Source organism: Paenibacillus antibioticophila, from assembly GCF_000455265.1.
Classification (GTDB): domain Bacteria; phylum Bacillota; class Bacilli; order Paenibacillales; family Paenibacillaceae; genus Fontibacillus; species Fontibacillus antibioticophila.
The window spans coordinates 455,877-571,219 of record NZ_HG005140.1 but is presented as its reverse complement, the minus strand read 5'-3'; the positions used below and the strand labels follow the sequence as shown (position 1 = coordinate 571,219).

The following is a 115,343-nucleotide window of genomic DNA, read 5'->3' as shown; positions in this document are numbered from 1 at the left end:
TTATAGTTTGGTTGTAATAAAGATAGCGCTGTCAAAACATTATAAATAAAAGTAGGGAGGATTACTACCATGGGAAGCTCAAACGAAGTGTTAGACGTATTGCTAGTCTGTGGCTCGGGAGCAAGCTCCGGCTTTATGGCTGCTAATATTCGCAAGGCGGCTAAAATGAGAAACCTCAACATGGATATTAAAGCCAGAGGAGAAGCGGAGATTGAAAATTATATCCATGATATCGATGCTTTGTTAGTCGGTCCTCACTTGGCTTATATCGTTGATGATATCGAAGAGTTAACAAGAGGCACAGACGTCAAGGTGCTCTTAATGAAGCCTTCTTATTATTCCACGTTAGACGGGGAAGCCGCTTTAAATGATTTACTGAGTGAATTGAAAATTTAAAGGGGATAGAAGAGATGAACAAATTACTGGAATGGTTGAAAAACGACTTTTCTCCCAAAATGAACAAAGTTAACAATAATGTATGGGTGGTCACACTTAAGGATTCTGTCATGCAATTATTGCCGTTTATTTTGTTAGGATCTGTATTTTGTCTCCTGACTATACCTGGAGATGTGTATCAGATCCCAAACTATCCTAACTTCTGGGTACCGTTTGGATGGACGATGGGGATGCTCTCCTTGCTGGTAGCTTTCCTGATTCCGTTCAATTTAATGGAAAAGAAAAAGCTGAGAAAACAGCGGTTTATTGCCGGATGCACCGGTTTGATTACCTTCTTGATTATCGTTACTCCTCAAGTCGTAAAGGACGGTACGATTGGTTTTTCTCATAGTTCTTTAGGTACCGGCGGTATGTTCGTTGCTATCATCGCTGCGGTCTTTACCGGCTATATCATGAGCCTGTTCGGAAAGTTCTCCTTTTTCAAAGAGGATTCCGTCATCCCGGATTTTGTCAGATCATGGTTCGATTCCATGCTTCCTATTGGTATAACCATCGTTGTGGCCTGGGTGCTGGTCGATCTCGTTCATATTGATATTTACAATATTATTCTAAGCATATTCATGCCGTTGGCCAGTGTCATGGAGACGCCTTGGGGCTTTATGTTGATTATGTTCGTTTATTGCTTCCTGTATTCTATGGGGATTTCAAGCTGGGTGCTGACCCCTGTCACCAAGCCGATCCTTCTGGCGGCCATTACCGCAAACGCTACCATGGGAGCGCATAATCTGGTCACCTCCGAGACGATCTATTCGGCATACCTGTGGGTCGGCGGTATAGGCTGTACGCTGCCGCTGGTGATTATGCATATGTTCTCCAAAAGCGCCAAGCTCAAAGCGCTGGGACGTGCCTGCTTTGTACCTTCTATTTTTAATATCAACGAGCCCTTGGTATTCGGTTCTATTGCATGGAACCCCATTATGATGCTGCCGATGTGGCTTATCGGTTTAGTCTTACCCTTGATCGTTTGGATCGGAGCCAAAGTCATTCACTTTGCCCCCATCCCGAAGGTTGTGTTCGATATGTGGTATGCTCCGTTTCCGATTTCCACATGGATTACAACGGGAACCGTTACAGGCATCATTTTGATGTTGATCTGTGTCGCGGTAGCCACGCTGATTTGGTATCCATTTTTCAAAACCTATGAAAAGCAGGAGCTTGAAAAAGAAGTACCGCAAACCAATTAAACTATTCATTCGAGTTCAAAAAGTCAGGTTTTCAGCACCGAGAAGGTTGGGTGAAGCCAGGGTCTGAGTAGCGGAGCGTAGGCAAACCTTCGTGAGCAACGGAAGGCCCGGCTGAATTCAAGATTCGACGTCGAGTCTACTTCCTGATCTACTTCGTGATCAAAAGATGACTTTTTGAACAACCTCTATAAAGGAGATTTATATTATGACTTCAGAACTAGTAGCTCAAAATGCGATGCAAATTATTTTACATGCAGGGGAAGCAAGAAAGCATTGTACGGATGCCTTAAAGGATATTGAAAAAAGCGATTTTGACAGTGCTAAGGAGAAGATGAAGTTAGCCAACGCGGAAATTGTCACCGCTCACCGCGTGCAGACGAATTGCATTCAGAAAGAGACGGAGGGGGAACAAGGAGAGTACTCGGTTTTGTTTGCCCATGCTCAAGACACGCTCATGACGGTTTATAGCGAAATCAATATTGCCAAGCGGTTAATTGATATTTTCGAGAGCTTTAATCACCGTTTGGCCCAACTGGAAATGATCAAAAAATAAGCGATTGATAAAGAAAGGAAGTATTCAAAATGAAAAACATCCCAGCAGGTTTTCCGGCCGACTTTTTATGGGGAGGAGCTATCGCCGCCAATCAGGCTGAAGGCGCTTATGATGTTGACGGAAAAGGTTTAAGCGTAGCGGATATTAATGAATTTACGGATAAAGTTGCTTTAGATAAAAAGTACAATTTGGAACTGACCACGGACTATGTGAAGGAAGCGATGCAAAGCGAGGATCGCGTTTTTCCGAAACGCTGGGGCATTGATTTCTATCACACTTATAGAGAAGACTTAAAGCTGCTCAGCGAGCTTGGACTCAAAACGTTCCGCACCTCGATCAACTGGACCCGCATTTTTCCGAATGGCGACGAAGCGGAGCCCAATGAAGAAGGGTTGAAATTTTACGATAATCTGATCGACGAGATTATTGCGAACGGCATGGAGCCGATGATCACCTTGTCCCATTACGAAATGCCGCTGCATTTGACCCTGGCCTACAAAGGGTGGTACTCCAGGGAAATGATCGATTTTTTCGTCCGCTTTAGTCAGGTCATACTGGATCGCTATCATCATAAAGTAAAATACTGGATTATCGTTAATCAAATCAATTTAATTGTTCACGAATCCTTCAACCATCTGGGCATTGCGGAAGATGTAGTGGATGATTTAACCTCCGCCAAATATCAAGGTGTGCATCATGAATTTGTGGCTTGCGGACTGGTCACGAAGTATGCCAAGAGCCTGGATTCGGATCTGCAAATCGGGATGATGCTCTGCGGGGGACCGGCTTATCCGGCGACCTGCAAACCGGAAGACGTATTCGCCACCGTTCGCAATAATCAAATGGAGTACTTCTTCTCCGACGTGTTGCTGCGCGGATATTATCCCGGTTATGCGTTCCGCTATTTTCACGACAACGGGATTACCGTTGAATTTGCGGAGGGTGACGAGGAAGCATTGAAGCATACGGCTGACTTTATGTCATTCTCCTATTACTACACTCGGATTGTCGATGAAGAGAGCATGAAGAACAAGACAGGTCCTTACCGCAATACCGAGCTTCCGGCCAATCCTTGGGGATGGACGATTGATCCGATCGGTCTGCGTACTTTCCTCAACCTGTTCTATGACCGGTACCAGTGTCCGATTTATATCACGGAGAACGGGATCGGCTACCATGACCAGTTGGAAGACGACGATACCATCCATGATCCTTATCGGGTGGACTATTACCGGGCTCATATCGAGCAAATGAAAGAAGCCATCAAGGATGGAGTCGATCTCAGAGGCTACTATGCATGGGGGCCGATTGATATCGTGAGCTGCTCCTCTTCGGAAATGAGTAAACGCTACGGATTTATTTATGTGGATCAGGATGATTACGGCAAGGGCAGCCAAAAACGCCTCCGGAAGGACAGCTTTTACTGGATGCAAAAAGTAATCGCTACTAATGGAGAAGACTTGGATTGAGGCTGCGCAATCTCCCGGCCCTTGTAAAATTTGGCGGGCGTTTGATGATTGTGGTCGTTGCCACGTTGTTAAGCGCCCTAGCCGTCAATTTATTTATCGCGTGCAATATCGGGTCCGATACACTGACGGTTTTGTTGGATGGGCTGCATAAAAGCCTCGGAGTCAGCGTCGGTTTTGCAAGCTCCAGCTTAAGTATTATCTTTCTTGCCGCGGGTCTGTTGCTAAATCGTAAAGCAATCGGGTTTTCTTCCGTCATGTATACCTTTTTGATAGGGCCGCTGATTAATTGGGTTCATCCGTTTATTGCCAGTATGGAGCTGGCGGAGCTGATGTTCTTCAATAAAGTTATTATCGTTATCCTGGCTAACATCTGTTTCTCCATGACCTATGTGTTGCTGATGAATTTTGGCAATGGCATGTATGCCTTAGATGCAATTTTACGATATACGGAGTCAAAGTTCAGAATCAGGTATGACCTTGGCAGAATGGGTGTGGACGCGATCTTTTTAACTGCGGGATTCTTATTAGGCGGGGTCGTGGGCGTGGGAACAGTGATCGCCCTTGCAATCACCGGACCGGGAACTATGCTGCTCGAAAAGTTATTGCTCAAGTTTAAAGCAATTTATAAGTTGAACTTTAAAAAGATAAATAATCTCTAGAAATAAATAGGAGAGGAGATAAAGAGACTATGGTAAATAAAACATTTACAGTCATTGAGGAGGTAGGCATTCACACTCGCCCGGCTTCCATTCTGGTTCAAGCAGCAAGCCAATACAAGGCGGAGGTAAACATCGAATATAACGGCCGAAGCGTGAACCTGAAATCGATTGTGGGCGTGATGTCGTTGGGTGTTCCTTATGGGGCGCAGATTCATATTGCCGCGGCGGGTGCTGATGAAGATATGGCGATCCAAGGGATTGAAGAAGCATTGAAAAGTGAAGGGCTTGGCGAACCATGCGAAGTCATTTAAAGGGAATCGGCGCCTCAGCCGGTATCGCAATAGCTAAAGCTTTTCGCCTGGTTGAACCCGAGTTGCAAGTAACTAAACAGAGAATCGGGAATAAGGATGCCGAAGAACAGCGATTAAGGCAGGCCATCAGCCGTGCAAAAGAGGAAATAGAAGAAATTACAGATTACGTAAACCGGGAGCTTGGCGCCGATAAAGCAGAAATTCTCGCTGCCCAGACCTTGGTGTTAAACGACCCGGAACTATTAAATCCAGTCTTCGAGCGTATCAGAACGGAAGGGATAAACGCAGAATTTGCCTTAAAGGAATCAGCCGACCACTTTATCTCCATGCTGGAAGCCTTAGAAAGTGAGTATATGCGGGAGCGCGCCAAAGATATCCGGGATGTAACGAAACGGGTAATTGCGCATTTATTGGGCCTATCCATTACGGATCCCGGCTTGATTTCTGAAGAAGTCGTCATTATTGCTGAAGACCTGGCACCCTCAGATACCGCAAGGCTAAACCGCCGATATGTAAAAGGGTTTACGACAGATATTGGCGGACGTACCTCCCATTCGGCGATCATGGCCCGCACGCTGGAGATCCCGGCCGTTGTCGGCACCAAACAAGCCACGTCGACGATTGAACACGGCACCGTGGTGATTGTCGACGGGTTGGAGGGCGAAGTCATTATCGACCCGTCACCGGAAACGGTTGCCCAATATGAAGCGAAAAAGGCGCAATACGAAACGCAAAAAGCGGAGTGGGCGAAGCTGGTTCATGAGCCTACGGTAACGAAAGACGGTCTTCATGTCGAACTGGCCGCGAACATAGGCGCGCCTGTTGATGTGAACAGTGTGTTAGAGAATGGAGGGGAAGCGATCGGGCTTTACCGGACAGAATTTCTGTATATGGGCAAAGACCGACTGCCGACAGAGGAAGAGCAGTTTGTAGCTTATAAAGCTGTTCTGGAGAAGATGCAGGGGAAGCCGGTGGTTATTCGTACCTTGGACATCGGAGGCGACAAAGAGCTGCCGTATCTTGAACTGCCGAAGGAAATGAATCCTTTCCTTGGATTCCGTGCCATTCGTCTGTGCCTGGACCGACAGGATATCTTTCGTGTACAACTCAGAGCGCTGCTTCGGGGAAGCATCTATGGAAGCTTACGGATTATGTTTCCAATGATTGCTACGCTTGATGAATTTCGAGTTGCACGTGATTTGTTATTAGAGGAAAAGGAAAAGCTGCAAAAAGAAGGGTATGAAGTATCCGATAAGATTCAGCTTGGCATTATGGTGGAGATCCCATCGACAGCCTTGATGGCCGATCAATTCGCTAAGGAAATCGATTTTTTTAGTATTGGAACCAACGATCTGATTCAATATACAATGGCTGCTGACCGGATGAACGAGCAGGTCTCCTATTTATATCAACCGTATCATCCGGCGATTCTGCGCTTGGTTAAGAATGTCATTGATGCAGCTCACGCTAATGGGAAATGGGTTGGAATGTGTGGTGAAATGGCTGGGGACCCTACGGCGATTCCTCTGCTTTTGGGTCTAGGCCTGGATGAATTCAGTATGAGTGCGACTTCTATTCTCCCGGCAAGAAGCCAAATTTCAATGCTGTCTGCTTCAGAAATGAAGGAACTGGCAAATCAGGCGCTTCAGCTCGGTACTACAGAGGAAGTCATCGAATTGGTAAAGTCCGGATCGTGAGGATCCAGATTTGACCCTAGCCTAAAGTCTAGGTACAGACACCCCTTAAGACGGTTATGTCACGCAAATAAGGCAGATATAATGAGTTTATAAGCTTAGTGCGTGATTTATCAAGACTAAAGGAGTGTTTGAAATTGAAGGCAGCAGATACGAATACAATGGCACGGGCGGGAAAGGTGAGCTGGGCGCTGTTTAATCCTAAAACCTATGCGACGATCCTCTACTTATTGCTATCTCTCCCGTTAGGGATCATCTATTTGATAGTAGCGGTCACGGGGCTTGCCCTATCGATCTGCTTGACTCCGGTATTTATCGGGATACCGCTGTTTTTTGGAGTGGCTAAGATGCTGGATGGGATGGTGAAGTTTGAGCAAAGCCTGATTCGTCATATATTGGGCTTGCCGACTCCTCCTGCTTCGGCGGCTCCAAGCCAGCCGCAGACAGCGGTCGGGCAGAATTGGCTGCAGCGGATGGTGAAGGGATTCGATGGTGAGCTATTCTTTAGAAATCTTATGCTTGTCTTTCTCCGGTTTGTAACAGGGATTGTCTTCTTTGCTGTGATGGTCACGGCCATTTCACTAGGACTCGGATTTATTGCTCTGCCTGTTGTGCATATCATTCTGATGAATGAAATGCAGCTGGATATTTTAGAAAACAATCTGTTTCAATATTTCCACATCGATTGGACCTATAATCAGCAATATCTGCTATACGTAGGCTTTGGACTTGTGCTCTTCTTGATCGCACTTCGCGTGGTAAATGGGCTCATGCAGGTTCAGCGTAGAATTATGTATGTGGACGAGTCCTATCTGCAGCCGTCGACAGAGCCGGTTGAGACCCAGTTCCATGCGCCTGCTGAGCCGCATTACGGAGAGTTCCGCCAAGAGGATCAGCTCGCACAAGAGAAGGTATGGCTTGCTTAAGGAGAGCTGAATCACTTCCATTGGAGGAACTATTCGCAAAGTCAAAAAAGGGGCTGTCCCGAAAGGCCGTCAAATCAAATGCCCGGCGTTGCCGGAGTTTTGTACGAAAATTCGCACAATATCACTCCCGCATCGCCTGAATCCAGGATTTTGAACGAAATATCGTATAAAAGCACCCGTGAAGCGAGGAGACGAGGGCAATTTGTAGGAAATATCGTTCAAACTCTTCTATTCCATGACATCAAGGAGCAGTTATATACGAAAATTCGTACAAAAAGCATTCGCGCTGCGCCGCGGCCAATACAAATACAAAAAAGCCGGATAGGAAATATCACCTTTTCCTTCTGGCTTTTTTGTTTTCAGGAACTTTTTGGGCCAGCCCCTTTTGCATAATTATTTCACTTCTAGAATGTTGAATATCCTCTAACCGTTACTTCTGTTCCCTCAACAAATCCCTAATCTCTGCCAGCAGCACTTCCTCATTGGAAGGGGCAGGCGGCGCGGCCGGCTTATTTTCTTCCTTCTTCTTGAATTTAGAGATTAATTTAATGAATAGGAAAATGGAAGCCGCAACGATTAAGAAGTCTATGACCGTCTGAAGAAAGGTTCCATAATTTAAGACCGCTTCACCGTATTTGAAGTGAAGTCCATTGAGGTCGACGCCTCCAATAATCAACCCGATAATCGGCATGATTAAATCCTCGACCAGGGAGGTTACTATTTTTCCGAATGCAGCACCGATAATAACCCCGACGGCAAGGTCAAGTACATTCCCTTTCAGTGCAAAAGCCTTAAATTCTTTCCACATGGATAGATCTCCTTCGTATAAGATAAGGTAAGCCTTATTTAGTTCACTCGGAATTATATAGAATTAATATAAAAATTTCAATAATCAACTCCTGTTATACTGGCGGCATTGAATGGCTTTGACAGGAGATTTATCCTATGGGACTATTGGAATAATAGTGAACAGAAGGAGAATGATGAAGTGCATTCTAAGACGTATTTGGAGAAAGTAATCTACGAGATTCATCAGGCCAGCTCTTTTTTCCTGACCTCCAGGGCCTGGTCGTCTCCAACGCATGGCTTCTCCTATGATCAATCCAGGAGCATTAAATATATGGACGCATTGATGAAGTCAGGCTTGATCAAGGAAGCTCGTTCTGATGTCATCTGCATCCTGGGCGATTGGGAGAATGTTGCGGAGGGAATCATTTTTACAGACAAGGCGCTATATGTTAAATCTCCCAAGAACAGAAGCAAGCATTTCAGGGTTTGTTATCACGACATTACCGCATTAAATTATGATTCTGCCGCCGTTGAGCTGGAGATTACCACCCGGAACAACAGTGAATTTTATATCGATACTCCGATGTGGAGTAAACGGAACATTAAGATATTCCTGGAGATTGCGTCGGGAATTATGGAGTTTGATCATGAAGACCGGAAGCGTCTGGAGCAGATCGAATTGCCGGGCCAGGCTCATGAGCCTCTCGGAGAGCTTGCCGCTGGAACGGTCTACGGAAATATCAGCAATGCGGGTACGCTTTACGGACAAGATAAGTTTGGAACGCCTAGGGGCCACGGTTTTGCGGCAGAACGGGCAAATCATCTTTTCGATAAGCTGACAGGCAAGGATGCCAAAATCATCGGAGACGACAATGCCAAATATGGAGCAGACCGTATCGTCAAAGATATCAATATCCAATCGAAGTATTGCAACAGCGGCTCGAAGTGTATCCAGGAGTGTTTTGAGAACGGCAGACTGAAGTATATCAATGCAGACGGATCCCCGATGCAAATTGAGGTGCCTTCAGATAAATACGAGGCTGCTATATCCGCTATGGAGAACCGGATTAAGAGAGGGGAAGTGCCTGGTGTAACCGATCCCGCTGAAGCCGGAAACATTGTGCGGAAGGGCCACTTTACATACGAACAAGCAAGAAATATTGCGAGGTTCGGCACCGTTGAGTCGATAACGTATGATGCTGTGAACGGGGCGATTATATCTACATATGCACTTGGGATCAGCACGGTCCTCTCCTTTGCCGTCTCCGTATTGAATGGGGATGACTTAACCGAGTCGCTGAAGAAGGCTTCGTATTCCGGCCTTAAGGTAGGCGGCACGACCTTCGTCACCGCGGTGCTCTCCAGCCAATTATCCAAAGCAGGTTTGAATAGTCTGCTCGTTGGCAGCTCTGAAGCCTTGATTAATGTGATGGGGCCGAAAGCTTCAGCTATACTAGCTAACGCTCTGCGGAGCGGGACGAATATATACGGAGCCGCTGCGATGAAAAGCGCTGCCAAGCTGTTACGGTCGAATGCAATTACTGCGGGTGTGTCTATCGTTGTGTTGTCGTCTGTTGATGTCGTGAATATTTTTAGAGGGCGAATCTCGGGGGCTCAGTTATTTAAAAATATTACGAATACAGCAGCATCTGTAGGAGGCGGAACGGCCGGATGGGTGGGCGGCGCGGCTGCCGGGGCTGCGATCGGTTCAGCGGTGCCGATTATCGGTACGGCCATTGGCGGCTTCGTCGGCGGGTTGGCCGGAGCCTTCGCAGGAGGAAGTCTTGCCGGGAAGGCCTCGGATTCACTGCTCGGTATATTTATTGAAGACGATGCCAATCAGATGATTGCGATGATCGAGAAGTCGTATTTGCAGCTTGCGGAGGATTATTTGCTGAATAAGCCTGAGGCTGAACGTATTATTGATGCCCTCAAAGAAGATCTGACCGGGGCTGTGCTGAAAGATATGTTTGCCAGCAGCGACAGGCAAGAATTTGCTGATCACTTACTGGTGCCCTATATCGAGAATGAGGTGCGAACCCGCAAACGGATTGCTCCTCCAAGCACCGATCAAATGATACTGGGTCTGCGGGAAGTATTGGAAGAAATCGCTGACCGGGAGCAGTCCTTGGAGCCTGGCAAATTGCAATTGGAGAAGTAAAGATATCCTAATCGCAAGCAGCTCCAGAAAAAACAAAAAATGAATACTGGTAATTCAGTGTCGGTTGTGTTACAATCAGATTGTTGGAATTTCGATCTGAACTCACATATTGTAGAGGGTTATGATTTTGATTTTTAACCTTGTACAATATGTGATTTTTTTTGAAATTTTGAACATCATATAAATATGAAAATATGGAGGTAATGATCATGCAAAAAGGTACAGTAAAATGGTTTAACGCAGACAAAGGCTTTGGTTTTATCGAGGTTGAGGGTGGAGACGACGTATTCGTGCACTTCAGCGCGATTACTGGCGAAGGCTTCAAATCGTTGGACGAAGGTCAACGCGTTGAATTTAACGTTGTACAAGGCAACCGCGGCCCACAAGCCGAGAATGTTGTTAAGCTGTAAGATTGCCGTTAAAAAGGCCCCGAACATCGTGTTTGGGGTCTTTTTTTTAAGCTTCATTACTCCATATAGGAAAGAGGGACGCTGCTTGTACTATTCACGAAAAAGACCGATGATGGATCTTCCGGAGGAAATGACAACGATATGGTCATGCTCCAATGAGAAGTGCAATGGGTGGGTGAGAGACAATTTCGTTTTTTTGATTCAGCCGATATGCAGCCAGTGTAATTCCCTTATGGAAAAAGGCGAGAAAATGCTGCCTATTTTAGCCAATACTTGCCCTGATCAGAAGAAGCTCTAAATAAAGCACAGCAAAGGGAACCGTTACATTATAAGAGTCGTGTAAATCCATAACCGCATGAGGTTGTGGATTTTTTGCTATTTGGGGTATTACTTGTTAACGAAGCGTGTTCAGGTGCCCTTGATCAGGAACAAGCGGGGCTTGCACTTATGCTATAATTAGTAATAGCGCATTATTGTTATCAGAAAATTCACACTTGCTTATAAATCAATTATATAAGTTGAACTATAAAAGTTACGTAGAAAGGGCATAAGTGTGAAGTGTGCTGAAGAAGCGTAAGCGTTCGCCTTTGTGAGTGGATTTCTACCGTATAATATCTTCGTTCAATTAGAGAAATCCGCGAACAACAGCGATCGTAAGAACACTTCACATGTTGCCCTCAGAACGTAAAATTCAGTAGTTCAACTTATATAGACAAAGGATGCATCGAATAACTATGTACGATTATCAGGACTCCGTGCATCACACGCTGATTATTATCGGTGCAGGAGCATCAGGACTCATGGCCGCCGTTACTGCGCGGGACCTGGGTATCGATACCGCCATATTGGAGGGTAACGACAGGATAGGCAAGAAGATTTCCATGACAGGCGACGGCCGCTGCAATATTACAAACGATTCCACTACGACGGGGACGGACGACGCAGGGGTTGCTTTGGCACGCAAATATTACGGCAGTCAGCCGGAATTTCCGCGGCCCGTGCTGCAGCAATTCGGCATCCGTCAGACGATTGATTTCTTTCATGTGCTCGGGCTGCCGCTTACAAGCTTGAAAGAGGGCTTTATGTACCCGATGTCAATGCAGGCTGCATCGGTAGTTGATATTTTCGAGCTGGCTCTAGAGGAGCGGAGTATTCCGGTATACCTGAACAGGAAGGTGCTGGACGTCACCGTATCAGCGGATCATCCGCGCTTCAAGATGACATGCCGAACCGAGACAGAGAAACAGGTTGTCTATACCAGTGATTATCTGTTTCTGTGTACGGGCGGCCTTACCGGCCAGAATGCGGGAACGGATGGGTCAGGGTATACGCTTGCTCAAAAAATGGGACACTCCCTGGTCAAGCCTGTGCCGGCCATCGTGCAGTTGAAGGTGAAATACCCCTACCAGAAGTCGCTATCTGGCATCAAGCTCCAAGGACGAGCTCACATTCTCGTGAACGGCAAAATTGTCCGCAGCGAGACCGGCGAAATCCATTTTACGGATTACGGCTTCTCCGGACCTCCGGTTCTACAGCTCGGCCGGAAGGCAGCCGTTCATCTGGCGAAGGGGGACTCCGTGACCGTACAGATTGATCTGATGCCGAACCGCACGGAGGAAGAGGTCATCGAATTTTTGGACACGAACTGGACAACCTTTGCACACCGGACGGTCGCGGAATCCTTCACCGGCTTTTTACACAAGAAGCTGACCTCCGTCCTGCTGAAGGAAGCGAAGATCGATCAAGAGCCGGACCTGCTTTGCCAGGAGCTCTCATGGAAGACCAAGAAGATTTTTTATAAGCTATTGAAATGCTGGGAGTTTAAAGTAACCGAAACTCAAAGCTTCGAGCTTGCGCAAGCGACAGCCGGCGGCATTGCTACGAAGGAGCTCGACGCGAATACGCTGGAATCCAAGCTCGTGCCGGGGCTCTATTTGGCCGGCGAGGTGATGGATGTCGACGGCGACTTCGGCGGCTACAATCTGCAATGGGCCTGGAGCTCCGGCTATTCGGCCGCGATGGCGCTGGGGAAACGCATTTTCAGATAAAAATATAGAACAAAGGAATGTATTCACCACCTATGAATAAATCTCAATCTTCCAAGCACCATACGCTGCTTATTATCGGTGCAGGCGCTTCAGGTCTTATGGCCGCCGTTACCGCGCGAGATCTGGGGATCGATACGGCAATCATTGAAGGCAACGACCGACTCGGAAAAAAGGTGCTGACCACCGGGAACGGGCGCTGCAACATTACGAACAAATCTACGGCGACGGGCACCGACGAAGCGCTTAATTTGTCGAGCAAATATCATAGCAATCAAGCCGAATTTCCGCTGCCAGTGCTGCGGCAATTCGGTGTCCGCCAAACCGTTGATTTCTTCAACACACTCGGCCTTCCGCTGACCGCCATTGAGAACGGCCGAATGTATCCCATGTCGCTGCAGGCTGCGTCGGTACTGAATATTTTTCAGATTGCGCTGGAGGATCGGAATGTTCCCATATACTTCAAGACTAAGGTACTGGACGTGATCGTATCGGAGGGACATCCGCGATTCACGATCCAATGCCAGACAGAGAACGAGGGAGAGGTCACCTATACGAGCGACTATTTATTCCTTTGCACAGGCGGCCTTACCGCTCCGAAGACAGGAACGGATGGCTCCGGTTATACACTGGCGCAGCGTCTCGGACATACCTTGATCGATCCTGTCCCTGGAATTGTTCAATTGAAGCTGGACAGCCCGTATCTGGCGGAGCTATCCGGTGTGAAATTCGAGGGCTGGGGACATATCCTTGTAAATGGTGAAGTCATTCGCAGTGAATATGGAGAGGTATTGTTTACGAACTATGGTGCCTCTGGCCCGCCGATTCTCCAGTTAAGCCGGAAGGCGGCGTATCAACTGGGACAAGGGGAAAGGGTGATCTTATCGCTTGATATGATGCCGGACCGCACAGAGGAAGAGGTCGTTGATTTTCTGGATACGCATTGGGGAATGTTCGGACACCGGACGGTAGCGAATTCTCTAATCGGCATCGTGAACAAGAAGCTGATCCCCGTTCTTTTGAAAGAGGCGGGAATGGATGAGGATCAGAACCTGTTGTGTCAGGATATGTCGTGGAAAACCAGGAAGGCCTTGTGCGGCCTCATGAAGCGCTGGAATTTTATCGTGACCGATACCAACGGCTTCCCCAACGCTCAGACGACAGCCGGCGGGATCGATACGAGAGACCTCCAGGAAGGAACGCTGGAATCCAAGCTTGTGCCCGGGCTTTATTTTGCCGGCGAGGTCATGGATGTGGATGGAGACTGCGGAGGCTATAATTTGCAATGGGCCTGGAGCTCCGGCTACACCGCCGCAACGGCGCTTGCTGATCGGATTGCTGGCAAGAGGTAGATCATTATATTACAACTTGAGCTATAGCAATATTAATAAAAGACATATTCAACTATAGCTTCAGGTTATAGCTGGATATGTCTTTTGGGTATTATGCGGTGCCTTCACTTCAGTGCTACAATCAGACTATTATTTTACACAACATATAATATTGATCGGGGAGGCTATCCAGATGAGTAAAAAATTCCAGACCGTCGGCAGCTTGCTGCGGCCAGCTGAGCTATTGAAATATAAGACGCAAATCGAGCATCGTGATGATATCAGCTATCCTTTCTACAAGGAATTTGAAGGCTATCAAGAGTGTGAGACCAAGACGATTGAGAACGTGGTCCAACAGCAAATTGAGCATGATTTGCCTGTCATTACGGACGGGGAATATTCCAAATCCATGTGGCATCTTGATTTTGTTTGGGGATTTCAAGGGGTTAGCCGTTACATTGCTGATCATGGGTACTTTTTCCGTGATGTGGACGGCAGCTCGAAATATGAGACCCGGAAGGATATCGGTCTGCGGATTACCGGTGAATTGAGCGGGAAGAACCATCATTTCATTGAGATATTCAAGAAGCTTACAACGCTTGCCGGTGATCGTGAAACCAAGCTGTGTGTACCTTCTCCATCGCATATTTTCGGCGAACTGTCCTGGTCGGACAATATCGGCGGCAAGGATGCCGTGTACAAGGACAGACAGGAGCTTAAAGCGGGTCTTGTCAAGGCTTACAAGGAGTTTGTGGAGGAATTTGCCGCCGCCGGGGGTCAAATCCTGCAATTCGACGACTGTCTGTGGGAGCTATTTGCCGACGACAACCCGAACTCTCCGTATACAGGGGAGAATATCAATCAAGAGGAAGTACAGGCCTTGGCTTCTGAGTTTATAGATATTAACAATGCCGTCATCGATTTTGGACATAGCCTGGGCTTGAAAATGTGGACGCACAACTGCCGCGGCAACTATGATTCCCGCAATATGGGCGGCGGCTCCTATGTGAAAATTGCGAATTTATTCCTGAAGCAGCTTAAATATGACCGATTCTTCCTGGAATGGGACGACGAGCGCGCTGGATCGCTAGAAGCGCTGGCGGTGTTCAAGGACAAGCCGGAAACGGAAATTGTATTGGGTCTGCTGTCCTCCAAAACGAATACGCTGGATGATGAAGAGCGTGTTCTCCGTTTGCTGGATGATGCCTCGAGTATTATCGACAAGGATCGTCTGCTGCTGTCTCATCAATGCGGCTTTGCCTCCTGTGATGGCGGCAATGAACTGACAGAGGCTGAGCAATGGGCAAAAATCAACCAAGGGCAACGAATTGCCAAGCAGTATTGGGGCAAGTAATATTTGGATTAAGCGAGGCCACCTTATAGGGTGGTCTTTCTTTGTTTTATTGGTTGTCGCAGAGGGGCAGCTAGGTTATGACTGGAGACGCCCGTCATAAAATGAAACCGTTTTAACAAAGGCAAAGCAAAAAAAAAATAAAAAAAATGTCGGCCGATGATCTTTGAAGTAGATTTCCAGAAAAAAAGAGGATAAAAGAGGATTAGCAAGCATATGAGAGTACAATTTATACAGTATTTTCTGTACGTACGCTATGAACGCTGTTTTTGATTTGTGATCAATTTGATTGTTTGCTATCATAGCGTTGTTGTATCGGCAAGCGACTGTCGCGTCTCGTCAAATGTTGTTTTACAATTCTGCAGAATGTAATACTGGCATCTGAACAACCGTACAAAAGGGGAGAACACAGCATGAAGAAAACGAGAAAGTGGTTGATCTTTACTAGTCTGGTTGCATTGTTCCTGTTAGGAGCCTGTTCAGCGAATAATGCAAATACTGCAAATAATGCTAAGAGTGAAGGGAATAAGCCTGTCGGAGAGCAGGTTGATTATAAGATTACGGGAACGGATGCAGGCTCGGGACTCATGAGACTGACGGCACAGGCCATGCAGGATTACGAGCTGTCGGATTGGACGCTGCTGGAGAGCTCGGCAGCCGGGATGACTGCAGAACTGGATAGAGCGTATAAGAACGAAGAGCCTATTGTCATTGTGGCTTGGTCCCCGCACTGGATGTTTAATACCTATGACCTTAAATATCTAGAAGACCCCAAACTGACCTATGGCGAGCCGGAGGAGATTCGTACGATTGCAAGACTTGGATTACAGGAGGATCACCCTGTGGCCTATGAGTTTTTGGATCGGTTCCACTGGACAGCTGAGGACATGGGGGAAGTGATGATCAATATTCAGGGGGGCATGGACCCGGGAGCAGCAGCCAAGAAATGGGTGGATGAGCATGAAGCCGAGGTTCAGGAATGGACGGATGGCTTGGTACCCGTAGATGGAGATCCTATTACCCTAAGCTATGTTGCGTGGGATTCCGAAATTGCGAGCACCAACGTGGTTCGATACGTGCTTGATGAGAAGCTTGGATATGAGGCACAAGCCCTGCAGGTGGAGATTGGACCGATGTGGATCGGCGTCTCCAACGGGGATGTGGATGCCATAGTAGCGGCCTGGCTCCCGGTAACCCATGCAGATTATTGGGACAAGTATGGCGACAGCCTGGATGACCTCGGGGCGAACATGATTAATGTGAAATCCGGGCTAGCCGTACCAACGTACATGAAGGATGTAAATTCGATTGAGGATTTGCAGTCCTAATCACGGATACAGCTTTATTAGCAAGACGGGAAGCAACCTTTGTCCATTGTAGATGGATAGGGGTTGCTTTTTTTGCATATAGACCCTGGATATTGACAAGTAAAAAGCATATTTGCACTTACTTGTAGATGACTACGGGGCAGGAGAAGCGAGGAACCCATATGAGCTCTTTAAGGAGAGTTTGTCGTGATTCCCGGTCCTTCGGGGTCGAGCAAGAGCACCTTGCTCAATTTGCTAGGCGGCATGGATCAGGCGTTATGATTATCCCCGATATCAAGCTCACGAGCTATCTCATTGCGGTCAGTTTGACACTATTGTGCTTGTTGACCGTAAATATAATGATGAGCGGCAAGCTAAGGAAGATCGACATGGTGTCTTCTTTGAAATCCGTGGATTGAAGGGTGGCTTTACGGGCTGCATATTGAACTCGGCGACTATGCCATTGACAAGAGGGGGAGTAGTAAAAATTGCTCATAGTTATTGTGGTTGCTGCATTTATGATCATTGCTCTATTGGCTGTTGTTATGTTGGTTATAGCAAAACGTCAGAATCAGATGAAGACAGAATATGATGTTCTGAGTTATCTCAAGAACAATCCGGATAAAGCCTCGTTGTATATGCTCAAAAATGGAGTCGAGATGATTAGCTATCATGCAGAGGTACAAAGACCTCTGGCGAGTACGGCAAAATTAATCGTAGCTGTTGAATTTGCGCGCCAGCTTGTGAATAAGTCTCTGGATCAGGATGAAGAGATACCCTTGGAGGAACTTCAGCGCTTTTATATTCCGGGATCCGATGGCGGCGCCCATGAAAAATGGATGGAGTCTGTCAAAGCTCAAAATAAAATCATCGAGAACAGGGTCACCCTGTTTGAAATTGCACGAGGGATGCTAATCCAAAGTTCAAATGCCAATATGGAATTTTTAATGCAGAGACTGGGGCTGGATGCTATCAATGCCAACCTGCAGCATCTGTCAATGACCTCTCATGACAGGTTGTTTCCTTTTTCGTCTGCCGGACTTATTTGTTCTTTTGTTCAGGAGCAGGAGAAGATTAGCTTCGAAGAAGCACTGCTAAGCATAGAAGGTATGAGCCGCGAAGAATACATGGCCCATGCTATGAACATTCATGACATATTAGGCAACGGAAAGGATTCCTCTGCAATCAAGCGATGGAACACACGCAAGAGCTATGCCAGGGAGCTGCAGCTCATGGAGTCCCGCAAACAACCTCGGGGCACGGCAAGAGATTACGCCAATTTGATGAGGGCCATTCAAAATGAAACCCTGCTCCCCCATGCGATCAATGGAGTGCTCAAAAGCCTGCTAGAGCAGCCTGTGGATGCTACTAAAATGAAAGAATTCGGGAATAAAGGCGGGTCATCCATTTCTATTCTGACAGAGGCTTTTTATTGTACAGATATAAAGGAAAACCAAATTCAACTAGCCCTGTTTATTCATGAAGAATCCGAGCTGGAACAAATCTGGTTGAGGAAGAAAACACATTTGTTTCTTGCGAAGCTATTAACGGACAGCCTGTTTGAAGAGGAGGTACAAAAACAGTTGTCTGTGCAAGTAGATGACTCGATCAGTCCGAACGGATCATAGCTGCCTACCAGTCGAATGGCAGAGGAGCTTTTAAATAAGGCAATAAGGCAGACAGGAGATGTGAGCATGGAAGAAGTCATTATTTCAGAATACACTTCGGATTGGATTAATGAATTTGAAGAAGAAAAAAATAAAATAAGAATTGCTCTAGGAGATCTTCAGGTCGTCATTGAGCATATCGGCAGCACATCTGTTGCGGGCTTGGGATCAAAACCGACGATTGATATTATGGCGGGCATACCCAGCCTGAATTCAATGAATGAATCCTATATTAAAAGCCTGGACGACATCGGCTATGAATATGTTTATAAGCCGGAATTTCCGGAGAGATTATTTTTCAGAAGAGGTCTGTGGCGAGCAGGAACGCATCACTTACACATCTATAAATATCACGGTCGTAATTGGAACGAGAATGTGTTGTTCAGGGAGTACTTGAAGAGAAATCCTGAAGCAATGAATGAGTATTATCATTTAAAGAAGAAGCTGGAACAGGAATTCAAGCATGACAGAGTAGCTTATACGCAGGGTAAAGCAGATTTTATTACGGATATTATTAATAGAGCAAGCAACGATAGTGAGTTAATCCGATTTCTCAGAGAAAGCAACCTTATCGGGGATTAGCAGTGATGCTTCATTATGAAAAGCTCGCACGAGCAGGGCATTGTGACTTCCCTGCTCAATGCGAGCAATGATGTCTAATCGGGAAGATATCCTATTAGCCCATATAGACGATAACATCATTCGTTTCTTCCATCAGGCTAATTGGAATCAGATTACCCTGAATTTCTTTACCGTTAATGATGAAGCGGGAGACGCCCTTCTCAACGCCGTTCTTGTTCTCTACCTGAATGTTCAGCTTCTTGCCGCGGAATTCCCGTACCATGGAGAACGTCTTCCAGTCCGAAGGAACGCACGGGTTGATGCGCAAGCCGTCAAATTGCGGCTGAATCCCCATAATACCTTCGACCAAGGAGACCATCACCGTTGAAGCGGTGCCGGTGAGCCAGTGGACATGGGCCCGGCCTTGATAAGGGCTGTCCTTGGACTCGACGAACTGTCCGTGCACATAAGGCTCCAGCTTGCGGATTTCCGCTTTATCATTCATGCTGGCCGGACTGCAGTCCAGGAAGTATTCAAATGCACGATCTCCGTTGCCGATCATGGTCTCCGCTAGAATGAGCCACCCTTGCGGCTGGCTGAAAATGCCGGCATTTTCCTTGGTGGAGGCATTGAACAGGGCCATCAGCGCTACAGGCAAGCCGTATTTCCGGAACGGCGGGTAGAATAGCATGGTTCCGTAATCCGTGCGCAGATTCTCATACACTTTGTCCATGGCGAGCTTCGCTTGGTCCGGACGGGCAGCGCCGCTTAGTACGGCCCAGCTTTGCGGATTCAGCCAGATTTTTGCCTCATCGTTCTCCCAGGAGCCGATCGTGTAGTTATCCTCTGTAAAGCCGCGGACAAATTGATCCTTCTCCCAAGCATGCTTCTGAATGTTCCCATCCAGCTCCTCGAGCAGAGTCTGGGCCCACGCAGCATCCTCAGGCTTGTTCTTGTTCTGCGCGATATCGATGAACACTTTAAAGGCCATGTACAGCTGGAAGGCAACGAACAGCGATTCTCCCTTAGCTCCAAGCCGCAGGCAATCGTTCCAATCCGCATGAAGTCCGACCGGCATGCCGTGTGCGCCCATTCGATCGAGGCTGAATTGAAGCGCCTGGCGCAAATGCTCATACACCGTAGCTTCGCCTCGATCCGAATAAGGAATCACCTCGTCCGTGAAATCCCAATTTCCGCTTTCATTTAAATACTTGATGACGGTTGGGAACAACCACAGAGCATCATCGGCCCGATAGTGAGGATGTCCCGTCTCACGCACATATTCCGGATCGTCCGGTGTGCCCTCATGTCCCGGATTATGGTCGAATTTCACGAGCGGCAGACCGCCGCCGTTGGAGACCTGAGCCGAGATCATCAGGCGCAGCCGTTCGAGAGCCATCTCATGATCCAGATGAATGATGCCTTGAATATCCTGCACGGTATCCCGATAGCCAAGTCCGTTACGCAGGCCGCAGTATTGGAAGGAAGCCGCACGGGACCAGATGAAGGTAATGAAGCACTGGTAAGCATTCCAGGTGTTGATCATGTTATTCAAATTATCGCTTGGCGTCTGAACCTGGAAGCGGTTAAGCTTGCTGTGCCAGAAGGTCTTCAGCTCTTCAAGCTCCTTATCCACAACGGACAAATCCTTGTAATGGCTAAGAATTTCAGATGCCCCCTGCTCTTCGTACTGACCGAGGAGGAAGGCAACCTCCTTCTCTTCTCCCGGCTGCAAATCTACATTAATCTGCAGCACCCCGCAGGAGTTGGTGTTATAGTTCAGCGAATTGGCGCATTGGCCGTTCTCCACGGAGGCCGGGTTGCCATAGCCGCGGTAATCGCCGAGGAAGGTATCCCGATCGCCATCGTAGCCCGTTACCTCTGCACCGGCGGCACCGAAGAATCTCCAGCTTTGCTCCTCAGGCGTATTTTCATTGATGACTTGCAGAATCTTATTGTTCTTGTAATAGGTGCGCGAAGTGAACAATGTGTATTGAAGATTTACAGTGTCCTGTTCGTAGTTGTTGCTGTTGGTGAATTCGACGAATCCAAAGAGCGCCAGCTTCCGGGGCTTGGAGCCGTCATTGCGCACCTTCATGCGCCATACCTCATAGGTTTTGTTCATGGGCACATAATACAAGGTCTCCGTCCGGATGCTGTCATATTCCGCAACGATGTTCGTGTATCCGGTTCCATGATGGCATACCGATTTGTACTGCTCCAGGTCCTTGCCTACCGGCTGCCAGGAGCCTGACCAATAATCGCCGTTCTCCAAATCCCGCACATAAATATAGCGTCCAGGCTCATCCTTGGAATTGAAATGATAGCGGATATGCCGTCCGTTCGCGCCGGACTTTACAAAGCTATATCCTCCGGCATTGCCTGAAATAATCGCGCCGTATTCCGGCGAGCCGAGATAGTTCGCCCAAGGGGCAGGCGTATTCGGTTTTGTAATGAGATATTCCTTGTTTTTCTCGTCAAAGTAACCGTATTGCATGACCATTCCTCCTATAAAGTGGATGATAGGCAGGCAATAAACGCGCGTTCACAAAAAGGTGAAGGTTGCCAACCCAATCTAATCATAAGATAGTTTTCAAAACTGTAAAACCTTTATTTGTGAAAAATAACCAAAGGTTAATGAACGAGGGCTTTGAATCCGTAGGGGGTTTTGATAAAATGTATGTATGTTATAAGGTTATTACATTTATAAGTTATAACTTTTGGTATGTAGATCATACTATAGGAGGAACAAATAAAATGAATGGTGTGGTCAAGGTGACGAATGATCAATCAAAGGAGACTCGTTATTCCCGTAAGGTTGGACGGATGGGCAATAGCTTGGGTGTTAGTCTCCCTAAAGCTTTAGCTGAGAAGCTGAATGTTGCGCAGGGTGATGAGATCGAGCTTATTGAAAATGGTCATGGTGAAGTGGTGTTAAAAAAAGCCAGGCAGGGCCGGCTTCCCGATCATGTGAGACCAGAGGTGCTTGAAGCATTCTTTGATGTATTTGAGGAAGATACAGGAATTTTAGAAGACCTGAGGGATCGATAAAATGATTCTTTTTATTACGAAGGAAGAAGTGATATCTGCACACTACTTCATGATGAATCGAATGAATGATGCAGATCAAGCAGGGGTTAGGGATCGTGGACTGTTAGAATCTGCGGTACATCGGCCACAGCAGAGTATTTTCGGGAAGGATGCTTATCCGACCTTATTTGATAAGGGTGCGGCGTTGCTGGAATCATTGGTGAAAAATCATTGCTTCCACAATGGCAACAAACGCACAGCCTATCTGGTTACAAAATCGTTCTTCATGCTGAACGGATACCATCTGCGTATGGAACGGCAATTTGCAGTGGAGTTTATCGTAGATATTGCCACAGGAGTGCATTCCTTTGAAGTGATCTCTGAATTGTTGGCGAAGCACTCTTTAAAAAGATGAGCATCTAAGATAAAGTGAGACTCTCTCACACTATCCGGACGGGCGCTTTACTGCGTCCGTCTTTGCATGTGCTCAATCAACATGTTGCCAGTTAATACATATTGATAGTGAATAATTATTTATTGAAAAACGATAACTAATAAGTATAATCTATATAAGTTCAACTTAAGTAGCTACGCAGAAAAGGTAAAAGTGTGAAGTGTGCTTAAAGAAGCGATAGCGTTCGCCTTTGTGAGTGGAATTCTGCCCATAATTTGATTTAATCAGAGGATTCTGCGAACAACAGCGATCGTAAGAACACTTCACACGTTGCCCCTAGTGTACAATCTTTAGTTGAACTTATATAGATAACGATAACCAAGCGAGGTGCTTTTTGTGAAACGCGAAACGCTATTTTTGAAGGCTGTTATTGTTTTGATTGCGCTCCCGGTGCTTGCCTTGTGTGCATGGGGGCTGCCTTCGATCATCAAGGAAGCAACAGATACTTATCCTGCCGCGTGGGTATTTCCCCTTTTAGTCATCATTTACCTCTCGGCCATTCCATATTTCTGGGCGCTGGTTCAAGCCTATAGACTATTAAGCTATATTGACAAGAACGAGGCTTTCTCGGAATTGTCGGTACGGGCTTTAAGATGGATCAAGTATTGCGGCGCTGCCATCAGTATCTTGTATGCGGCAAGCGAACCCTTCCTCTATTTGATTGCCGAGCGTGACGATGCTCCGGGACTTATTCTCATGGGGATGATCGTCATTTTTGCCTCATTTGTAATTGCGGTCTTTGCGGCGGTGCTTGAGAAGCTCCTGAAAAACGCCATCGATATCAAATCCGAAAATGATTTAACGGTCTGAGGTGAAGACAATGGCGATCATAATTAATCTTGATGTCATGTTGGCAAAGCGGAAGATGAGCGTGACAGAGCTGTCGGAGCGGGTTGGAATCACCATGGCGAACCTTTCTATTCTGAAGAACGGCAAGGCGAAGGCGATCCGTTTCTCTACGCTGGAGGCGATTTGTCAGGCGCTGGAATGCCAGCCCGGAGATATTTTGGAATATCAGGATGAGGAGTAGCGGGTATGATGACTAAGGAACGAACCATATATCTTCTTCTCTCGGATACGGGGACGGTATTGAACAGACTGATTAAGTGCTACACGGGACAGCCTTATAATCATGCTTCCATCGCTTTTGACGTCGAAATGACCGAGGTATACAGTTTTGGACGGAAAGTCGCATACAATCCTTTTATAGGAGGCTTCGTCCGGGAAGATCTTCATTCGGAGCTATTTAAGGAGGCGGCATGTGCCGTCTACGCGCTCTCTGTTACCCCTGATCAGTATCAGAGGATGTATCGGTATGTCCAGCGCATTGCCGCTCAACAAGAGCGGTACCGCTACAATTTTATAGGCTTATTTGGCGTCATGCTTAATACACCGACCAAGAGAGAGCATGCTTTCTTCTGTTCGCAGTTTGTAGCCTCTGTCTTCATCGAAGGCAAGGTAATGGACCATGTCAAGGATCCTTCTCTGATCGAACCGGGCGAGCTGCCGTATTTCGCCGACTGCCGATTGCTCTTTGAAGGCAAGATAGAGGAGTATCAAACAAAAATAATCCACCTTTCTAACTTTAATACTCTGTTGAATTCCGGATGCAGCATTATATAATGATCCTATACGCCCCACTTATGTGATGGCGTTTTTTTTATATAAGCTAAACTAAGGGACTCGCACGTTGCCTCTAGCGTACAGTCAATAGTTTAACTTATATCATAACGACGTACAGATAATTCAGACTGGGGGTTATGCGGTTGAAAATACTGATCGTAGATGATGAGCCAAGGCATCTGAGAGGAATGATGAATCTGATTCAACAATTGCGGCCGGATGCTGAAGTCACGGCTGCGAAGGACGGCACCGCTGCGCTGGAGCAGGCCCGAGAGGACTGCCCCCAGGTCATCCTGACCGATATCCGGATGCCCCGCATGGATGGATTGGCCTTTCTGGAGAAGCTTAAAGAAGAAAGGATCTTTACTAAAGTTGTTATGGTATCCGCTTACAATCTATTTGAATATGCGCAGAAGGCGATCCGCCATGGCGCTTATGATTATTTATTGAAGCCGGTGGAGGTCGAGAACGTGGAACGATTACTCGACCGGATCGAGCTTCAACTCAGTATCGAGTCGCTCCAGCGCAGGGAGGCGGAGGAATTGAAGCAACGGCTGACCCTTGCTTCCTCGGCTTACCGCAGCAGGCTCTATCTGTCCTGGCTGAGCGGGAGCTTGACGCCATCCGAGCAAGAGGAGATAGACGAGATGGACTGGCTGCAGGGCGGGGGACTGATGATCTATTCCGAGCTAAAGACCGCCGGGGCCGATGAACAGCATATCGGCGAGCTTGCCTATTTGCAATGTCTGGAGCAAGGCTGGTCGAAGCTGGGAAAGGCGTTGACGATTCCCCGGAGCGGCTTTCAGGATCAGACACTCCGCGCGGTCACGATTGTGCGAACGCTTCCGCTTGCTGCTCCGTCTCTGGAGTCGTTGATCCGTTCAATCGCCCTATCCCTCTCCGCGGAGCTGTCAAGAAACGGCCGGCTAACGCATGGAGTCAGCTCGTATTGCGAGTCAATCGTGAGCGAAGGACCTCAAGCGTACCGGGCGGCCCGGGAAGCCAATGAGCATAACTTCTTTGCCTGCTGGGAGGGACTGTTTCTGTATGATCAGCCTCGCAGCTCGCATCAACCGATCCCGGTGGATTCGGAGAGGCTATTCGAAGCGCTGCTGGACAATGAGCCCGAGATTGCGATCAATCGCTGCAGGACAGCCTTCGCGCGGTTATCGGAGGCCGGTCATGCACATCCTGCGCTGATCAAGGAACAGGCTTCTCTGCTGCTCGTTAAGCTCAAGAGTAGAATACACGAGCTTGTGGACCGGAAGGTAAGCAGGCAGCTTACGCAGACGGCTTCGGCGCTTGTTCAGGCCTGCGGATCGTATGAGGAGCTCATGGACCGGCTGGAGCTCAGCTTGCGGGAGGTTCATCATGCGCTAAGGCAGTCTCAACAGGACAAGAACGAGATCATCATCGCCAATTGCTTGAGATGGATTCGGGAGCATATAAAAGAGGATTTAACGCTCGAGCGGGCTGCGGCGCACTTTTTCTTTAACCCGTCCTATTTCAGCACATTCATCAAGAGCAAGACGGGAAGAACCTTCTCCGAGCATGTCACGGCGATCCGAATGGGCCGGGCCAAGGAATTGCTCGCGGAGAATAAGCTCCGAATTTACGAAATCTCCGCAGAATGCGGATATCAGGATACAAAGTATTTCTGCCGCGTGTTCAAGAAGCATCACGGCATATCGCCAGAGGCTTACAAGCATACTTCACTTCCGGAAAGGAAGCGTAAGGAATGAAGACAACCTTCCGTTCGCGAATTTTGGCAAGCTATATTTTTCTGATCGCGGTTCCGCTCATCCTGCTCGGAGTTGTGTATTATCGGACGAGTCTGCAGGTGGTGACAGAGCAGGCGCAGCGAAACGTGTATGAGATCGTCAAGAAGAATAATGCGCTCATGGATACGAAGCTGGGAATCATAGAGCAGAATAGCTTGGCCCTCTTCGTAGATAAGGACTTGTTCCGTGTATTCAGCAAGCTGGATCCCTCCAATGCAGCGGATATTTTCGACGCGGACCGCCAGGTCTCTTCAGTACTGAGCAAATATTTCACGTTGAACGAGGATGTCTATGCTTATCAGTTATGGACATCCTATTTCACCTTTGGGCAGATGCTGCCGCAGGGGGACCCTACCCGATCCGATGTCTATCGCAAGGCACAGGAGGCCGGAGGCAAAATTGTCTGGTATCCCACCTATGATTTCGTAGACATGTTTGATCAGCCCTATTTGCAGGAGGGTAAGCTGGATTTCCGCCATTTATTCTCTGCGACGCGGTATCTGGACTTCTCTCATCTGGATAATACGACACTCGAAAAGATGCCCCCCGGGGTAGAGCGTCCTGTCCTCACGATCAGCTTCAAATTGGAAGCCTTAAGGTCTCTCTATGAGGAGAGCTTTCCTGAAAATTCCCGCTATTTGGTGATGAATGCGGATTATCAAGTCGTTGCGAGCAGTGATCCCGAGAAGGTTGCGAAGCAATATAAAGAACCCTGGCTGGAGCAGGTGCAGCTGGAAAATAGCGGAACGCTGAGAATGACGCTCGACGGAGAGGCGGTCATTGTCTGCTTCGATCGCTCGTCGGTTACCGGCTGGATCTCGGTAGTGTGGACACCGGAATCGACGCTGGTGAGCAGCCTGGTGCCGGTCATCCGGACGTCGAGCCTGCTGATGGTGGTTGTTATGGGCATCTTGGCCATGGTGTTTGCTTATTTTATGGCGGACCGGATTACCAATCCGATCAAGAAGCTGCTAGGCGCTATGCGCTCTGTAGGGGGAGGCGACTTTCAGACCCAGGTCGCGTATCACAGTAATGACGAATTCGGCATTTTGCTGCACCGCTTCAACCGCATGAACGAACAGATCCGGCTCCTGGTGACGGAAAATTACGAGATTAAGCTGAGGGAGCAGGAGGCGGAGATTCAGGCGCTCAGCATGCAGATGAACCCGCATTTCCTGTACAACACGCTGAACGTCATGAACTGGACAGCCATCGAGAACGGGCAGAAAGAGCTCAGCAAAATGCTCGTCTGCTTATCCAATATGCTGCATTATACCTCGCGCAAGGACTGGGGAGCCGTTCATTTGTCGGAGGAGACGGAGTGGATGAGCAATTATTTTTACATTATGGGGGCCCGGTTTGAGGATAAGTTTACGGTGAGCTATGAGATTGATCCGCGGCTGTATGAATATAAGGTTCCGCGCCTGCTGTTTCAGCCATTTGTTGAAAATGCGCTCCTGCACGGCTTCGATCAGATGGAGACAGGGGGCGTTATTCACATCCGCGGCTGGATCGAAGGCGACACCAGACATTACGAAATTGCCGACAATGGGCGGGGAATGAGCGATGATACGGTGTATGCCATTCTGTATCAGGAATCCTCCTCGATCGGTATCAAGAACATGATTGCCCGAATCCAATTGATGTATGGCGGGGAGTACGGCATCTCGATCAGCTCTGCGCCGGGGTCGGGGACAAGCGTCTTGATTCGGCTTCCGTTGCATCCCCAAAATTAGTCCACCATTCCAAAGACCTTCGGGTTATGTAAGCGCTGCCTTAGAATCTATAATCAAGTCATCATAGACTGCAGCTATGAATTCAAGGATGTAATCGAGAGGGGTTCAGAAAATGAAGCGACAAAAGAAGTCGGTCTTGGTCCTCGCCGCTTTGATACTTATGTTCGTTACCGTCATGACCGCTTGCGGCAAGCCCGGCGCGGACGGCGGCTCATCCTCGCCTTCGGGATCATCCGGCGAAGCCGGTTCGAAGGAGAGCATCACACTGCGCATGACCGTATGGGGCTCGCCGGAAGAAGTTGCGGCCTACAAATTCGGCATCAAGCGTTTTGAAGAAAAATTTCCGAATATCAAGGTTGATCTGCAGCATATCGCGGCTGATTACGATACGAAATTGACGACGATGGTAGCGGGTAACGACGTGCCGGATATCGCGATGATGGAATCGGCCAGTATTGCTTTTCCACTCGCAGAGCAAGGGAAGTTTTACAATCTCCAAGAGTTCCTCGATAAAGATGAATTTATCAACGTGGACAGTCTCGTCCCGAACATTATTTATTCGCTGGAGCCAGGCAATGTGATCGGCATCGGGCCCGGACCGGAATCCTTCGGCCTGTTCTATAATGAAGACATTTTCAAGGACGCCGGAATCGACCCCCCGCCTAGCAAGCTGTCTGAAGCCTGGACCTGGGATGAGTTCATCGAGGTGGCCAAGAAGCTGACTGTCGATTCGAAGGGCAGAACAGCTGATGACCCCGACTTTGACCCTAAGAATATTAAGCAATACGGGGTCAGTGTCTCGACCTGGTGGGGCGTGTACAGCAATTTCATTTACTCGAACGGCGGAGATTTCGTCTCCGAGGACGGCAAGAGCTTTGCTCTAAATCAGCCGGCTGCGGTAGAAGCGCTGCAGAAAATATCGGACATGATGAACGTGCATCATGTGTCGCCTTCCCCTGTGCAGGCAAAGAATATTCCGGCAACCAACGTCGCGCTCCAGACGAAGAAGGTCGCTATGGCGATTGACGGGCAATGGGCAACCGCTGGCCTGGCGCAGTCGAATTTCAACTTTAACGTAGGGGTTATGCCTGTCCTGAAAGAGCCGGTAACGACCGTCGTCTGCGGTATGTTCTCGATGTTCAAGTCCACGAAGCACCCGGAAGAAGCCTGGGAGCTGATGAAGGCCTTGATTGATCCGGAGGCCTCGATCGAGATGATTACGAGCGGCACCTGGATGCCGTCATACAAGAATTGGTACACCGAGCCGGATTTGCTTGCTAAATGGACCGAGAATCTGGATGCACGGCCTTCGGGCTATAATGACGCCATCGTTGAAGTCATCCTGACAAAGGGTCATCAGACGCCTACCGGCTATGTGAAGAACTTCAACAAGATCATGGATATCGTCAATCCTGCCTTGGATAAAGTATGGCTTGGCCAGCAGACGGCGCAGGAAGCGATGGATTCAATCGCCGCCAAGGCACAAGAGCAGGTCCAAGGGCGTCGGGACATCAAGTAGTCAATTCGATGTGGATGCAACGAATGCTGTGACGGGAAGGCGACGTTCTGCTTGCGGACCGTCGTCTTCTTAGTCAGCAGCTTCGGGATGGGAGGCAGAGATGCGAAAGGGACTATGGTACGGACTGTTATTCACGGCGCCGGCTATACTCGGGTTTGTCATTTTCACCTTGGGACCGATGATTGCAAGCTTGGTCCTGAGCTTAACGGATTTCAACGTATTCAAAGATCAAACGTCCTTTGTCGGGTTCAGCAACTATGCGAGGCTGTTCTCCGGGGAGGATGAGCTGTTCTATCAATCCTTAGGGGTTACCTTCTATTTTGTAGTTCTTCGAGTGCCTGCGGTTATCATTATATCTTTTGCCATAGCCTTATTGCTTAATATGAACGTTAAGGGAAGAGCGATGTTTCGGACGATTATCTACCTGCCGAGCATCGTGCCGGCCATCGCATCGGCGATGATCTGGATGTGGCTGATGAATCCGGATCTCGGATTATTGAATTCCATGCTGAGCTGGCTGCATCTGCCGACAAGTAACTGGCTATATGCGGAGGGCAGCGTCATTCCTTCCGTGGTGCTGACTACGCTGTGGGGGATCGGGAGCACGGTCATTATTTTTCTGGCGGGTCTGTCAGGCATTCCCCAGTCCTATTATGAAGCGATTGAAGTGGATGGAGGAGGCTGGTACAGCAAGCTGCGCCAAATCACGATCCCCATGGTGACGCCTACGCTTTTCTTCAATACGATCATGACGATCATCGGCTCCTTCCAGGTCTTTAATGAAGCCTATATTCTGACCCAGGGCGGACCGAACAACCGAAGCCTGTTCTATGTGTTCTACCTTTGGAGAACCGGCTTCAGGGATACCGAGATGGGTTACGCCTCGGCATTGGCATGGATTTTATTCGTCATTATTATGGTATTTACTTATATCATCTTTAAAACCTCCAAGTCCTGGGTGTACTATGAAGGAGGGGAGCGCCCATGAGAACCTCTAAGCTTGCGATGGCCGCAGGTTATACTGCGCTTGTACTGATTTCGATCCTGTTTGTTGTTCCGTTTATCTGGCTTATCCGCAGCTCGCTGATGGACCTGTCGCAAATCTTCACGATGCCGCCCGAATGGATTCCGAAGCCGTTTCATTGGGACAATTTCCATAAGGCGCTCACTGTCCTGCCGTTTGACGTGTTCTTTAAGAATACGATCATTATCGTCTTCGGCGTGCTGATCGGGACGGTCGCGACAAGCAGCATTGCCGCCTTTGGCTTCTCGCGGATCCGGTGGAAGGGCCGGGATACCGTCTTTGCGATTCTGATGACCAGCATGATGCTGCCGTTCGCGGTAACGATGATCCCGAGCTTTCTTGGCTGGAAGGAGCTTGGCTTCTATGACACCCTCTATCCGCTGATCGTGCCGGCATACTTCGGCGGGGGGATCTTTAATATCTTCCTGCTCAGACAGTTCTATTTAACGATTCCGCGCGATTTCGACGAGGCGGCCTTCGTGGACGGGGCCTCCTATTTTAAGATTTATTTGAAAATTATTTTTCCGCTCAGCCGTTCGGCGCTTATTGTGGTTGCCTTGTTCAGCTTTTTGGGCTCCTGGAATGACTTTATGGGGCCTTTGATTTACTTAAAGAGCGATCGGTTGTTTACGCTGGCTTTAGGTCTGCAAATGTTTCAGGGCACCTATAATGCGCAATGGGATTTGCTTATGGCAGCCTCGGCGGTGGTCGTATTGCCATGTGTAGTTGTATTTTTGATCGGGCAACGCTACTTCCTGGAGGGCATTACGCTGACGGGACTGAAGGGATAAGGAAAGCGAGGGGAACGCACAATGACGACGGCACAGCAATCGGAGCTGCGCAACTGGCAGGAAGTGCCTTTTACGAAGGTGAAAATGACGGATATGTTCTGGCGGCCGCGGCTGGAGGTCTTGAAGAAGGTGACGCTGCCAGCCTGCTTGGCGAAATGTGAGGAGACGGGCCGGATCGATAATTTTGCTAAGGCTGGCGGCTTGCTCGAGGGTGAGTTCGAGGGCATCTATTTCAACGATTCCGATGTGTATAAGGTGCTGGAAGGGGTAGCCTATTCACTGATGCTGGAGAGGGATGCAGCGCTGGAAGGGGAAGCCGACCGGATCATCGAGCTGATCGCGGCGGCGCAGGAGCCGGATGGTTACCTCACCACGTACTATACGCTGGTGGCTCCGGAGAGCAAGTGGAGTGATATGGAGAAACACGAAATGTACAACGGCGGGCATCTGATCGAAGCCGCGGTGGCTTACTACGAAGCGACCGGCAAACGTCAGCTGCTGGACGTTGCATGCCGGCTGGCTGATCATTACGACCGTACCTTCGGCCCGGGCAAGCGGCATTGGGTAGAAGGACACGAGGAAATCGAGCTTGCGCTGATCAAGCTCTACCGGGCGACGGGGGAGGAGCGCTATTGGAAGCTGGCTTACTGGCTGATGGAAGAACGGGGTCATGGGCATGGTGTCGGCGCCATCTGGGATAAGCCGGAGTGGGGGCCTGCCTACTGCCAGGACGATGTTCCGGTTCGGGAGATCGAGAAAGTGACAGGGCATGCCGTTCGCGCCATGTATCTGTATTCCGGCATGGCCGACGCCGTGCATGTCTCGGGGGATACCGCCTATCTAGACGCCTTGCAGCGCGTCTGGTCCCATACGGTGGAGCGCAATATGTATGTGACTGGAGGAATCGGACCGTCCCATCACAATGAAGGGTTCACGGAAGATTTTGATCTGCCGAATGAGTCGGCTTATTGCGAGACCTGTGCGGCCATCGCCATGGTATTCTGGAATCATCGTATGAACCTGCTGTTCGGGGACGGCAAATACGCGGATGTGGTCGAGCGCGAAATGTATAACGGCGCACTAGCTGGTATTTCCCTGAAGGGGGACCGGTTCTTCTACGTGAATCCGCTCGCCTCGAAGGGGGATCATCATCGCGTGCCTTGGTTCGATACCTCCTGCTGCCCGACGAATCTGGCCCGCTTTCTCCCTTCAATCGGACAATATGTGTATGCCCGTACAGCTAAAGGGATCGCGGTCAATCAGTATATTCAAGGCGAGGCGGAGCTTACGCTGGAGAACGGAACCGCCGTCCAATTAAAGCAGCGTACATCCTTTCCGTGGAGCGGGACGGTCGAGCTGGAGGTATCTCCGGAGACGAGCGGTGTGTTTACCGTTCAAATGCGCGTGCCCGGCTGGTGCAGGGGCTATCGCATTCAGGCGGGAGGAGAATGGCTATCCGGCGTAGAAGCATTAGAGGAACGCGGATATCTCTCGATTGAGCGGCACTGGTCCAAGGGCGACACGATTCTTCTTGAGCTTGATATGCCTGTCGAGCTGATTCGCGCACGGGAGGAAGTACAAGCGAACGTTGGCCGGATCGCCTTGCAGCGCGGGCCGGTTGTGTACTGTATCGAGCAGGTGGATCATCCCGGACTGAGCTACGATGAAATGACGTTTTCAGCCTATGGGAAGCTTCGTGTCGAGCATCGGGAGGATCTGCTGGGCGGCGTGACTGCGCTGCAAGGCACGGATGGAGACGGCAAGCCGTGCCGGTTCGTTCCTTATTATGCCTGGGACAACCGGGAGCCGGGCTTTATGCAGGTCTGGATCCGGGAGAAGGAAGAGGAGCAGCTGTATAAGTATTAGCTTCGCTAAGCCGGACGGATTTATTCGCTAAGCTGGACGGTGTTTAATTGTAGTAACTGCAATTAAAGCCAGATAAAAGGAACGAATTTATAATTATAGTTGCACAAAAGGCATTTATTCCTTCTTGCGGATAGTCGTTTTCCAGGAATAGGAGGAGAATAATTGCAGGAAATGCAGTTATTTAATCATGTATCTCCCGTTTTTTCCGCAATAAATGGATAAAGTGCAATTATAATACCTATTGATTAGCTATACAGCACAGCAGCACAACAGCACAGGAAGGAGCAACTGTCATGCCATTGAACATTAAGAATCCGATCATCCCCGGCTGGTATGCGGATCCCGAAGCCAGAACATACGAAGGAAAGCACTGGATTTACGCGACCCGTTCCTTCACGGAATATACGATGCAGATGAATCTGGATGCCTTCAGTTCCGATAACCTGACTGATTGGGAGAAGCATGAAGGCATTATCGAAATGGCGGACTTCCCTTGGATTTGGAGAGCCGTCTGGGCGCCGACCCATATCGAGCACGGGGGAAAATACTATCTCGTATTTGCCTCGAACGATATTCAATCGGACGAGGAGATCGGCGGTCTGGAGATCGCGGTTGCGGACCGCCCGGAAGGGCCGTACCGAGGCTACCTGGGCAAGCCGCTTGTAGATAAGTTCATTCACAAGGCCCAGCCGATTGATGCGCATCTGTTCAAAGACGAGGACGGAACGGTCTATCTGTATTACGGCGGATGGGGACATTGCAACGTCGGACGGATGAATGACGAGATGACCGGATTCGTACCATTGACGGACGATGGCAATGAGATTCTTCGCTCCATCACACCGGAGGGATATGTGGAAGGTCCTTGCATGATCAAGAAGGACGGACTCTATTACTTGATGTGGTCCATGGGCGGCTGGACGAATGGAACCTATCGCGTAGCGTATGGCGTAAGCGATAACCCGCTGGGCCCATTTGAGAATCAGGGCACAATTCTGGAGCGCCAGGAGCCGATTGCGGATGGTCCGGGCCATCATGGTTACTTGCATCTGCAAGAGGAAGACGAATGGCTTATTGTGTATCACCGCAGAATTATTGGGGATACGGAGCCGGGTCATCGCCAATTGTGTATGGATCGCATGGTGATCGGTAACGGCAAGATCGAACGAGTCACCATGACGTAAGCAATGCTGGTAAAATGGAACGCGCTGAGAAAGAGCACCGAGAGGTGCTCTTTCTCGTGTTGTCACGCAATTTTTTGAGCAGACATTTGCCCCTTGACACCCATTTATTACATGTTACACTATAACCGACAGGCAATCGGTCGGTTACACGTGGAACGGCTACTCAGTGCGGAAGCCGGAAGTCTCATGGAGGTCATGGTGATGTTTGGCGGAGGGAATGAAGGGAGCTAGAAGTCGGAACGAAAACTTGAAACAGAGGTGACTTATGTACTACAGAATCATCCGCAATGATATCTCCAAAAGCAAATTGATCACGTTAACGACCATGATCTTTGTGGCCGCTGCAGCGATGCTGGTCTCGCTAGCAGTCATCCTCGTCATTCATCTCTCGGGCGCGATCGACACGCTGATGACCCGGGCGCAGACACCGCATTTTTTGCAGATGCATACCGGAGAGATCGATACGGCACGTCTGGCGGAGTTCGCGGAGCAGAATGACCATGTCGATGATTATCAGGTGCTGGAGTTCCTTAACATGGACGGCGCGAGGATTATCTTAGGCGATAACTCGCTGACAACAAATATTCAGGATAATGGATTCAGCATCCAGAGTGAGAAGTTCGACTATCTTCTTGATCTTGACGGCAATATCATTCACCCATCCGCCGGCGAGCTGTATGTACCAATAAGTTATATGAAGGACAACACCACTAAGGTGGGCGACAAGGCAGTCATCAGCGGGAAGGCATTGACCGTGTCGGGATTTCTCCGCGATTCGCAAATGAATTCCACGCTCTCTTTCTCCAAGCGATTTCTTGTAAGCGAACAGGATTATGCCGAAATCAAAGCACATGGGAACACAGAGTACCTGATCGAGTTCAGATTGAAGGAGCTGTCCAATCTTGGTGCCTTTGAGACGGCCTATGCCTCCGCTGGACTCGAAGCGAACGGGCCGACGGTTACTTATCCGCTGTTCAAGATGATCAATGCCCTTTCCGACGGGATGATGATTGGCGTCATTCTGCTCATCAGCGTGCTTGTTGTGGTGATCGCTTTGCTGTGCATTCGCTTTACGCTCCTTGCGAAGATCGAAGACGATTACCGTGAAATCGGGGTCATGAAGGCCATTGGACTGCGTGTATCCGATATCAAAAAGATCTATCTGGCCAAATACTCCGTGTTGGCGGGGGTTGGCTGTGTGCTCGGGTTTGGCCTCTCCCTCCTGTTCAAAGGCATGCTTCTTGGAAACATTCGGCTGTATATGGGAGAGAGCCCACACGCTTCCCTTGCTGCCGTATTAGGAATTATCGGCATCCTGTTTGTATTTCTTGTCATCATGGCTTATGTAAACGGAGTGCTGAGACGCTTTCGAAACATATCTCCCGCTGAAGCTATCCGCTACGGCATATCACAGGAAAAGACCTTCGGCGCCAAGCGCCTGAATCTAAGCGGGAACAGGCTGCTTAACACGAATGTATTTCTCGGTGTCAAGGATGTTCTCGCAAGGAAAAAGCTTTATGCTACCATGCTAACTGTACTCATCATCTCCACATTCATCATGATCGTTCCCCAGAATCTTCACAACACGATCTCCTCCAAAGGCTTCATCCAATACATGGGCGTCGGCGACGCCGATATGCGCTTGGATCTCCAGCAGACCGACCGTATTTCTGAAAAAGCAGATGAAATTGCACAAACGATAAGCGGCGACAATGCCATCTCAAAGTTTGCTGTGCTTGCAACCAAAACATTTCAATCCAAGAAGGAGGACGGCTCGGAGGAACGATTGAAGATCGAACTCGGTGATCATTCCGTCTTCCCCGTAAAATACTCCGAGGGCCGCGCCCCTGCTGCTGAAGATGAAATTGCACTTTCGGCTTTGAATGCCAGCGAGCTGGGTAAGCAGGTCGGCGACTTCATTACGTTGGTCATGGAGGGGAAGGACACAGATGTTAAGATAAGCGGCATCTATTCGGATATTACGAACGGAGGCAAAACGGCCAAGGCAGTATTCAACGATGCATCTGCAGATGCGATGTGGTATGTCATCTTTGCGGAGCTGTCAGATCCGTCTCTGATCGACAGCAAGGTTTCGGAATACGCGGACAGGTTTGCTGAGGCCAAGGTGTCGGATATCGATGAATATATCAAGCAGACCTTCGGCCCGACGATCAGTTCCGTCGAAAAAGCTTCTTATACTGCCATCGCCGTCGCGCTGGTGATCTCGGTATTGATTACCCTGTTATTTATGAAAATGCTGGTTGCAAAAGACAAGCATTCCATCAGCGTCATGAAGGCGTTCGGCTTCACAAGCTCAGATATCCAGACACAGTACATTTCACGTGCCGTATTGGTGCTGATGATCGGAATCGTTCTTGGCACGCTGCTGGCCAACACGCTCGGAGAGCTGCTTGCGGGTGCGGTGATAGCCTCCTTTGGCGCGTCTACGTTTCATTTTGTGGTTCATCCGCTTGCTGCGTATCTGCTGAGTCCGCTCTTGATGATTGGCTCGGTACTGATCGCGACGATCATCGGCACCTCCGGCGCCGGACATCTAAAATTATCTGAACATATAAAGGAGTAGGCTAATGAAGAAGATCATTATGGGAGATCAAATCTTCAAAGCTTTCGGTGAGGGTGAGGAAAAGCGCAATGTGCTGGGCGGCGTGTCCGCCTGTATTCATGAGGGCGAGTTCGTTGCGGTCATGGGGCCGTCGGGCTCGGGAAAGTCCACACTGATGTATGCGCTGAGCGGCACCGATGGCATTGACCGTGGAACCGTCGTCGTTGACGGCAAGGATCTATCGGGAATCGGCGAAAGTGAGCTATCGGATTTACGGAGAACGAAAATGGGCTTCGTGTTCCAGCAGCCCACGATGCTGAAGCATCTGAATATTCTCGATAATATTATTCTTCCATCGATGCGGGGGAACCGTAAAAACGTTGCTTTAATTACAGGCAAAGCTAGGTCGCTGATGAAAAGAGTGGGCATTTTCGAGCTTGAAAAACGGGATATTACACAGGTTTCGGGAGGTCAGCTTCAGCGTGCGGGCATTTGTCGGGCGCTGATGAACAGCCCGAAAATCATCTTCGGCGACGAGCCTACAGGTTCGCTTGACTCTCAGTCCGCACAGGAAATTATGGATCTGTTCTCCGAGATCAATGCGGAGGGCACAGCGGTTATGCTAGTCACGCATGACGCCAAGGTTGCGGCACAGACCGAGAGGATCATGTTCATGCGCGACGGGGCCATCGTCAGCGAGCTCAAGCTTCCGAAGTATGACGGGAGAGAACTGGACGGCAGAATCGAGCGAATTACGGACAAAATGAGAGAGAGCGGGATTTGATGTACTGATACCTTCTTATGATGTATAAGAAAAGCGACCCATTAGGGTCGCTTTTCTAATTGTAAAAATTCCTCGCTACTCCCAAATCTCCATTTCCCGCTGAAACCTTTTAATCCAATAACTCGATTCGGTAGGTGTATTCGTTGGGCGTTGAACCTGTAATTTAGTTTAGGAGCGAGGTAAAGTGTTAAAGTCATATTGACATTTATAGAGGGAAGTAGATACGATAAGCTGGTTGTGAATTTGCTGAAGAAAGGAATAGTTCAAGATGAAGAAGAGAATCGCGGATATCGCATTAATTATATTAGGAGCGTTCTTGTTCGCACTGGCCGTCAACCTGTTTATCATTCCGAACGAGTTCGGGGAAGGAGGCGTAACAGGGGTTACGATTATTCTGTACTACCTGTTCCAATGGTCGCCTTCCATCGTTAACATCGTGCTTAACGGCTTGCTGCTGATTGTGGGATATAGATTCCTGGATCGGCAAACGACGATTTATACGGTGATTGCTGTGGCGTTCAACTCGTTGTTCCTGCATATCACGGAGAGCTGGACAATCGATTCCCAGGAGCCGATGGTCAATGCCATTTTTGCCGGCGTGATGGTCGGGGTGGGCATTGGCTTGATTGTGCGAGTAGGCGGAACGACGGCGGGAACGGTGATTCTGGCCCGAATTGCGAATAAATACCTCGATTGGAAGATCAGCTACGCGTTGTTGTTCTTTGATCTGATCGTGGCCTTTTCCTCCTACTTTATCATTGGTGCGGAGAAGCTGATGCTGACGATTATTATTTTGTATGTGGGCACGAAGGTGATGGACTTCATGATCGAAGGACTGAATCCCAAAAAGGCGGTAACGATCATCTCGGAGAAGCAGGATCGTATCGCAGAGATGGTCATTACACAGATGGACCGCGGCGTCACGGTCCTGTCCGGTCGTGGCTACTATACGAAAAAACCGAAGGAAGTATTGTACATCGTCATCAGTAAGCAGGAGGTATCCGCACTGAAGAAAATTGTCAGATCCATCGATACCGCTGCGTTTCTCACTATTCATGATGTGCGGGATGTATTCGGGGAAGGATTTTTGGATATTTCAAAGTAAAAGGAAAAAATAGGACAGGCACAGCATGAGGAACAAAATGGCTCCTGTGCTGTGCCTGTCGTTAACTAAGCTCTATTGTTCCAGTGTCCGAACCAGTAGGGTTACGGCTTCCGCCCGGGTTGCAGTACCGCTCGGGACAAATTTATTGTCGCCTCGGCCGCTCACGATGCCCAGCCTGCGAACTGCCTCAATTGCGCTCTTCGCCCACTGCGGAATGTCCTTATCGTCCGCGAAGCCGGTCGTTGCGCTTTCTTCGGCGGACAGCTTAAGCGCTCTGGCGATCATCGCGGCCATTTCCGCACGGGTGATGCGCGCATCCGGCCGGAAGCTGCCGTCTGCGTACCCGCTCACAAGGCCTGCTTCAACCGCGTTCGCGATTGCTTGCTTTGCCCATCCGCCGATTTTGGCCTCGTCCGTAAATGCAGCCGCTGAACCTGCTGCTTCCAGCTTAAGCGCCTTGGCCAGCATAACCGTAAATTCGGCGCGGGTTATGTCGGCATCCGGCTTGAAGGTTCCATCCGGATAGCCGTTGACAAGCTTGATGCCCGCCGCGCACAGGATGGCGTTCTGCGCCCAATGTCCCGCGATGTCTGTGAAAGATGGTGTCGGTGTGTCCGGTTCGCCGCCTTCGTCCTTCTTCTCGCCTACAGCCATGACTGCGAACTTGGTGAAGTGATCCACCTCGGCTGTAATTCGATCGCCGTTCACGATGCCGCCGATTTCGATCCATACCTTTCTTTCCTCGTCATAGTAGAAGATAGCGGCTCTCTGATGGTCTCCTACGAGAGACGGATCAAACTTTAGCGAGAGGACGATCGGCTTTTTGAAGTTGCCGGTCACATTTTTCGTCAATTCAAAGACGTTGCTGACAAGCGTCTCCTTATCGAATACGAGGCCTGCCGTACTGAGCAGCTTCTCGATCACGATGCGCAGCTCTTGCTCCGCTGCCCCTGCGCCTATCGTAAGGATAACTTCTTCACCGAGACTGACCTCGCCGGCCCGTCCGTTCGGGATAATAATGGTGCCGTTAGCCGATTTGATGATGGAAGTATGATTGCCGTTACCTGTGGTGCTGCCGCCAGCCTGTGTCCCCGGATAGGGGTTATTCGGCGTTTCCGGTTGCCGAACCATCGGCGTTGCCGTCACGGTATTGGAGAAATCGCTCTCGCCCCTCGCATCTACGGCCTTCACCGCAAAGGTATAGCCTTTTCCGTTCGTCAAACCGGTTACCGTATACGTGGCTTCCGTTACGCTGGCTTGAACCAGCTGCCAGTTGTCCGGATTGGCCGGCGCCGCTATGCCTTCATATTGGTACACGGAATAGGTAACGCTTTCTGCTGAAGCGTTCCATCTTAAGGTTACGGATTGGTCGCCGGCCGTTGCCTTCAAATTCGCAGGCGCTGCCGGAACAGATGCTTCATTCGGCGACGGGATCACGCTGTTCGACGGTGCGGATGGGACCGACTCCCATTTGGCGTTCCTTGCGATCACCGTAAAGGTATACGCTGTACCGTTTGTCAGACCTGTGACGGTAATAGGGCTGTCTGAGCCTTCCGCCGTCGTAACAGCTTTTCCGTCAGCCCACGCAGTTACTTGATAGCCGGTAATTTCGCTTCCGCCATGATGAATCGGCGCGGTAAAGCTCACCTCGGCGGACCCGTCATGACCGATGGCATACACATCGGCAGGTGCTTCCGGAGGGGCAACAAGAGAAGGGTACACTTTGAATTCCCAGAGTGAATAGCCGTAGGTGCTTCCTCTTTTGATGCCGTACATCTGAACATATCTTGCATTTACCGGCGCGAAGGAGATTTTATCGATGCCGCCTGCTCCGGTGGTGGTGCTATACACGGTGGTCCAATTCTTGGCGTCGTCGGATACCCGAATTTGGTACTCCTTGCCATATGCCGCTTCCCAATGCAGATCCACTTTTTCGATGGATTGGCTGGAGCCAAGGTCAACGTAGATCCACTCCGAGTCGGAGTAGTTAGAACCCCAACGGGTACTTAATATCCCGTCGACTGCATAGCCGGGGGCCACGTCCGCAGCTCTGGACGAGCTTGCCACTACCGACTTGCCTTCTGCAAGATTGAGCGGTAAATCCTCATACACTTTAAATTCATAAAGCGAGTAGCCGTTTCCGGTGCCCTGTTGAACGCCCTGCATCCGAACGTACCGGGCACTGACCGGATTGAAGGAAATGTCTTCAATGCCTCCTTTACCCGCCGTCGTAGAGTAAACATCCGTCCAGGTATTTGCATCGTTCGATACTTGAATTTTGTAGCTTTTCCCGTACGCTTTCTCCCAATTTAGCCTAACCTTATTGATCAAATATTGACTTTGCAAATCCACATAAATCCATTCATTATCCGAATTGGCTGAATTCCAATACGATGTTCTGTATATATCCGTAGCATTCGAGGAAGCATGATTACCTTTACTGGATGAAGCAATCGCACCTTTGTCGTAAGCGAGGTCGAACTCTCTGTCGTTGATGGAGGCTTTCTCATCCAAGGTTATGCTTCGGCCCGTGAACGTATCCTTGCCAAGCTTGTAGCTTGTCGTAGTTCTCTCTCCGTTTCGATCCAGCGTCACGTTCACACTAATCCCCGGTGTTTCGGGATTGGAGACGGAAATGCGGACAGGTGCTGCGGATTCGTCGACGATCACCATGGCCGGTTGGTCTACGGTGACCGTCAAGCCGTCTCTCAGCGTTACTGTTCCAGGCTTATAGAACAGCAGCTCCGAAATTTCGAGCGTATTATGCCGGACCGCCTGGACAGAGGATGTATTCGAAAGAATGGTTACCGGGATGTTGCTTGCGTAGTTGCTGACTTCATCAGAATTTTTGTTTGGCAGTACAATGTACTGATAGGAGGCATTTGCGGGCTTTATGCCATGATCAAGCCATACGGAAAAAATCGGTTTGGTGATCGGATCCGTCGAGCTTCCCGTAACCACATCGCTCCAGCTTCCGGTCTTCGTCTCCAGGTTGACCTGAAAGGCCGTCGAATTCGGGAATACATAGCCGATACGGTCGTTATATGCCCAGCGTCCGTTGGTTTGCTTCGTTCCCTCTGCGAGGGGATTGCCATCGACGAGAACTTCGCCTACCGCTTGACTTTGGTTCAATGTCGTGTGAACAGGAGCCGCGTTCGTCGAGGTGATTCCCGCACCAAGCGCCACCATTTCATCATCGAAGAAGAAGTAACCCTTCTTTCCGCTTGTACTCAGCTTGTTGAAATCAAATGCGGTGGCTCCGTAACGCTCATCTGTTACGCCGCCTACAAAGGTTCTGGGATTGTTGAAATTCCCGTCTTTCGTGAGCACGTAAGGGGCCGTTGTGCCGGGAACGTGGGCCCAGTCCATCAACTGGTAGACGGGTCTGTATTCGTCGCCGGTTCTTTGAATGGCTGTGGCTCCTTGCGGCGTCCAGTACAACAGGTTATACCCGCTAGGATTTATCGTTCTCCATTCGCCGCCCTTGACCGTGCTTGAAGACATCTTGACCGTAATTCCATAGTCATCTCGCATATGGGAGGAGACGAGCGTCTGCCACTGCGTCATATTGTTGGCGTTCAGTCCGTTGCTTGTGCTTGTGCCGACCCTGCGAATATTGTCCAGGAAACTCGCAAACTCCGCCGCCCTCGCCGGGTTGGCCGTGATCATCCATTCGAGCGGATCTTCATAGAAGGTCAAGGCCGCGCTCGAATAACTCGGCCATTCGGGTCCATTCATCCCCATGCCCAGATCGGCGACATCGCCTCTCACGAGATATCTTGTGCCGTCCAGAATGTACGATGATAACGAATCAATTGCAACCTTGCTGTACGGGAACACGGTACCGGAGGTAATGTACGCCCAGAATGACATATCTCTGGCGAAGCTTCTTCCGTAGCCCGTCGTATAATTCGTCTTGCCATGCATGAAGAAGGACATGTCAGACTGGATCCCCGTCACGGTTGTCGTCACATTTGCCAGAATGTTAAATGCATTTACGGCGTCCCGAACGATATCCGCATTCTCGAGTAATAAGCCGCGGTACATATAATTCTGGTTGTACCAGGACGAGTTGGCTCCGTCGCCAGTATGAGCCTTGCTATCTAACGTGGCTATAATATTGGAGGCTTGCGTTTCAGTTAAATAGCCTTCGCATAAGAGCGCAATTTTCCCTAATCTTAATTGTTTGCCGATTCCGGTTTCCCACCAGTTGGTTGAAGTCGGCTTCACCGTAAACCAATGGTCCAGTGCCTTTTGAATACCTTCCAGCATTGCCGGGCTATGGTAGTATGGATCATTCGGGTCGGCAAACGCCTGCGCCATCGACTGCATCCGGTCTAAGGCAAGGTAAGGCGACCAGCCTCTCCCGTTGGCGGCGGAAGTTGTACTCTTATAATCGACATCCCCCCAGCTGCCATCCGGATTTTGACTGGATAAGTAAGTGCCCGCCTTGGATTTGAAGGTCCATTCGACCCGGCCGTTCGTTCCGTCGTTGATAATGTCCCTAGAGATGTAATAATCAACTATACGCTGTTTCATCAATTTCATATCCGCGATCTCTTCAGGAGTGCTGACTTTGTCAACGATTTGGAAGTAGAAGCGGTCGGCATTTTCCGTATAACCATCATTAAGTAAATAAGCGAGGTAATATTCGCCCGGGGCCAAATCCTTTAGGCTTGGATATTCTTTTCGCCCCTCGCTGTTGTCTGTCAGGGTTACCGTCCCGTCGGGAAGGTCATTCACATAGGCCCACTTCCATGCATTGGTTCCTTTTTTCGGCGTCTCGTTTTTGAGGTAAATACCGATCCAATCTTTTTGGCCTTGAGCTCCGGTGTAATGAATGGTTAACGGCTGCCCGCGTTCTACGACCGTTTGATCCATGCTTAGCGTGCTGCTGTAGTCGGGCTTGGGGGCCGATGGCAGATTCAAGTCCGCGTAACTGCGCGGCATCACATTGAATTTGGATACAACGGCGCGGTGGTCGGATAAATAAGGATCCAATTGGATGTCCGCATAAGATATCGGTCCGCCATTGACCGTCTTCTCTCCGATCAATTTGCTGTCTAGCGTTGTCGCGGGACCTCCGGCATACACGTAATCAATCCGATCGTATACCTCCGGCGTTCGCCACTCGGTGCCCTCGACGGCCCAAGTAATGCCTGGCGTTGAGGCCGGATCAGGATGCATGGACCGATAGGAATCGACCATGCCCAATTCCTGGAGTTTCTTCGATACCGGCCATTCTACTGCCTTGCCGAAATAGCGGTCTTTCGTCGCCTCCGTCCAATCGAGGTGCGACGGCACATTGAAGTCTCCTGTCAGAAAGACGGGCATCCCTTGCCCGGCGAGCGCAGGAAGCTTGCTGAACGAGTTGCGCATCTCGGCCATATGCTTGAGGTTTTCATCGGCAAGGACGCTCTCGACGGTCTTGCCATCTGCGATGCTGTAGGGACCGTAGGGGGAAGATGACAGATGCACATTGCTGATCGCCACAGCTCTGCCCGGATCGACTTCAATCAGGTAGTAATCCTTTTCCTTATCGACATCGAGTATCGGATATCTGCTCATGAGACTAACATTTGGGCTTGCCTTCATGCTGAAATCATATCCTAACGATGCAGCCGCCTGAGTTACGACATCATCGTTGGATTCCTGGATGCCGATCACATCTGCGTCTGCCGTTCGGATCAAGTTCTCCAGGAAATTGACGACACTATCCTTGCCGTTCTTTTTGATGGCATCCCCCGCCCAAAGGTTCAAGCTCATCACGGTGAGCTCGATCTCCGGTTTCGGGTCGGGGCCCGGCGTCGTCGAAGCTACCGTGACTTCAACCGTCGCCGATTTCCCTTTGAACGTAATGTCTATCACGGCGGTCCCCGCTGATACGGCCTTGACCAATCCGGTTGAGGTCACCGTTGCCACTTGCGGCAGGCTGCTGACATACTGGATGTCATTTGCCGATGTTACATCCTCGGTCTCATTTGTACTATACGTGGCTTCAACCTGCAGCTGTGAGCTGTCCTCTTGCGGGTTCAGCTTTAGCGCCACCGATTCGGGAGTCGCCTTCAACTGCGTGACTTCCTTGTCGGCAATCTGAAAGTAAAAGCGGTCGGCATTTTCCGTATAGCCGTCATTAAGTAAATAGGCGATGTAATACTCGCCTGGCGCCAAGTCTTTGAGACTTGGATACTCTTTTCGCCCCTCACTGTTGTCTGTCAGGGTTACCGTCCCGTCGGGAAGGTCATTCACATAATCCCATTTCCAAGCGTTGGTTCCTTTTTTCGGCGTTTCGTCTTTGAGGTAAATACCAATCCAATCCTTATTGCCTTGAGCTCCCGTGTAATGGATGGTTAGCGGCTGCCCGAGTTCTACAACCGTTTGGTCCATGCTCAGTGTGCTGCGGTCTGCAGCACGCACAACATTCGCAGGCATACCGCCCCATGTTCCTACCAAAAGTACGAATGCCATCAACGATTTCAACAGTTTACTCATCCGTGTTTTCCCCCCCTTGAATAACAAGAAATATCCAACTCTTTGCAAATCTTTGCACTTGGTTAACCACCCGCTTGCCCCTCTGTTGATCTGGACTTAAAAGGTTTTGAGAGCGCTTTCTCGTCCAGGGATTAAAAAAGACAGCTCAGCTGCCCCCAAACGCGTCCCCCTTTCATCGAGACCGGCAATCGCTTTAACGTCCCGTTAAGTATGCCGTTACCTTACCAATTCCTCGTTGTAACGACAATTCCGACAAACACCAATTTTTCCTGCAAGCACAGATTACAAACTTCCCAAAAACAACACTATTTCAAAAATAAACTATTTTGCAGACGATTATGCCCTGTATGCTATATAAGATGCGAAAACGCTTTCACTTACAGAAAAGAGAAGGTATCATAGAAAGATATTATTTATACAAAGTGAAGGTGAACTCCATGTTAAGCATGCACAGGCTCTCTTTTCGAAGCAAGCTGAAGATAACCTTTCTTATGGTGTCCGTGGTGTCGATCCTGATAACCGGCCTCTTCTCGTACAGGACAACCGCGGGCATTCTGGAGGACAAGGCGTTGAAGCTGACGCAGGATACGGTCGTAAAATCCGCACAGATTGTAGATGAAAGACTGAATCAGCTGATGCTGGTCATGATGACCTTTATGATCAGCGATTCGTTTCAAAGCATGCTCAAGGATGCCTCCACGGGGAATGACCAGGCCTACTTTACACATATGACGAATATGGACAACGTATTTTCTCAGGCACGCATCGCGGAGCCCTTAATTCAGTCCATTTACATTTCCACCCCGATCGGGGAGTTTTACCCCCTCCCCATGAACCGGAACCACTCGACCGTGTTTACGGAGACGCAGCTCTACCAGCAGATTATCAAGGAGAAACGAAATATTTGGATCGAAGGGCATGAGGATCCGATATTTTCGGGGAGTCAGCGCGTGATTTCATTGGTCCTCCAGCCGATTGCGGAGTATCCGGTCCGTGATGTCTATGTCGTCGTCAATATTCGGGAAAATGGTCTGCGAAAGGTGGTCGGTCCCACCGCGGAGGGCGGTTCCCTTCGCTTTCTTCTGAATGCGGACGAGAGTCTGGTGTATGACGAAGCGAACCCGCTCATTCAGCAAACGGCGGCAACGGGCCTGACATCCAGTCTGCTGGAAAGCGAGCCCTCGGGATATACGACCTTCAAGCTAGGCGGGAACGATTACCTGCTCAATTATGCGGGGCTGCAGATTAATGACTGGACGGTAGTCGCCATTCAATCGAAGGCCAATGTACTCAGAGAATTAAGAAGTGTTAAATGGACCATTCTGCTCATAACGGCGATCAGCTTCATCGTGACCCTGATCATCTCGGGATGGTTTACCCGCTATTTGCTTATCCCCTTGCAGGGGCTTCTGCTGGTGATGAAAAGGGTGGAGATCAATGATCTGTCCGCCCGGTTCCACAGCCGGAATGAGGACGAGCTGGCCCAGGTCGGCTTTCGGTTCAACCGGATGCTCGACCAAATCGTTCTTCTGATCGAGGAGGTGAAGCTGGCGGAAGCCAGCAAGCGCTCGGCCGAGATCAAATCGTTGTCCGCCCAGATGGATCCCCATTTCCTCTATAACACCTTGAATACGATCTATTGGAAGCTGAATCTGAAGCGGGTGGAGGAATCCCAGGAGATGGTGATGTCGTTGTCGAGACTGTTTCAGCTCGGCCTGAATAAGGGGCAGGAAATGACGACGCTGGAGAAGGAAATTCAGCATGTCGTCCAGTATTTGAAATTGCAAAGCAGCTGTTATGAGAACCTGTTTGAATATGAGATCCGGATTGCCGAACCCGGACTTCTCCAGCAGCCGGTGCCGCGCATATTGCTTCAACCGCTTGTGGAGAACAGCATTCTTCACGGATTCGAAAGCATGGAATCCGGCGGCCGAATCTGGATTGAAGCGGATGTCGATCCCGTCTCCGGCACCTGGAGCCTTCGGGTCAGCGACAACGGGTGCGGCATGGAGGAAGACACAGTCAGGCAGCTGTGCAGCCAAAGTATGGACCAAGGATATGCGATCGGCAATCTGATTAGCCGGCTAAGCCTCGGCTACGGAGACGAGGCTCGCCTTGAGGTTGCCAGCAAGCCGGGTGAAGGCACCGCGGTTAACATCGTGTTCCCGTGGAAAGGAGAGAATCCCGATGAATTTTGAACAACGGATCAATTTGGTCATTATTGATGATATCAAAAGTGTGGTTGACGGCTTGACGGCGATCGATTGGGACGCCTGCGGCATCACGCTGGCAGGCGCGTCGTCGAACGGGGCGGAGGGCCTGGAGCTTATTAAATGCAGCAAGCCGGATATTGTCCTTACCGACATTCGAATGCCCCGGATGGATGGCCTGATGATGATGCAGTCGCTCCAGGAGCTGCAGCTGGCTTGCAAGGTGATTCTGATGACCGGTTATTCGGACTTTGATTATGCGCAGAAGGCCGTCAAGCTGGGAGCCTTCGATTTCATATTGAAGCCCTTCTCTGAGACGGAGATTACCCAAGCGGTTCTTCGGGCGAAGGAGCAAGTCCTGACAGAGCGCTCGGAGTACTTGAACCAGAAGGAGATGGAGCGAAAGCTACGAGAAAGCATGCCGCTGCTTCGGCAGGAATACTTCTCCCTGCTGATCCATCATCGGACAAGCTGGAGTCAGGCTGCCAAACGCTGGGAGTTTCTGAAGATCGAGCTCGCTTCGCGCGGATTCACGGTCATGCTGTTCAAAATCGACGATTTTGAGAAGAGCATCTCCGATCTGCCGATTCACGAGGTGGAGTTGATCCGGTTCTCGCTGCAAAACATTGTAGAGGAGACGATCAGCAAGCATTCGAAGTGCATGGTGTTCCGGGACGGCGATCAGCGGTTTGCCGCCGTGCTCAACGCTTCAACACTGTTTACGGCGGAGGAGATCGGAGAGCGCTGCTGCCAGAACATCGAGCGCTTCACCAAATTTACGGTATCCGTAGGCATCGGAGAAGAGGTCGATGAGGTGCATCAGCTTCCCGATGCCTATCGCCAGGCAGAGACTGCGCTGGCCTATCATCTATTCACCGATGGCAATGGAGCCATCGGCTACGGCAACCTTCCCAAGACAGACCGGCAGGAGCCGATTCTGCTGGAGCATCAGAAGGAACTGCTGTTGGTCCTGCGTTCAGGCAACGGGGAACTGGCGGCATCGCTCTTGTCCGAGATGTCCGGGAAGCTGCAAAGCGTCGTCCCCCAGCCGAACCCGGATTATTCGCTCAGTCTGTACGAGGAACTCGTTGCATCCATCATAAGAATGCTGTATGAGCTGGTGCCGCAGCAGGAGGTTCAGCCGTTGGTAGACCGGTTCAAGGCGGAGCGGGCTATGGCGGGGACGAAGCTCGCTGTTCTGGAGCAGCAAATCCTGAAGCTGTGCAAAGGCGGAGCAGAACTGGTCAAGAGCCATTCGCTGTCGGAGGGAGAGGAAATGATATATAAATCGCTGAAATTCATCACGAGCCGGCTTGACCGGAGCCTGTCTGTCAGCGAATGCGCCGCTTACGTGCACCTGAGTCCGAGCTATTACTCGAGCCTGTTCAAACGGGTGACCGGCATGACGTTAACCCAATATCTCGCGGGCGAGCGGATCAACAAGGCCAAGAAGCTGATCCTTGACGGCATGTCCGTGCAAGACGCGGCGCTGGCCGTGGGCTACGAGGACCGGCGGTATTTCAGCGAAACCTTCAAGAAGCTTACGGGAAAGACGCCGTCGGAATTCCGCGAAAGCTATGAGTCGAAGGCAGCCGTGTCTCCCGAATCAGGACAGTAGAATTACCACCCTGGAGAGTGAAATTGCCGCACTCTCCTTTTTTTTCGCCGCCTTATAATGAAATCGTAAACAACAGATTTCGCCAAGAAAGAAGGGGGAATGAATATGAACTTTAAAAAAGTGCTTGGACTGGGATTGGTGGCTGTTCTGGCTCTTAGTACGGCAGCCTGCGGCGGCGGAAATGCGGACAAGACCGCCAATAACAAGCCGGCAACAGGAAATGAACAGCAGACGCAAGGAGCCGAGCAACCGGGTGAGAAGAAGGTTCTTACTTATTGGACGGATGATCGTCATGACCAGGAGTATATTAAGGAACTGATCGAAAACTTCAACTCGACCAATCAGGATCATATTTCTGTCGAGCTGACCGTCTTGTCGGAAAACTACAATCAGAGCGTCGATATTGCCTTTGCCAGCAATAAAGCGCCGGATATTCTCAGACTCAAGAGCGCCAACACGGAAATGTTTATGAAAAAGGGTTACTTGGCCCCATTGGACAGCTATTTGACGGATGAAATGAAATCCAAGTTTGACGGATTGCTGATGGACGGCGTTAACCGGTTTGACGGCAAAGTGTACAGCCTTCCCAACTCCGGTCTGACGCTTCGCCTGGTGTACAATCAAGACTTGTTTGAAAAGGCGGGCATTTCAGGGCCTCCGGCCTCCTTGCAGGACATGGTGGACGCCGCCAAAAAGATTACGGATTACGGCAAGAAGGAAGGCATTTACGGGTTTGCGCTCAACTTCAAAAATCCGAAAAGCGCCTTCGAGCGTTCGGTCCGCGAAATTTTGTCGCTCAGCGGCTATCAAGGCTTGGGCTTTGATCTGAAGACAGGACAGTTTGACTTCGGTCCGTATAGCCAGGTGATCGAATACTTCAAGCAAATGCATGAGGATGGCAGCATCCTCCCAGGGGCGGAAACGCTCGATATCGACCCGCTGCGCGCTCAATTTGCCGCAGGCAAGATCGGTATGTACCTCTCCTTCTCGACGGAGCCTGGGGTATACAAGGATCAATTCCCTACGACCATCAACTGGGCCGGAGCTCTGGCGCCAACACTGGAGGGCAAGCAGGTCGGTACATCCGAAATCGTGTCTGCCGGAACCTGGATCGGCATCAATGATAAGTCGGCCAATAAGGACGCAGCATGGAAATTCATGGAGTACATGTATGCTGATGACGTCCTGACGGCTTACCATGAGAAGGGCTTCGGAATTTCGATTGTTCCTTCCATTGCGGAAAAGGCTAAAAACCCGGATACTCCCGGCATGGAAGGCTTCCTGGTAGGCGAGCATGATTCGCTCTGGCCGGTAACGCCGAACATTACGCCTGAAGGAGCCAACTATGGCGATGCATTCTTCAAATATATGCTGGACGGCGGAGATCTTCAGGCCGTGGTATCTGATCTGAACGCGCGCTATAATGACGCACTGTCCAAGGCTGTAGAGAAGGGCGACGTGAAGGTCAGCCCGGATCCATCCTTTGACCCGTCGCAGCTGAAAGCCAAATAATACAGGAATACAACAGGGCTTTCGTTGGATGAACGAAAGCCCTTTGTTATTCAAGAACGGGGGATGGGGAGATGTCACAGTGGAAACGGCTGCAGGAGAATTCCCTGCTACTGCTCCCAAGCGTCATATTGACCTTGGCGCTAGGTGTGTACCCGCTAGTATGGGTACTGCGTTACATGTTTTACGATTATCCGGGTTACGGGCAGGAGGTCTTCGTAGGTCTCGATAACTTCGCCAGATTGTTCAGGGATCAGGCCTTTTGGGCATCCGTAAAGAATACCTTCATCTTTGCGGGAGGCAAGCTTGTGCTCACCGTACCTTTATCGCTCCTGCTGGCGGTGATCCTGAACGGCAAGCTGCGCGGCCGAAATCTGCTGCGCGCCGTCTTCTTCATGCCGACCGTCATCAGTACGGCTGTGATTTCGGTGGTGTTCTACCTCATTTTTAATTCCTACAACGGGATGGTCAATCAACTGCTGATGAAGTATCACATCATCGGACAGCCGTTCGAGTGGCTTGGTCCCAAGCATGCGATGCTCACCGTGATTCTGGTTGCAACCTGGGGGGCTATCGGCAATTACATGCTGCTCTTCCTGGCTGGACTGCAGAGCATCCCGAAGGACCTATACGAGAGTGCTTCGATCGACGGCGCAGGACCCGTAAGCCGCTTCCGTTATATTACGCTGCCCATGCTGGGTCCGGTGATGCAGGTGATCATCATGCTGGCGATCATTGCGGCATTGAAGGGCTACGAAAGCATCATGGTTATGACGGAGGGCGGCCCGATCGGCAAGACAGAGGTCATGTACCTGTATCTTTACAAGCTTCTGTTCCCGATGGCAACCTCAGGCACGCCGGTGGAGCAGCAATTTGGTTACGGAAGCGCCGTAGGCTTTGTCACGGCTCTAATCGTTGGAGGAATAACCTTGATTTATCATTATATGAGCAAAAAAATGAATAAGGTGTATTAGGAGGCATGCAGCGATGAAGAATGAAGCAGTACCTACAGTCAGACAGCCGGTGCATGGCCTTCGCGATAAACTCCGTCCGGGGAGGTTTGCCGGAAGAGTGATCATATGGGCATTCCTGCTCGCGGTCGTCGTGTTTACCTTGTTCCCGCTTTTAATGACATTTACCGGATCCATGATGACCAATGCGGAACTGATGAGCGGCGGGAACCTGATCCCTTCGAAGTGGCAGTTCGCAAACTATGCGGAGGCCTGGCAGCAAAGCAATTTCGCCCGTTACACCTGGAACAGCTTGTTTATGAGCGTCACCTCGACCGTCGGCACGCTTCTAGTAGCAGCTATGGCCGCGTATGTGGTTGACCGGAGAAGCTTTCCCGGAAAGGCCCTCTTCGTCGGGCTCCAGGCTTCAATGATGTTCATATCGATGGGAGCCATCGTGCTGAGACCTCAATTTGACCTGATGGTCTTGCTGGGTCTGAATTCATCGCTATGGGGCGTCATCCTGATCCTGATCAGCGGGCATGCCAGCACCTTTTTCATTCTGTCGGGATTCTACAAGTCGATCCCCCGCGAGCTTGACGAAGCGGCGATGATGGACGGCTCGGGCTTTATCCGCACCTTCTTCCGGATCATTATTCCCCTGCTTGCGCCGGGGCTCGGGGTATCGGGGCTGTTCGCTTTCCGGCATGCCTGGAATGAATATATCCTGCCCCTGGTATTCACCTTGACCGATCCTCACCTGCAGACGCTGACCGTGGGATTGGCCAATCTGAGATACGGCTCGTCGGCAGCCATGCAGACGAATCTGATGATGGCCGGCGCCTGCTTGTCGATGCTGCCGATGCTGCTGGTGTATCTGCTTGCGAACAAATCATTCATGCAGGTCACGGCGGGCTCCATCAAGGGCTGATCATTACGTTGAATAAAAAGGTTACGTGGAGAAGGTATATACGTTACCCTGTATGTACAGCAACCTACAGAGAGGGAGTAGAAGCTTTATGAATGAACCGATTATCGGATCTCTGGCATCCAGTCCCGTCATTGTCCGGCATCCGGCCAATCCGATCCTGGGGCCGAAGGATGTGCCTTATGGTCCGGCCATGGTATTTAATGCAGGCGTGACCAAATATGAAGGCAAATATGTCATGGTATTCCGGAATGACTATGGAAATGAAGAGAAGGGCACGATCGAGCCGCACAGCACGACCAATCTGGGACTAGCCTTCAGCGATGACGGCATCCGCTGGGAAGTCCAGCCGGAGCCTTGCTGGAGCTGGCATGACGAGGAAGTGACCCGGGTATATGACCCCAGGTTGACCGTCATCGATGGGAAATGCCATATGTGCTTTGCCGTCGATACGAAGCATGGGCTTCGAGGCGGTATTGCCGCGACTGAGGATTTCCGCAAATTCGACGTTCTCAGCCTCTCGGTCCCGGATAACCGCAATATGGTTCTGTTTCCGGAGAAAATCGGCGGCAGCTACGTTCGCCTGGAGCGCCCCTTCCCGGTGTACAGCCGGGGCGGGCGAGACCGCTTCGACATGTGGATGAGCGATTCGCCGGACCTGAAATACTGGGGAGGATCCCGATTGGTGCTGGGCGTGGAGCAGGTTCCTTTTGCCAATGACAAGGTAGGGCCCGGGGCGCCGCCCGTCAAGACGGACAAAGGCTGGCTAACCGCGTTCCACGCCGTGGACCTGGATCCTTCCCGCGGCAAGAACGGGTGGGAGGAGAGCTGGAAGAAGCGCTATACCGCAGGCATTATGCTGCTGGATCTGGAGGATCCCGGCAAAATCGTCGGCATGTCCCATTCGCCGCTCATCGCCCCGGAGGCATCTTATGAGACTACCGGTGGCTTCCGCAATGATGTGATTTTTCCGGGCGGAATGATTCTGGAGGATTCGGGGGAAGTCAAAATTTATTACGGCGCCGCAGACACGTGGGAGTGTCTGGCAACGGCCCATGTAGATGATTTGGTTAGACTTTGTCTGGAGAATAACGGGAAATAGACAGGAGGAGTCGGATATGAGTATTGGAGAAGTAATTCTGCCGGGATCGCGTATCCCGGTCTCGTATGATGTGGATGTCGTTGTCGTCGGCGGAGGTCCATCCGGTATTGGAGCCGCCATTAGCGCAGCATCGAACGGGGCGAGCACGTTGTTGATCGAACAGAGAGGGTTCATGGGCGGGATGGGGACCGTAGCGCTTGTCCCTGCTTTCTGCCCATTTACGGATAAGGAAAAGCCGATCATTCGCGGCATCGGTCTCGGGCTGATGGAACGGATGAAGCAGTCATGCAGCGAGGATTTCCGCAAGGAATATGAGCAGACGCTGGATTGGGTTCCTATCGATCCCGAGGTGCTGAAACGGGTCTATGACGACGCCATTCTGGAGGCGGGGGTGAAGCCGCTCTTCCATACCTTTATCTATGATGTGCTGCGGTCTGAGGATGGACGGCGTATCGAGGGAGTTGTCATCGCCAATAAATCGGGCCGTTCGCTGGTGCGGTGCAAATACGTTATCGATGCCACGGGAGATGCCGACGTAGCCGCGATGGCGGGAGTTCCTTTTCAGAAGGGCGGAGATGCCGGCGAGCTTCAACCGGGAAGCATGTGCTATTTGCTGTCCAAGGTGAACCGGCCAAAATTTCTCCGGTACTTAGAGGAGTCGGGGGATACCGGGCAGCTGCATAAGACGGTAGAACGGGGAATTGCCGAGGGCCTACTGCCCGAGGGCCGTGCTTCCGTATCGGGGTTTGCCTGGATTGACGACGAATTGGTCGGTGTCAATTTCGGCCATGTATTCGGCGTCGACGGCACCCGGGCCGAGGATTTGACGCGCGGCGCGATCGAAGGGCGCAGGCTGATTCAGCGGCAGCTGGAGTTCTTCCGGCGGTCAGTACCGGGATTTGAGCGGGCGCATCTTGTGGCAAGCGGCGAGCAGCTTGGAATTCGGGAGACCCGGCGCATTCAGGGAGACTATGTGCTGACGGTCGAGGATTTCGTGAACGCCCGCTCGTTCCCTGATGATATTGCCCGAAATGCCTATTATATCGATATCCACCTGGCTACCAGCAAGAGCAATATGACCTTCACGCATTTGAAGCCGGGAGAGTCTCACGGCGTGCCTTACCGTGTTCTGCTTCCGCTTGGCATCGATAACCTGTGGGTGCCTGGAAGAGCCGCTTCCTCGGACCGCGCAGTGCAAGGCTCGCTCCGGGTCATGCCGAACTGCTTCGCCATGGGTCAGGCTGCGGGTACAGCCGCGGCGTTGGCCCTTCGCTCTCCGGGCGCCAATTCGCGGAGCATTTCAGTAGCGGAGCTGCAGAGCATCCTGGTTGAACAGGGCGCCTGGCTTGGCGAAGCCCATAACGAAGCAAGCTCCGGCACGGATGCCGCCGCGGAGGAGAAGACGCGATGAAATGGCAGGGACGAAGCTGGGGGACCCTGGGCGACAGCATTACTGCGGCGAACGGCTATCAGCCGCTGGTCAGTGCTGCGCTGGGCTTCAGTGCAGTGCGCAATTACGGCCGAGGAGGATGTCCGATGACCGCAGGCGGCCCCACGGACGAAGGGGCTACAGTAAATATCGGGCGCGGCATTCATGACGTGCTGGACTGCATTACGATTTTTGCCGGCACGAATGACTACCGCCTGGATAAGCCGCTCGGGGAATGGGATACGAAGGACCCCGGCTCGCTAACCTTTACCGGAGCCTACAGGACGCTGATCGAGCATATTCTGTCTCAGAATCCCGCCTGCCGCCTGAATTTGTGGACCCCGCTGCAGCGCGATAAGGATGGATATGACGTCGATCGTCCCAATAGTCTGGGCCATCGTCTGGACGACTATGCGGAGGCGGTACGCCGCTTGGGCCGCAGCTATGCGTTGCCGGTGCTGGATTTGTACGCGGAAAGCGGACTGAACAGACTGACGCTTCCGGCTTTCACGGAGGACGGTCTTCATCCTAACCCGCAGGGACATGCGCGGATCGCCTCCATGGCGGTTTCCTTTCTGGAGCGGCTGTAGACAAGGTCCCCAGTCTTTCATTGAGATTAAGGTTTACTATGCCGATCAAAAGATTGGATAGGCCCGCGATCAATTCCCTGTAACGATAAGCGCCTCTTGCTCTTCATCCATATGCACGGCGGCATTGCTCACCATTTCAAGGTCAGACTGGGACAGGCCGCCGCTGTTATGGGCAGAGTACTGCAGAAGGTTATCCCCTCCGTTCTTTTTGAGCGTCCAGTCCCCATATTTTTGGACACGGTATGTATCCGCTCCCGACTTCCACTCATAAGTTCCCTTGCCGAGAAAAGACACCTCATAACCAAGCAAAGTCAGAATGTCCTCGAAATGATCAATATGATACTGCCCGGTGTCCGCGGAGTAACTTACATTGTTGGCAAAGACATAGATGTCCTCGTCCTTGTAATTTTCCCTCACGAGATATTCCTTGCCATTGACGATCACTTTTCCGACTTCCTTCAAATGGCCATCGATGTATCGTAACGATTCCAGGTATTCAGCCATGGTGATCCAGGTAAAAGAATCCGTCTCCCGATCATAGGTCCCATAGTAGCCATCGCCTGTCTCTTCGCCGCTTAGCTCTACCGGAAGGAGATCATAGTTATCTACGTATTGGGCATAGTCTCTTAATACGGCTTCGGCCTTCGCTATAAGTTGTTTCATTTTCTCTTCATTTTCGATGGAGGTGAAAAATTCAAATTTGTAGAGAACGCCCCAATCATTAACGAGTTGCTCAGGGCGAATGGACTTCAACTGCAGCCCCTTTTTAGCATCGACAAAGCTGGCATAATATTCGCTATCTCTCGTAATATGCTCTTGATGCACGACGGCAGATAGATGTGATGAATTTGTTTGGTAGGCATCCCATCCTATTTCCTCGGGTTGAAAATGGGCAAGCAACACATCCGAGACAATCTGCTCTTGACCTAGATCGACAGCATAATCCATGACTGCGTAACCGAAGTTGGCCGCATCCCCCCCGCTTGAATATCCGTAATTCCTGAATTCGAACTCCCTTTCAATGCTCCGATCATCCTTGAACGTGAGCAGCCACCAGTATCCGGTTCCTTTTGTAGGCAGAGGGTCTGCTCTCCACTGGATCTTTTCCTTTTCGACGACCTCATACTCGCCTAACGAATAATCAAGATATGCATCAAATTCTCGAATGTAATCGGACTTGTAGTGCTGCGTACAAGCCGTTAATAAAAAGGGGATAAGACATAGCCAGAGCAGAGCCGCATAACGATTCCTCATGATTAATTCCTCCGCATGTTTCCTGCTTATTTGCTTTACATCTTTTCCCATTGTATCAGAGGGAAGATTGGGGTGAAATGGTAAATTACACTCCCTTCACCTGTATTCCATCCCCTTTACAGAAGATTAACATGCTGATGACACCGCCTTGATGATTGACTTGTAACATGGGTGACATGTGGGACCGTTCCCAGCTATATATTTTATTTCGCTCAGAATAAGGAAGGTGTTCAGCATGAATTCATTTCCGATCGTAACCGCTCATACCGGATGCATGAACCATCCCGATCATTCCTTGGCCTCCCTGCGTTCAGCACTGGCGCTGGGGGCGGATGTCTATGAGGAGGATATTCGGGTAACGCGGGACGGACGGCTGATCTTTGCGCATGATGATGAGGTGATCCTGGCCAATGGCCAAAAGGCAAGCATTTCATCCCATTCACTCTCTGAGCTGAATGAGCAGCTGGATGAGGATCAGCTTCAGCCGGAAGCGGCATTAACCTGGATCAAGCATTCGGGTAAAAGGATGAATCTGGATGTGAAAACAACGAATGCTTTGGAGGCTGCGCTCGCCTTGGTCACCAAGCTGGATATGATGGAGCAGGTGTTCTTGAGCGGCTGCGAGTATCCGGCAGCATTGGAGGCTGCGCGGCGAACGAGACACTTCCGCAAGCTGCTCAATGTAAACATCGGAAGCTTCGGGGAGCTGAGCTACAGCCAGGCAGTCGTCAGAGCTTGTGAAGAAGCTCGGGAAGCCCGCTGCTTCGGGTTGAATGTTCCTTACCCGCTGGTCAGAACGGAGTTGCTGAATGCCGCTCAGCGTGAGCAGTTGGCGGTTTACGTCTGGACCGTGGCGGAGGAGGAAGACATGCGCAGGTTAGCCGAAATGGGCGTTGACTCTATCACAACCCGGGATGTAGCCCGGCTCATGAATGTTAAGGCCGAGATGCTGACTATGAAGGAGAGAGCGGCTTTTGACCAGTAGAATGAATCACGGTTTACGGGAGCTGGCCCAACTGGCAGGCGTCTCGAAATCTACCGCTTCCCGGGTCATTTCCGGCAGCGGCTATGCCAGTCCCGAGGTCAGGGAAAGGGTGATGCGAGCGGCGGAGAGCTTGAGCTATAAGCCGAACGCCGTGGCCCGAGCCATGGTCACCAAGCGAACGAACAATATCGGGGTGATCGTGTTCCGGGAGAAGCTGCCAATTGTCTCGCATCCTCTATACGGCACGATTATCGATGAAATTTTGCTGGCCTCGGAAGTGCGGGGCTACTCCGTCTTTCTAAAGACCGACAAGGAGATGTCGCTGCGATCCACCGACTACATGCTGGAGCAGCGGGTGGATGGGCTGATTCTGGTCAGCCGTCTTCGCAAGAACGTGATTGATTATGTGAAAAGGTTCAACATCCCTTACGTCATGGTCAACGGCTCGACCGAGGACCCGGATGTCATTCATTTCGTCAGTAATGATGAAGCAGGCGGCGGGCGAGCGGCTGAATATTTGCACGGACTAGGCCATCGGAGGTTCTTCATCATTGCCGGACCCGGGGAGCACCGCAGTCATTCGCTTCGTCTGCAAGGATTTACCCAGCGGCTGGAGCAGTTGGGTGTGAGCAGCAGCTCCGACAAGGTGAGCATCGTCCCATCGCCTGAGTCCAGCTTCGCCTGCGGGGTCCGGCTTATGGCCGAGCATTACAACGCATTTCGCCAGGAAGGCTATACGGCGCTGTTCATGACGAACGACATGCTGGCGCTTGGAGCGATGAAGTTCCTGCTGGATATGGGAGTTCGCATTCCCGAGGAGGCGGCGGTGATGGGGTATGACAACATTGAGCTTGGAGGCATGTATTCGCCGGGACTGTCGACGGTCAGCGTTGATGCCTCCGGGATTGGCCGGGATGCGGTTGAGATTCTGGACAAGCTGATTCAAGGCGAAGCCGGCCTGCCCAGATTGATTGAATATGAAAGTGAAGTTATTCCTCGTCAGTCCACACAAGGAAAAGAGTGAACCACATGCTGTGGTATTGGAAATCGGCAGGGAGGCGGAGAATCGTCGAATTCGTGCTGCTGACGGTGTTTGCAATCTTTTCGCCGGACCCTTGGTGAACCTGCTTGTGCTCGCCTTCAGCGAAAAGTGGAACTATCCGGCCGTGCTGCCTTCTTTACCTTCTTACTTTGCTCTGTGCTGGGGGCGCGTTCTATATTCGCTCCATGGCCAAGGAAGAGAATGTGAAAATCTAGCAGAATTCAAAACAGACACAGGCCTGAGATGTTCTCTCGGGCTTGTTGACTATTTAGTTGGGATATGTCTGGGCGCATAGTTTAAAGCATCGATGGTCCCTTTCCCCCCTTAACCAACAACGCTATACTAAAACCAACACAAAAGACCAGATCAGGGAGGAATCAGGGGATGAATGAGGAACGCAAGGATGAAATCGGCAGAAGGTTTATTTTGAGCCCGGAGCTTGCGATAGAGGAGCTTGATCAGCTCTCGATGCAGGAATTGAATTTTCTGATACATAGCGCCAAGAGCTTCAAGGAGGGAGGGGCGTTCCCCCATGTTAACCTTGACGAGCGCATTCAAAGCTTCATCACTACGTTGCACGCCAAGTTTATAGCAGCCGAAGCCCTTTATGTCGCATACGACAAAGCCACGCAGTATCCGTACATTGACGGTGAATCCCGGGTGTGGATATTTTCTCAGGAGGAATTTGCCGATAGTGCTCAGGATTATTTCATGCAGCAGCTTGTCATGCTGGAGATGAAGAAGATTGAACAAGCAGACATCCTGCCCACTCTGGGTCTGTTTCATGTGTGGGGGATGTCCGGAATTTTGCTGGATAATGGACAATACCATGTCGAACTGAAACGGGATGAACTATTGCCGCCGCCAGACTGGAGCGGAACGCCGGAGATCAGCATTCCCGTGACCAACCCCGGACTGCAACGAGCGCTTATGAAGTTTTTCCAGAGTCTGCATGCCCCATCCGGAAGCCAGGAAGCGAAGGAGCAACTGTTGAACGGTCTGGAGGCCCAGATGTTAGATGAGGTGCTCCAAGCCAGATATCTGGTGCCCATGCAGTTACAGGAGGCCAATCCGTCCACCGCCGATGCCGAAGGACGCAAGACGCTAAAGGAAGGGACGGTCATACAATTTGGCGTCCTTAGCGCAGAGGATGAATCGTCCTGGTTGCCTGCGTTCACAGACTGGCCCGAATTTGAAAAGGTGTACGATAAAAACATTTGGAGCAGCAATGTTGCTTCCTATGAGGACCTGCTCGCGGTATCTGATAATATGAGCGGCATTGTTATTAACTGTCGGGGCGTCGCTCTGCGCATTGATCCCGGCAACCGGGAGCGGATTGAAGCGTACCGCAAGGCGCGTGACGGCGGAGAACGGACTGGAGCCAACTCTGTTGAAAAGGTAGTCGTTCCCAAGGATACGCAGGTTCTGCTTGGCGAGCCGGCCAACTATCCTGCCGCCATGATCGAGGCGGTCAAGGCTTGTCTCAAGACGCATAAATCTGTCAACGAGGCTTACCTGCGGCTGATGATTCAAGGTGAGACACAAAGCTACCTGCTGATTGTGGATACGAGTGGCGAACCGGAAACGGTGTTTGAGTCTATTTTTGCAGCGGCTGCCCCTCACTTGCAAGGAATGCCGCTCAACCTGGTCAAGCTGGAGGGAACCTGGGAGAAAGAAACCGGGAACCTTAAGCCGTTTTACAAGCGAAAGCGTTTGGGCTTGTTTTAATAGAGACCCGCTTTATATGGAATATCCTGCTGAATAGAAAACCCAAACATATTACGGAAATCCAGTTTTGAATTCCATAATAGTTCGGGTTTTCTTTAGCTGGAATTCTATTATCCCAGCTTGTCTCGGATTACTCCCTATAAGCCCTGATTTCAATAACCTCCGCATGCTTCGATCCGTTGGTCTCCTCTACGGTCAGCCGAAGCGCTTTGGCTTGAACGGCGGCCTCCAGGCGGTGAACCCTCTTTCGCCTCGATTGCCGGATTCCGTGATCAATTATAGCATAGAAAATTTACCGCAAAGGCCCTGGCGGAAATTGCATGGTTTTGTTGCAGAGGAGGGAAGAAGAAGGAAGGGACCGTGTAGATTTGTTCTATTTTAACGGCGGTGAAGCACTGTCAGTGACCCTTGACAAAAGGTGGAAATATGATACGATTTAACCGACAGACAGTCGGTCTATATAAAGTGAGGTGATCTGTATGCGAGTAGTAAAAGAAGCGGAAGAACGCAAAAATGAAATTTTGGATGCGGCGGATGAGCTCTTCGGTCAGAAGGGCTTTGACGGCACCAGCACTAACGATATTCTCGAGAAGGTCGGTATTGCAAGAGGGACGCTGTATTATCACTTCAAGTCGAAGGAAGATATTATGGACGCGCTGATTGAGCGGTACAATGTCCGGATGCTGGGGGCAGCGAAGGAAATCGCCGCGGATCAAAGCATTCCGGTCGTCGAGCGAGTGATTCGTACGGTTATGGCGTTGAATCTCAGTAGTGGCGGGAGCAACGAAGAGATCATGGAGCATATTCACAAGCCGCAGAACGCATTGATGCATCAGAAGATCCAGAAGAGCATCATTGCCGGTGTCACGCCGATTTTAACGGAAATCGTTCGTGAAGGTATTGAGCAAGGGCTGTTCGAAACTCCGTTTCCCTACGAATGCATGGAGATGGCGGTCATTTATGCCAATACCGTATTTGATGATGACTTTGTCCCGATGACGGATGAGGAGCGCATGCAACGGGTACTGGCTTTTATCGCGAACCTGGAGCGGATGCTCGGCGCACAAAGCGGCAGTCTGATGGAGGTCATACGGATGTTTGGCGGAGGTGAAGCGGAGGGTCATGAATAACCGGCCGGGTGCATCTTTCGGAAAATTTCTTCTGCTTTGGTCCGGGCAGCTGATCTCATCGGTCGGCAGCGGACTTACTTCATTTGGATTAGGCATTTACGTGTTCCAGCAGACGGGGCAGGCTTCGGCGATGGCGCTGGTGACCTTGCTTGCCTTTCTTCCGTCGCTGCTGCTAAGCGCCTTTGCAGGCGTGCTTGCGGACCGTTATGACCGGCGGTTGCTCATGGTCGCAGGCGATGGTCTTTCCGCGCTAGGACTGGTGTTCATTCTCTTGTGCATGCTTGGCGGGGAGGCGCAGCTATGGCAGATTTGCGCAGGCGTGACGATCAGCTCGGTATTCTCCTCTTTACTTGAGCCGGCCTATAAGGCCACCGTGACGGACCTGCTAACTGAGGAGCAATACACAAAGGCAAGCGGGCTGGTTCAGGTGGCGGGCTCGGCCAAATTCCTGATCTCGCCGGTCATCGCCGGTTTGCTGCTCTCAGTGGCGGATATTACGCTGCTGCTGATTCTGGATATAGCCACGATTGTTGTTACTATCGTAACGACGCTTGTTGTACGCAGCCGGCTTGCCTCGAAGCCCTATGAACAGACGCGTTCCTTTGTTCAGGAATTGAAGGAGGGGTGGAGCGCGGTAGCCGGGAATAGAGGTGTGCTGATGCTGGTGATGATGACCTCTTTGTTGACCTTCTTCATCGGCTTTATTGAGACCTTGTTCATTCCGATGCTGCTCGCCTTTACCGACAGCGCCGTAGTAGGTACGCTGGAGACTGTCGTGGCTTCGGGCATGCTTGTCTCCAGTGCGATATTGGGATTCCTGCCGATCAAGAAAAATTACGTCAATATTCTCTCCTTTTCCTTTTTCGGGATCGGCGTATTTATGGCCGCATTCGGCTTTCGGGAGAACCTTGTCCTGATTACTGTCTCCGGATTTTTCTTTTTTGCTATGCTGCCTTATGCCAATGCTTGTCTGGATTATTTGATCCGTATAAATATGGAGCCGTCTGTGCAAGGACGGGGGTGGGCGATGATCGGTGTCTTATCCCAGCTTGGCTTCGTGGCGGCCTATGCTTTGTCAGGCGTACTGGCGGATTATGTGTTCACGCCGCTATTGGTGGAGGGCGGAACACTTGCCGGCAGCGTGGGCAGGATCATCGGTACGGGCAGCGGCAGAGGCACGGGCCTTCTGATTATTCTTGCCGGCGTGCTGCTATGCGTTACCTCGGTCTTTTTGTATCGGCTTAAATCAGTTAGGAAGTTGGAGTGGAGGTGACCCATGTATTACAGAATGAAACCCCACTCGCCTTACTCCCCCCACCGGTAGGCCCACAGATATCCCTTCGATTCCAGCAGCAGGTCGTCCTCCTTTTCCTTGGGCTCGAAAGTAATGTTGTTGTTGGTATGCATGATATACCCGTGGTTCACCCGGTCGATCACGATCGGAACATCAAGCTCCATGAACAACTGCCGCATTCGATAAATCGTATTGTAAAGATTGGAGAAGGCCCGCTTCTCCTCTACATTCATCCAGAGATCATCTATAATTCTCAATTTGTGGCACAGCTTATTTTCATGTAATAGAAAATAATAAAACAGCTCTTCTGTTATACGGGTAGGCCATTTTACAAGCTGTCCGCCGGCTTTGACAAATGCGTCTCCGTAAAGCTGCACATTGAGCTGGTTCTTCGGAACCTGCTTCGGCCGCTGTCCATAATATTTCTGAAGCCGTTCGTCCAACTGCTTGACCATGTTAGGAGTCATCGGTTTCAAAATATAATCCAGCGCCTGGACGCGAAAAGCCTGTACAGCGTACTGCTGATAAGCGGTTGTGAAGATTACGGGCACATCAATCCCGTTTTCAACCAAGCTCTGAGCCAATTGCAATCCGGTCATACGCGGCATTTCAACGTCGAGCAGAATGGCATCGAGATCCAGCCTCGGAATTTCCAGCAGGGCATCGAAGGGAGACTCAAAGCGACCGACGATTAGAAAGGGTCCGTAGGACTCAAGCAATCGGGCATGTAAGTCCAGAATTGGCCTCTCATCCTCTACGATCATTATTTTCCACATTCATTTGCTCTCCCTTCATGGGAATCGTTAATACAATAGTCGTCCCGGTTCCTGGTGATGAATGAATCTCCACTTTGCCTTGGGTAAAATCATGCACGCGCCGGCGCACGTTCGTAAAGCCGATTCCGTTCGCGGGGGCTCCCTCCAGTAATTGCTTGCATTGTGAAGCCGTCATCCCCACACCGTCATCGGTAATGGTGACGTGAAGGAGATGATTACGAAGGGTAATCGTCACTTGAACATGACCCGGGCCATCCTTGTTAAAGATTCCATGACGAATCGCATTTTCGACCAGGGGCTGCAGAAGCAGGCTGGGAATGCGCGTCTTATCCGCGTCAATAACGGGATTCAGCTCATAGGCAAAGCTCAAGCGTTCACCAAACCGGGCCTTTTCTACCTCTACATAAGCTTCAATAATTTCAAGTTCCTTTTGTAATGAGGAAGTCTGCCCCTCTCTGCTGGATTCGAATATATAACGCAGGAATGAACTTAGCATCGTCAGTAAGTAGGCCGCCCGTTCGCCGTCTGTATAGCAGAAGGAAATGATGTTGCTAAGCGCGTTGTACAGGAAATGGGGTTTAATCTGAGTTTGCAGAAAAGCCATTTCATACTCGATTGCTTTTAACGTCGACTGCTTCGTCTGCTCTGCTGCATTGAGTCTGGCCATCAAGGTTTCCTTGGAGATGGGCTTCAATAAATAATCATTTGCCCCGGCCGTAAAGATCGTCTCGATATATCCCGGATATTCTGAAGAAATCATCATGAGAACCGGAAGCTCGATCAGCGAGGCCTGGATACGAATCTGTCTCAGCAGATCCAGGCTATTCATCTCACCCGGGATAAGATCATCGATGATGACTAACGTGACTTCCGGGTGTGTGCGGTAATAATCCAGCGCCTCTTGAATGGTGTAGACGGTTTGAATTTTGTAGGTATCACTCAGCATACTTTTCATGACTTCTGCATGCATCACATCGTCATCCACAATAAGCACGGTTTGCAGTTCCCGCTCCTCCGAAGCGGCAACAGACCGGATGAGGTATTCGTAGTCCAAGGGAGCCATCGGTTCTTTGAATTCGCTGAAGGTCAGCCTGACCAAGAATCGCGTCCCCGTGTTCGTTCGCTCGTACGTGACCGATCCGTTCATTTGCTGGATAAGCTCTTGTGTCATCATCAGGCCGGAGGAGTGCTGGAGACTCCTGCTGGCCGTGATGGACTGACGGGTTGCGGTGATAATAAGCAGCACATCGGAACCGTCCTGTGCGGACTCAATCGTTAAGGCGCCCTCGGCAGAATCAAGGGAGATTTCGTTCATTACACGCAGCAGAACCTGTGTCAAACGCTGCTCATCGGCCCACACATATAGCTGGCCCGCAATCATTTCATTGATTTGGATATTCTTCTTGTTGAACGTGAACTGCATCAGTTGAGTGACGTAGAGCATGACCATTCTAAGATTGGTCGATTTCAATTGAATCTCATAATCTTCAAACCGCAGACGGGTAAAGTCATGCAAATCTCTCAGCAAATAGACCATATTCTCCATGAGCTGCTCGGCCAAATACAACTGTTCGCCTTGCTTCCGGCCATTCTGCTCTTGAGGAATTGACCGCATGAGATGAACGACATCGAGCAAGGGCCGCTGCAATTCCTGGGCAGTGACTTTCAGAAAGGCATCCTTGGCAGCATTTGCATTTTTCAGGCGGGCTGTCAATCGCTCTGACTCCGCTGTCCGGTTCATCAATCGAATGCCTAAGAATACATTCATAGTCATGATGAATCCGATCAGTCCAATCCGGTTCATGCTATTACGTCCGGAGAAGAACAAGGTATCCGAAGAGGAAGTGATAGCAAACATAGCAAGAAAGAGCATCATGAATATGAGAATGACAGCTTCATTTCGCCGTATGGAAATCCGGTTCTTCATCGTTAAGTACAACGTACGGAAGAGCAAGATCAAGAAGAGCAGGTCCATGTAATATAACATCACATATTGCACGGGCGATAGGGTTCTCGCGGGCAGCATCGCATTCAGGACCGCGAAGACCAGCAGGGGCAGACAAAGCAGGAACAAAGCCCTGCGGCCCACCATAAACGGAATCATCTTTGCGAAAAATACAATTAGTAAAATAGAGCTCAAGTAAGTGAGAGAATCCTGTAACCGAAAGTAGAGTTCGAATGGCAAATCCGGGAACTCCCGGATGACTATGCGGTCTCCCCAAAGAGCAATTGCTGCTGACAGCAATAAGAAGTGGAGTCCGCTATACAGGAAGGCTTCGTCCTTCGTTCGCATTAAGTAGAGCGTGAGGTGATACATGCTGCATATCAGCAGGAAAAGCACGGCGGCCCATTCCAGAGAAAGATCGCGGTGCACATCCTTGTCTATCATTGCGGCATCGCCAATGTCTATCGGGAGGACGATCCCCCCTCTGGTATTGTAGAAATTCGAAACATGAATGGTAAGCAGCACCTGTCGCTGATCCGGCTTGAAGTGAATCTCGTAGGAACGATTATCCGGATTCATCTCTTGCTTGGAGTCCGCAGGGGTCCCCTTTTTCGAGACAAGCATTCCGTTGATATAGAGCTCATGCGCAGACCAGATATTGCGAATGCGTAATCCGATCTCGGTCCATTGGTCAGGCAGATAGACGACTAGTTGATACGATCCCCAGCGGATATCTGAGGGCCACGCTCCAGGCACCGGCAGCGAAACGGCCTCTTCTGCAAGGTGTGCCGGATCTGTAAATGAATCCGGTGTAAATTTCCAATCCCCTGCCAAAGATACGAACGGAGAATCGGTAATTTGACGCAGATCAATGATCCCATCAACGGCCTTGGTCTTGATATTGGCAGTGTCCTCATCGCTAAAAATCATGTACAACATGGCGATTAAGGCGCAGGCTGCGCCAATAAAGCCTAGTAGTCTCTTCATGTCTATCACGCTCCTGTACGGATATTATCATATGCCACGGAACTCTCAAAAAGCTATCAACCGAAAATATTAATGCTTGAGAGATTTTTGAGAGAGCCGTCTGCTATTTTAATATCATCATTTTTAAATATTTTTGAAATGGGAGGGTACATCGAGATAGACTGCATTGCTACTAAACTTACAGGATAGGTGAGCTGATGAAGAAGACAGTGGTTTCAATGGTAATGGCAGTATTAATGGTCGTTACAAGCATGCCGATGGCATATGCGCTTTCTCCGGTAGCGGAGGTGTACTACAATGTGGGCACGAGTGTCTATGATGCCAGTGATTTTGAGAGTGCGTTAAATGATGCAGTTAAAGCCAAGTTGATTGCAGCGGACGTCAACCCGAAATATGTATCCATTATGGATGCTAGTGCGGATCCGGCTGCTGTATCGGACATGCAGTATGTCCATAATGGAAGAGCAAGCTGGTATATAGATTATTATAATTTTGTTATTACTCCGTCCGTTGAGACGGCCGACTACAATCACGTACAAGTTTCAAATGGAGGGAATACCTTAACCTTCTATGGCTATACTGTCCCTGGCTATAAGGATTTCATGCTGACTGATGGCAGTCCGTCAGGCAAGAAGATCATCACCTTCGATATGGATGAATCCAAGGTAGATTACCACAGCATGGAGGGCGGCGGCTTTCTGTTTAATACTCAGATCGACGGTGCCGGTAAGTTGAGCGGATATGCAATTTTATATGTAGAAGGCGAGATCAAGGTCTATAAGCTCGATTCAATAGATGCATCCGCTCTGCATAATGAAACATCGCGAGCTTTAAGCAATATGACGGGCGTTACTTCAGTTGGAAGCTTTACTAAAGGCAGCGCTACTCAGCATACTATTAAAATTGTTGCTACCGATACCACACTGAACATGTGGGATAATGGCGATCAGCTTATCCGAAATCTCTCACTTCCGGATGTGTACGGCAATGAATTCGGCCCGATCGTTAGCCATATCGGTCATAGCTGCGACATTATTTCTATCTTCTCCTTTGAGAACATGAAATTGTATTCTACTTCAAGCAAGAGCCTGGATGTAGCAGTCGACAATATTCATTGGGGAACAGCACCGCTCCGCTATGTTGTGAATATTAATGATGACCCGCGCGGTGACTTGGACGAAGGCGACAAACAAGCCAAGCTTACAGACTCGTTCAATCAAAATGGACTCCAATATGTTGGAGTAACAGAAGCCACTTATGAGGATGTTAATCAGCGCTTTATCGATGACATTTTCCAGAGCGGATTCCATATTGAATCTACGAAGCCTACCAGCGAGATTATTGAAGAGCTCGCCAGCCGCATTGCAGATAAGCTAATTGCGGATTACAAAGATGCGATTGAGGATATTGAGCAAGCAGAGGATGTTACGGATATTCAGTTTAATTCTGGAGATTCCAAAAATTCGGTAAGAAACAATCTTACGCTGCTGGATGATGCGGGCGTTACGACAGTCTGGAGCTCTGATCAACCGTCGATTATCGCTCCGGATGGGACAGTGACCAGACCGGTAACTGCTCAATCGGGAGTTTATGTGAATCTGAAGGCTACGATCACCAAAGACGGACTGACCAGCGAGAAGACCTTCACCGTCTATGTTCTGGCAGCTAATCCGGCCCCGTTATCTTCACTATCCGTGGAAGCGGGCAATGGACAGGCTACCTTGAGCTTCCCGGAATTAATCGGAGCAACCGACATTATTGTTGAGCAATCTACTGACAAAATCAATTATAGCCCGGCCACCCTGCTCGAGGCGCTCGATGCATCCTCGACAAGTGCGACAGTCACCGGCTTGGTGAATGGCGAAACCTATTACTTCCGTTTACAGGTTGTTTCCGGATTCTATCAAGGCGAGTCCAATGTAGTCGAAGCACTGCCTTCAGAATCATTGACTACCTTATCGGCTGAGACAGGAGATCAGCAAATTATCCTGAACTTCCCGTCATTAGGGACATCGGATATTGTGGTCGAGCAATCGGAGGATGGTATTAACTTTAGTCCGGTTACTCCGGTGGAGACACTGGATGCCACATCCACGAGTGCAACCGTCACGGGTCTGACTAACGGTAAATCTTATCATTACCGCTTAGTGATTGGATCGGGCGTTTATCGCGGTGTGTCCAACATCGTTCAAGCCTCCCCTTCGGAGCCGGTAACAAACTTAGCAGCTGTGGCTGGCATGCAGCAAGTAACGCTGACCTTCCCTCCATTAACAGGGGCTTCAAGTATTATAATCGAGCAGTCGACGGATGGAGAGAACTTTTATCCGATCAACGCAGTTGAGACGCTGAATGATGCTTCTACTACTGCGACAATTACTAACTTGTCCAGTCGCGAAACCTATCATTTCCGTCTAAGAGTGGAATCGGGCGAGCGTGCAGGCGTATCCAATGTGGTAACCGTCAAGCCTGGCGCATCTTCCGAGCCTGTAACGACTCCTTCTACCGGAAGCGGTAGTGGTACAGGGTCCGTGCAGCAGCCTGCAGCTACTATGAAGACCGAGCCGGTTGTATCCGATCAGGCTAACGGGGGCAAGGTTGTTCAAGAGAAGATCACGAAGCTGGTAGGAGACAACCTGCGAGTTTCGGGGAAAATAAAGTCGGCGAACGGTCAGACACTGAACCTGCCTAATGTGGTTATGAATCAGGATGGAAGCTTCACGCTTCCGAAGGTGGCGCCGGGTGAATACACCCTGTCACTGAATGTAATTGCACCTAATGGAGAGAAACTGGCCGGTCCTGCAGGCAAGCTGACTGTCGATAATGCCGGAAACGCCAAGCTATCTGTAGACCTGGTAGACCCATACGGCACGATTCTGGATGAAATCACAGGCCAACCAGCTGCAGGTGTAAACATGCAGTTATATTGGGCGGATACAGAGCTGAACCGCTCCAAGGGCAGAATGCCTGGCACGCTTGTCAACCTTCCTGAGCTGGCAGATTTCGCACCGAACAACAATCATAACCCGCAAGTGAGCTCAGACAGCGGAGAGTATGGCTGGATGGTATATGCAGACGGTGATTACTACTTCCTTGGCGAGAAGGATGGATACACTGTATTCGATAGCCGCAAGGATAGCCGGGAAGAGAGCTTCGGTACGGACAGCTATATCAAGGATGGCATTATCCATGTCGGAGATACAATCGTAAAATTCAGCTTCTCGTTGCAGCCTAAGCTGAAGGATTCAGGGGATCACACGCCGTATATGGTTGGATATCCTGACGGTACGTTTAAGACGGACCAAGGGATTGTTCGATCTGAGGTTGCAGCAATCTTGTCTCGTTTGTATACTTCTGCGGCAAGCTCCAGTAAAGTCTCCTATGCGGATGTGAATGCCAAGCACTGGGCGGCGAATGCAATTACAACGGCAACCAACAATAAATGGATGGTAGGCTTCGGCAACAATACCTTTAAGCCGAATCAACAGATCACTCGGGCTGAATTTGCTCAGATTCTGATGAATTTGTATAAGTGGGATGCTGCATCAGAAAGCTCCTATACAGATATTAAGGGTTATTGGGCGGAAAAAGCCATTGCAACCGTTGAACAGCAAGGTCTGCTGTTCGACTTCACCGGAGAGACCTTTGATCCGGGAGAGCCGATTACAAGATTAGAAGTAGTTCGTATTCTTAATCAGTTGCTGGGCCGTCATCCATGGGATATCCAGATTGGACAGAAGTGGACCGATGTACCAGCAAGCCATCCTCATTATTCAGACATTATGGAAGCTTCGACTCCGCATAACTTCGATCAATTCGAGACAGGAATCGAAAGCTGGAAATAGGGAATAGGAAATAGGAAATAAAGCAGGGGCTTCCCAACAGACTTGATCTGGCGGGAGGCCCTATTTGTGTTAATAGGCTGGTACGGCAGATAGCTGCTTGACTGGCGAAGGCTTAAGTGAGCGAGGCAGGAAAGTGTGCAATAGCGGCAAAATGTGCAATAGCAGAAAAGAGTTGAACATTAGATGGCGAGTTGGACGGGGCAACGTGTGAGGTATGCTTACGATCGCTGTTGTTCGCGGATTTCTTTGATTAGACTAAGTTCTGACAAGGAAGAAATCTGCTCACAAAGGCGAACGCTGACGCTTCTTCAGCATACCTCATACTTATGCCCGGGCACTTCGCCTTTGCAGTTTAACTGATATGCCGTTGCACATGGCCATTCCTAAGCAGCATAGCAATAACTGCTCTGCTATTAACTTGCCTCCCTGCGGCATACAAGCAGGATACTGTGCGCAAGCCAAGCCTCCTCCCAACTCACCTTCCTGGCAGGCTCGTCTTAGGCTAGGCACGCGAATGGAGGCTTTAGCGATTCACTTTATGCACAGCCCAATGGAACACTGGGCGCCTGGAGTTACGCCCAGTCGCACGCTGCTTCGGCCTTGTGCGGAACACAGAACATCGTTATCCGACTAAGCGTTCCAATCCTGTTCCGAGCTTTACTCATCCTACCTGATCAGCCTCATTCCTATCAAGGGTTACAGGGGTACGCTCCAGTGAAATTACTTACCTTAAAATCTTCATTCGACGCTCGAACCCACATTTAGTGAAAAAACTTACCTTAGATCGCCAGTAATTAGCCAAATCCGCATTTTAGCCAACTTTAAGTACAGAAATTTCACTATATCCTCATATCCATCATTTCCCGGAATTTTAAGGTAACTTTTTTCACTAAATGCGTAAGATTATGCGGACAACCGATCACCGTCATGCTGCGAAAACACCGCGCCATGGAGCTACGCTCGGTGCGAGGTTTACGCATGTTACGCATGCGTATTTGGTCGGTATTTTGCAGAATCTACTGGAATGGCCTTGCCCTGCAGGCTGATTGAAATGGGCGTATCCCCAATAATGATACGGTGTTGTCTGCTTACTGTTTGAATGCATTTGCAGAGTGCGGTGCATAGCACTATAAAGCCGAACTAAGAATCTGCGTTAAAAGGGTATAAGTGTGAAGGTTGGTGCAGAAACGGAGTGTTCGCCTTTGTGAGCGGATTTCTTCCTTTTCAGAACTTGGTCCAATTAAAGAAATCCGCGAGCAACAGCGATCGAAAGCAACCTTCACACGTTACCCCCCCGGAACGCAGAATTAATCTTTAGACGGTTTTTTGCTACCGGCTCTTGCAGCAAACTGCAGCAAATAGAGCGCTGCCACGAACTTCTGGGACGGCTCAGCTGATTTTATACAACCGCAGACAGCCAAAATTTGATTAAAAAATGAACAAATTCTTGTTTGTGATGTTACTTAATGTATGGTAAGCTTTAATTAAGTAACATCAATTCGGGGGGATTATCGGTGCAATTCGTCAATCCGATTCGAGACAATGAGACCATTCAAGCCATGAAAGAGGAGTTGAGGAAGAATTCTATTAGAGACCTGCTGCTGTTCGTTATTGGAATCAATACGGGCTTAAGCTTGCTTGATATGTTGAACCTTAAGGTTCAGGACGTCTGGGACGGACAGAATACGAAGGAATTTTTGCTGATCAAGGAAGAGCGAACCGGAGAGGATAAATGGTACTATTTGAACAGCAAGATTCGGGAAATCGTTACGGAGTATTTATCCGGGAAGGACTGTAAGCCCGAGGACTATTTATTCAAGTCCAAGCGGGACTGCCGGCCAATTACCCGTCAGCAGGCTTATCGAATTATTAACCAATCTGCAAGGGAGATCGGGATATCCGAGAATATCGGCACCCATACGCTGCGTAAGACCTTCGGTTATCACGCCTACCAGAAAGGCATCGCCATCTCTATCATCAAGTCCATTTTGAACCATCAGTCTACGGCGGAGACCCTTAAATATTTGGGTGTGAGCAAGGCTGAGCCTCTTCCTATTAAAGTGGATGTGAACTTGTAGAGGGTGGGAACGGCGCTTATACGGGCAATCTGCTGTTCTAAATCATAAAGAAGCTCCCCACATAAAATGTAGAGAGCTTTTGATACAATATAGCCAGCTTATAGCTTATGATTCTATGTCATTCAGACTCACGGTCGTGTGCATATCCACATTCATCAACTCAGTAACAACCCCGTCTCTAACCAGAACCTGCAGGGTTTCTGCATCCTTCATAAAACGGAAGATTCCGTTATCGAAGTCCGTATCGGCTTCCTTGAAGAAGATGCCCTCATACAGCGTGTCCTTATCATGATTGAAACTGAGCTGATATTGCTCGCCATCCTGAAATAAATAGGCTCGAACACCCTTCTCATAGAGCCCTTCTTCATCCCGGATATAACGGGCGACAGAGACGATATGCAGATCTACAAACGGGATATCGCGAACCAGAGAGTTAATAATCGATCCCTTTGTAATTTGCTCCCAACGGCTATGTGCGGTCTGTCCCAAAATAATTTGAGTAACTTGATGTTCTCTGGCAACCTCGGCAATGACCTTGGAAACCGGGCGCTGCTCATTATCCTTCATAATGAACTGAGCTGTAGGATGGGCTTGAGCAAATTCTTTCCATTTTTCAATGTAATGTACTTTATCGGCATCCAATTCATCAAACGGCTTCGGGTCAATAGTCAGTACATAGAGCGGAGCCTGGAGCCTATTGGCAATTTTACAGCCGCGCTTGAGTAATCTCTCTCCGTTCGGCCCATAATAAACGCAGACAAGTATGCTCTCATTGAACAGATTATTCATTTTAAACAATTCACCTCAAGGTTAATAATGAAGCACTTTTTTTAAACTACGTAAGACTATAGTGGAAGTTACCGCAAGAGTCAAACGGTATTTATCATGATTTGATTGGTTAGTGAGGAGGAGTGCGGTTGATTACATTATATCTCTTTATTTTTCTGCCGTTTATTTTTGCATGTATTGTCCCGTTTCTGTTTAAATACTTGAACCGTCAGGTACATACAGGCTGGTTCGTGATGATTGTCCCCTTGGCCATCCTGATCTATTTGCTGCAATTCATACCTGATGTCGCATCCGGTATGACCTACGAATACACCCTTTCCTGGATTCCGTCCCTTGGTATCGAGTTTACGGCTTATGTGGACGGTCTTGCACTATTATTCGGTCTTCTGATCACTGGGGTAGGGACGCTGGTCATTCTGTACTCTATCTTCTATATGTCCAAAAGAGAGGCACTTCATAACTTCTATATCTATCTGTTGATGTTTATGGGGGCTATGCTGGGTGTCGTCTTCTCTGATCATTTGCTGGTATTTTACGGCTTCTGGGAGCTGACCAGCGTGTCTTCCTTCTTATTAATCTCCTACTGGTATGAGCGGAAGAGCTCCCGTCAAGGAGCTTTGAAATCCATGCTCATTACCGTGTTTGGCGGCTTTGGCATGCTGGCCGGCTTCATTATGCTGATCATGATGGGGGATACTTACAGTATCCGTGAATTGATCGCGAATATGGAGACGATTCAGAATCATGTGCTCTTTATTCCTGCCATGCTGTGCGTGCTGCTGGGAGCCTTTACGAAATCGGCGCAGTTTCCGTTCGGCATCTGGCTGCCGGAAGCGATGGAGGCGCCTACCCCGGTAAGCAGTTACCTCCACTCTGCAACCATGGTCAAGGCCGGTATTTATCTTGTGGCCCGTATGACTCCGATCTTCGGCGGCAGTCCGGTCTGGTTCTGGCTTGTCTCCGGCGTAGGGGTGATTACACTGCTCTATGGCTCGTTGACGGCGCTTCGGCAGACGGACCTGAAGCCGTTATTGGCTTATTCTACGATTAGCCAGCTTGGTCTGATTATGAGTCTGCTCGGAATCGGCTCTCTGGCCGTCTATTTCGGTCCTGGCGAGAGCGGAACGGTGTTTACGGTGGCTGCGTATGCGGCGCTCTTCCATCTATTTAATCACTCCACCTTCAAGGGCAGCCTGTTTATGGTTGTCGGTATTATCGACCATGAGACCGGCCGGCGGGACATCCGCTATCTGGGCGGCCTGATGCAGGTGATGCCGATCACCTTCACGATTGCGCTCATTGGCGGACTTTCCATGGCGGGACTGCCGCCGTTTAACGGCTTTTTGAGCAAGGAAATGTTTTTCGCGGCTGTGCTGGATGTATCCAAGGCAGGTATCTTTGGACTGGACAGTATTGGTGCGCTCTTCCCGATGATTGCCTGGGTAGCGAGCATCTTTACCTTTGTTTACTGCATGATTTTTGTATTTAAAACCTTCGGAGGCCCGTATCATCCGGAGCGTCTGAACCGCAAGGTGCATGAAGCCCCTTTGGGCATGCTGCTGGCTCCGATTTTGCTTGGTCTCTTGGTTGTGCTGATCTTCTTCTTCCCGAACGTACTTGGAAAATATATTCTCACGCCTGCATTGAGCTCGGTGCTTCCTATGATGACGCCATCCTCCTATGATCTGAAGATCAGCGCATGGCATGGCTTGAATTATGAGCTGCTGATGACTATTGGCGTTATTCTTCTGGGCAGCCTGCTCTATGTGGTCAAGAAGAAATGGCTTCCTGCGGCCCGTAAATTCCCGCAAAGTCTGAGTCTGAATCATCTCTTCAACGAAGGACTTCAAGGCGCCGAACGGTTATCCGCTTCCTTGACCAGCCGCTATATGACAGGTTCATTAAGGCATTATCTGATCTATGTCTTTGCCTTCTTCGTTCTCTTATTAATGGGGTCATTACTGTTGTTCCATGGAATTCAGTTTGATTTCTCCAACGATGCAATGATCAATGTCTTTGATGCGGGACTCGTCATTTGTATGATTATTTCGGCGCTTACCGTGTTGCTGGCATCGAATCGAATTGTCGCGATTGTAGCGCTTGGCGTAATGGGATATATGATCTCCATGTTCTTCGTCATCTTCCGGGCGCCGGATTTGGCACTGACTCAGATGGTGGTTGAGACCGTAACAACCGTGTTGTTCCTGCTGTGCTTTTATCATTTGCCTAAGTTAAAGAAGACTGTGGAACGCATTTCCTTCAAATGGACGAACCTGATCATTTCCATCGCTGTCGGACTAACCGTGACGGTCATGGCCCTGTCTGCCAAAGGACATAAATTGTTCGAGCCGATCACTTCATTTTTCGAAAATTCCTATGAGCTGGCCGGCGCCAAAAATATCGTAAATGCCATTCTAGTTGATTTCCGCGGCTTCGATACCATGCTGGAAATATCCGTACTGACGATAGCAGGACTGGGAGTGTACGTTCTGATTCGTCAACGTTCCAAGAGGGGGAAAGAGCATGAAGCAGAATGATGTGATTTTGCAAAGCGTGACCCGTGTGGCGGTCGTAATCATCTTGACCTTTTCGATCTACTTGTTCATGAATGGTCATCATTTTCCCGGCGGCGGATTTGTCGGGGGCTTAAGTACGGCTACGGCGATCATTCTGATGTATCTTTCCTTCGGGATCGAGAAGGTTAGGGAAAATATCCGGATGGACTTCAAGAAGCTGGCGGCGATTGGCGTATTGATCGCTGTTGGAACGGGCATGACCGCTGTTATCTTCGGCAGGCCTTTCTTGACCCAGGCCTTTGATCATTTTGATTTGCCGATCTTTGGAGATACCGAGCTTGCATCCGCACTGATCTTTGACACAGGGGTGGCCCTGGCGGTTATTGGCACAGCGGTCAACATTATTTTGAGCATAAGCGAGGATCGGTAATATGGACACACTCATTATTATTCTGGTCGGTATCCTGGTATCCATCGGCACTTATTTAATCTTATCCAGGCATTTGCTGCGGATCGTCTTAGGCACATCCATCATCGGCCATGCCGTAAATTTATTGATCGTTGCTTCCGGAGGCTTGAAGACAGGCGGACCGCCCCTGTTAGGGGAGCGTAATAAGGTGTTCACGGATGCGGTTCCTCAAGCCCTGGTTCTGACGGCGATCGTGATCAACTTTGCCGTGACGGCGCTGGTACTGGTGCTTTGCTACCGGGCTTATCAGAGCTTTGAGACCGACGACATGGAACAGCTAAGGGGGGAGGCGAATGAATAATCTATTAATTGCACCAGTGGTCATTCCGTTGTTGATAGGGATGGTGCTAATCATCTTTCACACCAATATTCACCTTCAGCGGGTGCTTAGCCTCATCGCCTTATTGGCTACGGCTGCCGTCTCTGGGCCGTTAATAAATCAAATCCGGCTTGATGGAATTCAGACTCTTCAATTGGGCGGATGGGAAGCGCCTTACGGGATTAGCTTTGTCGGCGATATGTTCAGCGCCTTGCTGCTGCTGGTCACCTCCATTGTCGCCATATGCTGTTTGATCTACGCGTTCCCGACCATCGGGAGGAAGCAGCAGAAGCTATACTTCTACCCCTTGTTTTTATTTTTGATCACAGGCGTTAACGGCTCTTTTTTGACCGGGGATTTATTTAATTTATATGTCTTCTTCGAACTGTTCTTGGTAGCTTCTTATGTACTCATCACCCTTGGCGGTGAAAAAAGACAGCTTCGGGAGTCCTTGAAATACATTTTCACGAACATCATCTCTTCGTCCTTCTTCCTGATGGGAGTAGCCTATCTCTACTCCATTACCGGCACGTTGAACCTCGCGCATTTGTCGCTTCGGATTGCGGAAGCAGGGCAGGACGGAATGATCACAACCGTTGCATTTTTGTTCCTGATCGTCTTTGCCTTAAAGGCCGGACTGCTGCTGTTCTTCTGGCTTCCAGGCTCCTATAGCGCGCCGCCGACTGCGATTGCTGCCCTATTTGCGGCCTTGCTTACCAAGGTGGGAATTTACGCGATCTTCCGGATGTTTACGCTGATCTTTTATCACGAGCCGCAGATCACCCACTTATTTATCGGGATATTGGCGGCGGTCACGATGATACTGGGCGGGATCGGAGCGGTTGGCTTCTGGGATTTGAAAAAAATATTAACCTACAACGTGATCATCAGTGTCGGGTTCATCATAGCGGGGTTAGTATCTTCTACTACGGCGGGAATTTCTGGCGCTATCTACTATTTGCTGCATGACATGATTATCAAAGCACTGATATTCCTGATCGGGGGTACAGTCGTTCATCTAACCGGGACCAGCAAGCTGAAGGAGATCAGCGGCCTGATCCGCCGTCATCCTCAACTGGGCTGGATGTTCTTCATCGCGGCATTGTCAATGGTTGGAATTCCGCCATTGAGCGGCTTTCTCGGAAAGGTCTTCATTACTCAGGGCACCTTTGAAGCCGGTTATTTCTGGCTGGGAGGCATTGGCCTTGTCGCGAGCCTGTTCATTTTATTCTCCATGATGAAGCTCTTCATGAACGCCTTCTGGGGCGAGATGCTTCTGAGTGAGGAGGAGGAAGTTGGCACAACGAAGGGTCTGATTGTTCCGATCCTGCTCTTGACGGTTGTCAGTCTGGCTCTTGGCATCGGAGCGGAAGGAATTGCGGGCTATGTGACCCAGGCAGCGGAGGAACTGCTGAACCCGAGTCTCTATATTCAGGCCGTGTTTGACTAAAGGGGGAGAATGCTATGCCCGTTCAAGTGTTGCTCAATATGTTTATTGCTTACTTATGGATGTTCCTGCAGGATGAAACAAGCGTATTAAATTTCATCAGCGGCTATATTGTCGGTTTGATCATTTTGTTTTTCATGAGGCGCTTTTTCAAGAAGCCTTATTATTTGTTCACCTTAGCCGCTGTGGGCAAGCTCTTTGTAATCTTTATTCATGAGCTGATTACTTCTTCCATGATGGTGATGAAGTATGTGCTTCACCCCAAACTGCATGTGAAGCCGGGCATCTTCAAGGTAGAGACGGATTTAGAGGGTGATTTGGAGATTACCCTGTTATCCCTGCTGATCTGCCTGACGCCCGGATCGGTCGTGATGGAGATATCCGGGGATTCGAAGGTGCTGTATATTCACGGCTTGAATATGCCTGACTCGAAAGAGTCCGTCATCAAGTCCAAGACGATATTTGAAAAAGCCATAAAGGATGTGACAAGAAAATGATATTCGAGACCCTTATGATCATTGCTTTATGTCTGCTGGTCGTGGCGATTATGTGCAATCTGTACCGGATCGTGAAGGGACCGTCCAGTGCGGACCGTGTTCAGGCGCTCGACTCTGTCGGCATCAATATTATTGCCGGTATTGCGGTATTCTCAGTCTTCCTGCATACCCATGCGTTCTTTGATCTTATCCTGCTTATCGGCATCCTGTCTTTCATAGGTACGGCGGCCTTCGCCAAATTCCTCGAAAGGGGTGTTGTCATTGAGCGGAAGCGGTGAGGTGATTGGGGCCGTATTCATCCTGGTTGGCGCCATCTTCAGTGTGGTCAGTGCGATTGGAAATGTCCGGCTCCCGGATGTATATACAAGGTCTCATGCTGCATCTAAAAGTTCTACGCTCGGCGTATTGTCCACGCTTATAGGGACATTGCTGTATTTCCTGATTCTAGACGGTTTTTTCAGCATTCGTCTGATTTTGGGAATCTTCTTCGTCTTCCTGACCGCGCCGGTAGCCGCGCATATGATCTGTAGGTCAGCCTACCGCCATCATGTGCCGTTAACGGAGAGCACGGTTCAGGATGAGCTCAAGGACTATTATATGGAGAATGAGAATCCGGACTCTGAGGATGAGGAGCAAGTGGAGAGGGTTGAAGGAAGCGTCAAGCCTCTGGCTGTGGACTAAAATAAGGAAGCATTAAGCCTCTGGCTGCGAACTAAAATAGTGAAGGGCATCCGATCCGAGATGAAGGATTGGATGCCCTTTTTGGTGCGCTCGGCATGGGCGATAACTAGGCGGTGAAGGAACGGGAGACTCCGCCAAGTAGCGCGTAGTGGTAGTAAGTAGGGCCCCCTCGTGCAACTGCTTCGTTCCTACAGGTCTCAGCGGCAGTACAGCTTCACAGCTTACATCGACTTTCGTGTTCTCTAACGGACATTTTGGATTGTTAGCTAGCCTTTTCAGCCTATTTTGATCGCTAACGGACATTTTCGCCGTTTAGAACGCTCAATTAACCCTCTCCCCTTCACATTTACTAGCTAAGTGTACAAAATGTCCGTTACATTTCCATCATCATCAAAAATTAGTTCTAAGAGGACGTAATGTCCGTAAAATTCGAGCAAGCGATCGAATCTTGCGTTCACCCTCGAACCAGAGGCATTCGTCTTGCGATTCACCCTCGAATCAGAGGCCTTCGTCTCCGGTTCCTTTTGCAAATGAGATGGGTACAGTTTGATGAGTGGGGGCTAAAAAAATGATCCGGTACTTAAGACTAAGCATCCGTTCCCAGCATGTCTGCAATCTCCTGCACAATGAGCTCCGGCTCGCTATAGATAATCATGTGGCCCGAGTTAGGGGCTTCTACCCAGCGCCCGTTGGACAAGGAAGCAACGCTCTGCTGATGAGCCTTCACAATGGCTGGACGGATATGGCGCTCAGCACCTGCAGCCAGGGTGCCGGATAGAATTCGGACGGCGAGTTCACCCAAATTGGGCGGATCCTGCTTGAGCTTCGTCAGCTCAGCCAACATTTGCCTGGATTCCTCATTGACTGTTCTTGCCGCTTCAATCGTGAAGTCTTCACGGGCATAGTCTGCTGCGATATCCTTCGGCTGGACATTTCCGGTCTTGCTGCCGAGTTTGCGGTATAGCCCGGTTCTCGCCATGAAAGGAAGAAGAGAGCGCTGTACTGCAAAGTTTATTCGCGACAGCCTGGAGAAATACAGATCGCAGTGCTCGTCTGACGGATCGATTAATAGAAGCCCTTTGATTCTGTCCGGTTTGAGCGCGGCTGCTGTACGAACGATAGGGCCGCCCCAGCTATGCCCGACCAGGAGAAACGGGCCTTCGCCCAGTTCGTCGAGCAGGCGGTTCAGGTCCAGCGCCATCTGGTGCAGCGTTCTTGGAGCGGGGTCAGGATTACTCTTTCCATAGCCTGCCCGGTCATAGACGACGGCCCTTGCATGCTGACTGGCGGCAGGCTGAACCAAGCCCCAGGTAGAGCGAGAGGAGCCCATACCGGACTCAAATACCACGGTCGTATCCCCGCTTCCTTTGCACATATAGTGGAGCTTGCGGCCGTTTTCAAGTGTCACATAATGACTTGTTCCAAATGAATGCTCTGCGTTCATGAAAGAGAATCCCTCATTTCAGTTCTTCATGGATAGCTCTATTGTATTGAATTTGCTATGAAAGTTGTACTAGAAAAGTGAAAACTGAGGATTTCAGCCGATTGGATAATGATACGTTTTATAAAGGACGCTATCCGAAGTATGCGAATGAGATCGGAATCTCCGGGGCAATTTCCAAGGAGCTCGGCAAGGGGATCGGGGATCAAGTAACGGTGAATATTCAATATAGAAAGGAGCTCTCCCGGAAATTCGTCAAATCAAATGCCCAGGGTTGCGGAGTTTTGTACGAAATATCAGCCACCCCCGCTTGGTGGACGGTTCCATGTCGGATCTTTGTACGAAAGTTCGCATAACATCCCTCCCGCACCGCCTGAATCCAGGAGTTTTGTACGAAATATCGTATAAAAGCGCCCGTGAAGCGAGGGGACGAGAGCAATTTGTATGAAATATCGTTCAAACTCTTCCAGTCAACGGCATCAAGGAGCAGTTATATACGAAAATTCGTACAAAAAGCATTCGCGCCGCGGCTTCCTATAAACACAAAAGCCGGATAGGAAAGATCACCTTTTCCTTCCGGCTTTTTGTGTTCAGGGACTTTTTGGGCCGGCCCCTTTTCTTGTAATCTCGGTCATATAGAGAACGGTCAGGAATTGATAGCAGCATCCGCAAGCGCCAGCGCACCGGCAAGGCCTGCATTGTCGCCTAGGCCTGGGGGAACGATGTAGCTTCCGATATTTTGATTAAGGCTCGGATGCTGAACATAGCCGTTCAGAAGCTGCTGAAGCTTCTCGGCGATTAGTGGAAATAACTGCGCTTGCTTCATTACGCCGCCGCCCATCACTATTTTCTCCGGAGAGAGAATTAATACGTAATTCATTAGAGCCTGTGCTAGATAGTAGGCTTCCATCTCCCATGCGGGGTGGTCTGCCGGGAGGTCCGTGCCATGCTGCACGTTCCAGCGCTTCACGATCGCAGGACCCGCGGCTAGTCCTTCCAAGCAGTCCTTATGGTACGGGCATGTTCCCTCGTAAGGATCCCCCGGATGGCGGGGGACTAGGATATGTCCCATCTCCGGATGAGACAGTCCGTGAATCAGCTTGCCGCCAACAACGGCGCCTGCACCGATGCCTGTGCCTACCGTAATATAGAGGCAGCTATCCAGCCCTTGCGCAGCACCCCAGCGGGACTCGCCGAGCGCAGCGCCATTGACGTCCGTATCGAAGCCGATTGGAACCTTCAACTGATCCTTAACGGCACCTACCAGATTGAAGTTGGTCCAATACGGCTTGGGAGTAGTTGTAATATAGCCATAGGTTGGGCTGCCGGGAATCGGATCAATCGGACCGAAGGAGCCAATCCCCATCGCATCAATGCGCTTATCTGCAAAGTAGTCAAATACCATCCGCATGGTCTCATCAGGAGTTGTCGTTGGAAAGCTTGCCCGGTCCAGAACGCGGCCGTCTGCAGTTCCAATCCCGCATACGAATTTGGTTCCCCCGGCTTCTATTGCTCCTAAAGTTTTCAAAATAATCAAAACCTCCATTGAGAAGAGTCGCAATATGATAACTAATCTTTACATCGATTGTTAAAAAGGATTATACCATAGACCGAGGAGCCTCCACAGTGATTGTGGCCGTCTGATTCCCCTTACCGCAATAGAAAGTCTGCCCATGGATGAATAACAACAGTACGGATATGTTATATACTGATGATGATCTAAATTTCCGTAAAGGAGCTGTGCAAACATGTCCATTCATTTAAATCCGTACCTGAATTTTGATGGCACTACCAAGGAAGCTGTTTATTTTTACGAGAAGGCTCTAGGCGGACAAATTGTTGGTATTATGCTGTTCGGCGATATGCCGGAGGATCCGGAGCATCCTGTAACGGATGATATCAAGGATCGGGTCATGCACGCTCATTTGAAGGTAGGGGACTCGGATATTATGTTTTCCGACACCTTTCCCGGGATGCCGTATCAGGCAGGAGGAGACGCTGTTCAGATCGCCCTTCATCCGCAGGAGGAATCCAGAGCTAAAGAAATATTCAGTGCACTAGAAGAGGGCGGACAAGTTCTTATGCCATTGCAAAAGACAGATTGGAGTCCTTTATACGGAATTGTTCGGGACAAATTTGGTATTACTTTCCAGATTAACGTTCCAGAGAAACAGTAGCATAAATACTCAAGCAGCCTCCTCCTTTTCAAGGGAAGGGGCTGCATTTATTTCCGTGTATCTGTTCCAGAATAAGGTATGATAGATTTGAATCTATCCCTATTTTCTAGAAAAGGAGATCCCGACATGATACCTATTGATCTAACCGGAAAAATTGCACTGGTCACGGGTGCAGGCGGACAGCTTGGAAGGGTAATGGTCCGCACGCTGGCTGAAGCGGGGGCCGATGTGATCTTTCACTACCGCAGCAGCCGCGGCAAGGCTGAGGAATTGAAGCAGCAGGTAGAAGCACTCGGGCGGCGGGCTCTGCTGGTGCAGGCGGATATTACCTCGCAAGCCGAGATCGGTCGGATGCGTGATGAAATTTCCGGCTTCTATGGGGAATTGCCTCATATCGTGGTTGCGAATGCCGTGGTGCAGTATGAATGGACCTCCGTCTTGGAGCAGAGTCCTGAGGATTATATCAGCCAATTTGAGTCTTGTGTCCTGCAAAATGTGTATCTGGCCAAAGCCTTTCTGCCGGCTATGATCGAGCGCGGGGCTGGCCGATTGATCGGGATCAACACAGAGTGTTCCATGCAGAACTTTCCGGGTCAATCCGCGTATACGGCTGGCAAACGGGGAATGGATGGCCTCTACCGGGTGCTTGCGAAAGAGGTAGGAGAGCATGGCATTACCGTGAATCAGGTGGCTCCTGGCTGGACGATTAGCGACAGGGATCGCGAGGAAGGCTCAGAGCTGCAGGCGCAGTATGAATCGTCCGTCCCCTTAAAGCGCCGGGGAACCGATCAAGAGATTGCCAATACAGTGGTCTTCCTGGCAAGTGATCTTGCTTCCTTCACTACGGGGGCCTTCATCCCGGTATGCGGCGGGAATGTAATGCCTGCAATTTAGCTTTTCCGAGCATAGCTCCAGGGAAAATGTATAATAATAGCTTCATTCTGTGCGGATGCAGAGAGTTTCGCGCTCAATGGTAATGGATATACTAAAATTATGAAGACTTCGTGAATAACATTGACGTTGAGAATGGTTCGCATATAATAATTAATATAAATAACTGTTCAGGCAGTTGCGAAAACCACATTTCAGGAGGAGAAGATAATATGGCATTGATTGGAAAAGAAATTCTACCTTTTAAGGCATCTGCATATCACAACGGAAATTTCATAGAGGTTAGCGACGCTGACTTCAAAGGAAAATGGAGCGTAGTATGCTTCTATCCTGCAGACTTTACATTTGTATGCCCAACTGAGTTGGAAGACCTGCAAGACCAGTACGCAACCTTGAAGGATCTCGGGGTTGAAGTATACTCGGTATCGACAGACTCCCATTTCGTACACAAAGCTTGGCATGACAGCTCCGAAGCAATCGGTAAGGTTACTTATATTATGATCGGCGACCCTTCCCATACCATTTCCCGCAACTTCGACGTATTGATCGAAGAAGAAGGTGTTGCAAACCGTGCCACATTCATCATCGATCCGGACGGCGTAATTCAGACAGTCGAAATTACAGCTGACGGCATCGGCCGCGATGCAAGTAATTTGATTGACAAGGTCAAGGCTGCTCAATATGTACGCAACAATCCGGGTGAGGTTTGCCCTGCAAAATGGAAAGAAGGATCTGAGACGCTGAAACCAAGTCTTGACCTCGTAGGCAAGATCTAAGGAGAGAGAAACCATGAAACTGGATGCAGAAATCAAACAGCAACTGGAGCAATATCTCCAGCTTATGGAAGGCGATATTCTGCTGAAGGTCAGTGCGCAGACGGATACCGTATCGAAGGACATGCTGGATCTTGTTGAAGAGCTCTCGAGCATGTCTAATCGAATCAAGGTGGAACACACCACGTTGTCCAGAACACCAAGCTTTAGTGTGAATCGTCCAGGCGAGGATACTGGCGTGGTCTTTGCCGGTGTGCCTCTCGGCCATGAATTCACCTCCCTGGTGCTGGCATTGCTTCAAACAAGCGGAAGAGCTCCGAAGGTTGAGCAGAGCGTCATTGACCAGATCAAGAGTATCAAGGGTGAATATCGCTTCGAGACTTATGTAAGTCTATCGTGCCACAATTGTCCTGATGTCGTGCAAGCCTTGAACCTGATGAGTATTCTCAATCCCGGCATTTCAAATACGATGATCGACGGGGCAGCCTTTAAGGAAGAGGTTGAGAGCAAGGAGATCCTTGCAGTTCCAACCGTATATCTGAATGGGGAAGTCTTCGGCAGCGGCCGGATGACCATTGAAGATATTCTGGCTAAGCTGGTTGCCTCTGATCCGTCAGAGTTCGAGGATAAAGAGCCTTACGATGTTCTTGTTGTAGGCGGAGGACCTGCTGGAGCAAGCGCAGCCATCTATGCAGCACGTAAAGGGATTCGTACAGGTATCGTGGCGGAGCGCTTCGGCGGACAAGTCAATGATACCCTGGGCATCGAGAATTTCATTAGCGTCAAGTACACGGAAGGCCCTAAGCTTGCTGCCAGCCTGGAAGAGCATGCCAAGGAATATGGCATCGACATCATGAAGTCGCAGCGGGCAAAGCGCCTGGAGAAGAAAGACCTGATCGAGCTGGAGCTGGAAAATGGTGCGGTGCTGAATAGCAAGACCGTCATCATCTCTACCGGTGCGCGCTGGCGTAATATGGGCGTACCGGGGGAAGCCGAGTTCAAGAATAAGGGCGTTGCTTATTGCCCGCACTGTGATGGTCCGTTATTCGCAGGCAAGCCTGTAGCTGTTGTCGGCGGAGGCAACTCGGGGATTGAGGCGGCCATTGATCTGGCAGGTATCGCTTCCCATGTGACGGTGCTGGAATTCATGCCGGAATTGAAGGCTGATTCTGTACTTCAAGACCGCTTGAACAGCTTGCCGAACACTACCGTGATCAAGAATGCGCAAGTAAAAGAGGTTACCGGTACCAGCAAGGTTAACGGTGTCACTTATATCGAGCGCGAGAGCGGGGAAGAGAAGCATATCGATCTGGAAGGCGTCTTTGTCCAAATCGGCCTTGTTCCCAACACGGATTGGCTTGGCGACTCTCTGGAGCGTACACGTATGGGAGAGATTGTTGTTGATAAGCATGGCGCGACGACAATTCCCGGCGTATTCGCCGCAGGGGACTGCACCGATTCGGCTTACAAGCAGATCATCATTTCTATGGGATCGGGTGCAACAGCAGCGCTTGGAGCCTTCGATTATATGATCCGGAACCAATAATTAATTTCATGATTCTATATAGAAAAGGAAGATATCATTCCCATGTATTGGGGTGATGTCTTCCTTTTTTTGTTATATGCAGATCAGATTACCGTGTCTTATAGCCGCATGCTAAGCGGACCTAAAAATGGGGCGAACTCGTACCCTTGCTGCATTGTCTGAGATTGCCGATACTATGCTGTAAAAGTCGGATGAAAAAATTAAATTTAAAATAAATATTGAAATCGTTCTCGGATTCTATTACAATCCTAAATGATAATGATTTTCAATATCAACTAGTAGGAGCGGGGGAAGATGGTTGTTATGTTGAAGTTAAGAAAAGGGTTGTTCAGCTCGGTAGCACTTCTTTTAATTATTGCTGCTTTATCCGGTTGTGCATCCGGAGGAGCGGCGGAAGGTACAACGAATAACAAGGGAACCAATGCGAGTGAGAATACAGAACAGACCGCCAGCAGCAATGCGGAAGCCAGTGCTGCCCAAGATACCCGCGTGATTAAGCATGCCATGGGGGAAACGGAAATTACAGGCACGCCCAAGAAGGTCGTGACCTTGTTCCAAGGAGCGACTGATGTGGTCGTCTCACTTGGGGTTACGCCTACTGGGATTGTAGAATCATGGGTTCAGCAGCCGGTATATGAGTACCTGCGGGCAGATTTGGAAGGTGTACCTGTTATCGGGCAAGAAAACCAACCGAATCTGGAGGAGCTTCATAAGCTGCAGCCGGATTTGATTCTTGCCACAAAGATTCGTCATGAAGAAATTTACGAGCAATTATCACAGATTGCACCAACGGTGGTGACCGAAACCCTTTACGATTGGAAGGAAACGTTGGCAACGGCCGGGGAAGCGATGAACATGCAGGATGAATCCGCTCAATTGCTGGCCGATTGGGAGGCGCGTGTAGCTGACTTCAAGGAGAAGATGGGCGATCGTCTGCCGATTGAAGCGACCATTACCAACTTCCGGGCAGATCAGGTGCGGATTTTCTATATGGGCTATGCCGGGAAAATACTCAAGGAGCTTGGCTTCACCAGACCGGAAGGTCATGATGACGATGCTACTTGGGGAGTCATATTGGCTTCCAAGGAGAGCATTCCCGATATGAACGCCGACCTGATCTTCAATTTCAATTCGGGGACCGAAACCGAGGCCATCCAGAAGAACTATGAGGATTGGACCAAGAGCAAGCTGTGGATGAATCTCGATGCGGTGAAGAATGGCCAGCTTGTCCAGGTGGATGAGGTGGCATGGAATAGTGCCGGGGGTTATAAGACAGCCAATATGGTGCTTGATGACCTGTATGAATACTTCAAGCTCAATTAATTGCAGCAGGGAGACTTGCCTTTAAAAGAGCAGGTCTCTCTCTCCGCATTTCATTATACGAAAGAGTGAGGATATGCTTCCACTGTTACGAGATAAATCGAAGATATGGGGACTTGCGGCCTTGTTTGCCTTGTTGCTTATAGCATCTGCTGCCAGCCTGATGCTTGGCCGCACGGAAATCACGTTCTCCACGGCTGTGGAAGCGTTCAGAAATTATAATGAAGAATCGATCGAACATATCGTACTACATACGGAGAGGCTGCCCCGAACCGTCATTGCCGGCGTGGTGGGGGCTGCGCTTGCGGTTGCCGGAGCGCTTATGCAGGCATTGACCCGCAATCCGCTGGCCTCACCAAGCGTGTTTGGCATTAATGCCGGGGCGATTTTCTTTATTGTGCTGTCCATTGTAGTGCTCTCTGTCTCTTCCTTGAGCACGATGATGTGGTTCGGCTTTGCCGGAGCAGCTTTAGCCGCCCTTATTGTCTATGCACTGGGCTCGCTAGGACGGGACGGAATCACTCCGATCAAGATTGTATTGGCAGGGACGGCCATTACGGCTCTATTCTCGTCGTTCACCCAGGCGATGCTTGTGCTGAATTCGACAGGCCTGCAGGATGTGTTGTTCTGGCTTGCGGGCTCGGTCAGCGGAAGGACGCTGGAGATGCTGTATCCTGTACTGCCATACATGACCATCGCTGCTCTGGTCGCGCTCTTCATGGGCCGGGCGATTAATTTACTCTTGACCGGCGAGGATATCGCCAAAGGAATGGGACAAAATGTCCTGCTGGTCAAATTGCTCATGGGAGCTGTTGTTGTGTTCCTGGCCGGAGGCTCCGTCGCCGTTGCCGGCTCCGTAGGACTCGTCGGTCTTGTTGTTCCTCATGTGATGCGAGCTCTGGTCGGCAATGATTACCGCTGGCTCATTCCTTATTCGCTGTTTGGGGGAGCGGTGCTGCTGCTCTGTTCCGATGTGATTGCGCGCCTGGTTATTTTGCCGAATGAACTGCCGATTGGCGTGGTTACCGCTCTGATTGGCGGGCCGTTCTTCGTTTATATCGCGCGCAAGGGAGGGGCCAAGGTATGAGGAAGACATACGTTATTCGCAGTAAGGGAGAGAGATTTTCTTTCCTGATCGAGCGGCGGGCGGTGCTGGTCATAACGGCGCTCATGCTGTTAGTGCTAATTTGTGCTGTAGTAGGAACCAGTATAGGCAGTGATTTTATCTCCCCGCTTCAAGTGCTGTGGACGATTCTGGGACTTAATGAGGGGCAGCATGACTTTGTCGTGCTGACGCTGAGACTGCCGCGAGTGCTGTTGTCCCTATTGGTGGGTGCAGCCCTGGGCATGTCCGGGGCAATCCTTCAGGGAATCATCCGCAACCCGCTGGCTTCGCCGGATGTGATCGGGATTACAGGCGGGGCGGCGGTTGCGGCAGTTGGCTTCGTGACCCTATTAGGGGGAGCCCTTAGCATCAAGTTATTGCCCGCCTTTGCGGTTATCGGCGCATTGGTGACTTCGCTGATCATTTATGCGTTGGCCTGGAAGTCCGGAGTTACCCCCATTCGGCTGGTGCTGATCGGCATCGGGGTATCCTCGATCACCGGGGCAGGCACGACGTTCATGTTGATCCTGAGCCCGTTTTATAGCGCAGGGCAGGCTTACATCTGGCTGACAGGAAGTGTCTACGGGGCAGCGTGGCGCGAGGTCTATACCATTTTGCCCGTCATTCTGCTTGTCCTTCCGCTATCGCTGTGGTTTGCTCGGAGCATTAATGCCCAGGCGTTCGGCGATGATTTGGCGGCAGGGCTAGGCGTAGCGGTACAGCGTGAGCGTGTGGGTCTCTTGTTGTGCAGCGTGCTGCTGGCGGGCTTTGCCGTATCCGTGGCAGGAACGCTTGGCTTCGTCGGACTCATTGCTCCCCATATCGCCAGACGGCTGGTAGGGAACCTGTTCGGTAGTCTGCTGCTGGCATCGGCACCTATTGGGGCGCTGCTGGTGTGCGGAGCTGACTTGATTGGACGAACGGCCTTTTTGCCGCTCGATGTGCCTGCTGGAGTATTTACTGCCGGAATTGGTGCGCCATTCTTCTTATATTTGCTGTTCAGGAACAGAAATCAATTCTGATTGGGGGAGAGAAGCTTGAGCACATTGGAAGCCAAAAATCTTACGATCGCTTATGGTCCGGAGCCGGTCATCGAGGACTTGAACTTAACGATACCGCAAGGGCAAATCACCGTCCTGATCGGCAGCAATGGCTGTGGCAAATCGACCTTGCTGCGTACCATGGCGCGCTTGCAGGCGCCCCGCTCCGGCACGGTACTGCTGAGCGGGGAGGAGATTGCCAAGCTGCCGACCAAAGAGATTGCCAAGCGGATGTCGATTTTGCCGCAGGGGCCGTCTGCTCCGGAAGGACTGACGGTCAATCAGTTGGTCAGACAAGGGAGATACGCCCATCAAAGCTGGCTCAAGCAATGGTCGCGTGAAGATGAACGGATGGTCCGTCTGGCGTTGGAATCCACACGCTTGACCGAACTGGCTGAACGTCCCGTGGATGCGTTGTCAGGAGGACAGCGGCAACGGGCATGGATTGCCATGACGCTGGCGCAGGGAGCCAATACCTTATTGCTGGACGAACCGACAACCTATCTGGATATGAGCCACCAGATTGAAGTGCTGGACCTGCTGTTCGAATTGAACGAGAAGGAGCAGCGCACCATCGTGATGGTGCTGCATGACCTGAATTTGGCCTGTCGTTACGCGCATCATATTGTGGCCGTTAATGAGAAATCGATATATGCTCAAGGGCAACCCGAGGATATTGTGACTCGCGAGCTCGTTCGGCACGTATTCGGTATGGAATGCGAGATTACGATGGATCCGTTGTTTGGCACACCGTTATGTATTCCGCATGGAAGGGGCAGGAGCATTCATGGAGAATCACGTTATGGTCAACTCGCTGCAGCCGGAGCAATATCAAGTTCTGGCTGATAGCTATCGGTTAACCCAAGAGGTGACGGAGGATCGAACCTATTGTCTGCCGTTTACGGATTTGCTGGACCCGGACAAAAGCCAAGCTTACCTTCAGAAGGTAGGTCAAATCTATGAGACGGATTCATCGGTTGCCGCGGTATCGATGTTCGCCAAACGGTATGCCTACTTAGTGATCGCGGCCAATCTGTATGCTCTATCCTATTTCAACAAGGGGTACAACCTGGAACTGGAGAACGGGGAGATCGAATCCGTGTATCTCGGCGGAGCATGGCTGCCCAAGGCGCGGCTGATGGATTGGACAATGACGGAGCCAGCTGCCGGGCGGCGTGCGGAATGGCGCGACGAGGTGCTGGAACGCATGTTTGCCGGGAACCTGTCCCGGGTATGGAGCGCTCTGGCCAAGCTTGCCAAGGTGCCGAAATCTATCCTGTGGGAGAACACAGCGATCTATGTTTATTGGCTATATGAGAAAAATTTTGGGAAGGAAGCCACTTTGGAGCAGAAGCAGCGGCTGGAGGAGGACTATCATTACTTGCTGCATGCCGCGCCGGCGCATCTGTTTGGCGAGAAGCGAAACCCCCTGATGCAGTTCAACAGTCCCAAGGTGGTAAGAAGCGGCTATGAGAAGCCCATAAGAGTCCGCAAAACCTGTTGCTTCTACTATGTAACCTCAGATAAACAGGAGGACTATTGCTCGTCCTGTCCTAAACGAACCTCTTGACCGATGGAATTGAAGCGATAACCGTAAAAAACCGAACTATGAGACGAAACTCTAAAATAGAATTTCGTCAGTTCGGTTTTTTAAATTGAGATATGTTTGTCCTATTTTATAAAAAAAGATAATTGAACGATAGAACCGAATTCATTCACATGCGGATATATAAGTGAAGGGAGGGGAGAGCGTGGCAACAGAGAGGCAAGTTGTCGAACAACTGGTACATGATTATGGCACCCGGTTATACACCTTCTGCCGAAGGCTGGCCTTTACCCCAGGAGATGCGGATGATTTGTACCAGCAAACCTATCTTCGTATTCTTGATATGAAGGGGACCCTGGATTTATCCCATAATCCGGCCGGGTTTCTGATGTCGGTAGCCACCAGGCTGTGGTCCGATGAACGGAGAAAATTTGCCCGCAGACAAAGAATTGTCCCCTTGCACTACAACAATGTCCAAGTAAATGAAGTGCCTGATGAGAAGTCCACGGAAAGAATGGTAGAACAGCAGCAAACTCAGATTGAGCTTCGGGAGGCGGTGCAGCAATTATCCGATGCCTTGCGAGTACCCGTGCTGCTCTATTACATGGGAGACATGTCTGTTCAGGATATTTCGAGCGCGCTGCGCATTCCTCAAGGCACCGTCAAGAGCAGGTTGCATCAAGCGCGTCAGAAGCTCAAATTGAGATTGGAGGAATCAGGTTATGACGGATGACGAGAAGTTAGACGGATTACTCCGTATGTCTCTGACGGAAGAAGAAATTCCGCCTCCAGCCGTTCAGGCGGTTCTCCTAGAGCAAATTCGCCGGAAACCCGCCAAGTGGGAGATATCATGGTGGCTTCCGACTGTGATCGGAGGATTGCAGACTATCACCCTGGTCGCTGGAGTGAATTTTATATTTCCAAATTCCTGGCTGTCTTTGCTATCGCTTCCGGCTGGAGCCTGCCTCATCCTCTGTTCGGTGGCATTATCGGCAACAGCCCGGTTGTGGACCAGAAAGGAGCGTAATATCTATGTCGTGGATGAGTTATGATCAAATATGGATCGGACTTGGCGCAGCATTGCTGTTGGTACTGGGATCTATAGCTTGTTTGGGAATATGGACGTATCAGGATGCGAAGGCCCGCGGCCTTGATGCCGGAATATGGACTATTATCGTTATTCTAGTGCCCAATTTGATAGGGTTGCTGCTCTACTTCCTGATTGGGCGCAAACAGCAACGAGCGCTTTGTGCTTCATGTGGAGGGCAGACGGAATTGGGCAAACACTACTGCTCGAATTGCGGCGTTTCCTTAGTTCAACCGGGTATGACCGTGCCTTCAGATGCGAAGCACAGCAAGAAGCCGCTGATCGCCGCAATGGTGGGTATGATCTTAACCAGTCTGCTAGTGCTTGGGGTCGTCTTCGGAAGTCTCTATGCCGCTCAGCCCGAAATGTTTGCGGCTAAGAATGTTTCGATCGGACAGACGCAAACGATGCGGCCGGGGGTATGGAAGCTGTCTTTCTGGTATTTTAATGGTGAAAAGGTTCAGGCTATTAAAATCAAGCAGGGAGAGTCAAAGCAGATCACTCTGGACACCGAGATCAAAAAAGGGACAGTGGAAGCCGTTATATCCCTGGACGGCAAAGAGCAGAAGCGGCTCCTGCTGAACGAGCTGGACACACCTTATATTTGGGATTTAAGCGACCTCCCCGATTCGGGCAGGATAACGCTGCATCTGTATGCCGAAGAGGCCAGAGGCAAAGTGAATATGGATTGGCGCTAAAGTACAGCATTTACAAGCAAACAATGAAGCTCCCCTCCTCAGCAAAGAAGCTGGGTTGGGGAGTTTTTGCATAGTAAAGGATTGAAATGCTGATAGGGATCGTGTAGTATGATAATGATAATCGTTATCATTTATATTTATCATTGACATTTGTCGCTGATAGAGGAAGGACAGGGAGGTGAATTTTTGAGTGTGATTGACGCCAAAAAAAGAGAGAAAGGTCGTCTTTATTATACGATCATTTGTGGTTTGATCGGGTCGATTATGGTATCCGCCGTATTCTCCGTCTCAATCGGGCAGGTACATATTCCGTTCACGCAATCTATGAACATCATGCTGCATACGCTAACCCACGGTTATCTGGGTTCGATTGACCGGATCGATAACGAGTCTTACTTGAACATTATTATGCAAGTGAGAATGCCCCGTGTCTTGTTCGCCTTACTCATAGGCATGGGGTTGTCTTTGTGTGGAGCGATCATGCAGGCGATTGTTCAAAATCCGCTTGCCGATCCTTATATTCTCGGGATTTCGTCAGGGGCTTCGCTAGGAGCTACTTTTGCCATCCTGATCGGGTTCGGCAGCGGCGCAATGCTGGCGCAACTAGGTGTTGCATTCGGAGCCTTCGCCGGCGCGATGATCACCTCAGTAGCCGTACTGGTGCTGTCAAGTATCGGCGGCAAGGCAACCTCGGTGAAGCTGGTCTTGTCGGGGGTTGTCATTGGAGCATTGTGCAGTTCCTTCTCAAGCCTGATTATCTATTTTGCGAATAACGCCGAGGGGATCAAAACAGTGACCTTCTGGTCCATGGGTAGTCTGGCGTCAGCAAGCTGGCAGAAAGCTCCCGTGCTGGCAGTAATCGTTCTAGTGGGCTGCCTGGTATTCCTGTTCCAGCATCGGGTGCTCAACACCATGTTAGTGGGCGATGAGTCCGCCATTACGCTTGGCATCAACCTTAGCGTCTATCGCAAGCTGTATATGATCGTAACGGCCCTGATCACAGGAACGATGGTTGCTTATGCCGGAATGATCGGCTTTGTAGGCTTGATTGTGCCCCATATTTCTCGGGGGATGTTCGGCGCGGATCACAAGCGTCTTATGCCAGGCACGTTATTGCTTGGCGGGTTGTTCCTGATCTGGTCCGATATTTTGTCCAGAACGCTGATCACTAATGTGGAGTTGCCTATCGGAATCATTACATCGGTAATAGGTTCACCGCTATTTATTTATATGATTGTGAAAAAAGGCTACAATTTCGGAGGCTAAATAAATGGAATTGAGCGCGCAAGGAATGGGCGTCAGTATCGGCAAGAAAGAGATTGTGAGAAACGTCTCGATTCTGGTGAAGAAGCGTCAGTTCGTAGGCCTGATCGGGCCAAATGGTTGCGGGAAATCAACGCTGCTCAAGAGCATTTACAAGAGTATCGTTCCCCAGAGCGGCACAGTCCATCTAGGCGACATGGATATTCTGAACACCACGGAGAAAAAGGTGTCCCGCCGCTTGGGCGTCGTGGGGCAATTCAATGAAATGAATTTTGATCTGAGTGTACACCAGATGGTGATGCTGGGACGCACCCCCCATAAGAAGCTGCTAGAGTCGGATAAACAAGAAGACTATGACATTGTGGAGGATGCGCTCGCCAGAACGAATTTGCTCCATTACAAGGATCGCAGTTATTTGTCCCTATCCGGCGGTGAGAAGCAGCGGGTGATCTTGGCCAGAACGATTGCCCAGCAGCCGCAATTCATGGTTCTGGACGAGCCCACGAATCACCTGGATATCCGCTATCAGCTAGAGATTCTATCCTGTGTCAAGGAACTGAATATCGGCGTGCTGGCCGCCCTGCACGACCTGGAGATGGCCGCGTATTACTGCGACTACATTTATGCCGTCAAGCAGGGGGAAATCTATGCCCACGGAACACCTGAGCAGGTATTGACGCCGGAGACCATCGAATCGTTGTATCAAGTCAAATGCCAAACCTATATTAATCCGGTCACACATGGACTGGGTTTTGCTTATGGCATCTAAAGAATATTTTAAGAACACTACGGAACATTTTAAGGGGGAGAAACTTCAATATGAAGAGAAAATCAGCGATGAAAAATAGATTTGTCATGGTGAGCGCTGCATTAACACTGGCTTTAGCGTTGAGTGCTTGTGGTAATACGGCTGAACCCACCGGAACACAACAATCGGAGACACCGGCCCCGGAGGCCAGTAAATATCCGATCACCATCCAGAACTTTGCCAAGGCCGAGGGGGGTACAGAGTGGGAACCGAAGGAGCAGGTATTCGACAAAGCTCCTGAACGCGTCATGGCGAACACAAGACCGGCAGCCGAGTTGCTGTTGCATCTGGGACTGGGCGACAAAATTGTTGGAGTCGGGGCAAACTTTGGAGCTCCTGACACGACGGTGGAAGAGGAATATAGCAAGCTGAACATTCTCGCGGATGAATATGTTGGCAAGGAAGTCACTTTGGGGACGAACCCGGATTTGGTCTACGGCCGGGGCGGACTGTTCGATAATGCCGACTGGGGCGTAGGAACGGTAGATTCCTTGAATGAGATCGGCGTCAAGACGTATGTATGGGAATCATCGGTAACCGGGGGAAGTTATGCTTCAATATATAAGGATATCGAAAACCTCGGAAAAATATTCGATGTGGAGGACAAGGCCGCTGCTTTTGCCAAGCAATTGAAGGACCGTCAGGAGGAGATTGCCTCCCGCTTGTCCAGTATTACAGAGCAGAAGACGTTTGCTTATTTGCATATGAGCGATCCGAATGAGGTTTATGTATATGCAGCCCAGAAGGAGACCTTCTTTAATGACTCGTTCAATATGGTCAAGCTGGATAATATCTTCAAGGATACCCCTGGAGAGGTCACTGTGGAAAGTCTCATTGATGCCGACCCTGACGTATTGATTATTCCGGACTGGACGGGCGATGACAGTACAGGCGCCCAGGTGCTCAAGGATGCGCTCTACAGTAATCCGAAGCTCTCTAGCATGAAAGCGATCAAGAATAAGCAGATTTTTGCGGTGGATTACAACTATATGTTCGGATACAGCTACAACACGATTGACGGGATGGAGAAGCTGGCCCGTGAGATGTACCCGGATTTGTTTAAATAAAAATACATGAGCTAGAGGGGCGGAAACGCCGAAAGGGGTTGTATATCCGTTGATCCGCAGATTTTTTGCCTATTACCAGCCCTACAAATGGTTGTTTCTCCTCGATTTTGGCTGTGCCATTATCGCCGGTTTGCTGGAACTCGCCTTCCCGATGGCAGTTAATATGTTCGTTGATGATTTGCTGCCAGGGGGGAAATGGGACATTGTCGTCTGGGCCTCAATCGGCCTGATCGTGCTGTATGCCTTAAGCGCCATACTAACTTATGTGGTCAACTATTGGGGCCATATGCTGGGAATTAATATCGAGACTGATATGCGCCATAAGCTGTTTGCCCATATTCAGAAGCTGTCATTCCGTTTCTTTGACAATACGAAGACGGGCCACCTGATCGGACGTCTGACCAATGATATGAACATGATCGGCGAGATGGCGCATCACGGACCGGAGGATTTGTTCATTGCAGTGATGACACTGGCGGGTTCTTTTGCATTAATGTTATCTATTAACTGGCAGCTCGCCTTACTGACCTTTGTTGTCGTTCCGGCCATTCTGTGGGTTGTCATCTATTTCAATCAGAAAATGACCAAGGCCATTCATCAGCTATTCAGCGATATCGGCGATTTCAATGCTCGCATTGAGGATAACGTCGGAGGTATCCGCGTAGTGAAGGCATTCTCGAATGAGGCTCATGAGGAAGCTCAGTTCGCTGTGAACAACAATCGGTTTCGCCTCACAAAGCTGGCTTCCTACAAGCTGATTGCCCGCAACGGTTCCATCAGCTATGTGATGATGCGGTTCGTGACAGTATTCGTTATGGTCTGTGGCACCTGGTTCGTGATTCAGGACCAGCTCTCCTACGGCGAATTCGTTGGCTTTCTCTTGCTGACCAACGTCTTCTTCCGTCCGATAGAGAAGATCAATGCCATTGTGGAGAGCTATCCACAAGGCTTTGCCGGATTTAAACGGTATACGGAATTGCTCGATATGGAACCGGATGTAGAGGATACCCCGGGTGCTGGGGAGATGAAGCCGTTCGAGCGGGAGATCCGTTATGAGCAGGTTACCTTCGGATACGATGAAGATCAGAAGGTGCTGAACGGGGTGAGCCTGACCATTCGCAAGGGCGAAACGATTGCCTTCGTCGGGCCGTCCGGCGCCGGGAAGACAACACTGTGCAGTCTGCTGCCCCGATTCTATGAGGTGGAGAGCGGAGCGATTACCATTGATGGTGTCGATATTCGTCAGGTAACACAAGACTCGCTGCGCAGTCAGATCGGGATTGTACAGCAGGATGTATTTCTGTTCTCCGGGACCATTCGCGAGAACATCCTGTACGGCAAGCTGGGAGCTTCGGAGGAAGAGGTGTGGGAGGCCGCAAGGCGCGCACATCTGGATGAGTTCATCCGCACGCTGGAGCAAGGCATGGATACGGTGATCGGGGAACGGGGCGTGAAGCTGTCCGGAGGACAGAAGCAGCGTCTTGCCATTGCCCGGATGTTCCTGAAGAATCCGCCCATTCTCATCCTTGACGAGGCGACCTCCGCACTTGACACCGAGACGGAGCAGGCCATCCAGCAGTCCTTGATGGAGCTGTCGCAAGGCCGGACAACGCTGATCATTGCCCATCGTCTTGCGACGATCAAGGAGGCCGACCGGATTGTGGTCGTTACCGCCGAGGGCATTGCAGAGCAGGGAAGACATCAGGAGCTTGTGACGGCAGGCGGCGTCTACAGCCGTTTGCATCAGGCGCAATTTGGCAGCTAGACCGGGTTCGTTTTCTTTTGCTTACCGGTACAACTTCATTTCCTAACATCTCATAGACCCATTGGCTCACTCGAGTATTTATGCCAATGGGTCTATTTAAGCTAGGACAAAGGAATCCTTTTCTCATCCGATAGGGCTATAGAGTTGAATGTAAATCTATGGAAGACTTATACTGAATGAAATAAGACAAGAGATTGTGGAGGGATTACATGAGCGAGGATGTTGCAGTTGGTTGGGACGCGATCGAGGAGCAGATGAAGCGTCTATATGGGGAACAGGAGCCTAAGCATTACGGCACTTCACTTCCCTATCAGCTTGGAGGAAATGACCCGCTGGACGGTCTTAGCGCGTACAAAGCCACCCATCCGGTTCCGCATTGGCATATCGTCACTTTTGGCTTCTCTGAGCTGTATGACAAGGAATCCGAGGATACGGCTTACAGCGGCTATGGATTTGAGCTTACCTTTCGTGTTGCCCGGCAAGAAGATGAGGACCAGCCTCCGATGTGGGCGCTGAATCTGCTGCAAAATATGGGACGTTACGTCTTTAACAGTGGAAATATCTTTGCGGACGGCGACTACATGGATGCCAATGGGCCTATCTGCCTGGGAGCGGACACGCTGTTGACGGCGTTGGCTTTCACAGAAGACCCTGAGCTACCGGCTATACATACTCCCCACGGCAGAGTGGAATTTCTGCAGATGATCGGTATTTCTGGGGATGAGCTTGAGGCGATGAAAACCTGGAGTACCACAGGTCTGCTGGAAGCGGGACAATCCGTCATTCCGGGGTATATCACCGATTTGTCGCGGGACTCCATGCTGCAAATTCCTGCTATTGCCGAGGCTGTAGAGCAAGGGATTGAGCGAGATGGATCCAATACGGGATTCCTGTTTGTCGACCAACTGGCCTTTGAGCCTGGCAAGAAGAAGTTATTCGGCAAGACGCCAGCCAAGCTGACCCTGGGAGCCAAGCAGGCTGAGACAGTGGGCAAGCTGCTGCGGGGACGGCTGCTAAAGGGCAAGGACTTGACCCTGGCCAGCCGCGATTGCCAGATCATTCTGGAGTCTGCAGAAGCAACCTCTTACGAAAAGGGTGAGGAGATTGTCCGATTGTATCTGAGTCCGGAGATCTCCGCTGAGCTGTCCCAGAAGCTGCAAGCCAAAGAAGGTGCCATCGAGTTATCCTCTTATGACGGGTTAATTATTCAAATCGTGAAAACTTATATCAAGGATCAGGAAGGGAATGTGGTCTCGACCGTTGGCTAAGCCGTACAAGTAGCTGCCTTTTGTCGACTACAGGAATGGAATATCCGGTATTGCAGGAGCGGAGGATGGGGATTGAGTTAGTGTAGTACTCCACGACCTCGAACTAATACATCACTCAAAAAAAGCGCGAAGGCCGCAGCCCTCGCGCTTTATCTTTTTTAAGCCAATCTCATCTTGAAGTCCTCATAGCCAAATGCATGAATCACTTCACAATCACCGTTCTTGTCTTGGTAAACCAGGGCAGGCAGCGGCATGCCGTTAAAGGTGGTGTTCTTCACCATCGAGTAGATGGCCATGTCGCCGAACACCAGGCGGTCGCCTGGCTTGAGCGGCTGGTCGAACGAATAATCGCCGATGTTATCGCCCGAAAGACAAGTTGGTCCGCCCAGACGATAGGTATGCGCCTTTTCCCCAGGCTCACCGGAGCCGAGCAGCGGCGGGCGGTAAGGCATTTCCAGCACATCCGGCATATGGCAGGAGGCGGAAGCATCGACGATAGCGATGTCCATTCCATTATGCATCGTATCCAGTACAGTGGTGATCAGGAATCCGGCGTTCAAGGCTACTGCTTCGCCCGGCTCCAGATAGACCTCCAGACCGTATTTCTCCTGCATCCGCTTGATGCATTGCTCCAGCAGGGGAATATTATAGTCCTCACGGGTAATATGATGACCGCCGCCGAAGTTGATCCACTCCAGCTCCGAGAGCCAAGGACCGAATTTCTCTTCAATCGCATCGAGCGTTGTCGCGAGATCATCAGAATCCTGCTGGCACAGAGTATGGAAGTGGAAGCCGGAGACGCCTTCCATCAGCTCTGGACGGAATTGCCCGATCGTTACGCCGAACCGGGAGCCAATGGCACAAGGGTTGTAAATATCATGACCTACTTGAGTGGAGCATTCCGGATTGATGCGCAGACCGATTTTTTTTCCGGCCGCAAGCACCTTTTCCCGATACTTCTCCACCTGGGAGAACGAATTGAAGATAACATGGTCGCACAGCTCCACAATTTCATCCATTTGATCATCCCGGTAGGCAGGGGCAAACACATGATTCTCCTTGCCCATTTCCTCATGCCCCAGACGGGCCTCATACAAGCCGCTGGCAGCTGTACCGCTCAGGTATTTGCCGATCAGCGGGTAGGTGGTGTACATCGAGAACGCCTTCTGGGCCAAAATGATCTTGGCCCCGGTGCGTTCCATGATACCGCCTAGAATCTTCAGGTTTTTTTCCAGCAGACTCTCGTCTACTACATAACATGGTGTAGGCAGGTCATCAAAGCGCATTTTATCTTACGAACTCCGTTTCCCGTGCAGTCTCGGAAGAGGGTTGGTCCTCCGGATAGGCATCCACCAGCTCCGGATCGAAGCTCTCCTGCCATGGCAATCCCCATTTATTCAACGCATCCATGAATGGATCCGGATCAAACTCTTCAATATTGTACACGCCCGGTTTGTTCCATTTCCCTGTCATCAGCATCATCGCACCGATCATGGCAGGGACGCCGGTAGTATAAGCTACAGCCTGAGAGCCGACTTCCTTGAAGCAGGCCTCATGGTCGCACACATTGTATACGTAGTACATTTTATCCTTGCCGTCTTTCTTCCCCTTGAAGATGCAGCCGATATTCGTCTTGCCCTTGGTACGAGGACCGAGGGACGACGGATCAGGCAGCACAGCCTTCAGGAATTGCAGCGGAATGATCTGCTTGCCTTCGAATTCGATCGGCTCGATCGAGGTCATGCCGACATTCTCCAGGCATTTCAAGTGGGTAAGGTAGCTTTGACCGAAGGTCATGAAGAAGCGAATGCGCTTCAAGCCAGGAATGTTCTCTGCAAGGGACTCAAGCTCCTCATGGTACAGCAGGTACATATCTTTTTCGCCGACTTCCGGGAAGTTGTAGACGCGCTTGATTTCCATCGGCTTCGTCTCGATCCATTCCCCGTTCTCCCAGTATCTTCCGTTAGCCGATACTTCACGGATATTGATCTCAGGGTTGAAGTTGGTTGCAAACGGATAGCCATGATCGCCGGCATTGCAGTCCAGAATGTCGATATATTCAATCTCGTCAAAATAGTGCTTCAGCGCGTAAGCGGAGAAGACGCCAGTTACACCCGGATCGAAGCCGCTGCCCAGCAGGGCGGTAATTCCGGCTTGCTCGAAGCGCTCCCGGTATTCCCATTGCCATTTGTATTCAAATTTCGCCGTATCCTCCGGCTCATAGTTCGCGGTATCCATGTAGTTGGTCTTGGTTGCCAGGCAAGCGTCCATAATCGTCAGGTCCTGATAAGGAAGAGCCAGGTTCATCACGATGTCAGGCTTCACTTCGTTAATGAGCGCAATCAGCTCATCAACATTGTTAGCATCGACTTGAGCGGTCGTAATCTTGGTCTTGCCTCCGTCGAGCTTGGCCTTCAGGTCGTCACATTTGGACTTCGTCCGGCTGGCGATGCAGATTTCTTCAAATACTTCACTGTTTTGGACGCATTTATGAATGGCTACTGAAGCCACGCCGCCACATCCGATAATTAACGCTTTTCCCATTGTTCATCATTCTCCTGTCCTGTAAGAGGATGTTCAAAAAGTCATCTTTTGTGACTTTTGAACTCGCACTTAAACTGAATTTTTTTCGTTGTAAACGGCGCAAAAAAAGCAAGTGAACAGACGCACCCCAGCGCACAGTCACTTGCTTGTGATATGATTTCAATATTAAGAAAGCTCTAATGACAGACGCAGGCCAGTCCTCGGCCGTCATCCGCCAGTCCATAAAATCCTAGATCTCATGGAAAGTCCCTTAATATTCAAATATATCCCGTTGATCAGAGTCTATATAGCAAATAATCGCCTTTACCACTCTTATTGACCGTTTCACAAGTTGATGTGCAAATGCACTGGTTGTAAAGTAACCAACTTATAAAATTTGAGCTTTTAACTCAATCAATAAGGCAACTCGAGGGTTGCCAATCGGCATTTGACCCGGCTGTCCGTATGGCCTTAACTTACCCCAAAAGGGAAGTGGTCAAAAATTATCTGCTTGGAAAGACTCCTGAAATATACCGAATATTAGCTTTCCAAAATTAATGCTCTTTTATATTAGCAGGAACATGGTCAAACAGCAACAGGAAATTTTTAAAAAATTGAAATGAAGTAAAGGAGTTGTTTTATATCAAACAAGGTGTAGTGCTTCTGCTGTTTTTGTTGGGGTTGAGTGGCTGTACAGGAGACAATGAAGAAGTAAGGGAAATGAGCGAAGAGCATAAACTCAGAGTAATTGCCGGAGAACATGTAATTGCTTGTACCCCCGTAAATCAGGAACTGAATTCGATGGATACCTTCAAAGCCTTCTTTGCAGATGAATCTTTGGCTGAAATCAAAAGTATAAAGACAACAGAGACAGTGCTCCTGAAATTTGAGGGAGATCAACCCATCGAGGTTACAGTTAAAGATATCTTGCTCAGTTCTGATGGCAATTATTTATATCCGGACAAGCTATCTCCTGAGACTTCCTTGACTAATAAAAATAATAGTTTCAGCTTTGTTCTTGGCAAGAACACAACATCTGCCCTAAATTCACAGTTTGAACCCGGTAAAATGAATTACAGAGGCTTCAAAATCGATGCAACGTGGGAATCAGGGGGAAAAACGTATATTTTTGCTATAAAAGAAAAGTAGAATGATCTTTCCGACTCCGGGCACACTGTTATGGACAGATCAATCACCATATAGAGGAGCGCATGCAAGATGACAACGCGTAAGCAAAAAGACAAGGACAGCAGGGAAGAGTATTTTCTGGACATTGACCGTATGATCAACGAAGGACTCGGAGGCGGAAATGTAACCCGGGACAACGGGCTGATTGAGGAGACCACAACCGATACGATGACATATCCGGAGTCGATATTAGATGAACGCACTTAAACTGAATTTTTTTCGTTGTAAATGGCAAAAAAGCAAGTGAACAGACGCATCCCAGCGCACAGTCACTTGCTTGTGATATGATTTTAACTCGAGGGTTGCCAATCGGCACGATCACTGTACCGGAACATCAAGCTTATCGCGGAAGGTCTGGATCTGTGCTTCATTGATCTGCTGCTGGCTATAGGCTACCGAGGTGCCGAGTACAAATACGTTAGCTCCGTACTCGCGGCAGAGCCGGGCACTGTCCAGACCGATATTGCCGTCGACCATAATGTCCTTGTTCGGACCGATCAGCTCACGGATTTCCTTGATCTTCAGCGCCGTATGCTCCAGGAACTTCTGCCCGGCAAAGCCAGGCTCTACAGTCATGACCAGGACGTAATCCACGTACTGATGCAAATGCTGCAAGAAGTCGATAGAGCCGTGCGGATTGATAGCTATCCCGGCCTGCTTGCCGCTCTCGCGGATTTGACGCAAATAACGGATCGGCGTATGGGTTGCCTCGATATGGAAGCAGACATGGCTGCATCCCGTATCAAGCACCAGCGGAATCGCCATATCCAGATTACTGACCATCAGGTGGGCATCCACCGGAACAGACGAGTTCTCGGCCAGCATCCGCAGTTGGTCGAAGCCCAGCGTGATGTTATGCACGAAGTTGCCGTCCATAATATCGGCATGAATAAAGTTCGCCCGAATGTGCGCCGCATCCTCCAGCGCTCCCTTCAGGTTAAGCTGATCCGCGCACATAATGGATAACGATAGTTTGTTTGTCACTTGACGTAACCCCCTTCACAAGCCTTGGTGAACATCTCATCCGCCTCTGCTCCCGTTGGCAGCGAAGTAGCCGCACCCGACCGGGTCACCGCAATGGCCGCTGCCACGTTGGCATAATAAATAGCCTGGTCCAGCGGCATCTTCCGGGCCATACCTAACGTCAATGCGCCCATGAAGCAATCTCCTGCCGCCGTGGTATCGACCACTTGTCCCGCCTCGCGGTAGGCAGGGAAGTTCCGGATATCCTGACCATCATACAGCATAGCGCCATCCTCTCCACGCTTGAGCAACACCCGCTTACTGCCCGTTGCCTCATACAAGTAGCGGCAAGCCTCGCGCGCCGCTGCTTCCGTATCTACGGCAAAGCCCGTCCACTGAGCCGCCTCCGTCTCATTCGGGCTGAACACGTCCACATCCCGAAATTCACTAAGCTCGATCTCACGCACAGGTCCTGCGTCCACAATGATGACCTTTTCCTGCTTCCGACCGTGATATAGCAGTTGCTCAATTAAGGAAAGGCTGCACTCCAGCTCCAGGGATAAAAATGAGAAAGACGACAATTGATCCACGATCTCGTTAATATCCGTCTGGGTAAAAGCATTGTTCGCGCCCAAATAAGACAAAATCGTATTTTTGCCGCTGGGTTCAACCATGATATAAGCGGTTCCCGTACCGACATGCTCATCCCGCTTCACCAGCCGGGTTCCGATTCCTTCAGCCTGTAGCTTGCTAAATACAAGGTCCCCGCTGCTATCTTGTCCCAGCTTGCAGCAGAACTGCACGTCCAGCCCCAGCCGCTGTAAGGCAATGGCCCGGTTAGAGCCCTTGCCGCCAAGTCCGGTGCGCTGCCCGGCCACCACCAGCGACTCGCCCTGATGTGGCGTGCGTGGAACCTGGAGCATGATGTCAATGTTGGCACTTCCAGCCACCAGCACTTGATCCCGGGCTGACATTAGAGCTGCTCCAGTTCATCCACGGCCTGGATGAAGGCCTGCGCTTGCTCCTGCACCAACCGTTGATATGCTCCATACACATTGGTCGCGCTGACGACGAAGCTGTCCAGCTTGCTGTAGCCTTCATTCAAGCACTCGAAGATGCCGTCGTTCACGAAGCTGTCCGCCACATCCTTCAAGGCTTGAGCCGCGAGCTTGCCATCCTTCTGAGCCAGACACCAGATCACCCAGCCGCTGGCCGTTGCCCAATAAGCTCCATTCTGATATTCCTCATGCGGTACATCGATGAGCAGACGCTCCCAGTATTCCCCTTGCAGCAGATGACGAATTTGGCCCTTGTAGGCATAGGCCTCATAGTTATCATGCAGGAAGGTCAGGAGATCCTCACGGATGTCGTCCGCCGGGAAGCCAATGTACAGCAAATATGCGATGCCCCAGATGTCCAGTTGCCTGCACTCCCCGGTAGCCGCGTAGAAGCCCTTGCGGGACGAATCGTAGAGCTTGAAGATACTCCGTTCAATCGCGGCCGCCTGCTCACGATATGACTTGGCTACAGCCGATTGCCCGTACTTCTCGTGCAATTCCTGCAGGAAGCGGCAGGCCCGCCAGAAGAGGAGCGATTCCATGAACAGCTCGCCGGTCTTGCCGATGGTATCGGTAAATCCATATGGAGAATGCGGCTTGGCCGGATCATTGTAGACTAGTCCTTCCATACTAAGCGGAATCAGCGACATGCCTTGATCGAGAGCCCCAGCCCACTTGCCGAATAGCTGGCGAGCTTTCGCTTCGTCCAGAGACTGGAGATAGAAATATACGACATACGCCAGGAACGGTGTATTATCCAGATTGGCTTCCCCCACCGGCTTCTCTACCACACCTGCGGCATACACGCCTAATCCGTCGGCATAAATACGGTCAGGCAGCCAGCCGTCCTCGCGCCGCCCTCCTATAACGAAGTCAATCGCGGCCCGGATATCATCCGGTTGGAGGAACTCGGAAGCGTATTCAACCATATAAGCAAAATCGCGCACCCACAGCGCATCATAACTAGCAATCCCGTCAGGGGTAAATAATTTCGTACCATCATGAGCCACCTTGATACAGCCTTGAATTAATTGATCGGATTTTTGCGCAAGCAATTGCGCCAGTTTGTGATTACTCATCTTGTCACCGTCCTAATGATAGCGTTTTAGGCCTTACGAGAGTCATTGTAACATAAACAAAATAGTTTTCAATAACACATTTAAAAAACACTTTAGTAAAATGTGTTTACAAAACTTTTCGTTCTTGCTATACTGGCATCATCAAGCCCGATCAAACACAATGCCGCAGTAAGAAATGAACAAATGAAAGCGTGCCTAAAAGCGAAAAATAATGCCTGCTCTATAAGAAGAAGGTAGATTTGCTTATAATTAAGAGGGCGTATTATTTTTGCAAAGGGTGAAACGGATTGGGAAAGAATAATTCCAAAATTTTAAAAGAAGCCAACAAGTATTTGGTATTGCAATGCATATCCAGCTACCAGCCAATCACCGTTGAGGATATTGTGAAGAAGACGAATTTGAGCCGGCCTACGGTCATTAATTCGGTCAAGGAATTAACCGACGACCATATCATTATCAAGGGCGGACTTGCCGAGTCCACCGGGGGCAGAGCAGCAGCATTGCTCGCTATTAATTCAGATGCATACTACGGCATCGGAGTTGACTTTGAGTTCCCGCAGGTGCGGATTGCAATGGCCAACTCCAATGGCGAGATTCTGGCCTCGCGCCACTATGATTATCCGCTCGATAGCTCGGTGGAATACATCACCGATCGTCTATCCGATGAAATTGCCCGGTTGATTGAGGAATCTGGCGTAAATCGGCTGAAGATCGAAGGCATTGGCATCGGTATGTCCGGTGTGGTCGACAAGAATAACGGCTTGTCCATCTTCATCGAACGGATTAACGATTGGCATAACGTGGACATCAAGTCCATTCTGGAAGATCGTCTTGATCTACCGGTTTATGTGCGCAACGATGTTCACTTGATGGGACTGGTCGAACAGCGCTTCTATCTATCCGCCGAGAATCAAGACTTCATCTATATTGGGCTGCGCTCTGGCGTAGGTAGTGCGATCTTTATGAAGAACGGGATCTATGGCGGGGAGAATGGCAACGCAGGCTTCATCGGTCAAATGATTCTGGATGTCAGCGGACCGGAAGGGCTTGGCGGTCCCAAGGGCAGCTTGAACGTATTTGCCAGCGAACTTAATCTGATTCGCCGTTACCGTGAGGGAAGCGGAAATACCGCTTCGGCTGAGCGGCTTCCACTACGGCTGGAGAATCTGGTTCAACTTGCACAAGAAGGAGATGAACTGGCCTCCTCCTTGCTGCAAGAAGCAGGTCATTACCTGGGACTTGCCCTGGTGAATCTGGCACGCATTTTTGAAATTCCTAATTTTGTGATTGGCGGCTGTCCGAACCTGGAGGGTTCGATCTTGCTTAAGTCCTTGCAAGAAACGGCCAGCGATTTATTGAAGGAACACTTTAATCGGCTAAGCATCGTGCCTGGTCAATTACTGGAATACGAGTATGCGTTAGGCGGCTGCTATTTGGTGTTTGATCATATCTTTCATAAACCAAGATTAAAGCTTCAAATATAACAATGCGTTGTATTTGAAGCTGACCTAAAGACAGCAAGGAGACAACAGTGATGGATAACAGAATTCGGATCGGTATCAGGCCGGTCGTTGACGCCCGGGTCGGCAACGTCAGGGAAGCGCTTGAACCGCAAACGCTCTCAATGGCTCAAGCGGTGGCCCGGTTGCTGAGCGAGCAGCTTCATTACAGCGACGGCGCACCCGTAGAGTGCGTGATCGCATCTACATGTATCAGCAGCATCAAGGAGGCCCGGCAAGCGGACGAGCAATTCCGGCTCGAAAATGTAGGCGTTACCATCTCCGTAACCCCCGCTTGGGCCTATGGCAGTGAAACCATCGACATGGACCCGCATCGCCCGAAGGCGATCTGGGGATTTAACGGCTCCGAGCGTTCCGGTGCAGTCTATCTGGCTGCAGCACTCGCCGCACATAACCAGAAGGGCCTGCCCGCCTTTGGCATTTACGGCAGTCATGTGCAAGACAAGGATGATGACAGCATTCCCGAAGATGTACAAGCTAAGCTACTGCAATTCGCCCGGTCAGCTATGGCCGTCGCTCAAATGCGCGGCAAATCGTATCTGGCCATTGGCTCCGTCAGCATGGGTATTGCCGGATCGATCGTCAATGAATCCTTCTTCCAGCAGTACCTGGGCATGCGTAATGAATACGTTGATATGAGCGAGATCAACCGCCGGATTCAATTGGGGATTTTCGATCAAGAGGAATTCGAGCGCGCACTGGCCTGGACCCGCCAGCATTGTCTGGAAGGTACCGATTACAATGAAGAAGTTACCCGATTCTCCCGCGAACGCAAGGATGAGGTATGGGCGTTCGTCGTGAAGATGACCTTGATTATGCGGGATCTGATGGCAGGCAATCCGAAGCTGGCGGAAGCCGGCTTCACGGAAGAAGCGCTGGGACATGAAGCCATTGCTGCAGGATTTCAAGGACAACGCCACTGGAACGATTACCTGCCCAATGGCGACTTCTCCGAAGCGATCCTGAACAGCTCGTTCGACTGGAACGGCCGACGTGCTCCTTATGTGATGGCTACCGAGAATGACAGCCTGAACGGAGCCTCGATGCTGCTGGGGAATCTATTGACCCATACCGCGCAGGCCTTCGTGGATGTCCGGACCTATTGGAGCCCTGAAGCTGTGAAGCGGGTCGCCGGATATGATCTTGAAGGCTTGGCGGCAGGCGGCGTCATTCATCTGAAGAACTCCGGCTCGGTTGCGCTGGACAGCTCCGGAGAACAACAAATCAACGGCCAGCCGGCTATGAAGCCACACTGGGACATCACCCAGGACGAAGTGGACCGCAGCTTACAAGCAACCACCTGGCATGCTGCTCATCAAGGATATTTTCGGGGCGGCGGATTTTCCAGCCGTGTACTAACCAAGGGAGGCATGCCGATTACCTTCTACCGGATCAACCTGGTCGCCGGATTAGGTCCGGTGCTGCAAATTGCCGAAGGTCATACTATAGACCTGCCGGATCATGTGCACGAGCTGCTGGATGAGCGTACCGACCCATCCTGGCCAACCGCCTGGTTCGTCCCTAATCTCACCGGAAGCGGTGCTTTCCGCAATGTCTATGCCGTCATGGATAACTGGGGCGCTAATCATGGCGTATTCAGCTATGGGCATATTGGCAGCGATCTGATTACCCTCGCCGCCATGTTGCGGATTCCCGTCAACATGCACAACGTGCCGGAAGAGCGGTTGTTCAGACCAAGCTACTGGAAGGCCTTTGGCCTGGAGAACAGCTCAATGGGCATGGACTATCGCGCCTGCTCACAGTTAGGGCCTTTGTACAAGTAACGGTGGTGTATTTTGCGGGACTGCGTATCGGCCGAGCGCGGCCCGCAACTCACATACATGTTTTTTATGCTTTGCTTACAAAAGGGAGGAATTGCATCATGAAAAAATGGTTATCTTCACTCGTTGTAGTTATGTTGAGTGTCACAGTACTGACTGCATGCGGGGGCAACAACAATGCACAACCGGGCAATACCAATAATCAAGGTACAGACAGCACAGAGAAAATTAAGCTGGAATTTCTGTCTTTGAAGCAAGAGCAAGCAAGCCAAGCAGCGTTTAAAGAGATTATTAAGCGTTTTGAAAGCGCTAATACTAATATCACTGTTGATCTTCAAAGTATGAATGCGGATCAGCTAAAGACGACGCTGCGGGCCAGAGCTGCTTCTGACGAAATGCCGGACCTGGTGACCTGGATGAAAGAGATCGACCCGGAATATTTGCTCGACCTGAAGGGCGAAAGCTACCTTAGCAATCTTAATGCAGAGAGCATCGAAGCTGCTAATGCCCTTTACAATGATGAAATCTATGCGATGCCAATTGATAATGGATACATTGGTTTCTACTACAACAAGACTGTTCTTGCGGACAACAATCTGGAGGTTCCAACCACGCTGACTGAGATGAAGCAAGTGGCTGAGGCATTGAAGGCCAAGGGGATTCCTGCCTTTGCTACAGGCTCCAAAGACCTGTCCGTAGCTTATATGCCGCTGATCGCCCTGTTCTCCGAGACGGTCTTTGGCCGCAATGTGAATTGGTCTGCGGAGCGCGACGCCGGAGACGTTAGCATTGCCACTGACGAGAGCTGGAAACTGGCATTTGATCTGCATAAGGATTATGTATATGGATACAGTGACACCAACGCTTCCTTCAACATTGGCTACGATGATGCCAACGCTATGCTGGCACAAGGAAAAGCCGCCTTCTACGGCAATGGATCATGGGCGCTGGAGCCGATCCGTCAAGTGGGACCTGATGCGGATATTGGTCTGATGGCCTTCCCGATTTCGGATAATCCTGAAGAATCTAAGCTGCTGGTATTTCCGGACACTTCATTGTCTATCATGAAGGATAGCAAAAATGCGGATGCCGCCAAGAAATTCCTTGAGTTTGTTGCTTCACAGGAGGCTGGCGAAATCTGGTCAGAGAATGTAAAAGTATCCTCCACTGTCAATGGCGTCAACGTGGATTATGATCCGATTGCTGCTGATATCAACCAATACATCTCCAGTGGTCAGTTCACTCCATATGGGGACCGTGTACTACGTTCCGTATTTACAGACAAGCTGTGGGAGGATTTCTCCAAGTACATGCTGGATAGAACGGACTGGGATACCTTAGCCAAGGATTTGGATGCTGCATGGGACAGAGCCAAGGAAGTTGAGGCTTCAGGACAATAATACAACGACAATGCCATGTTTGCGCGGATGCCTTCCGGGGGACGAGCTCCATTCTGTTCCTCTCCCGGGGCATTCAGCTTTAAGCCACGCACAAATGACTCCCAGTGGCAAAAGGAATGATATTGATGAAGCCTAAAGGCCAAAATATGTTTTACTTTCTCATATTGCTGCCCGCCTTGTTGCTGTTTACTGTTTTTTTCATCATCCCCGTAGTGCAAAGTCTTTCCTTGTCCTTCACGGACGCTTACGGAATGAGACCGAATTATAAGTTTATTGGTTTAGAGAATTATATCACCGCCTTCAAGGATAGAAGCTTTATAGATACGATTAGTGCGACGTTGAAATTTACGATCACTGCTGTTGTACTCGGAAACGTGATTTCCCTGATCCTGGCTTTGCTGCTGGATACCAAAATTCGCGCCAAAAGCTTTCTGCGCTCTATCTTCTTCATCCCAAACGTGATGAGCTTGCTGGTCGTAGGTTATGTATGGTCTTTCGTATATAGCAATGCTTTGCCGGACCTGTTTGAAGCACTGCATTTGCCCGCCTCCTGGCAGGCCTCGATTCTGGGCAATCCTGATATTGTTATTTATGCGCTGGCCGTTACGGCGGTATGGAACGTAGCCGGTTATTACATGATCATTTATCTGGCAGCGCTGCAAGGCATATCCGATGATCTGATGGAAGCTGCTAAAATCGACGGAGCTCGTACCAAGGACATTTTGTTCAAAATTAAGCTGCCGCTCATCTCGCCGATCATTGTGATGTGTTTGATTCTGTCAACCGCAGCTCATATTAAAATCTTCGAATTGCCGTTCACCATGACCTCCGGTGGTCCGGCGGGCTCTTCGATGACTATGGTGCTGAAAATATACAATACGGCCTTTAGTGCCAACCAAACCGGGCTTGCAACAGCGCAATCGACGATCTTCTTCCTTCTGATTGCCGGTATTACTTTAATTCTGACCAGACTGATGAAATCCCGGGAGGAGAAATTATGATGAAAACTGCCGGTGAAAGTAAGAAAAAAGGATGGCGTCAAGCAGGATTGTACACGATTGTATGGCTTCTCGCGATCCTATTCTTCGCTCCTATCGTGATTGTAATCCTGAATTCATTCAAGACCAAGCCGGAGATTATGGTGTCCACCATCGGATTGCCGGAGAAGTTTAATTTAGATAATTACGTGACGATCTTTACCAATAATGACTTTCTTTCTTCTCTATGGTTCAGTGTTATCGTAGTCGTCGCGACCACAACGCTTACCGTTCTAGTCTCGGCATTGGCGGGATACGCACTGGCCCGTTGGAAGAGCAAGTTCTCCAGCGCCATTATGCTTATCTTCATGACCACTTTGTTTGTGCCCTTCCAGGTCTACATGGTGGCCCTGATCGTTATTGCCCGTCAACTCTCTCTCACGGGCTCTCCCGTTGGGCTAGTCCTGATCTACATTGCCCTTGGCATGCCCGTACCGATCTTCTTGTATCGAAGCTATGCCGCAACCATGTCCAAGGAGATAGAGGAAGCTGCCGCCATCGACGGATGCAGCCGCATTCAGATGTTCTTCCGGGTTGTATTTCCCCTGATGAAGCCAATTACCGCGACCGCAGCTGTATTGAATGCGCTATGGGCCTGGGGTGAATTTTTGGTGGCATTCCTCGTCTACGGCAATCACAAGCCAATGACCATTCCGCTATCCCAGCAATACTTTTATGGCAGCTATAATCAGCAATGGAACTTAATTATGGCCGGATTTGTGATATCGACCATCCCGATTGTTATTTTCTATATCCTTATGCAGAAGCATATTGTTAAAGGCATCGCCGCGGGGGCCGTAAAAGGGTAGCAAGCACACAGAGAAAAGATTAAAGGAGAGAAACACGGATGTTCAACGCTATTTCGCGCCAGGTGGAGAAAACAGTAGCTGACCTGCCGCAGATTAAACCGGAATTGGCCGAGTTATTCAAAAATGGCTACAGCAACACACTGGATACAACCGTAGAACGGATGGAGGATGGAACAACCTTCGTCATTACCGGCGATATCCCAGCCATGTGGCTGCGGGATTCATCGGCCCAGGTAAGACCTTATATCCGCTTGGCTCACGAGGACCAAGAACTGGCGGAGATGATTCGGGGCTTGATCTTGCGTCAGGCCCGCTGCTTGCTGCTGGACCCTTACGCTAATGCCTTCAACCGGGAGGGCAATGGGCATGGACACCAGCAGGACCGTACCGAGATGGGTCCATGGATCTGGGAACGCAAATTCGAGCTGGATTCGCTCTGTTACCCGGTGCAACTGCTTCAGGATTATATTGAAGCTACTGGCGATACCAGCGTGTTCACCGAGGAAGTTCATGCGATGCTGAATGTTATCGTGCGGACGATGCAGACCGAGCAATATCACGACGAGCGCTCTTCTTACAGCTTTGAGCGCGATGATATTACCTTGCCATCAGATACACTGCCTTTGTCAGGCCGAGGCACGAGAACGAATGTGACAGGCATGGTGTGGTCGGGATTCCGTCCCAGTGACGATGCCTGCAAATTTGGCTACCTGATCCCTGCCAATATGTTCGCTGTGGTCATCCTGCGTCATTTGGCCAGCTTCGCTGAAACCTACTATGCCGATCCCAAGCTGGCTGAACGCGCGCGCAAGCTGGAAGCGGAGATCAGCTTCGGGATCGAGACGTACGGAACGGTCGAACACCCGCGCCATGGCAGGATTTATGCCTATGAAACCGATGGCTACGGCAATTATAATTTGATGGATGATGCCAATGTTCCAAGTCTGCTGTCCATGCCTTATCTCGGCTATTGCAGCTATGACGACCCTAAATACTTGCGTACACGGCAATTTGTACTTAGCGAGGACAACCCGTACTACTACAAGGGACGTCATGCCGCAGGGGTAGGCAGCCCGCATACGCCGGAGGGCTATGTATGGCATATCGGATTGATTATGCAAGGTTTGACCTCCACCGACAAGCAGGAGCAGCTCGACCTGCTGGACCAACTGCTGGCCACCACTGCCGGAACAGGTCTCATGCACGAGAGCTTCCATCCGGATCATCCCGACCAGTTCACACGCGAATGGTTCGGCTGGGCTAACAGTCTGGTGGGACAGTTCATTTTGCAGTGGCTGGAGCCTGATGTGAAACACGGAAAGAAGTCTAAATAGCAGCTCAGAGACTTATCCTAAAATGAACATAAATTTTTATGGAACATTACCCAGTATCGATTCGGTGCTGGGTTTGTTGCAGTACGGCCAGGGAATCTACTCGAACTTTTGCTATTCCATTAATGAAGGGGTAACCTATTTATAGAAAAGGAGGCTGAAAAAGATGAATCAACAGATCCCGGAATTAACATTGAACGATGGTTTGAAGGTGCCCGCCATTGGCCTTGGTACTTATTCCTTGAAGGGCGCCGACGGTGTAAAGGCGATTGCAGGAGCAATTGATCTGGGCTACCGGCTGATCGATACCGCCTTTAATTACGAGAATGAAGGAGCTGTCGGTGAGGCCGTGAAGCGAAGCTCCGTTCCTCGTGAGAAGCTGCTGATCTGCTCCAAGCTGCCGGGACGCCGTCATGCTTATCAAGAGGCGCTTGTCACGATTGAAGAATCGCTGTATCGTGCCGGGCTGGATTATTATGACCTGTATTTGATTCATTGGCCGAACCCGAAGCAGGACCTTTATGTTGAAGCATGGCAGGCTATGATCGAAGCGAGAAAGCGGGGATATATCCGCTCCATCGGCGTCAGCAACTTCTTGCCTGAGTATAATGCACGGCTGGTGCGGGAGACGGGGGTTGCACCCAGCCTGAATCAGATCGAACTGCATCCTTATTTTGACCAGGCTGATCAACGTCAGAAGGATGCGGAATACGGCATCATCCCGGAATCCTGGAGTCCGCTTGGCCGCGGTCACCATATGCTGCAGGATGACCGGATCGCTCGGATCGCGGCAGCCCATGGGAAGACGCCAAGCCAGGTGATTCTCCGCTGGCATACTCAGCTCGGGTCGATTCCGATTCCGAAGGCAGGCTCCCTGCAGCATCAGAAGGAAAATCTGGAGCTGTTTGATTTTGAACTGTCAGAAGCGGAAATGAACGTGATCCGCAGCTTCGGCGATGGAGACGGAAGAGGACGCTTGTGGGGGCAGGACCCGGCTGAGTATGAGGAGTTTTGATGATGTAACAAGATGTTGTTCTATAACAAGATGTCGTGTTCCACAAACCGAAGGGTTATAGCTGGATGCGGCAATGAAAACGGGGCAGACCGGAAGCTAGTGTTCACGAGCTTCTGGTCCGCCCCTTTTGTATGAATGCGTGCGCGCTTAGCCTTGGACGCGCGCGTTCGGAGTGTCGTGTTCCAACCGCGAATGGCGCGTCAGCTCGGCGTAATACCCATCCTGTTGAAGCAATTGCTCATGAGAGCCTGCTTCCACAATCCGTCCGCTATCGATGACGATAATCCGGTCCGCATGCTGTACAGTAGACAGCCGATGGGCAATAACCAGGGTGGTTCTGCCGGCAGCTACGACGCTTAACGCATGCTGGATCAGTTGCTCCGTCTGAGAATCGAGATTGGCGGTTGCCTCATCCAAAATGAGGATTTTCGGACGGAAAACCAGGATCCGGGCGAAGGAGATCAACTGGCGTTCTCCTGCGGAAAGCCCGCTTCCGCGATTGGACAGCTTCGTATCATAGCCGCGTCCCAGCCGCTTGATCATCGGATGCGCGCCGACCTGGCGGCAGGCCTTGATAACCTCCTCGCGGGTAATATGCTCCTGGAAGAGACGGACATTGTCCACGATCGTACCCGAGAACAGGTAAGGCTCCTGCTGGACCAATCCCACGGTTCGGTGCAGATCGTGCTGAGGCAGCTGCCGAATATCGGTGCCGTCGATCTCCACGCTTCCGCGATCAACATCATAGAAACGGGCTAACAGGTTCACGAGAGAGCTTTTCCCGGCCCCTGTGGTGCCGACAATGCCGATGAATTCCCCCTCTTGGATATGCAGATTCAGACCATGAAGCACCTCCTGCCCGTCTACATAGGAGAATCGAACCTGCTTGAAGTCTACCCGGCC

General features: G+C 50.1%; 96 protein-coding genes. 81 read left to right on the top strand and 15 right to left on the bottom strand.

Translation table 11 applies throughout. From position 1 onward, the window contains the following. The first annotated feature begins 69 nt into the window (after window positions 1–69). From TX85_RS16405 to TX85_RS16370, 8 genes are all read left to right on the top strand, one after another. Entirely contained in the window at window positions 70–396 is a 327-nt protein-coding gene (locus TX85_RS16405) for a PTS sugar transporter subunit IIB (protein ID WP_044480614.1), read from the top strand. A gap of 14 nt (window positions 397–410) precedes the next feature. Continuing rightward, window positions 411–1,640 carry a PTS sugar transporter subunit IIC gene (locus TX85_RS16400; protein WP_044480613.1) on the top strand — a complete coding sequence of 410 codons (1,230 nt, stop codon included), beginning with the start codon at window positions 411–413 and terminating at the stop codon, window positions 1,638–1,640. A gap of 205 nt (window positions 1,641–1,845) precedes the next feature. Next, the gene (locus TX85_RS16395; RefSeq protein WP_044480611.1) at window positions 1,846–2,193 is read left to right on the top strand and encodes a PTS lactose/cellobiose transporter subunit IIA; all 348 of its coding nucleotides are present in this window, start codon (window positions 1,846–1,848) and stop codon (window positions 2,191–2,193) included. A 29-nt stretch (window positions 2,194–2,222) separates the two neighbouring features. Then, on the top strand, window positions 2,223–3,662 hold the full coding sequence (locus tag TX85_RS16390; protein WP_044480609.1) for a glycoside hydrolase family 1 protein: 1,440 nt from the start codon (window positions 2,223–2,225) through the stop codon (window positions 3,660–3,662). After that, the gene (locus TX85_RS16385; RefSeq protein WP_081671776.1) at window positions 3,659–4,321 is read left to right on the top strand and encodes a membrane protein; all 663 of its coding nucleotides are present in this window, start codon (window positions 3,659–3,661) and stop codon (window positions 4,319–4,321) included. Before TX85_RS16390 ends, TX85_RS16385 begins: the two co-directional genes overlap by 4 nt. A 29-nt stretch (window positions 4,322–4,350) precedes the next feature. Continuing rightward, window positions 4,351–4,632: a phosphocarrier protein HPr gene (locus TX85_RS16380; protein ID WP_044480608.1), complete on the top strand. Its 282-nt coding sequence runs from the start codon at window positions 4,351–4,353 to the stop codon at window positions 4,630–4,632. Beyond that, a complete protein-coding gene (ptsP, locus tag TX85_RS16375) occupies window positions 4,617–6,329 on the top strand; it encodes a phosphoenolpyruvate--protein phosphotransferase (protein WP_044480607.1) in 1,713 nt (570 codons plus the stop codon). The genes TX85_RS16380 and ptsP overlap by 16 nt, the downstream gene beginning before the upstream one ends. A 158-nt stretch (window positions 6,330–6,487) precedes the next feature. Further along, the gene (locus TX85_RS16370; protein WP_101781186.1) at window positions 6,488–7,252 is read left to right on the top strand and encodes a sensor domain-containing protein; all 765 of its coding nucleotides are present in this window, start codon (window positions 6,488–6,490) and stop codon (window positions 7,250–7,252) included. A gap of 430 nt (window positions 7,253–7,682) precedes the next feature. Here TX85_RS16370 and mscL read toward each other — a convergent pair whose 3' ends face one another. Next, window positions 7,683–8,060 (bottom strand): large conductance mechanosensitive channel protein MscL, encoded by a 378-nt coding sequence (gene mscL, locus TX85_RS16365; protein WP_044480605.1) that lies wholly within the window; start codon window positions 8,058–8,060, stop codon window positions 7,683–7,685. Between the two features lie 180 nt (window positions 8,061–8,240). Between mscL and TX85_RS27070 the strand changes: the two genes are divergently transcribed. The 9 genes from TX85_RS27070 to TX85_RS16315 all read left to right on the top strand — a co-directional run bounded on the left by TX85_RS27070 (window position 8,241) and on the right by TX85_RS16315 (window position 18,895). After that, window positions 8,241–10,202, top strand: coding sequence for a hypothetical protein (locus tag TX85_RS27070; protein ID WP_199558841.1), 1,962 nt, complete (start codon window positions 8,241–8,243; stop codon window positions 10,200–10,202). 209 nt (window positions 10,203–10,411) lie between these two features. After that, entirely contained in the window at window positions 10,412–10,612 is a 201-nt protein-coding gene (locus tag TX85_RS16355; protein WP_044480604.1) for a cold-shock protein, read from the top strand. Next, the gene (locus TX85_RS16350; RefSeq protein WP_392391850.1) at window positions 10,596–10,910 is read left to right on the top strand and encodes a cold-shock protein; all 315 of its coding nucleotides are present in this window, start codon (window positions 10,596–10,598) and stop codon (window positions 10,908–10,910) included. Before TX85_RS16355 ends, TX85_RS16350 begins: the two co-directional genes overlap by 17 nt. Window positions 10,911–11,346: 436 nt before the next feature. Then, window positions 11,347–12,660 (top strand): BaiN/RdsA family NAD(P)/FAD-dependent oxidoreductase, encoded by a 1,314-nt coding sequence (locus TX85_RS16345; protein ID WP_049895007.1) that lies wholly within the window; start codon window positions 11,347–11,349, stop codon window positions 12,658–12,660. Window positions 12,661–12,692: 32 nt separating this feature from the next. Continuing rightward, a complete protein-coding gene (locus TX85_RS16340) occupies window positions 12,693–14,009 on the top strand; it encodes a BaiN/RdsA family NAD(P)/FAD-dependent oxidoreductase (protein WP_044480602.1) in 1,317 nt (438 codons plus the stop codon). 172 nt (window positions 14,010–14,181) lie between these two features. Then, the gene (locus TX85_RS16335; RefSeq protein ID WP_044480601.1) at window positions 14,182–15,342 is read left to right on the top strand and encodes a cobalamin-independent methionine synthase II family protein; all 1,161 of its coding nucleotides are present in this window, start codon (window positions 14,182–14,184) and stop codon (window positions 15,340–15,342) included. 410 nt (window positions 15,343–15,752) lie between these two features. Beyond that, window positions 15,753–16,667 (top strand): glycine betaine ABC transporter substrate-binding protein, encoded by a 915-nt coding sequence (locus TX85_RS16330; protein WP_044480600.1) that lies wholly within the window; start codon window positions 15,753–15,755, stop codon window positions 16,665–16,667. A gap of 467 nt (window positions 16,668–17,134) precedes the next feature. Beyond that, the gene (locus TX85_RS16320) at window positions 17,135–18,274 is read left to right on the top strand and encodes a serine hydrolase (RefSeq protein WP_233500771.1); all 1,140 of its coding nucleotides are present in this window, start codon (window positions 17,135–17,137) and stop codon (window positions 18,272–18,274) included. A 66-nt stretch (window positions 18,275–18,340) separates the two neighbouring features. Continuing rightward, on the top strand, window positions 18,341–18,895 hold the full coding sequence (locus tag TX85_RS16315) for a GrpB family protein (RefSeq protein WP_044480597.1): 555 nt from the start codon (window positions 18,341–18,343) through the stop codon (window positions 18,893–18,895). A 94-nt stretch (window positions 18,896–18,989) separates the two neighbouring features. On the opposite strand, the gene TX85_RS16310 is transcribed toward TX85_RS16315, so the two are convergent. After that, the gene (locus TX85_RS16310; protein ID WP_044480595.1) at window positions 18,990–21,371 is read right to left on the bottom strand and encodes a GH36-type glycosyl hydrolase domain-containing protein; all 2,382 of its coding nucleotides are present in this window, start codon (window positions 21,369–21,371) and stop codon (window positions 18,990–18,992) included. Window positions 21,372–21,631: 260 nt separating this feature from the next. On the opposite strand from TX85_RS16310, the gene TX85_RS16305 reads away from it, so the two are divergent. The 15 genes from TX85_RS16305 (at window position 21,632) to TX85_RS16235 (ending at window position 38,334) form a co-directional block, all read left to right on the top strand. Beyond that, entirely contained in the window at window positions 21,632–21,925 is a 294-nt protein-coding gene (locus tag TX85_RS16305; RefSeq protein WP_044480594.1) for an AbrB/MazE/SpoVT family DNA-binding domain-containing protein, read from the top strand. A gap of 1 nt (window position 21,926) precedes the next feature. Further along, the gene (locus TX85_RS16300; protein ID WP_044480593.1) at window positions 21,927–22,319 is read left to right on the top strand and encodes a type II toxin-antitoxin system death-on-curing family toxin; all 393 of its coding nucleotides are present in this window, start codon (window positions 21,927–21,929) and stop codon (window positions 22,317–22,319) included. Window positions 22,320–22,694: 375 nt separating this feature from the next. Continuing rightward, window positions 22,695–23,168, top strand: coding sequence for a DUF2975 domain-containing protein (locus TX85_RS16295; RefSeq protein ID WP_044480591.1), 474 nt, complete (start codon window positions 22,695–22,697; stop codon window positions 23,166–23,168). A 10-nt stretch (window positions 23,169–23,178) separates the two neighbouring features. Continuing rightward, window positions 23,179–23,388, top strand: coding sequence for a helix-turn-helix domain-containing protein (locus TX85_RS16290; protein ID WP_044480590.1), 210 nt, complete (start codon window positions 23,179–23,181; stop codon window positions 23,386–23,388). An 8-nt stretch (window positions 23,389–23,396) separates the two neighbouring features. Further along, window positions 23,397–23,981 (top strand): hypothetical protein, encoded by a 585-nt coding sequence (locus TX85_RS16285; RefSeq protein WP_044480881.1) that lies wholly within the window; start codon window positions 23,397–23,399, stop codon window positions 23,979–23,981. Between the two features lie 143 nt (window positions 23,982–24,124). Next, on the top strand, window positions 24,125–25,723 hold the full coding sequence (locus TX85_RS16280) for a response regulator (RefSeq protein WP_044480589.1): 1,599 nt from the start codon (window positions 24,125–24,127) through the stop codon (window positions 25,721–25,723). Next, window positions 25,720–27,498 (top strand): cache domain-containing sensor histidine kinase, encoded by a 1,779-nt coding sequence (locus tag TX85_RS16275; RefSeq protein WP_044480588.1) that lies wholly within the window; start codon window positions 25,720–25,722, stop codon window positions 27,496–27,498. Before TX85_RS16280 ends, TX85_RS16275 begins: the two co-directional genes overlap by 4 nt. A 112-nt stretch (window positions 27,499–27,610) precedes the next feature. After that, a complete protein-coding gene (locus TX85_RS16270) occupies window positions 27,611–29,017 on the top strand; it encodes an ABC transporter substrate-binding protein (RefSeq protein WP_044480587.1) in 1,407 nt (468 codons plus the stop codon). Between the two features lie 100 nt (window positions 29,018–29,117). Further along, window positions 29,118–30,005 carry a carbohydrate ABC transporter permease gene (locus TX85_RS16265; RefSeq protein WP_044480586.1) on the top strand — a complete coding sequence of 296 codons (888 nt, stop codon included), beginning with the start codon at window positions 29,118–29,120 and terminating at the stop codon, window positions 30,003–30,005. Beyond that, a complete protein-coding gene (locus tag TX85_RS16260) occupies window positions 30,002–30,832 on the top strand; it encodes a carbohydrate ABC transporter permease (protein WP_044480585.1) in 831 nt (276 codons plus the stop codon). Before TX85_RS16265 ends, TX85_RS16260 begins: the two co-directional genes overlap by 4 nt. 21 nt (window positions 30,833–30,853) lie before the next feature. Beyond that, window positions 30,854–32,698 carry a glycoside hydrolase family 127 protein gene (locus TX85_RS16255; protein WP_044480583.1) on the top strand — a complete coding sequence of 615 codons (1,845 nt, stop codon included), beginning with the start codon at window positions 30,854–30,856 and terminating at the stop codon, window positions 32,696–32,698. Between the two features lie 293 nt (window positions 32,699–32,991). Beyond that, window positions 32,992–33,882, top strand: a complete 891-nt coding sequence (locus tag TX85_RS16250; protein WP_233500769.1) for a glycoside hydrolase family 43 protein — start codon at window positions 32,992–32,994, stop codon at window positions 33,880–33,882. A 265-nt stretch (window positions 33,883–34,147) separates the two neighbouring features. Then, entirely contained in the window at window positions 34,148–36,466 is a 2,319-nt protein-coding gene (locus TX85_RS16245; protein WP_044480582.1) for an ABC transporter permease, read from the top strand. A gap of 4 nt (window positions 36,467–36,470) precedes the next feature. Then, window positions 36,471–37,229 carry an ABC transporter ATP-binding protein gene (locus TX85_RS16240; RefSeq protein ID WP_044480581.1) on the top strand — a complete coding sequence of 253 codons (759 nt, stop codon included), beginning with the start codon at window positions 36,471–36,473 and terminating at the stop codon, window positions 37,227–37,229. Between the two features lie 268 nt (window positions 37,230–37,497). Beyond that, complete coding sequence (locus TX85_RS16235; protein ID WP_044480580.1) at window positions 37,498–38,334, top strand: YitT family protein; 837 nt, start codon at window positions 37,498–37,500, stop codon at window positions 38,332–38,334. A gap of 72 nt (window positions 38,335–38,406) precedes the next feature. On the opposite strand, the gene TX85_RS25425 is transcribed toward TX85_RS16235, so the two are convergent. Beyond that, on the bottom strand, window positions 38,407–44,826 hold the full coding sequence (locus TX85_RS25425) for a polysaccharide lyase family 8 super-sandwich domain-containing protein (RefSeq protein WP_049895006.1): 6,420 nt from the start codon (window positions 44,824–44,826) through the stop codon (window positions 38,407–38,409). A gap of 437 nt (window positions 44,827–45,263) precedes the next feature. Here TX85_RS25425 and TX85_RS16220 point away from each other — a divergent pair, with 437 nt between their 5' ends. From TX85_RS16220 to TX85_RS16185, 8 genes are all read left to right on the top strand, one after another. Beyond that, window positions 45,264–47,024, top strand: a complete 1,761-nt coding sequence (locus tag TX85_RS16220; RefSeq protein ID WP_044480578.1) for a sensor histidine kinase — start codon at window positions 45,264–45,266, stop codon at window positions 47,022–47,024. Then, window positions 47,014–48,654: a response regulator gene (locus TX85_RS16215; RefSeq protein ID WP_044480577.1), complete on the top strand. Its 1,641-nt coding sequence runs from the start codon at window positions 47,014–47,016 to the stop codon at window positions 48,652–48,654. Before TX85_RS16220 ends, TX85_RS16215 begins: the two co-directional genes overlap by 11 nt. A gap of 105 nt (window positions 48,655–48,759) precedes the next feature. Continuing rightward, the gene (locus tag TX85_RS16210; RefSeq protein WP_049895005.1) at window positions 48,760–50,166 is read left to right on the top strand and encodes an ABC transporter substrate-binding protein; all 1,407 of its coding nucleotides are present in this window, start codon (window positions 48,760–48,762) and stop codon (window positions 50,164–50,166) included. Between the two features lie 71 nt (window positions 50,167–50,237). Then, a complete protein-coding gene (locus TX85_RS16205) occupies window positions 50,238–51,137 on the top strand; it encodes a carbohydrate ABC transporter permease (protein WP_044480575.1) in 900 nt (299 codons plus the stop codon). Window positions 51,138–51,150: 13 nt separating this feature from the next. Further along, a complete protein-coding gene (locus tag TX85_RS16200; protein WP_044480574.1) occupies window positions 51,151–52,044 on the top strand; it encodes a carbohydrate ABC transporter permease in 894 nt (297 codons plus the stop codon). A gap of 88 nt (window positions 52,045–52,132) precedes the next feature. Continuing rightward, a complete protein-coding gene (locus TX85_RS16195; protein ID WP_081671774.1) occupies window positions 52,133–53,143 on the top strand; it encodes a glycoside hydrolase family 130 protein in 1,011 nt (336 codons plus the stop codon). A 16-nt stretch (window positions 53,144–53,159) separates the two neighbouring features. Then, on the top strand, window positions 53,160–54,554 hold the full coding sequence (locus TX85_RS16190; protein WP_044480572.1) for an FAD-dependent oxidoreductase: 1,395 nt from the start codon (window positions 53,160–53,162) through the stop codon (window positions 54,552–54,554). After that, window positions 54,551–55,162, top strand: coding sequence for an SGNH/GDSL hydrolase family protein (locus TX85_RS16185; protein WP_049895004.1), 612 nt, complete (start codon window positions 54,551–54,553; stop codon window positions 55,160–55,162). Before TX85_RS16190 ends, TX85_RS16185 begins: the two co-directional genes overlap by 4 nt. A 69-nt stretch (window positions 55,163–55,231) precedes the next feature. On the opposite strand, the gene TX85_RS16180 is transcribed toward TX85_RS16185, so the two are convergent. Continuing rightward, complete coding sequence (locus TX85_RS16180) at window positions 55,232–56,416, bottom strand: hypothetical protein (protein WP_044480571.1); 1,185 nt, start codon at window positions 56,414–56,416, stop codon at window positions 55,232–55,234. A 235-nt stretch (window positions 56,417–56,651) separates the two neighbouring features. On the opposite strand from TX85_RS16180, the gene TX85_RS16175 reads away from it, so the two are divergent. From TX85_RS16175 to TX85_RS16155, 5 genes are all read left to right on the top strand, one after another. Further along, a complete protein-coding gene (locus TX85_RS16175) occupies window positions 56,652–57,401 on the top strand; it encodes a glycerophosphodiester phosphodiesterase (RefSeq protein WP_044480570.1) in 750 nt (249 codons plus the stop codon). A 1-nt stretch (window position 57,402) separates the two neighbouring features. Continuing rightward, window positions 57,403–58,425 (top strand): LacI family DNA-binding transcriptional regulator, encoded by a 1,023-nt coding sequence (locus TX85_RS16170; RefSeq protein ID WP_044480568.1) that lies wholly within the window; start codon window positions 57,403–57,405, stop codon window positions 58,423–58,425. A gap of 402 nt (window positions 58,426–58,827) precedes the next feature. Beyond that, window positions 58,828–60,171: an enhanced serine sensitivity protein SseB gene (locus tag TX85_RS16165; RefSeq protein ID WP_044480567.1), complete on the top strand. Its 1,344-nt coding sequence runs from the start codon at window positions 58,828–58,830 to the stop codon at window positions 60,169–60,171. Window positions 60,172–60,650: 479 nt separating this feature from the next. After that, a complete protein-coding gene (locus TX85_RS16160; protein ID WP_044480565.1) occupies window positions 60,651–61,301 on the top strand; it encodes a TetR/AcrR family transcriptional regulator in 651 nt (216 codons plus the stop codon). Further along, a complete protein-coding gene (locus TX85_RS16155) occupies window positions 61,279–62,574 on the top strand; it encodes an MFS transporter (RefSeq protein ID WP_233500783.1) in 1,296 nt (431 codons plus the stop codon). Before TX85_RS16160 ends, TX85_RS16155 begins: the two co-directional genes overlap by 23 nt. Window positions 62,575–62,606: 32 nt before the next feature. On the opposite strand, the gene TX85_RS16150 is transcribed toward TX85_RS16155, so the two are convergent. Then, window positions 62,607–63,371, bottom strand: a complete 765-nt coding sequence (locus TX85_RS16150; RefSeq protein ID WP_044480563.1) for a response regulator — start codon at window positions 63,369–63,371, stop codon at window positions 62,607–62,609. Next, the gene (locus tag TX85_RS16145; protein ID WP_044480562.1) at window positions 63,343–66,303 is read right to left on the bottom strand and encodes a histidine kinase; all 2,961 of its coding nucleotides are present in this window, start codon (window positions 66,301–66,303) and stop codon (window positions 63,343–63,345) included. The genes TX85_RS16150 and TX85_RS16145 overlap by 29 nt, the downstream gene beginning before the upstream one ends. 197 nt (window positions 66,304–66,500) lie before the next feature. On the opposite strand from TX85_RS16145, the gene TX85_RS16140 reads away from it, so the two are divergent. Both TX85_RS16140 and TX85_RS16135 read left to right on the top strand, forming a co-directional pair. Beyond that, window positions 66,501–70,145, top strand: a complete 3,645-nt coding sequence (locus TX85_RS16140; protein ID WP_044480561.1) for an S-layer homology domain-containing protein — start codon at window positions 66,501–66,503, stop codon at window positions 70,143–70,145. A gap of 1,514 nt (window positions 70,146–71,659) precedes the next feature. Further along, the gene (locus TX85_RS16135) at window positions 71,660–72,223 is read left to right on the top strand and encodes a tyrosine-type recombinase/integrase (RefSeq protein WP_044480560.1); all 564 of its coding nucleotides are present in this window, start codon (window positions 71,660–71,662) and stop codon (window positions 72,221–72,223) included. 105 nt (window positions 72,224–72,328) lie between these two features. On the opposite strand, the gene TX85_RS16130 is transcribed toward TX85_RS16135, so the two are convergent. After that, on the bottom strand, window positions 72,329–73,012 hold the full coding sequence (locus TX85_RS16130; RefSeq protein WP_044480559.1) for a universal stress protein: 684 nt from the start codon (window positions 73,010–73,012) through the stop codon (window positions 72,329–72,331). A 128-nt stretch (window positions 73,013–73,140) separates the two neighbouring features. Here TX85_RS16130 and TX85_RS16125 point away from each other — a divergent pair, with 128 nt between their 5' ends. Genes TX85_RS16125 through TX85_RS16095 form a run of 7 tightly spaced genes read left to right on the top strand, consistent with a single transcriptional unit; the run spans window position 73,141 to window position 78,941 of the window. Continuing rightward, complete coding sequence (locus TX85_RS16125) at window positions 73,141–75,549, top strand: Na+/H+ antiporter subunit A (protein ID WP_044480558.1); 2,409 nt, start codon at window positions 73,141–73,143, stop codon at window positions 75,547–75,549. Next, window positions 75,536–75,958 carry a Na(+)/H(+) antiporter subunit B gene (locus TX85_RS16120; protein WP_044480557.1) on the top strand — a complete coding sequence of 141 codons (423 nt, stop codon included), beginning with the start codon at window positions 75,536–75,538 and terminating at the stop codon, window positions 75,956–75,958. Before TX85_RS16125 ends, TX85_RS16120 begins: the two co-directional genes overlap by 14 nt. 1 nt (window position 75,959) lies before the next feature. Continuing rightward, window positions 75,960–76,298, top strand: coding sequence for a Na(+)/H(+) antiporter subunit C (locus TX85_RS16115; RefSeq protein WP_044480556.1), 339 nt, complete (start codon window positions 75,960–75,962; stop codon window positions 76,296–76,298). Beyond that, window positions 76,291–77,766, top strand: coding sequence for a Na+/H+ antiporter subunit D (locus TX85_RS16110; protein ID WP_044480554.1), 1,476 nt, complete (start codon window positions 76,291–76,293; stop codon window positions 77,764–77,766). The genes TX85_RS16115 and TX85_RS16110 overlap by 8 nt, the downstream gene beginning before the upstream one ends. A 14-nt stretch (window positions 77,767–77,780) precedes the next feature. Continuing rightward, window positions 77,781–78,260: a Na+/H+ antiporter subunit E gene (locus TX85_RS16105; RefSeq protein WP_044480552.1), complete on the top strand. Its 480-nt coding sequence runs from the start codon at window positions 77,781–77,783 to the stop codon at window positions 78,258–78,260. Beyond that, window positions 78,257–78,538 carry a Na(+)/H(+) antiporter subunit F1 gene (locus tag TX85_RS16100; RefSeq protein ID WP_044480551.1) on the top strand — a complete coding sequence of 94 codons (282 nt, stop codon included), beginning with the start codon at window positions 78,257–78,259 and terminating at the stop codon, window positions 78,536–78,538. The genes TX85_RS16105 and TX85_RS16100 overlap by 4 nt, the downstream gene beginning before the upstream one ends. Next, window positions 78,522–78,941 (top strand): Na+/H+ antiporter subunit G, encoded by a 420-nt coding sequence (locus TX85_RS16095; RefSeq protein WP_044480549.1) that lies wholly within the window; start codon window positions 78,522–78,524, stop codon window positions 78,939–78,941. Before TX85_RS16100 ends, TX85_RS16095 begins: the two co-directional genes overlap by 17 nt. Before the next feature lie 586 nt (window positions 78,942–79,527). Here the strand turns inward: TX85_RS16095 and TX85_RS16090 are convergent. Continuing rightward, window positions 79,528–80,385, bottom strand: a complete 858-nt coding sequence (locus tag TX85_RS16090; protein WP_049895003.1) for an alpha/beta fold hydrolase — start codon at window positions 80,383–80,385, stop codon at window positions 79,528–79,530. 101 nt (window positions 80,386–80,486) lie between these two features. Here TX85_RS16090 and TX85_RS16085 point away from each other — a divergent pair, with 101 nt between their 5' ends. After that, complete coding sequence (locus tag TX85_RS16085) at window positions 80,487–80,738, top strand: hypothetical protein (protein WP_044480547.1); 252 nt, start codon at window positions 80,487–80,489, stop codon at window positions 80,736–80,738. Window positions 80,739–81,028: 290 nt separating this feature from the next. Here the strand turns inward: TX85_RS16085 and TX85_RS16080 are convergent, their stop codons facing one another. After that, the gene (locus tag TX85_RS16080) at window positions 81,029–81,910 is read right to left on the bottom strand and encodes an ROK family protein (RefSeq protein WP_316244896.1); all 882 of its coding nucleotides are present in this window, start codon (window positions 81,908–81,910) and stop codon (window positions 81,029–81,031) included. Window positions 81,911–82,130: 220 nt separating this feature from the next. On the opposite strand from TX85_RS16080, the gene TX85_RS16075 reads away from it, so the two are divergent. The 17 genes from TX85_RS16075 to TX85_RS15995 all read left to right on the top strand — a co-directional run bounded on the left by TX85_RS16075 (window position 82,131) and on the right by TX85_RS15995 (window position 98,736). Continuing rightward, the gene (locus TX85_RS16075; RefSeq protein ID WP_044480544.1) at window positions 82,131–82,559 is read left to right on the top strand and encodes a VOC family protein; all 429 of its coding nucleotides are present in this window, start codon (window positions 82,131–82,133) and stop codon (window positions 82,557–82,559) included. Window positions 82,560–82,685: 126 nt separating this feature from the next. After that, window positions 82,686–83,453 (top strand): SDR family NAD(P)-dependent oxidoreductase, encoded by a 768-nt coding sequence (locus TX85_RS16070; protein ID WP_392391846.1) that lies wholly within the window; start codon window positions 82,686–82,688, stop codon window positions 83,451–83,453. Window positions 83,454–83,662: 209 nt separating this feature from the next. Continuing rightward, window positions 83,663–84,226 carry an alkyl hydroperoxide reductase subunit C gene (ahpC, locus tag TX85_RS16065; protein WP_044480542.1) on the top strand — a complete coding sequence of 188 codons (564 nt, stop codon included), beginning with the start codon at window positions 83,663–83,665 and terminating at the stop codon, window positions 84,224–84,226. A 13-nt stretch (window positions 84,227–84,239) separates the two neighbouring features. Then, window positions 84,240–85,769, top strand: a complete 1,530-nt coding sequence (gene ahpF / locus TX85_RS16060; protein ID WP_044480541.1) for an alkyl hydroperoxide reductase subunit F — start codon at window positions 84,240–84,242, stop codon at window positions 85,767–85,769. A gap of 303 nt (window positions 85,770–86,072) precedes the next feature. Beyond that, the gene (locus TX85_RS16055; protein WP_044480872.1) at window positions 86,073–87,092 is read left to right on the top strand and encodes an ABC transporter substrate-binding protein; all 1,020 of its coding nucleotides are present in this window, start codon (window positions 86,073–86,075) and stop codon (window positions 87,090–87,092) included. A gap of 73 nt (window positions 87,093–87,165) precedes the next feature. Continuing rightward, window positions 87,166–88,176, top strand: coding sequence for a FecCD family ABC transporter permease (locus TX85_RS16050; protein ID WP_044480540.1), 1,011 nt, complete (start codon window positions 87,166–87,168; stop codon window positions 88,174–88,176). Next, window positions 88,173–89,216 carry a FecCD family ABC transporter permease gene (locus TX85_RS16045; protein ID WP_044480539.1) on the top strand — a complete coding sequence of 348 codons (1,044 nt, stop codon included), beginning with the start codon at window positions 88,173–88,175 and terminating at the stop codon, window positions 89,214–89,216. The genes TX85_RS16050 and TX85_RS16045 overlap by 4 nt, the downstream gene beginning before the upstream one ends. A 15-nt stretch (window positions 89,217–89,231) precedes the next feature. Continuing rightward, entirely contained in the window at window positions 89,232–90,080 is an 849-nt protein-coding gene (locus tag TX85_RS16040; RefSeq protein WP_044480538.1) for an ABC transporter ATP-binding protein, read from the top strand. Continuing rightward, window positions 90,022–90,804 carry an IucA/IucC family C-terminal-domain containing protein gene (locus TX85_RS16035; RefSeq protein ID WP_158297347.1) on the top strand — a complete coding sequence of 261 codons (783 nt, stop codon included), beginning with the start codon at window positions 90,022–90,024 and terminating at the stop codon, window positions 90,802–90,804. Before TX85_RS16040 ends, TX85_RS16035 begins: the two co-directional genes overlap by 59 nt. Before the next feature lie 181 nt (window positions 90,805–90,985). Further along, window positions 90,986–91,513, top strand: a complete 528-nt coding sequence (locus TX85_RS16030; RefSeq protein ID WP_049895002.1) for an RNA polymerase sigma factor — start codon at window positions 90,986–90,988, stop codon at window positions 91,511–91,513. Beyond that, window positions 91,503–91,832 (top strand): hypothetical protein, encoded by a 330-nt coding sequence (locus TX85_RS16025; RefSeq protein ID WP_044480535.1) that lies wholly within the window; start codon window positions 91,503–91,505, stop codon window positions 91,830–91,832. Before TX85_RS16030 ends, TX85_RS16025 begins: the two co-directional genes overlap by 11 nt. Then, the gene (locus tag TX85_RS16020; protein ID WP_044480533.1) at window positions 91,813–92,565 is read left to right on the top strand and encodes a PLD nuclease N-terminal domain-containing protein; all 753 of its coding nucleotides are present in this window, start codon (window positions 91,813–91,815) and stop codon (window positions 92,563–92,565) included. Before TX85_RS16025 ends, TX85_RS16020 begins: the two co-directional genes overlap by 20 nt. Before the next feature lie 264 nt (window positions 92,566–92,829). Continuing rightward, complete coding sequence (locus tag TX85_RS16015) at window positions 92,830–93,831, top strand: FecCD family ABC transporter permease (protein WP_392391849.1); 1,002 nt, start codon at window positions 92,830–92,832, stop codon at window positions 93,829–93,831. A gap of 4 nt (window positions 93,832–93,835) precedes the next feature. Beyond that, on the top strand, window positions 93,836–94,597 hold the full coding sequence (locus TX85_RS16010) for an ABC transporter ATP-binding protein (protein WP_044480531.1): 762 nt from the start codon (window positions 93,836–93,838) through the stop codon (window positions 94,595–94,597). 86 nt (window positions 94,598–94,683) lie between these two features. Continuing rightward, on the top strand, window positions 94,684–95,703 hold the full coding sequence (locus TX85_RS16005) for an ABC transporter substrate-binding protein (protein WP_392391848.1): 1,020 nt from the start codon (window positions 94,684–94,686) through the stop codon (window positions 95,701–95,703). A 49-nt stretch (window positions 95,704–95,752) separates the two neighbouring features. After that, window positions 95,753–97,468: an ABC transporter ATP-binding protein gene (locus TX85_RS16000; protein WP_044480530.1), complete on the top strand. Its 1,716-nt coding sequence runs from the start codon at window positions 95,753–95,755 to the stop codon at window positions 97,466–97,468. 209 nt (window positions 97,469–97,677) lie between these two features. Continuing rightward, window positions 97,678–98,736: a suppressor of fused domain protein gene (locus tag TX85_RS15995; RefSeq protein ID WP_044480529.1), complete on the top strand. Its 1,059-nt coding sequence runs from the start codon at window positions 97,678–97,680 to the stop codon at window positions 98,734–98,736. 158 nt (window positions 98,737–98,894) lie between these two features. Here the strand turns inward: TX85_RS15995 and nspC are convergent, their stop codons facing one another. Beyond that, on the bottom strand, window positions 98,895–100,022 hold the full coding sequence (nspC, locus tag TX85_RS15990; protein WP_044480528.1) for a carboxynorspermidine decarboxylase: 1,128 nt from the start codon (window positions 100,020–100,022) through the stop codon (window positions 98,895–98,897). Window position 100,023: 1 nt separating this feature from the next. Continuing rightward, the gene (locus TX85_RS15985) at window positions 100,024–101,280 is read right to left on the bottom strand and encodes a saccharopine dehydrogenase family protein (protein WP_044480527.1); all 1,257 of its coding nucleotides are present in this window, start codon (window positions 101,278–101,280) and stop codon (window positions 100,024–100,026) included. Between the two features lie 612 nt (window positions 101,281–101,892). Between TX85_RS15985 and TX85_RS15980 the strand changes: the two genes are divergently transcribed. Then, the gene (locus TX85_RS15980; protein WP_044480526.1) at window positions 101,893–102,408 is read left to right on the top strand and encodes a hypothetical protein; all 516 of its coding nucleotides are present in this window, start codon (window positions 101,893–101,895) and stop codon (window positions 102,406–102,408) included. Window positions 102,409–102,477: 69 nt separating this feature from the next. Continuing rightward, window positions 102,478–102,654, top strand: coding sequence for a hypothetical protein (locus TX85_RS27060; protein WP_187375167.1), 177 nt, complete (start codon window positions 102,478–102,480; stop codon window positions 102,652–102,654). A 111-nt stretch (window positions 102,655–102,765) separates the two neighbouring features. On the opposite strand, the gene TX85_RS15975 is transcribed toward TX85_RS27060, so the two are convergent. The 3 genes from TX85_RS15975 to TX85_RS15965 are packed head-to-tail and all read right to left on the bottom strand — an operon-like array spanning window position 102,766 to window position 105,547. Then, a complete protein-coding gene (locus TX85_RS15975; protein ID WP_049895000.1) occupies window positions 102,766–103,431 on the bottom strand; it encodes a ribulose-phosphate 3-epimerase in 666 nt (221 codons plus the stop codon). Continuing rightward, a complete protein-coding gene (locus tag TX85_RS15970; protein ID WP_044480525.1) occupies window positions 103,428–104,384 on the bottom strand; it encodes a ribokinase in 957 nt (318 codons plus the stop codon). The genes TX85_RS15975 and TX85_RS15970 overlap by 4 nt, the downstream gene beginning before the upstream one ends. Next, complete coding sequence (locus tag TX85_RS15965) at window positions 104,384–105,547, bottom strand: glucosidase family protein (RefSeq protein WP_044480524.1); 1,164 nt, start codon at window positions 105,545–105,547, stop codon at window positions 104,384–104,386. Before TX85_RS15965 ends, TX85_RS15970 begins: the two co-directional genes overlap by 1 nt. A 287-nt stretch (window positions 105,548–105,834) precedes the next feature. Here TX85_RS15965 and TX85_RS15960 point away from each other — a divergent pair, with 287 nt between their 5' ends. The 7 genes from TX85_RS15960 (at window position 105,835) to TX85_RS15930 (ending at window position 114,440) form a co-directional block, all read left to right on the top strand. Then, entirely contained in the window at window positions 105,835–107,031 is a 1,197-nt protein-coding gene (locus TX85_RS15960) for an ROK family protein (RefSeq protein WP_044480523.1), read from the top strand. 50 nt (window positions 107,032–107,081) lie between these two features. After that, window positions 107,082–108,851, top strand: a complete 1,770-nt coding sequence (locus tag TX85_RS15955; protein WP_044480522.1) for an L-fucose isomerase — start codon at window positions 107,082–107,084, stop codon at window positions 108,849–108,851. 98 nt (window positions 108,852–108,949) lie between these two features. Next, window positions 108,950–110,248, top strand: a complete 1,299-nt coding sequence (locus tag TX85_RS15950) for an ABC transporter substrate-binding protein (protein ID WP_044480520.1) — start codon at window positions 108,950–108,952, stop codon at window positions 110,246–110,248. A gap of 146 nt (window positions 110,249–110,394) precedes the next feature. Continuing rightward, window positions 110,395–111,249 (top strand): carbohydrate ABC transporter permease, encoded by an 855-nt coding sequence (locus TX85_RS15945; RefSeq protein ID WP_158297346.1) that lies wholly within the window; start codon window positions 110,395–110,397, stop codon window positions 111,247–111,249. Continuing rightward, window positions 111,246–112,094, top strand: coding sequence for a carbohydrate ABC transporter permease (locus TX85_RS15940; RefSeq protein ID WP_049894998.1), 849 nt, complete (start codon window positions 111,246–111,248; stop codon window positions 112,092–112,094). Before TX85_RS15945 ends, TX85_RS15940 begins: the two co-directional genes overlap by 4 nt. Before the next feature lie 38 nt (window positions 112,095–112,132). Continuing rightward, window positions 112,133–113,428, top strand: coding sequence for a glycoside hydrolase family 125 protein (locus tag TX85_RS15935; RefSeq protein WP_044480517.1), 1,296 nt, complete (start codon window positions 112,133–112,135; stop codon window positions 113,426–113,428). Window positions 113,429–113,591: 163 nt separating this feature from the next. Beyond that, entirely contained in the window at window positions 113,592–114,440 is an 849-nt protein-coding gene (locus TX85_RS15930) for an aldo/keto reductase (RefSeq protein WP_044480516.1), read from the top strand. A 147-nt stretch (window positions 114,441–114,587) separates the two neighbouring features. Here TX85_RS15930 and TX85_RS27640 read toward each other — a convergent pair. Continuing rightward, window positions 114,588–115,343, bottom strand: a 756-nt coding sequence (locus TX85_RS27640; RefSeq protein ID WP_044480515.1) for an ABC transporter ATP-binding protein, incomplete at its 5' end; no start/stop codon positions are given.

Excerpts from the sequence above, each read along its gene's own strand:
- TX85_RS16235 (WP_044480580.1), top strand. The coding sequence starts at position 37,498 with ATGAAGAAGAGAATCGCGGATATCGCATTAATTATATTAGGAGCGTTC.
- TX85_RS27060 (WP_187375167.1), top strand. The coding sequence starts at position 102,478 with ATGACAACGCGTAAGCAAAAAGACAAGGACAGCAGGGAAGAGTATTTT.
- TX85_RS16035 (WP_158297347.1), top strand. The coding sequence starts at position 90,022 with ATGGAGAATCACGTTATGGTCAACTCGCTGCAGCCGGAGCAATATCAA.
- TX85_RS16215 (WP_044480577.1), top strand. The coding sequence starts at position 47,014 with ATGAATTTTGAACAACGGATCAATTTGGTCATTATTGATGATATCAAA.
- TX85_RS16055 (WP_044480872.1), top strand. The coding sequence starts at position 86,073 with ATGTTGAAGTTAAGAAAAGGGTTGTTCAGCTCGGTAGCACTTCTTTTA.
- TX85_RS16160 (WP_044480565.1), top strand. The coding sequence starts at position 60,651 with ATGCGAGTAGTAAAAGAAGCGGAAGAACGCAAAAATGAAATTTTGGAT.
- TX85_RS16180 (WP_044480571.1), bottom strand. The coding sequence starts at position 56,416 with ATGAGGAATCGTTATGCGGCTCTGCTCTGGCTATGTCTTATCCCCTTT.
- TX85_RS16205 (WP_044480575.1), top strand. The coding sequence starts at position 50,238 with ATGTCACAGTGGAAACGGCTGCAGGAGAATTCCCTGCTACTGCTCCCA.
- TX85_RS16005 (WP_392391848.1), top strand. The coding sequence starts at position 94,684 with ATGGTGAGCGCTGCATTAACACTGGCTTTAGCGTTGAGTGCTTGTGGT.
- TX85_RS16100 (WP_044480551.1), top strand. The coding sequence starts at position 78,257 with ATGATATTCGAGACCCTTATGATCATTGCTTTATGTCTGCTGGTCGTG.
- TX85_RS16045 (WP_044480539.1), top strand. The coding sequence starts at position 88,173 with ATGAGGAAGACATACGTTATTCGCAGTAAGGGAGAGAGATTTTCTTTC.
- TX85_RS16010 (WP_044480531.1), top strand. The coding sequence starts at position 93,836 with ATGGAATTGAGCGCGCAAGGAATGGGCGTCAGTATCGGCAAGAAAGAG.
- mscL (WP_044480605.1), bottom strand. The coding sequence starts at position 8,060 with ATGTGGAAAGAATTTAAGGCTTTTGCACTGAAAGGGAATGTACTTGAC.
- TX85_RS16195 (WP_081671774.1), top strand. The coding sequence starts at position 52,133 with ATGAATGAACCGATTATCGGATCTCTGGCATCCAGTCCCGTCATTGTC.
- TX85_RS16190 (WP_044480572.1), top strand. The coding sequence starts at position 53,160 with ATGAGTATTGGAGAAGTAATTCTGCCGGGATCGCGTATCCCGGTCTCG.
- TX85_RS16150 (WP_044480563.1), bottom strand. The coding sequence starts at position 63,371 with ATGTGGAAAATAATGATCGTAGAGGATGAGAGGCCAATTCTGGACTTA.
- TX85_RS16340 (WP_044480602.1), top strand. The coding sequence starts at position 12,693 with ATGAATAAATCTCAATCTTCCAAGCACCATACGCTGCTTATTATCGGT.
- TX85_RS16120 (WP_044480557.1), top strand. The coding sequence starts at position 75,536 with ATGAAGCAGAATGATGTGATTTTGCAAAGCGTGACCCGTGTGGCGGTC.
- TX85_RS16075 (WP_044480544.1), top strand. The coding sequence starts at position 82,131 with ATGTCCATTCATTTAAATCCGTACCTGAATTTTGATGGCACTACCAAG.
- TX85_RS15945 (WP_158297346.1), top strand. The coding sequence starts at position 110,395 with ATGTTTTACTTTCTCATATTGCTGCCCGCCTTGTTGCTGTTTACTGTT.
- TX85_RS16305 (WP_044480594.1), top strand. The coding sequence starts at position 21,632 with ATGAATGGTGTGGTCAAGGTGACGAATGATCAATCAAAGGAGACTCGT.
- TX85_RS16405 (WP_044480614.1), top strand. The coding sequence starts at position 70 with ATGGGAAGCTCAAACGAAGTGTTAGACGTATTGCTAGTCTGTGGCTCG.
- TX85_RS15985 (WP_044480527.1), bottom strand. The coding sequence starts at position 101,280 with ATGGGAAAAGCGTTAATTATCGGATGTGGCGGCGTGGCTTCAGTAGCC.
- TX85_RS16245 (WP_044480582.1), top strand. The coding sequence starts at position 34,148 with ATGTACTACAGAATCATCCGCAATGATATCTCCAAAAGCAAATTGATC.
- TX85_RS16265 (WP_044480586.1), top strand. The coding sequence starts at position 29,118 with ATGCGAAAGGGACTATGGTACGGACTGTTATTCACGGCGCCGGCTATA.
- TX85_RS16275 (WP_044480588.1), top strand. The coding sequence starts at position 25,720 with ATGAAGACAACCTTCCGTTCGCGAATTTTGGCAAGCTATATTTTTCTG.
- TX85_RS16015 (WP_392391849.1), top strand. The coding sequence starts at position 92,830 with ATGGTATCCGCCGTATTCTCCGTCTCAATCGGGCAGGTACATATTCCG.
- TX85_RS15955 (WP_044480522.1), top strand. The coding sequence starts at position 107,082 with ATGGATAACAGAATTCGGATCGGTATCAGGCCGGTCGTTGACGCCCGG.
- TX85_RS15935 (WP_044480517.1), top strand. The coding sequence starts at position 112,133 with ATGTTCAACGCTATTTCGCGCCAGGTGGAGAAAACAGTAGCTGACCTG.
- TX85_RS15950 (WP_044480520.1), top strand. The coding sequence starts at position 108,950 with ATGAAAAAATGGTTATCTTCACTCGTTGTAGTTATGTTGAGTGTCACA.
- TX85_RS15995 (WP_044480529.1), top strand. The coding sequence starts at position 97,678 with ATGAGCGAGGATGTTGCAGTTGGTTGGGACGCGATCGAGGAGCAGATG.
- TX85_RS16330 (WP_044480600.1), top strand. The coding sequence starts at position 15,753 with ATGAAGAAAACGAGAAAGTGGTTGATCTTTACTAGTCTGGTTGCATTG.
- TX85_RS16140 (WP_044480561.1), top strand. The coding sequence starts at position 66,501 with ATGAAGAAGACAGTGGTTTCAATGGTAATGGCAGTATTAATGGTCGTT.
- nspC (WP_044480528.1), bottom strand. The coding sequence starts at position 100,022 with ATGCGCTTTGATGACCTGCCTACACCATGTTATGTAGTAGACGAGAGT.
- TX85_RS15940 (WP_049894998.1), top strand. The coding sequence starts at position 111,246 with ATGATGAAAACTGCCGGTGAAAGTAAGAAAAAAGGATGGCGTCAAGCA.
- TX85_RS16090 (WP_049895003.1), bottom strand. The coding sequence starts at position 80,385 with ATGAACGCAGAGCATTCATTTGGAACAAGTCATTATGTGACACTTGAA.
- TX85_RS16105 (WP_044480552.1), top strand. The coding sequence starts at position 77,781 with ATGCCCGTTCAAGTGTTGCTCAATATGTTTATTGCTTACTTATGGATG.
- TX85_RS16310 (WP_044480595.1), bottom strand. The coding sequence starts at position 21,371 with ATGCAATACGGTTACTTTGACGAGAAAAACAAGGAATATCTCATTACA.
- TX85_RS16315 (WP_044480597.1), top strand. The coding sequence starts at position 18,341 with ATGGAAGAAGTCATTATTTCAGAATACACTTCGGATTGGATTAATGAA.
- TX85_RS15970 (WP_044480525.1), bottom strand. The coding sequence starts at position 104,384 with ATGTCAGCCCGGGATCAAGTGCTGGTGGCTGGAAGTGCCAACATTGAC.
- TX85_RS16115 (WP_044480556.1), top strand. The coding sequence starts at position 75,960 with ATGGACACACTCATTATTATTCTGGTCGGTATCCTGGTATCCATCGGC.
- ahpC (WP_044480542.1), top strand. The coding sequence starts at position 83,663 with ATGGCATTGATTGGAAAAGAAATTCTACCTTTTAAGGCATCTGCATAT.
- TX85_RS16165 (WP_044480567.1), top strand. The coding sequence starts at position 58,828 with ATGAATGAGGAACGCAAGGATGAAATCGGCAGAAGGTTTATTTTGAGC.
- TX85_RS16255 (WP_044480583.1), top strand. The coding sequence starts at position 30,854 with ATGACGACGGCACAGCAATCGGAGCTGCGCAACTGGCAGGAAGTGCCT.
- TX85_RS16400 (WP_044480613.1), top strand. The coding sequence starts at position 411 with ATGAACAAATTACTGGAATGGTTGAAAAACGACTTTTCTCCCAAAATG.
- TX85_RS16175 (WP_044480570.1), top strand. The coding sequence starts at position 56,652 with ATGAATTCATTTCCGATCGTAACCGCTCATACCGGATGCATGAACCAT.
- TX85_RS16300 (WP_044480593.1), top strand. The coding sequence starts at position 21,927 with ATGATTCTTTTTATTACGAAGGAAGAAGTGATATCTGCACACTACTTC.
- TX85_RS16355 (WP_044480604.1), top strand. The coding sequence starts at position 10,412 with ATGCAAAAAGGTACAGTAAAATGGTTTAACGCAGACAAAGGCTTTGGT.
- TX85_RS16395 (WP_044480611.1), top strand. The coding sequence starts at position 1,846 with ATGACTTCAGAACTAGTAGCTCAAAATGCGATGCAAATTATTTTACAT.
- TX85_RS16170 (WP_044480568.1), top strand. The coding sequence starts at position 57,403 with ATGAATCACGGTTTACGGGAGCTGGCCCAACTGGCAGGCGTCTCGAAA.
- TX85_RS16345 (WP_049895007.1), top strand. The coding sequence starts at position 11,347 with ATGTACGATTATCAGGACTCCGTGCATCACACGCTGATTATTATCGGT.
- TX85_RS16260 (WP_044480585.1), top strand. The coding sequence starts at position 30,002 with ATGAGAACCTCTAAGCTTGCGATGGCCGCAGGTTATACTGCGCTTGTA.
- TX85_RS16240 (WP_044480581.1), top strand. The coding sequence starts at position 36,471 with ATGAAGAAGATCATTATGGGAGATCAAATCTTCAAAGCTTTCGGTGAG.
- TX85_RS16390 (WP_044480609.1), top strand. The coding sequence starts at position 2,223 with ATGAAAAACATCCCAGCAGGTTTTCCGGCCGACTTTTTATGGGGAGGA.
- ahpF (WP_044480541.1), top strand. The coding sequence starts at position 84,240 with ATGAAACTGGATGCAGAAATCAAACAGCAACTGGAGCAATATCTCCAG.
- TX85_RS16210 (WP_049895005.1), top strand. The coding sequence starts at position 48,760 with ATGAACTTTAAAAAAGTGCTTGGACTGGGATTGGTGGCTGTTCTGGCT.
- TX85_RS16370 (WP_101781186.1), top strand. The coding sequence starts at position 6,488 with ATGGCACGGGCGGGAAAGGTGAGCTGGGCGCTGTTTAATCCTAAAACC.
- TX85_RS16285 (WP_044480881.1), top strand. The coding sequence starts at position 23,397 with ATGACTAAGGAACGAACCATATATCTTCTTCTCTCGGATACGGGGACG.
- TX85_RS15965 (WP_044480524.1), bottom strand. The coding sequence starts at position 105,547 with ATGAGTAATCACAAACTGGCGCAATTGCTTGCGCAAAAATCCGATCAA.
- TX85_RS16335 (WP_044480601.1), top strand. The coding sequence starts at position 14,182 with ATGAGTAAAAAATTCCAGACCGTCGGCAGCTTGCTGCGGCCAGCTGAG.
- TX85_RS16130 (WP_044480559.1), bottom strand. The coding sequence starts at position 73,012 with ATGAATAATCTGTTCAATGAGAGCATACTTGTCTGCGTTTATTATGGG.
- TX85_RS16350 (WP_392391850.1), top strand. The coding sequence starts at position 10,596 with ATGTTGTTAAGCTGTAAGATTGCCGTTAAAAAGGCCCCGAACATCGTG.
- TX85_RS16145 (WP_044480562.1), bottom strand. The coding sequence starts at position 66,303 with ATGAAGAGACTACTAGGCTTTATTGGCGCAGCCTGCGCCTTAATCGCC.
- TX85_RS16070 (WP_392391846.1), top strand. The coding sequence starts at position 82,686 with ATGATACCTATTGATCTAACCGGAAAAATTGCACTGGTCACGGGTGCA.
- TX85_RS16050 (WP_044480540.1), top strand. The coding sequence starts at position 87,166 with ATGCTTCCACTGTTACGAGATAAATCGAAGATATGGGGACTTGCGGCC.
- TX85_RS16020 (WP_044480533.1), top strand. The coding sequence starts at position 91,813 with ATGTCGTGGATGAGTTATGATCAAATATGGATCGGACTTGGCGCAGCA.
- ptsP (WP_044480607.1), top strand. The coding sequence starts at position 4,617 with ATGCGAAGTCATTTAAAGGGAATCGGCGCCTCAGCCGGTATCGCAATA.
- TX85_RS15930 (WP_044480516.1), top strand. The coding sequence starts at position 113,592 with ATGAATCAACAGATCCCGGAATTAACATTGAACGATGGTTTGAAGGTG.
- TX85_RS16270 (WP_044480587.1), top strand. The coding sequence starts at position 27,611 with ATGAAGCGACAAAAGAAGTCGGTCTTGGTCCTCGCCGCTTTGATACTT.
- TX85_RS16025 (WP_044480535.1), top strand. The coding sequence starts at position 91,503 with ATGACGGATGACGAGAAGTTAGACGGATTACTCCGTATGTCTCTGACG.
- TX85_RS25425 (WP_049895006.1), bottom strand. The coding sequence starts at position 44,826 with ATGAGTAAACTGTTGAAATCGTTGATGGCATTCGTACTTTTGGTAGGA.
- TX85_RS16380 (WP_044480608.1), top strand. The coding sequence starts at position 4,351 with ATGGTAAATAAAACATTTACAGTCATTGAGGAGGTAGGCATTCACACT.
- TX85_RS16200 (WP_044480574.1), top strand. The coding sequence starts at position 51,151 with ATGAAGAATGAAGCAGTACCTACAGTCAGACAGCCGGTGCATGGCCTT.
- TX85_RS16250 (WP_233500769.1), top strand. The coding sequence starts at position 32,992 with ATGCCATTGAACATTAAGAATCCGATCATCCCCGGCTGGTATGCGGAT.
- TX85_RS16290 (WP_044480590.1), top strand. The coding sequence starts at position 23,179 with ATGGCGATCATAATTAATCTTGATGTCATGTTGGCAAAGCGGAAGATG.
- TX85_RS16110 (WP_044480554.1), top strand. The coding sequence starts at position 76,291 with ATGAATAATCTATTAATTGCACCAGTGGTCATTCCGTTGTTGATAGGG.
- TX85_RS16185 (WP_049895004.1), top strand. The coding sequence starts at position 54,551 with ATGAAATGGCAGGGACGAAGCTGGGGGACCCTGGGCGACAGCATTACT.
- TX85_RS16220 (WP_044480578.1), top strand. The coding sequence starts at position 45,264 with ATGTTAAGCATGCACAGGCTCTCTTTTCGAAGCAAGCTGAAGATAACC.